Origin of the sequence: Corynebacterium glyciniphilum AJ 3170 (genome assembly GCF_007673095.1) — a bacterium.
Taxonomy (GTDB): domain Bacteria; phylum Actinomycetota; class Actinomycetes; order Mycobacteriales; family Mycobacteriaceae; genus Corynebacterium.
In genome coordinates this window covers 115,344-218,791 of sequence record NZ_VDYZ01000006.1, presented here as the reverse complement: position 1 = coordinate 218,791, position 103,448 = coordinate 115,344, and the positions used below count along the sequence as shown (strand labels likewise).

Sequence of the window (103,448 nt, the reverse complement as noted above, 5' to 3'; positions counted from 1 at the left end):
ACCTTCTTTGTGGTGGTCAGACACGCCGACGCCTAGAACAACGACTTTCGTAACACGACCTAGAAGGCACACCCTCACATAGAGCCCTGTCGCTACGCGGGAAGGTCTTGTAAACACGATGCAGGAAAAGGAGTCGGCACTATGGCAGTGGGACCTGATGGTGAGGTCCGGCCGTTGACGCAGCGGGAGCTGGAGACACCGGAGTTCACCCGCCTGATGTGGTTGGCCTCGGGTGCAGGGACGGAGAAGCTGGAAAGGCTCGTTCGCGATGCGCCGTCCGAATACCTGGTCCACGGCGTGACTGTGGGAGACCGGGTCGTTTCGTTCGTGGCATTCGATCCGGGCGGTGATCCCGTAGTGATCCGCTACATCGCGGTTGATGAGGATAGACAGCGCGGGGGTCTTGGCGGTGCACTGGTGTCGGCTGTCACGCAGCGGGCGAACGGCAGGTCTGTGTACGCCGAGACCGATGATGATGCGGTTGAGTTCTACCGTCGATCCGGCTTCCAGGTCGAGGCGAAACCGCGCGACCCCCGGTGGCCAAAACGGCAACGCTATGCGTGCACGTTGCCAGGTGCATCCCGCTTCTAACGAACCGGCAACACGAGATCCGTACCGGTCCACTTCCGTGCCCAGCATATGGCTGTGTAAACGTCAGTGGAGAAGTACTGACTGCCAGAAGCGGAACCCTCCACCTGGCACGCAGCAGTTGTTCACCCAACTTGCCGCATCACCGTAGAGTGATGCGCGCACCGACACCTCTGAACTTCTCCCGAGGTGCGGTTAACATTGGTTGACGACACAGGAGGTTGATCCACTTGTCCACCACATCTGCCAGTCCCCTCCCCCGCACGGTGTCAGCTCTCGCCACCGGAGTGCTACTACTGGGCACCGCACTCACCGCCTGCAGCACCGCGGACGACACCGACTCCACCACGCTACCCACCACATCTGCCCAGGCCACTGCCACCACACAGCCCACCAGTGCCCCCGCCCCGACAACCACCGAGGCACACGACGGGGACGGTGATGAAACCGAGGACGCCCCTGCGGACACCTGCTCCGAGCTCACCGGTGACGAGGCTGTCGCCCGCTGGGCCAGCGACGTTCCTCCTAACGCCGAGAACTACCCGTGGGCCCCAGCCTGGGCCGTGACCGACGGCTACGACTCCTGCGCCGACCTCTCCTGGATCATCCTGCCCATCGAGGGCGGCACGGCATCCTCGCCATACCAGATCATGCTCTTCCACGACGGAAGCTACCTCGGCACCGCCACCTCGGAAGCATACGGCTTCTACCCCACGATCTCCCGGGTCGATGACGCGACAATCTCCGTGACCTGGCACTGGCCGCGTGAGGGTGAGTCGAGTGCCGGGGCCTCCGGAGAGTCCACCGCGCAGTTCACCTGGGATGCCCCTACCGGCAGCGTTTCCATGTCAGGTGAGGTCCCGCCGGTGTGACCATAAAGAAGGACGCTATGTCCGGTTCCCGGAGACCGTTGTAGGTTCATGAGGGTCAAAGAGACCCGCGTAGCCTCCGGGAGTCGCTCTGAACAAAAACCCGGAGGATCCGGACTCCGGAGGTCGAGAGAAGCGTGCAACAACGACAGGACCACGCCCGGGTCGCTGTGAAAGCGAGCAAGCGTACCGGCGATATCCTGCCGCGCAGGATCTACCACCTGGCCGGGGTACCGGTCCCAGCCAATGCGACAGACCACACCCAGCGAGCTGAAGACCTCAGATAACTCACCGCACCGAATCCAGCCCACCATCTGCATCCCGTGCATGCGCAAGGCTACCTGCCGTGCAGACCCCGTTCGATCTGGTCCGCTTTGCGCTCCTCCCCGGCTTCACGCAGAAATCTGACCGCCTGGGACACGACCGCCCGGAGCCTGGTGGTCTCGTTCTCCGCCGCAATCCCTCGCGGTGCCTGACTCCACGCCCGGACAAGTGCGTGGCTCGGAGCATACTTACGCAGAAGGTCATGATGGTGGCGCATCCCGGGCACGAAACCCTCTGCTTTGAGTTCTTCTTCGATGCCACGCAGGTACAGATCGACCAGTTCAGGTTCCGCTGCTGCGAACGCTTGGGCCGCCTTGAGCGCCGTAGCGAACGAAAAATGCCATCTGCCGTCACAATCTTCGTAGTTCAACGGGTCATACTCCAACGGTGTGCTGTGAAGTTTCGCCCTGTCCCAGTAGCGCTGAGCAGACGTGGGATCGTCAGCCCAGTACCTACGGATCGCGTATTGCTCTCCGCTCGCCTCCATCACAGCCGAGATCGCATCCTCAGTGACCTCATCCCACATCTCATCCGTGGCAGCCTCAATCCGCGCCGACCGTTCCTCATCACGGATCAGAGCCTTGCGCTCACCCCACCTACAGGCGAGGTCTCGGGTCACCACCCACTCTTCAAGCCCCTCGAGTTCGCCACTGTCAAAACGGACCTTGCACTGTCGGCCATGGGTCAGCCCGAGGAACACCACCTTGACGAACGAATCACCCGAGCCCGGACCAGACCCTTTCGGCCGCAGTGCGTAGTTCTTGTCCTTGACCAAGTCTTCTTTCCGCATGCCTCCATCATCCTGAATCTCCTCGCCGCCTGCCCAGCATCTCCCCCACGATCAGCGGGAAACATGGATAGTGCGATCGACGCTGGGACTCGAAGTGCTCATGGAAGACCAATCCTCGCAGTCATTGCCCGACATCAAAGCAGATCGCCCCACACCGAGCGACCAATATGATCCCCACTGTTCCCCTGAGCCCAGAAACAACGTATTCTGTCGTGTCCAGCACCATCAGCAGAAAGACCCCCGTGTCGAAGAACCTGCCCACCACGAGGCACCACGTCACGCCCATCGACGAACTTGATGCCCATGCCGACTCACCATCGGTCGACGATGACCACAACGAATCCCGTGCAGCACAGAAGACCCCGCATGACGCTGACGGGGCTGGCTCCCAGTCAACCACCGGGTCCGTCCGATCCGACACCCCACTGCCTTCGCCCACTGAGAAAACAGAGTCACCACGTGTGGTCGCAGGCCACCTCCTCGACACCATCGCCGAAGCCCGGCAAACACTGCTCGACAAACTCGCCCGAACCTGGCACTGACCAACCACCAGGGACAACCCCACCCCGGCGCCCGCTGCGCTGTCCCAGAACCCGCCATCCTTGCTTCCTCTCGTCCGGGGGATTCACGAAAGGACATCGTGGACATGCTCACCCGCGCCGAATGCGATGCCTACGCCGCCCGCCTCGACACCATGATCCAGTTCTACAGCCTCCGCAAAACCACCGGACTGTCACAGAAGAAGTTCGCGAAGTTGATCGGCGTCCGACACCGCGATGTCCAGCGTGCAGAGGAGGCCGCCTTCGACGGACTGACCGGCGAAGTCCTCCAGCGCTACAGCACTGCCCTCAACAGGACGATCACCGTCGCCTACCTCCGGGGTGCAATATCGCCAGTATCACCGTCAGCACTGCCGCGACCGCGGAATAGCTGGAGGATGTGCGTGCAGACCGACTGACCAAGTTGTACACTCCGTCGCTGATCCGACAGTAAGATCGAGGGATGGTTAGCCCGGAATATGATTGGCTGCCGGACCGCCATCTCGGCGTCGCAGCCACACTCTCACATGCAGATGAGCTCATCGGCCAGGTGTGCGACCTGCTGTCCGGCTACCACACTCAGCCAGACGGCATTATCCGCCTGCGTGAGGTTCCCATTGGAGACATCAGCAGGACGACCGTCACTGGCATTGCACCTATCCCACGGAAGGTTCCGCTCCTGGTAGCTGATGCGCTTGTAGCACTACGCGCGGCACTAGAGCACACTCTGTTCACCGAGGTCGAGCACCTTCACAGCGCACGTCTCGAAGAGAAGGCCGCCAGGCTTATAGAGATACCTGCTGCCGACACCTACGAGAGCTTTCAAGAGTGGTTGAAGAAGCGCGCACGCAACGGTCCAGCCTCACTGCGCGCTGGAGACGTTCTCACCAAGCGGATTGAAGGTCTACAGCCCTATCAGCGCACCGTGAACCCCCACGAGCACCCGCTGGCCCGACTCGTGCTCCACACCAACCACGCAAAGCACCGCACACCAACAATCACGGCAGTTCGACTGGCCGCGATGTATCCAGATGACCAAGCTCCCCGAACAGTGCAAGAAATACCCCGACGCCCGGAGCAGCCCCTCCGCATCAATGATGTGATCGCCGAAACCCCTATTGGCGCTCAGCACGCGTTCACCCTGTTCCCGACGGTCGGCATCAACCGGCCGGGGTCCGACAGGTGGCCAGTACTCGTGAAAGAGCTCGACGAGATCGCAAGGTGGGTGCGAACACAAGCAGTACCGCGTCTGATCACCGGTACCGAGCCACCGAAACCACACCTCCCCGCTCGTTACGAAATGGATGTCGGACACGATGATGAGCGTGCCGCCGTCGCTGCAGGATCAACGGTCACGGCGGCAGAGCACCACCTAGAACGCCTCAACGCATCTATCGCTCGAGAGGGACTCTACGACATTCTCGGACACCTCGACGGGGCACCGACTTCAGAACAGATCAGTGCATGGCTAAAGCAACTGTCCGATAACCAGGTACTTAAGCAGATGGCAAAGATCAAGCCACCCAGCAACTATGACCCAGACATAATCATGAGCAACTACACGGCCCTGTTGGGCATGCGTGATGAGGTGCGAGCATTCGAGGACGGCCTCCAGTCCACGACAAACCTCACCTGACCGGATACCTCGCCATGCTCCAGATAGGCGGCAGTACACGTCAGGTGGACTACCTCCGCATATCACTCCTCTCACTCGGACTTGACGTCACTGGCTAGACCAGCGATGAACACGAGCGAACACCACAATGACTGAACACTCGAGGATGGACACCTCAACGAGATCACCACGAAGCGCCGGGAGTTGCTGAACCGGTTCGCCGAGATATAACCCCCGGCCCGACAGCTCCACCTCAATGACCTCAGAGTCGCTGCGTATACTCAGGCCATGGCCCGGAAGACGAATCGAGCACAGCTCAAAGCGGCGATGAACAAGGCACAGCGCCAGCAGAAGCAGGCGATCGACAATTACAATCGTCAGGTTCGTCGGCGCAACACGGCAGTCAAGAAAGCCGTGAATGACCACAACCGAGAGGTGCGTGCGTATAAGGCCAAGGTGCGTAAGCACAACAACCAGGTCAAAAACCAACGGCGACGGCTCGAGCAAGAGATCCGTCGTATGAACTCTCGCCCGCAGACGAGGACCTTCATCTCTTATAGAGCATCGGTTGAGACCCTCGCTCGCACGTACACAGAGACCGAAGCCATCCTGACAGACAGGATGCTCACACCTGCCGGCCGCGAGCTTGTCAATCGGGGCAGCGAGGAGGCTGCCAACAGCGCCTACCTGCTCAATGCAATGGACGGTGATGGTGAACCCGAGGACGATCCGACTGAGGAGGAGTTGCGCGGCCCGAGCATGCAGGCAGAACTCGAGACGTTCGGGCAGGACCTGGTTGATCGTTGGACCGGTGCACTCTTCTCCCTCAGTCCGCAAAATCCTGACGCCGCACGCCACTTCTGCACCAGTGCCCGCGAGGTACTCATCACGATGATCGATGACTCCGCCCCTGACGAGCACGTGGTCAAGGCCGTTCCCTCCTGCGATACGACAGACAGAGGGGTTCCGACTCGACGCGCCAAAGTGCGGTTCCTTCTGCAACGCAAAGGAATCGCCGACGACTCGATCGAGGAACTGGTCGAAGAGGATATGAACAACGTTCTCGGACTGTTCCGTGAGTTCAATAACGGCACCCACGGCCATGCCGGCCGGTTCACGATCACGCAGTTGAACGCCCTGCGCATGCGGGTCGAGTCGGCGATTGGTTTCATCCACACCCTCTGTACTCGATGATTCGCTGCCGATGACCGGCTATTCGTCTTTCAGAGTCGCCTCCGACTGAGTGTTTTATCAACATCGAATAGGTAGACCAGGTCGTGTTGCCGCACAGTAGAGCGCGCCTTGAAGGCCTCTGCAACGCCTGCGGCGGCCACCCGGCCGACACCTCCGACCGCTGCGGTTGCGGAGGGTAACAACGCGGCGAGGTCCGGGATGTTCGCAACGGCCACCGCGATAGTCGGTAAGCCAAAACCCTCTGTCAAGAGGCGCTTTCCCGTCTCGGACGCGATACGCGTCTTCGATGCTGTGCTTCGCAACTCCTCCAGTGCGGGACGCACTTCGTCCTGCCACAGCTCATCGATCTCGCTCGGTAACGTCGTCTCCAGCGCCGAGGACTGGAGCTGGTCTGCGAGTTTCTTCGCAGAGGCCCTATACTTGGCGCGGCCTTCGGCGAGTTCCTCCCGCGCCTCAAGCACATGACCCATCGGCGCGTCGGGGAATGCCGGCAGTCGCTCCACCAAGCCAGCCCCGACCGAAGTGCGCCTAGAGCGCGTCGCTGCGACAGCAGGGAGACCGTCAGGATATTCCCCTGGGCTGCGCAGAAAAGCAGTAGTCATCTCATCCAGCAACACGTGAGATCCAGGGTCACTCAAGGCTTTCGTCAGGCGGTCGCGGAACCAGTCAACCTGCTGGTCAATGGGGTCTTCAAAACGGGTCCCTGCACTGATCATTCTGACTGATCCTGCTTCCAGAGCCATCTCGATCTCCGCCGATTCACGACTATCGAAGACTTCGTTGGCTGTCCTCTTGAGCTGAGGGAGTTGTTCTCGCCACAGTCGTTCGCTTTCCACTCGTTCCGGGTCGTCCACAGGCCTGGATCTCAACACTTGCATCGCATAAAAGAACTGTCCGGGGTCGACGCCATCGGGAGTAATGCGACGAAAAGTCTCCGGCGGTAGTGAGCTGATAGTACTTAGAGGATCACTCGCGTCGATGCCCCGCAACGGACGGAAGTCGCTCAGCCATGACGCGCTCGGTGCGACCAAGTCGATGTGATCTGCATACAACAACGAACTGCGCAGCAGTCTGAGCTCATCTGCGAGTGAAGGGTGTCCGTTGTTTTTCGGCTGAGGAGTCACCCCAACAGTGACCGTCAGGTCGTGTCTGTGGGTGGCTGTGGACTTATGTCGATTTCGCCGAGATGCTCGACGTGACTGCTTTCCCATGACTGTACTATCCCACGTCACCGGCGACAGAACATTCGGCCCAGACATGCACGGCATGGCCGGACGCTTCTCCGAGCCATGGCCCCTGAGTTAGCGAAGCACCTAGCAACAGCCGTGAGCGCCAGCACAGGCCTCCGCCAACTTTCCGGATGAGTTTTCCATGACTACGGAGTCATTCCTCGCCCACCCCGCCTGCCCTACAGCCTCAACCTTCCATAGCGGCGGAAGATTCTAGGTCCTCGCCAAATCCTCCTGCATCTATTGGCACCCCAATGTCTATAACGGTGCAGTTCGCCAGGTCGGCGGGTGCGGTCTAGGCGTGCTCGGCGGTGACTGACTTAGCCATGCGGGTACTCCTTGTCTCCGGTCGTAACCGGAACGGGGAAGGTCTCGGGGACCACCTTGGTCGGTGGGGCTCACAGCCCGGACACCGGGGGACGACGGGGTCCGGCCCTTCTCGTGCTCTGGGGGCGGGGCCGCGCCCGGCCGTAAGCTGGGGGCGCCCCCAGACCACCGCGCCCACGGAGAGAAAAAAAGACACTCAGAACCGTTCCCGAGCGCGGGTAAGTGCGCGGATTCACGACGCTCTCACCAGTTACTTGTGCCTTCGTCTGATTTCGACAAGTAGACCATACGAAGTGGCATCACCGCAGACCACAGCATGTTTATTCGTTCCGGTCAACCACGCAGTGGCCGTGGTCAGTCGAACTTAATGTGACACAGAACCTAAGTTGATCTTGACGTGACCGCCACCACTGACTAGCGTCTCTTCCAACGCGATGACTACGTAACCATGCGGGCAGTTCCCGCTAGTGTCTGACGACAAGGAGAGCAAGGGATGTCCATATCCACGTCCGCCCCGGAGGGGGAACTGACGCTCACGCGAACGCGACGAGCATCAGTTGCGAGTGCACTTGGAAGCGCACTCGAATACTATGATCTAAATATCTACGGTGCCGCTGCAGCACTTGTCTTCACCCACGTGTTCTTCCCTGAGACCTCAGGCGCTACGGCATTGCTTTTGTCGATGGGAACCTTCGGAGTTGCCTACGTCGTGCGCCCCCTCGGCGGCGTCATCCTCGGGCACTTTGGCGATCGCATCGGCCGCAAGAAAGTGATGCTCGCCACACTAGTGATGATGGGCGTGGCAACCTTTCTCATCGGGTGTTTGCCAAGCTACGACAGTGTCGGTTGGCTGGCACCAGCACTACTAGTCCTCATGCGATGTATCCAAGGCTTTAGCGCGGGCGGGGAACAAGCTGGCGGCAACGCCATCATCCTCGAACACGCCCCCACCCACCGGAGAAACTTCTTCTCCAGCTGGACCATGACCGGAACCACAGGCGGAATCGTGCTCGCCAGCCTGGCCTTCCTCCCCGTCGCAGCCCTGCCAGACGACATCCTCTACAGCTGGGGCTGGCGCATCCCGTTCTGGGCCAGCATCCTTGTGGTCGTAATTGCATACATCGTCCGCCGGAAACTCGAAGAGCCTGAGTCATTCAAGGAACTAAAAGAGAATGACGATGTCGACACAGTGCCGGCCCTGGACATGATCAAGACCCACCCGGTTGCCCTGATCCGAGTGATCGTCTGCTCCATGACAGCCGCAGTGGGCACGCTTGTCCAAGTCTTTGCGCTAAGTTACGCGGTCGATGACAGCGGAGTCGATCGGTCCACCATGCTCTGGGTATCGGTTGTGGCCAACTCGTTGGCGCTCTTCGCTCTTCCGATGCTCTCAATACTGTCCGACCGTCTCGGACGAAAGCCTGTCTACCTCGGCGGAGTGATCGGCTGTGCCATCTTCACCTTCGTCTACTTCCAGGCAATCTCCACCGGCAGCATCGCCCTGATCTTCCTAGCCGCATTTGCCCTGACATCAGTAAGCTACAGCGCCATCATCGGCGTCGGCACCTCGTTCTACCCAGAGATGTTCGCCACCAGAGTCCGCTACTCCGGTAGTGCCATCGGAACCCAGATCGGCTACGCCGTCGCAGGGTTCATGCCGACCATCGGCGGAATGATCGTGGTCGCCGGTCCGAACGGATGGATACCCGTCGCGATTCTCATGACCGTCATCCTGGCACTCGCGTTCATCGCCGCGGCCACCGCTAAAGAGACTGCAGGAACTCACATCGACGAGCTGGGAACAGCAGATTAGTCCCCCTCCACCATCGCCGACATCCACAGCATCTTCAGTTCGAGAGGAATCCATGACCATCCCCAATAAGCACAAAAATGACCGCGTCGCCGTGGTAACTGGAGCAGCACGAGGCATCGGCCTGGGCATCGCCTCGCGCCTCGCAGAGGAAGGGGTCTCCGTCGTTGTCTGGGACATCGACCCTTCCCCCTTGGACGCTGCGACCGCCGGTGGTGAAACCTGGAAACCCCGGGCAAGCCTCCGAGTCGACGTCTCCGATCCGAACTCGGTCGACACGGCGTTCGAGAAGACACTGGAGATCACCGGACACATCGACATCGTCGTAAACAACGCTGGTATCAACGGACCGGTAAAACCACTGGCAGACTACGCATTCGGTGAATGGAATCGGGTGCTCGGCATCAACCTGACAGGCACGTACAACGTCTGCCACGCCGTAGTCCCCCACCTCGTGCAGCGGGGATGGGGGCGGATCGTCAACATCGCCTCGATCGGCGGCAAAGAGGGCGTACCCAATATCAGCCCTTACTCGGCCTCCAAGGCAGGCGTTATCGGGTTGACCAAGGCCCTGTCCAAGGAACTGATCACCACCGGCGTCACGGTGAACTCCGTGGCACCGGCCATGGCTGCAACGGAACTCCTCGATCAAATGACCAGTGAACACGTCGAGAACAGCAAAGCGAAGATCCCGATGGGACGGCTACTGGAAATCGACGAGCTGGCCGCGCTGGTGTCATGGATCGCCAGTGAGGAGTGCTCGTTCACCTCCGGGTTCACATTCGACGCTACCGGCGGACGAGCAACCTACTAAGGAGGACCAGCAGGTGTATACCTGGTCAATTGCCCACGCAACCGCACTCCAGCTCTCTCCCGTGCACCTCCTGGAGACAGCAGCAAGCCTGGGTGTCCCCGAGGTGGGAATACGGCTGGAGCAGCTCACCGACAATGAGCCGCATTTTGAGCTCATCGGCAACCCCGCAAACATCTCGCGCGTACAACGTGTGATGCAGTCCACGGGAGTGTCTATCAGGGATACCGAGGTCGTACGCCTGACCCCAGGGTTCGAGATTGACGCATACCGCGGATTCCTTGAAACAACCGCTGAGCTGGGAGCAAGAAGTGTGACCGTGCAGACACCGGACCCCAACCGGGGCCGTGCCAAGGAGCACCTTCGGCGATTTGCCGAAGCGGCCGCCCAGTACAACCTGCGGTGCGAACTGGAGTTCGTGAGCTGGACCGAAGTTCCCGACCTGCATACAGCAGCAGACATCGTCACTGCCGTGGACATGAGCAACGTGGGTATCCTCGTCGATGTCCTGCACTTCGTCCGTTCTGCCAGCTCATATGAGGAACTGAGAAGTCTTCCCCCAGAGTGGTTCGCGATGGCCCACCTCAACGACGGGCCAAGTCTGGCCCCGACAGGGGTCGAAAGGCTCGTGCACGCCGCTCGCCATAATCGATGCATCCCATTCTCCGGGGACTTTCACATAGCAGACATCCTGGCATGCTTACCGGAAGACATCACCCTGACCGTTGAAGTGCCAAATGACAGTGCTCTAGATGAACTCGGCGCCGAACAATACGTCAAACGCGTGATGACTCGAAGCCAGAGCGGACTAAAGACAATACTGGAGGGCGCCTCATGAGCTCAACGCGAAAAGCATATGTCCTCAACGGTCCGAATCTGAACATGCTCGGAAAAAGGGAGCCGCACCTGTACGGTGATGTCACGCTTGACCAGGTAGAGAACAGGTGCAGTGAGGTTGCACAAGAGCTTGGCTTTGATCTCTTCTTCGGACAGTCCAACTATGAAGGGCAGTTGATCGACTGGTTACACCAGGCACGTGAAGAGAAAGCGGGGGTTGTCATCAACCCTGCAGGACTGTCTTTTCGTTCAATCCCGCTCGTCGACGCGTTGAAAATCATTGAACAACCCATCATTGAATGTCACGTCACCAACATTCACAGTCGCACAGAAGAGGTCTACCACACCTCGTGGGTCTCTCCGATTGCTACCGGAGTCATTGCCGGGGTCGGCACCTACGGTTATGAACTTGCCTTATTAGCGCTCCGGCGCGAGTTGGACGGAAAGCACGCATAAAAAGCGGATGAGGTAGGACGGCACGCGGCACGTCTAAGCTCGCGGTACCGACGTCGACCGGCGTTCCACCAACTGCACTGGAACGACTTCGTGCGCGATATCTCCGCCCGGTGAATCGATCCGTTCTACGAGGAGCTCCACCGCTCGCTGGCACTGTGCCCGCAGGTCCTGGCGAACGGTGGTCAGGTGGAATGTTCCCCAACCAGCCAGGGGAATATCATCGAACCCGACGACACTCAGGTCGTCAGGAACCTTGATGCCCGAAGTCCTGCACTCCTCCAAGAGGTTGAGTGCGATGACATCGCTGCTGCAGAACACCGCAGTTGGTAGTCTCTCCTTCGCGACCATCTGTCTCGCGGCCTCGCGGCTATCCCGGAGACTAGGAACCGAGGTGATGATGTTGTCCTCAGCCATGTGCAACCCGAAGTCGTCAAGCGCTTGCTCGAAGCTCCGCCTCCGGCCCTGGCCGCTGGACGTGTGGGGGGATCCGGCAATCATCCCGATATCTGTGTGCCCCCGGTCGACCAAATGCCGGGCGATCGCTCGGCAACCGATCCAGTTGTCAGGCATCACGCGGTCAAGGCTAACCCCGGCCACGTCACGCTGAATCAGCACTGCCGGGATGCTTCTCGCGATGACCTCTGGAACGACGGCAGAGTCGAAGTTAGCCGAGGCAATAATCATCCCATCCGTGGGGATATTTGTGGACAAGAAGTCGTGCGGACCTTGTTCGAAGTTCTTCTCCAGGAAGAGCATCATATTGAGGTCATGAGCGTGCAAAGCGTCTTGCAGCTCTGCAATAATGGTCGTGAATACGGGGTTATCGACGTCCGGCACTGTTACCGCGATGACACCAGATCGATTGGTAATCATTGATCTCGCAAAGAGGTTGGGTGTGTAATCCAGCTCAGATGCGGCATCCAGAACTTTTTTTCTAGTCTCGGGAAGGACTCTGGGGTCTTCCCGAAAAGTTCGCGATACGGTTGTTTGACTCACGCCCGCTCGCTTCGCCACGTCCTTGCTCGTTATGGATGTTCTGCTTTTCATCGTTTCCCACGTTCTTTATTGGCTCATCCGAGTGCATTGCCGTCTCAAATCCTTACATTCTGGTCCAAATCACGTGAGAGATTTAGCGGCTCTTCGCAGTTCGGAGTGTGTAGACAGCTAAAATGTGCGGCTCGTTGCGGCACAACATGTAGAGAGCCTGGCCGGTACATGATGGGGGCCACCATACCTTCATCTGACGGAACCAGATCCCCACAGCGCACCCAACCGGCAACCTCATCGCCGACACCATCTGCCGAACCACTGAGATCAGAGTGACGATCATCGGCGCCACCAATGTCTGGGTGGCGACCGCCATCGACGCAATGCCGGTCACCGTCGACCACACCTGTCCAGACGGCGGGACGAGTGGTACCACGAGAGACCACGTGTCGCCGCATGATGGATCTACCGATGGTGGGCTTCCTTGCTCGCTTGCACGTCCGGGTGTTCGCTTCAGCTACACCCAGGACTCCTATGCCGGAAAATCCTCCAGACCTCGCTGGCCGCGTCGATGACTGGGCGAAGTTGACGCAGCGGCCGGACCGCTGGCTCCTGCAGCGACTGGCGACTGACCGTATGAGCCTCGCAGCGACCGCGACAGCCATCGACCAAGCATCACCCGAAGCTACCAAGGCGATGGTCCCGCTTCATGTCGTGCGCTTGGTGGCAAAGAGCTCACAACGTCTGCAGCGAGAGACGACCGGTCGACGCCGCACGTGAGGTTGACTCGCTGGGTAAGCACCGTCGTACCTTGCGGACCAGAACGAACTATCTGACCGAGCGGCAGAAGCAATGATCGAACCTGGTGTCGTGCGCTGATGACGATTTCGTCACCTGGCAGTCCACCTGGGAATTCTCCCCGGGCGTCATCGCCGCCTACGGTCGTCCCCGGGAAACGGGGGAGAAAGAAGCTGATGTGCGGCCTGATAGGCAGGCTATGCAATAGACTACCGAAGGGTATTGGCGAGTTGGGGGCAGTTCGGCCCACACTGTGGCGCAAGCGTAAGGATGTCCTGTCCTCCTTCGCCATGAGGGCGTCCAACAGGCCCGTAGAGGCCACCAATGGCGAGTTGGAAGCATCATATACGGCATCGCCCTGAGCTTTTTCGAATCTGGACCACTACATCTTGGTAGTCGCTAATCCACTCTGATGGGTTGCAGCCACGGATCGTCACGCCCTAGAGGCGCGAAGAACCACACAACCTCTGAGTTCGTGACCGACCCCACCCGGAAACCCTCTGGAGTTTTAGCCTCCCAGGCCGTCGTCGGGACCTCGCCGCGCAACTCCCCCAACTGCTAATCTCGAGGGGTCCGAACTCTAGACAACGAAAAACCGGAGGTCACGAACCCTTTCGAGTTTGTGACCTCCAGCCGGTTCAGTTCGTGAACCGCTCACTGTGGGCGAAGGGGGACTTGAACCCCCACGTCCCGAAGGACACTGGCACCTGAAGCCAGCGCGTCTGCCATTCCGCCACTCGCCCGTGGCATCGATGTATATCGACGTGGGTTGCGTCTGCAACGGAGAGCAACACTATCACCGTCACCCACCACACACAAAGTCACAGGCCACGCCGGTATTCAGGACCCGCACCTGCCACACACCCGGCGAGCTGCACCCACTTCACAGCTGCAGTCCGTATAGTGGGCCGACAACGTGTGCCGTGCCCGGTCCAGCACCCCGCCGGACCAGCACCCCGATGAAGGCAACCGGCCCTACGGGACGAGAGAACGAAAGGTGAGGCGTAACGACCATGGACCTCTTCGGTCGCTTCCGTAAGCTCGACAGCTCCCTGCAGCGCGGGCTGGACAACGGCTTCGCGCGCGTCTTCGGCGGCGAGGTCGTCCCCGCCGAAATCGACGAACTGCTGAAGCAGGAGGTCGAGGACACCCTCATGGAGGACCACAGCGGCACCGTCTACGCCCCCTCCTCCTACCGCGTCCACGTCTCCGAACACGACCACACCGCCCTGCTCGAGAAGCGCCCCGACCTCGCCAACGAACTCCGCGGCCGGCTCCAACGCTTCATCCGCAACGAAGGATGGGACAGCCACCATCCCGTCGCCGTGGAGATCGTGAAGGACGACGGCCTGCACACCGGGCAGCTCAAGGCCCGGTCCTCCTTCGAGAAGACCGAGCAGCCCGAACCGCACTGGCCGCGCAGCGAACCGGATTCCGGGCGTAGTTCCGTCGCCCACTCCTACGACGCCGACGAGCCCTCCCCCGGTGCCGACCCGAATCCTCTCGTCGGGCTGGCGCGTCCGTCCCAGTCCCCGCAGGCCGCCCAGGCAGCGCAGCAGGACCACCCCGGCGCGCAGGACCAGCAGCCTGAGCAGGACCCCGACCTCGGCGAGCCGCTGCAGAGCTACCCCGGCACCGAGGTGATCTCGCACAACGCCCAGGCCCCGGCGAACAACGCCGACGAGGCCACCGGCGCCGCGAACGCCGCCGCCGGCGAACAGGTCCCCCAGACCACCGTCACCCTGTACCTCCAGGACGGCTCGGCCCGCAGCTTCCTGCTGCAGCACGGCACGAATGTCATCGGCCGCGGCAATGCGGTCGACTTCCGCCTGCCGGACACCGGCGTCTCCCGTCAGCACGCCGAAATCACCTGGGACGGGTACGACGCCGTCCTCACCGACCTGAAGTCCACCAACGGCACCACCGTCAATGAGATTCCGGTGGACAGCTGGCTGCTCGCCGACGGCGACGTCATCACCATCGGGCACAGCGAGATCGACGTTCGTTTCAGCTGACGGGACCTCCGGAAGGTAGATTCAGCCGGTAGGATCAATCGTTGACCGACCGGTCAACCCACCGGCACGAAGGAGATGACCCCGAATGCAGACGACTCTGGTGCTGCTCGCCAAGATCGCCCTGCTCGTCGTGCTGTGGCTGTTCGTCTGGGTGGCCGTCCGCGCCATGCGTAAGGACGTGAACGCCATGGCAGCCACAGCAGGTGCTGCGCCTGCCTCCGGCCCGTCCACCGGCGCCGCGTCCGGCCCGAAACCGTCGGGCGGCCGCGGATTCCGTCGTGCCACTCCCCCGGGCTCGTTGACGTTGACGTCCGGCCCACTGACCGGGACAACACTCAATCTGCAGGGCTACCAGGACGTGACCCTGGGCCGCTCCGGGTCCTGCACCATCGTCCTGGAGGACGACTTCGCCTCCGGAACGCACGCCCGGCTGTTCCAGCAGTCCGGCACCTGGCTGCTCGAGGACCTCGACTCCCGTAACGGTTCCTTCCTCAACGGCCAGCGTATCGACCAGCCCGAACAGCTCTCCGCAGGCCAGGAGATCCGCATCGGCCAGACCACGGTGAGGTTGGAAGCATGACAGAGACCACCGCCACGCCCCTCGCCCTGAACTACGCGGCCCTCTCCGACCGCGGCCTGGTGCGCTCCAACAACGAGGACTCCGCCGTCGCCTCACCCCACCTGCTGGCCCTCGCCGACGGCATGGGCGGCCACGCCGCGGGTGAAGTCGCCTCCGAGCTGATGATCACCTCGCTCTACGTCCTGGAGAACACCCTGTCCCAGGGCGTCGAACCGTCCGGCGAGCGCCTGCTCACGATGCTCGCCGAGGCCATGGACGACGGCAACCGTGCCATCGCCGCCCACGTCGACGACAACCCCACCCAGGAGGGCATGGGCTGCACGTTGACCACCATGCTCTTCGACGGGGCGTCGCTGGGCGTCTGCCATGTCGGCGACTCCCGCGGCTACCTGCTGCGCGACGGCGTCCTCACCCAGATCACCAAGGACGACACCTTCGTGCAGTCCCTGGTGGACGAGGGAAAGCTCGCCCCCGAGGACGTCAGCAGCCACCCGCAGCGCTCGCTGATCCTCAAGGCCCTCACCGGTCGCCCGGTCGAGCCCACGCTGTCGCTGCGTGAGGCGCAGCCCGGCGACCGCTACCTGCTGTGCTCGGACGGTCTGTCCGACCCGGTCAGCTTCGACACGATCCGCGACGTGCTGGCCACCGGCACCCCGGAGGAGGCCGGCTCGCAGTTGATCAACCTGGCCCTGCGCGGCGGCGGTCCCGACAACGTCACCGTGGTGGTGGCCGATGTCGTCGACCCGGCGACCCTGCCGGAGGGCGCCGTCCTGCCCACCGCCCCCGCCCTGGCCGGCGCGGTGAACACCAACGCCCCCGAACTGCCCCGTCCGAACACCTCGGCGGGGCGTGCCTCAGCGGTCAACATCGTGCAGCGCCCCCGTGCCGCGCAGCCGGAACCCGGTGCCGAATCCCCGTCGCCGGACCCGGACGCCGAGGAGCCCGAACCGAAGAAGCGTCGCCGCAAGGGACTGTTCATCACTCTCGCCGCCGCCCTCGTGCTCATCGTCGCCGCCGGTGCGACGGTCTGGTACGTGCGTGACTCCCTCAGCCAGTCCTATTTCATCGCGGTCGCCGACAGCGGCGCCGCAGCGACCACCACGGTCTCCACTCCCCCGGTGACCGGCGGTGCGGGCACCTCGACGGCCGCACCGGCCGACCCGTCGGCACCCGCGAACCCGTCCGACGCCCCGGCCTCCTCGGAGGCCCCGCCGGCACCGTCGACCACGGCGGCGGCTGCCGAGTCGGGCTCACCGATCCAGATCTACCAGGGTGCCCCGGGAAGCATCCTGGGCATCTCGACGCAGTCGATCTACCAGGAGGTCTGCCTCTCCGATGACGCGGACGTCCGGCTGCTTCCCGCCGGCAGCGACGAGGACTGCCACCGCTTCTCCACCTCCGACCTCACCCCGGCGGCCCGGGGCACACTCGACAACCTCCCGCGTGACTCCTACGACGAGATCCAGGGGCAGATCCGTCGCCTCGCCGAACAGACCCTGCCGGTCTGCGTCACCCGCGGCAACGGGGCAGACCCGCGTGACGGGGAGCCCTCCGACCTGACGACACCTGGGGTGTCGTGCCGGGAGGTGAACTGACATGTTCCGTGACGCCCACGCCCGCGGCACCGAACTGGCGTTGCTGGTCTTCTCCGCCGTCATTCTCGGCATCGCCCTGATCGCCCTGCAGTTCTCGCAGGGCAATGAACTCAACTCCGAGGTCGCCGTCCTGGTCGGCGGCTACATCGCCGTCTTCGGCGTGGCCCACGTGGTGATGTGCCTGAAGGCCCCCAACGCCGACCAGATCCTGCTGCCGGTCGCCGCGATGCTCAACGCCATCGGCCTGGTGATGATCTACCGGATCGACCTGGCCGCGGAGACCACCCGCTCCAACTCGCAGGTGATGTGGACGGTGATCGCGCTGGTGATCTTCGCCGCGGTCATCTGGTTCCTGAAGTCCCACAACAGCCTGCAGAACTACGCCTTCCTGCTCGGCCTCGGCGGCCTGATCCTGTCCGCCCTGCCGATCGTGTGGCCGACCTCGATCAACGCCGACGCCAGGGTCTGGATCTCCCTCGGCCCGGTCTCCATCCAGCCCGGCGAGTTCGCCAAGATCATGCTGCTGATCTTCTTCGCCGCCCTGCTGGTCAACAAGCGCGCCCTGTTCTCCGTGGCCGGCTACCGCGTCCTGGGGCTGCAGTTCCCCCGCCTGCGCGACCTCGGCCCGATCCTGCTCGTCTGGGGCCTGGCGATCCTCATCTCGATCTTCCAGAACGACTTCGGCCCTGCCCTGCTGCTCTTCGGCACGGTGTTGGGCATGCTCTACATGGCGACCGGACGATCGTCCTGGCTGGTCGTCGGACTCGGGCTGGCCGTCGTCGGCGCCTGGGGTGTCTTCCAGATCTCCGACAAGATCCAGGACCGGTTCACCAACTTCATCGACCCGCTGGCCACCTACGAGGAAGGGACCGGCTACCAGCTGTCCCAGGCCCTGTTCGGCATGTCCTTCGGTGGGCTGACCGGGACGGGACTCGGCGAGGGCTACCCGCAGAACGTGCCCGTCGCCTACGCCGACTTCATCATGTCCTCCATCGGTGAGGAACTCGGGTTCGTGGGCCTGGCAGCCGTTCTCATGCTGTTCGCTGTGTTCGTGACCCGCGGCTTCATCATCGCGTTGAAGACCCCGGACTCCTTCGGCAAGCTCGTCGCCGCCGGCCTGTCACTGACCCTGGCGATCCAGGTGTTCGTGGTCACCGGCGGCATCTCCAAGCTGCTGCCCATGACCGGTCTGACCACCCCCTTCATGTCCCACGGCGGGTCCAGTCTGCTGGCGAACTACATCCTGCTGGCGATCCTGCTGAAGATCTCCCATGACGTGAACACCCGCAAGACCGCGCAGCAGCAGACCACAGACGCCGATGCCCGGTACGCCGACCCGCAGACGTCTCTCAGCCCGGTCGTCAACGACCGGAACGCCAGCCAGAACGCCAGGGAGGCCCGCTCATGAACAGGTCCATCCGCAACGTCTCGGTCTTCACGTTCGTGCTGGTCGTGATCCTCCTGGTCAACCTCACGTGGATCCAGGGGTTCCAGACCTCCCGCTACGCGGAGAATTCACTGAACTCGCGTCAGTACTACGAGATGAAGTCGATCCCGCGCGGGCAGATCTCCGCCGGTGGCCAGGTGCTCGCCGAGTCCGAGGCGGACGAGGACGGCTTCTACACCCGCGACTACCCGACCACGCCCGCGTCCTACGGTGCGGTGCTGGGCTACCTCTCCGACCGCTACGGTGCCTCCGGCATCGAGGCGTCGCAGAACTCCATCCTCGACGGGACGGACGACTCACTCTTCGCCACCCGCGCCTGGGACACCCTCACCGGTAAGGAGCGCCGTGGGGCCAACGTGGAGCTCACCCTGCAGCCCAATGTGCAGCAGGTCGCGTACGACGAGCTGTCGTCGCGTGGGTACTCGGGCTCCGTCGTGGCCCTCCGCCCGTCCACCGGCGAGGTGCTGGCGATGGCCTCGACCCCCAGTTTCGACCCGTCCGTCGTCAGCAGCACCGACGCCGCCACCGCGGACGCCGCCTTCGAGGAACTCCAGGCGAGCCCGGACGCCCCGCTGCTGAACCGCTCGACCCAGCAGACCCAGCCCCCCGGCTCCACGTTCAAGCTGATCACCACGGCGGCCGCCCTGGCCGCCGGCGACAACGCCGACACCATGGTCAACGGCGAGTCGCAGATCACACTGCCGGACACCACGACCACCCTGGAGAACTACGACGGGACGTCCTGCGGTGCCCCCGAGGTGCCGCTGCGCACCGCGTTCTCGAGGTCCTGCAACACCTCCTTCGTCGACCTGGTGAACCGCCACGGCGAGGAGTCCTTCCGTGCCACGGCCGAAGGCTTCGGCATCGGTGCGGAGGACGACGAGGACTTCGGCCTGCCGATCCAGAACTCCACCATCGGTGACATCCCGGACTCCGCGGCGCTGAGCCAGTCCGCGATCGGCCAGCGCGACGTGGCCCTGACCCCGCTGCAGAACGCGGTCATCGCCGCGACGATCGCGAATGACGGCGTGCGCATGAAGCCACACATCATCAAGCAGGTCACCGGCTCCGACCTCAACGTGATCCAGGAGACCCGGGCCGAGGAAGCCGGACGCGCCATCGACTCCGAGGTCGCCTCGCAGCTCACCGAGCTGATGCAGGGGGCCGAGGAGTACGCCGGGGGGTCGTCGGACATCGCCTCGAAGACCGGTACCGCCGAGCACGGCGAGGACTCCCGCAACTCCAACCCGCACGCCTGGTACGTGGCCTTCGGCCCCGCCGAGGACGCCGACGTGGCCGTCGCCGTGCTGGTGGAGAACGGTGGCGACGCCGGGCAGGCCGCCACCGGTGGTTCCGTCGCAGCACCTATCGGACGGGCAGTGATCAATGCAGCACTCCAAGAAGCCCAGTAAGTCCAGGAAGCGAGGTAAGCGAGGTGACAGACGTGACCGGTCCCGACGATCCCGACAACCCCAGTGACCCCGACGGCACCCGTGTCTTCAGCACCCCCGAAGAGCACTCCGGCCCCGTGGACCCCGAACACATGACCCCGCGCGACCGGGCGGCCGCCGACCGCCTCCAACGCGTCCTCGACACCCACTACGACTCCGCCGCCGGGCGACGGTTCGAGGTGTCCCGCATCATCGGCCGCGGCGGCATGTCCACCGTCTGGCTGGCGTACGACACCATCGGCGAGCGGGACGTGGCCGTCAAGGTACTCAAACCCGAACTCACCGACGACGCGGAGTTCCGCGACCGCTTCCGCCAGGAGGCCGAGGCCGCGGAGACCATCCAGTCCGAGAACGTGGTGCGCACCTTCGACTACGGCGAGCAGGCCGACGTCGACGGCAGTGGCATCTCCTACTGCTTCATCGTCATGGAATACGTCCAGGGCGAGTCGCTGGCCGACATCCTCGGCCGCCAACGCACCCTGCCGGAGGTGATGGTCCTCGACCTCATCGCCCAGGCCGCCGTCGGTCTGCAGGCGATCCACGAACGTCAGCTGATCCACCGCGACATCAAACCCGGCAACCTCATGGTCACCGCGGACGGCGTCGTGAAGATCACGGACTTCGGTATCGCCAAGGCCGCCTCCGCGGTGCCGCTGACCCGCACGGGCATGGTCGTCGGCACCGCGCAGTACGTGTCCCCGGAACAGGCCCAGGGGCTGTCCATCCGCCCGTCCAGCGACGTCTACTCGCTCGGCGTGGTCGGCTACGAGGTCCTCGTCGGTGAACGTCCGTTCTCCGGGGACTCCACGGTGTCGGTGGCGCTGAAGCACATCAACGAACCCGCGCCCGAGCTCCCCGACACCATCAGCGCGCCGATGCGCCAGCTGATCGCGGTCTGCCTGCGCAAGGACCCCGTACGGCGCTACCAGGACGGTGCCGAACTCGCCGCAGCCACCGTCCCGGTACGTGACGGGCAGATGCCCCCGGATCCGGCGAACGGGGTGCAGCCGGCCGCCGGTGCCGCAGCTGCCGCGGTGGCCGCTCAGCCACCGACGGGCCAGAGTCGGCTCGGTGAGGTCACCGACGAGGCGAACATGGGGCCGGCGCCCCGGACCCGTGGTGGCCGCGGCTGGATCTGGGCGCTGGGCATCGGCCTCGTCGCGCTCCTCGGCGTCCTGGTGTGGTTCCTCACCCAGGGAGACGACGACCCGGCGGTGGCACCGACGGAGACGACCACGGTCACCAGTGAGGTCACCGAGGAGCAGACCGTCGTCCCCGAGCCGATCGAGACCGAGGACCCCGTGGAGACACCGACGGACGACACCACCCCCACCGACACGACGCCCACCGAGGGGCCGACGGACGGTCCGACCGACACCACGAACCCGTCTCAGCCGACCCAGCCCACGATCCCGGAGCCCGAGGTACCGACGGAGGAGCCCACGAATCCCGGTAACCCCGACACCTCTGACCAGGCATCCCAGGAACAACCGGACCCCAGTGGTAACGCCGGGACCACCGGCGACGGTGACTCCGGGGACGAGGAGTCCGACTGGAGCGTCATGGGACCTCTGTGACGGGTGTTATTCGCACCAGGAGCCGAGACATCGGTAGTCTCCTGAAGAAGGAGTGTTCGCGGCGTCACCTGCGCCAGAACGTGAGGAAGGGAGCAGCATGGACCTGAGCAATACCCGGCTCGGCGGTCGGTACCTCCTGGGGCCCATCATCGGGACCGGAGGTATGTCCGACGTCTATGCGGCGACCGATGAACTACTCGGACGCGACATCGCGGTGAAGATGATGCGGGCGGATCTCGCCCGCGACGACACCTTCCTGGAACGCTTCCGCCGTGAGGCGAAGAACGCCGCGAAACTGAACCACCACGCGATCGTCGCCGTCTACGACACCGGCCAGACCGACGAGGCGCACGGCTCCGTGCCGTACATCGTGATGGAGCGGGTCCACGGGCAGACGTTGCGCGACATCGTGCGCGACTCCGGTGCGTTCCCCCTCGACGAGGCGTCCCGGGTGATGGCGGAGGTGTGCCGGGCGCTGGGCTTCTCCCACGAGGCCGGCATCATCCACCGCGACATCAAACCCGCGAACATCATGATCACCAACACCGGTGCGGTGAAGGTGATGGACTTCGGCATCGCCCGTGCACTGTCGGACACCAGCTCAGCGATGACGCAGACCGCTGCGGTCATCGGCACCGCCCAGTACCTCTCCCCGGAGCAGGCCCGCGGCAAGTCCGCCGAAGCCCGCTCCGACATCTACGCCGCCGGATGTGTCTTCTACGAGATCACCACCGGCCAGCCCCCGTTCTCGGGTGAGTCCCCCTTCTCCGTGGCGTTCCAGCACGTGCAGGAGACCCCGCTGCCGCCGTCACAGGTCCAGGGCATGGACCTCGACCCGGATCCGGCGCTCGCCCTGGACGCGGTCACGCTGACCGCCATGGCGAAGGACCCGTCCGACCGCTACGACTCCAGCGCGGACATGGCGGCGGACCTGCAACGCATGGCCGAGGGACGGATGCCTCTCGCAGCGCAGGCCTACACGGACGAACCTGTGCACGAAGCCACGACAACGCACATGCCCGCCGCTGCAGCGGTGCCGGCCGCGACGCCCGCCCCGGAGGCTGAACCCGAGGCACCGCGCAAGGAGAAGAAACCGCGCCGCGGCTGGGTCGTGGCACTGTGGATCATCGCCATCCTGGCTCTTGTCGGTGGCGGCACCGCCGTCGCATGGAACTGGTTCAGCGGCGACGACGATACGGGGCAGACCAGCGAACAGGTGCAGATACCGGACGTCTCCGGGCAGCCCCGGGACGAGGCGATGAGCGCCCTCGAAGACGCCGGTTTCGACGTCACCGTCGAGGACCGTGCAGATGCGGAGATTCCCCGTGACGAGACAATCGGGACTGAACCCGGGGCCGACTCCTTCGTTCCCTCCGGCTCCCAGGTGACACTGCTGGTGTCATCCGGGCAGGAGGTCACGGACGTCCCCGACCTGACCGGCATGACGACCCAACAGGCACAGCAGGCCCTCGAGGACGCCGGCCTGCGCCTGCGGTCGAATGTCTCCGAGCAGGCGAGCGAGAGCGTCGACGAGGGCCAGGTCATCGAGCAGACCCACCCCTCCGGTTCCCAGGTCTCCCGGGGCACTGAGGTCGGTATCACCGTCTCCACCGGGCCGGAGGACGTCCGCGTCCCCCGAGTCACCGGCCAGTCACGGGACGACGCCGTGCAGAACCTCGAGGACGCCGGGTTCGAGGTCGACGTCTCCATGGTCGACTCCTCCGAGGACGAGAACCGGGTGCTGTCCGCCTCCAACGAGGGCACCACGCAGCCACGGGGCACGACCATCACCATCGAGGTCTCCCGCGGCAACCAGTTCACGATGCCGCAGCTCGTCGGCAAGGACTACGACGAGGTCTACAGCACCCTGCAACAGGCCGGCTGGCGCGGTGGCCCCGACAGGGTGTCCCGTACGAACGTGAACCAGCTCGATCCGCTGGCTGTGGACAGGGTCGTCGGCCAGTCTGCCCGGGAGGGCGAGACGATCGACCGGAACGCCCCGATCACCGTGCGGGTCAACGTTCTGGGGATTCCGTGACCGGGTAGTCCCCACCAGAATTGAGTAACGCGGTCACAGCCTCCACAGTCCCGCCGATATGACGCCGGAGCAGGTCTGTCGCGGCCTGGACGTCACGGTCGACGCAGTACGTCACCAGGTCATCGTGCTCCTTCATCCACACGCCACTGTCACGACGCCCGGCGCCCCACCGGCGGTAGAGTTCCCCCGCGTCCCACAGTGATCGACACGTATCCAACAGCATCGGGTTCGGACAGGCGCTGAGCAGCGCCATATGGAACCGGCGGTGCGCCATCATGTGGACATCTGCGCCGTGCTCATCGACTTCTGTGCCCTGTCCGGGCGACTTCAACAGCAGATGGTGGGCCGCGATGACCTCAGACTCCCAGTTCACGTCTCCCGCCTCAATGGACTGCTCGAGCGCCGCGCCTTCCACCAACTGACGGAGTTCAGCCAGATGCTTCAAACCGTCAAGTGAAATCTCGTAGACCCGGAAGCCCTTGTTGCGTTCAGCGCTCACCAGCCTCTCTGACGCAAGTCTGGTCAGAGCTTCCCGCACGACCCCTGCACTCACACCCAGCTCTTTACCGAGGGCCGACGGGCTGAGCCGTTCCCCCGGCTTCATGCCACCACGGAGAATCGCTGTGCGCACCGCACGGTAGGCGTCCTTTGTCGGAGCGAGAACTTCAGTACCCTCTGTCATCTTCATCCTCAAGAATCGATTATTTTTAGTTGATCCGATTATCTCTTGACAGTAGTGTGTTGCCGTGCAAAAGTGATTCTATCGGCGATGTACGTCACTCTCCTGATCATATGTGCTCGACGCCACGACCGATGCCCACACCACCAGCCACCTCGTGGAAGGATCCACATGTACAAATGGATCATCCTCGTCGGCTCGTTCATCATCTACATGTTCGACGCCCTCGAGATCCTCCTGCTTTCCATGGCGTTACCTGCCATCTCATCAGACCTTGACATTACGGCCACCCAGGCGGGCCTGCTTGCGACCGCAACGCTGCTTGGTATGGGAGTCGGCGGCCCCGTCATGGGCTCGCTCGCTGACTCCCGGGGTCGCAGATTCGCTCTGCTAGTCTGTGTCTCGATCTTCATCATCTTCACCTCGATCATCTTCGTTGTCCCGAACCTCACGGTGTTCATCATCGTCCGGTTCATCTCAGGCCTCGGTCTTGGTGGCGTGTGGAGCGTGATTTCCGCTTTCGTCACGGAGAACTGGCCGAAGGAGCGACGTTCCGTCGCGCTGACGTTCGTCCTCTCGTCCTACCCCATCGGCGGCCTGGTCGCCGCACAGCTCTCGAGCTTCATGCTTCCCAACTGGCGGGAAATGTTTCTGGTCGCCGGTCTCGGCGCTATCCTCCCCCTTCTCATCGTGATCTTCTCCTTCCGTGAATCACAGATGTGGCTCGAGGAACGCAATCTCCCCCTTCCCGGCGAGGCCGGTCGGCCGGAGAAGTCAGAATCGGCTCTCCGCGAGATCATGGCCCAGCCGTACCTTCGCACCACAGTGCTGGCCAGCGTGGTCGCATCCCTGGCATTCATCGCCTTCTACGGGTCGAGCACATGGCTACCGAGTTACCTGGAGACGGAACGTGGTCTCGATGCACAGACGGTGGGCACATTCATGACATGGCTCAACCTCGGAATGTTCATCGGTTACAACGTATTCGGATACATCGCTGACAAGTTCGGGAAGCGGTTCGCACTGATATGCGCCATGGTCGGGGCCGGGGTGCTCATGCCGCTATACGGAGTGGTCACCAACGAGACAGGGCTCCTGCTACTCGGACCCGCGTATGCCTTCTTCATGACCTTCGCCGGTCTCTTCGGCCCCTACCTCGCCGGAATCTACCCGACCAGGGTCCGAGCCACCGGTTCCGGATTCTGCTTCAACGTGGGGCGCGGAGTCTCCGCTTTCGCTCCCCTATTGTTCGGCGCACTAGCCGGTGTCGCCTCGCTCGCTGCCGGACTGGTTGTCGCCGGCGTCTTGTTCCTCGCTGGCGCGGCAGTCACTCTCTTCCTGCCCAAGGACACTAGGGCACTGCCGGACCCGGCAGTTCCGGTGACCTCCGACCGCACTTCACCAACGACGGCCTGATCCCCCTACCCTCGACTATCCCCGACAAGGAGAACCATCATGCAGAAGTTCATCGACATCTCTGTCGACATTCGCGCAGGCATCGCATCCGACCCACCCGGGCACCGTCCGGAAATCCAGTACATCGACCATCAACAGTCCGCTGAAGATGTGGTCGCTTTCTTCCCGGGGGCTCAGACCAGTGACCTCCCCGCAGGCGAAGGCTGGGCGATCGAGAGAATCAACATGACCACCCACGGGGGGACACACCTGGATGCTCCCTACCACTACGCGTCCACGATGAATAACGGCGAACGGGCCATCACCATCGACGAAGTCCCGCTCGACTGGTGCCTGCGCCCCGGGGTGAAGCTCGACTTCCGGCATTTCGAGGACGGCTACGTCGTCCAGCCTGCGGATATCGACGAAGAGCTGAACCGCATCGGACACACCCTTCAACCCTTCGACATCGTCCTGGTTAATACCGCCGCGGGAGTCCGGTACGGCGAAGCCGACTTTGTCGACACCGGATGCGGAATGGGGCGGGACGCGACCCTGCACCTCCTCAACCAAGGCGTCCGGATCACCGGTACTGATGCCTGGAGCTGGGACGCGCCGTTCTCCTACACCGCTGAACGGTACAAGAAGACCCACGACCCCAGCATCATCTGGGAAGGCCACAAGGCAGGGCGTGACATGGAGTACTGCCACATCGAGAAGCTGCACAACCTCGAGACCCTCCCCTCCACGGGATTCACTGTCTCGTGCTTCCCGGTCAAGATCCACGCAGCATCAGCCGGATGGACCCGCGCGGTAGCCATCATCGACGACGAGAACGGAGAATAAGGAATGCGTATCGTATCTGCGACAGTCGACGGAGTCCGTCGTTTCGGACGGGTTGAAGAAACAGGTGAGGTCCATCTTTTCAGTGAAGACCGTGACCCGCTCGATGCCCTCGATCCCAGCGCTCCGGAGATCCCGACCACAGGAACGGTCGACTGGGACGCTCTCGGACCGTTAGAGCCCCCGTTGCCAGTGACGTCCCTGAGGGACTTCATCACCTTCGAACAACACACCGCGGGCTCAATGCGCACCGTCACCAATAGAGACGGTGCACCAGACGCCTGGTACGACGCTCCGGCGTTCTACTTCACCAACCCCCACGCAGCTGTAGGGTCCGGACACGACGTCCGGATCCCGCCCGGGTCCGAGCGGTTCGATGTCGAACTCGAGGTCGCGGCGGTGATCTCGAAAGATGGTTTCAACCTCAGTGTGGAAGATGCATGGGACCACATCGGCGGTTTCACGATTCTCAACGACTGGTCAGCCCGAGACCTTCAGACCGCCGAGATGAAGGTCGGCCTCGGTCCCGCCAAGGGTAAGGATTCCGCATCGACCTTAGGGCCCGTGGTCGTCACCCTGGACGAACTCGAGCGGTACCGGGAGGGAGACCATTTCAACCTGCGGATGGAACTGCGGATCAACGACCGCCAGATCACCGAGGACGTGCTGTCCCACATGGCCTGGTCCTTCGCCGAACTGGTCTCCTACGCCAGCCGTGGCACCTGGGTCCGGCGCGGCGACGTGATCGGTAGCGGCACCTGCGGTGGCGGATGCCTGGCGGAGTTCTGGGGCTGGAAGGGGGAGATCGATCCCGCGCCCATCACTGTCGGAGACACCGTCACCATGACCGTCCAGGGCATCGGGACCATCACCAACACTGTCGTGGAGGGCGTCGAGGTGCACCCGGTTCCTCGCGCCCGTTCAGTGGAGTGGACGCGACCGGTGTAGTTCTTTTCGCCTGCACGCCTCCCGAAGTCACTTCGATCCCCGGTCGCCCCTCACGCGACTGGGGCTCTACTTTGTCCCTACTCGACCATGCCAGCGCGTGCCAGCATCTGCCTGCGATAGATCCATTGTTCCGGGTAGCCGCCATCGTCGTCTTTCGCCACCTCCCCGAGACACGTAGTATCCGTACACCGAAAAGCACCGACTGTCCGGACAGCTCGTCCGGATTAATGGCCGGAGAATGTATAAAACGGGGGCGAGATCTTCCAGAAGGTATGACCCGGCATAATCGTCAGTAGCCCGAGGCAGGGATAGCGGGAAGGTGATGCTCAGTAGGAGCTTCCGGCGTCTCGCGCTATGGCGACTACTGCGATACCCCTGAAGGATTTTTGGAGCAGTTCACGATGCTGCCTGTCCGCGGCAGTCACCCGATTCGCCCCGGAGGCGAAGCGGTTTCCGTCGACGAAATCGGTCCGGCCCCGATACTCCGATAAGAGGTAGGTCCCTGGTTTCCTCAGGTCCCCACCTCTTCTCATAGCGTAACCGCCTGCCGGCTAGTCGTCTACACGCCCTCGCCAGGCCAGCCCACAGGAATACTGATGTCCGGCAGCTCCACTCCTAGAGCATCGTAAAGGAACTTCGAGTTCACGAACTCATAGTAGTGAAGGATGCGCCCGTCCTGCATTGTGAACACATGGAAGTACACGTTGTCGTAGGTCCGCTGTTCACCGTAGGCCGGATAGTACAGGCCACCTGTACCATTCGACACCACCATAAAAAGGTTCGGGTCCTGAGTCTGAAGTACGACATTGTCGTTGAAGATGTAGCCAGGGAAATAATCAAGGTTCCATTCGGTGGCCTGGCGAGCCTTCGCCTTACCGAAGGAGACCGGGAGGCCGGCTGCGCCACTGGTGACTTCGTCACTGTCAACGTAAAGATCCCACCGCGAACTCCTCTCTTCCAGAGTCCGAGCGTCCACGTACTTGCGGAGACCCTGGATGTTCTTTTCCCGGAGTTCGCGGTCACTGTCGTCGATGATGTCCGGGTCCTCCGGATCGCTGTATTCGATCTTCGGGAAGGGGTCGTAGGCGATTTCCTCGGCGGTGTGGTCCGGCCAACCACCGGGGCTCTGGAGTTCCGGAACGTCGAGACCGAGCGCCTCGTAGAGTCCGAGAGCGTTGGAGTACTCGAAGTAGTCCTTGATCTTACCGTCCTGCATCCGGAAGACATGGAAGAAGTCGTTCTCATACGGGTGCGGACCACCGTGCTCAGGGAAGTTCACCTCTCCCCTCCCCTTCGATGCCACCACGTAGTAGTCCGGGTCGACCGACTGGAAGATGATGTTGTCGTCGAAGACGAAACCAGGAAAATACTTCAGGTTCCATTCGGTGGACGTGCGTGCCAGTTCTTTTCCTTTCACGGGTTCTCCGGCGACGGCTCCGCTCGTGCAGTCCTCGGCGTAGAGGTCCCAACGGCGGCCTCGCTCCGCTTCCGTGCGCGCGTCGACATATTCCCGAATGGTGGCGATATTCTTCTTCCTGATATCGGTGTCATTGACGGGAATAATGTCCGTCTTTTCAAGATCCATGATGTTTACCTTTCAGGGAGTGGGGTTGGTGGATTTTCCGGTCACTTGTACCCGAACGGGTTGTCCCGGCGGACGAAGCGGTCTGGTCGGTCAGCTGTATAGCGCTCGTCAATGACCATCCCGCCACGGGCGTAGTCCACGGTCTCTCGGAAAAGGGTGATCTTCCCGTCTTCCAGCTCGAAGCAGAGGATGTACCAGATCGCCACGTCGTAGCCGGGACCTTTGCCACCGGGGGCGAACACTTTTCCCCGTCCAACGGCTGGCACGAGAAAGGAGTTGGGATCAACGCTCTCGTAGACAGTCGTCTCGTAGAAACCCCAGATCGGGAAGGTGTCAGGCGTATCGAGGCACCATTCCTTGCCGTCGAGATCGAGTTGACCTCCCTCACCCATGCGAATGAACATCTCGACCTTCGAGTTGTCGGCGAACATTTCCGCACGCTTGGGCCCACGGTCCGGCCCGCTCAGCTCGAGAAACGCGTCGACAACCTTACGGTTCTTCTCTTTCAAAGCTGCATTATTCATGACGGTTCTTCCCTTTCTCATTTGGTGGCGAGATCATCCGCGGATGCGGACGTCTCTGCGGGATCTTGGGTTGTCACAGTTTCCACTGCCCTCAGGCGGGGCTCCCCGTACCTCGGCAAAGTGACGAACAGAATGCTGCCGAGCAGTAAGAGAACTGCCGAGTACGATACCGTCGGGACGAAACCGTCCGTATTGTCGACGAGAAGTCCGATGACGTACGGGCTCCCTGCCAAGCCGAGGGTAAATGCGGCGTAGAGCAGTCCATAGAGTTGCCCGAATACGTCCATCGCAAAGAAGCGTGATGTCAGGAGCGCGACAACGTCCACCTCTGCTCCGACACAGAATCCGACAGCGAAAGCAGCGGCGAGTGCCAGATGCGGTCCGCCGAAGACAAGCAGGGTCAGGCCGACGGCAGCAAGTGCCAGAATGCTCGCCACAACGTGAGGGGCATGGAACTTGTCGAAGAGGTAACCGGACAGAAGTCGACCGATGACGACGGTGAATCCCATTGCGCTCTGGACCCACAGTGCAGCTCCTTCAGAAACCCCGGCTTCCAGCATCATGGGATAGAGATGGATGACCATGCCACCCACTGCCAGTGCCATGCAGAGGAATGCCAGCGCGAGGCGCCGGAAGACGGGTTCGGCGATGATTCGCTTGAAAGGAACCTTGCGAACGTCTTCCGCTGTATTCTTTCTTTCAGCCTTCCCCTCATCGCGGTTAACACCCGACGGCATGAGAAGGAACACGACCACGGCGAGCACGATGACTGCCAGGGCCAAGGACCGGAAGCCGACCCTCCAGCCGGAATTCTCGATAATCGGTCCGAGGACCTGCGGGGCAATGACGGCTGTTACTCCGCTGCCTGCGAGAATGATGCCGAGTGCGAGACCACGCATGCGGTCGAACGTCACGCCGATTGCGCGGGCGAAACCAATTGCCCCCGTACAGATCGACAGGCCCATGGTGATGACAAAGACCACGAAATACAGGGCGAAGTTGTTGCCGACGGTCGACAGCAGGAGATAGCCCACGGCCAGGAAGAATCCGGACACCAGTGCAGGCACCCTCACGCCGAAGCGATCGGTGAGGCGCCCGACGAACGGCATCAGTAACGCCCATGTCAGGTTGTACACCAGCACGACGAGCGACAGGTTCGCTGATGACCAGCCGAACTCTGCACTCAACTCCGGAAAGAACAGTGCGTTAGTGTAGTACGGGATCGCGATAATACCGCCCGCGATACCCAGGGTCGAGGCGAGGAGAACCCGCCAACCGTGACGAAGCTCGGTGAGTTTCGACGGTGAAGTCTCTGATTGTGCAGCCATGCTGCCTCCGTAGGGGGAGTGATCTACTATGACGACGCTCACAGTGTCTGTGGCGTGGAACCAAAACTATGCCGTTACTTGCAGCAAAGAAATGTATGGAGTAACACTGTTGTGAAGTCTTCTATGTGCTTCCATACATGAACGGTGGATTCCGTGAACCTTTCGCCTCCGACCCCCGACCACGTTAGTTATCCAAGAACGAAGCAGGTCAGCGAACTCGACCGTCTCCTTCTGCTGACCGAGGTCGCGGACAGTGTCGACGGCTTCACCTCGCTGGAGGAAACGATCGCCGGTCTCTGTCAGACAGTCCTCTCCGTCATGGATTGCAACTACGCCTGTGTCCGCCTTCCCGACGAGCGACGAGATACGTTGCGCATCGTCAGTAGTAGTGATGACGGTGCATTCCTCGGCGATGAGGTCCTCGACCTCACCTCCATGTCGATCGCGGGCCCGGTCCCGGGCCACCGCCCTCCCAGTGTGGATGCGTTTCTCATGGGTCGGCTCCAGGTAGTCTGCCGTGCAGATGCCACCGGCGACGCCCCCTGGCAACAGCATTTCCGACGGCAGGGCATCGTATCGATGCTCAGTCTTCCGCTCGTCAGAAGATCGACGGTCCTCGGCGTGCTCAACTGTTACTGGATCGACGAGTTCGCACCGCAGGAGGCCCAACTGCTCACTCTTGAGGTCGTCGGTCGACTCAGTGCTCTGGCCATCGAATCGGCACGCCGTGCGGAGGTGATGCGGGCACGAAATGCTGACGCTGCTGCGGCCCGCTCTCATTCCGATCACCAGCGTGCCATCGCCACGTCTTTCTCGGCCTTTCAGGCCGAAGTGGCAGAATGCTGCGCGCAACCACCCGCCGCAGCGCTCAGCGGCATCACCCGCGTCCTGGCCGATCATCTCCTCTGTGCGGTAGCCATCCTCGATGAGCAGGGGGTCGTCCTCGCCTCGGACGGTCCGGTGGACTCGATGAAGAGACTCCTCGCTGAGCCGCACGGAAACGACAACGGTACCGTCGCCATCGATGATGCCCATGGTCCACTGGGCACCCTGGTCCTCGGGCTGGAAGACTCGTCGTCTCATGACGCCGCACCGTTCCTCGATTTCGTGAGTCGTATTCTTGTCCCGGTACTCGCGCGTCGTGTCGAGGACCGTACCTCTTCGCGGGTCGCCCGTCCTTACGCTCTGGTGGCATTGTGCTCCGGCATGCTCAGCGATGCCCAGCGCACCGTCGCAGCGGACGTCCTGGGGATCGGTACCTATCCGCAGTTGGGGCTGGCAGTAGTGTCCTTCGCCTCCGCGGCAGAGGCACTGGCGTTCTCATCGCGGACCAGACATCACGTACATCAGTGGAACGACGTGATCGCCAGCGTCGCCGTAGGCGCTGAAGCGATACTCCTGCTGGATCATCCGGCAGCGAGACACCGTCCGTCACTAGATGTCGAGCGGCACCCCGGTCTCCTCGGCGTCGGGCTCAGCCGACAGTTCACCGGTATCTCTGACATGCAGACACACCTCACACAGGCCCGCTATGCTGCGGCTACGTCACGACAAGGAGATGTCGTGTCCTTCGCCGACCTCGGCACCGCTGCACATCTCTGCGTTCACGTGCCGAGGAAAGAACTCGAGACCACCCTCATTAACCGACTTGGGGCGCTCACGACCTATGACGGTGATCACCGAACCGATCTTGTACAAACTCTGGAGACCTACGTCTCGGCAGGGGGATCAGTCGATGAAACAGCATCCCGACTGGTCATTCACCGGAACACCGTTCATCAACGGCTTCGGCGCGTCACCGAACTCACCGACCTCGATCTCCGGTCCTACAACGACATCTCTGAAACCGTGATGCTCCTACAGTGGAAGCGCTATCTCGACGCTACAGCTCACCAGTAGTCCGTCACGTCCGTGTGAGCGGCGGCCCCAACCCGGCTACGTCCCGGAAAGCTCGACCTCAAGGTCCACCGCCGTTGCTGCGACGACGTCTTCCACCGTGACATCAGGAGCTGTCTCCCGCAGGATCAGCCGTCCGCCGACACTGTCATCACGCGCAACATCAATCACCGCGAGATCCGTGATGACCCTGTCGACCACACCCTGGCCAGTCAACGGCAGGTCGCATTCGGACAGGATCTTCGGCGAGCCGTCCCGGGCCGTATGATTCATCACCACGATGACACGGTCAGCACCGTGCACCAGATCCATGGCACCACCCATACCCTTGACCATCTTCCCCGGGACCATCCAGTTGGCCAGGTCACCACGCCGCGACACCTGCATCCCGCCCAGGACCGCCACATCGAGGTGCCCGCCTCGAATCATGCCGAAAGACTGCGCAGAGTCGAAGAAGGATGCCCCAGGGTTGACCGTCACGGTCTCCTTTCCTGCATTGATGAGGTCCGGATCTACCTTGTCTTCCGCCGGATAGGGACCAGTGCCGAGAATCCCGTTCTCACTGTGCAGGGTCACTTCCACGCCCTCCGGAAGATACCCTGGGATGAGTGTCGGCAAACCGATGCCGAGATTCACGTACTGACCTGAACTCATCTCCAGGGCCGCCCGTGCAGCCATCTGTTCCCGCGTCCAACTCATGACGCCACCGTCCTCTTCTCGATCTTCTTCTCCTGCGGGCCTGTCTCGACAATTCTCTGGACGAAGATCCCGGGGAGGTGGACCTCTGCCGGATCGATCTCACCGGGTGCCACGAGTTCCTCAACCTCGGCGACAGTGACGGTCCCCGCCATCGCGCACAGCGGATTGAAGTTCATCGCGGTCTTGGCGAACACGAGATTGCCTTCGGTGTCACCGCGGACAGCGTGGACCAACGCCACATCTGCCTGGAGGGCTTCTTCGAGGACGTAATGACGGCCACCGAATTCGCGGATCTCTTTCGGGGGTGAGGCAACGGCGACAGCGCCGTCGCTGGTGTATCGCCACGGCAATCCTCCGTCGGCGATGGGGGTGCCTACACCTGCCGGGGTGTAGAACGCCGGTATCCCGGTTCCGGCGGCGCGAAGCCTTTCGGCGAGTGTGCCCTGCGGCGTCAGTTCAACCTCCAGCTCTCCCGCAAGATACTGCCGGGCAAACTCCTTGTTCTCCCCCACGTAGGACGCCACGACCCGTCGGATTCTGTGCTGCGCAAGAAGCAGGCCCAGTCCCCAATCGTCGACGCCACAGTTATTGGAGAAGACTTCAAGCTCGTCGACCCCCGTATCGACGAGAGCTGCAATCAGCTGGTCGGGGACACCGACCAACCCGAATCCGCCGACAGCAAGGCGGGAGCCCTGCGGAATGTCAGCCACCGCCTCACCAGTCGTGCCGACCACTTTTCGCCCGCGGTCACCAGCCGTACGTACGTCCATCGATAGATCCTCCTGTTCGTGTCTAACCACGTTAGAACAGGGTCCATCATACTATTTTGACCGTAAAATCACACTAGACCAGAATAATCGATTATTTATCCCGCCACGGCGGTCGCACCTGCCAGGGTCGCGGCGTGACGCTCCGCCAGGCGGGTCAGTTCCGCCTCGTCGACGGGCCGTCCTGCGTCGGCGAGCCAGTTCGCCAGTATGCGGTGGCCGTTGCCCGTCATCACAGACTCGGGGTGGAACTGGACCGAGTGCAACGGGAGGGACTCATGACGCATCGCCATGATCATGCCGGAGGCGACCCGACCGATGACGACGAGCTCCGCCGGGACAGTCGCCGGATCAACCGTCAGGGAGTGGTAACGGGCGACAGTGAACGGACTGGAGATTCCGGCGAGAACACCCGTGCCGTCGTGCGTGACGGGGCTGGTCTTGCCGTGGAAGATTTCGTCGGCACGGACCACCTCGGCACCGAAATGCTGTGCGAGGGCCTGGTGCCCGAGGCAGACGCCCAGCAGCGGGACACGGTGACCAGCGCAGTGCGCGATGACGTCGAGGGTGCGTCCCGCGGATGAGGGGTCGCCCGGACCCGGGGAGACGAGCACCGCGTCGAAGGGTTCCAGTGCGCTGACGAGGTCCTCAGCGGTGGAGCCGAGCTCGACGGCATCATTACGCCACACCGTGCAGTCCTCGCCGAGTTCCCCGAGGTACTGCACGAGGTTGTAGACGAAACTGTCGTAGTTGTCGATGACGAGGATGCGCATAACGCACATCCTATCCCGTAGAGGAAACAGCAGTTCGTGCTGGTAGGGTTGGTTCAGTTCGAACACGTCACCATGTCAGTGAGGGATATACATGCCGAAGTCTCGGATCTCCGATTCACCGGAGGACAACTCCGCCACCTCCGTCGGCGCATCCGCCGCCGACCGCCGCACACCGGTCAAGCTCAACGCGACCGGCACGCCGCGCTGGTACATCGTGCTCATGCTCGGCCTCATGGTGCTGGGCCTGGCCTGGCTGGTCGTGAACTACATCGCCGGGCCGAACATCCCGTTCATGGCGGACCTGAACGCCTGGAACTACCTGATCGGCTTCGGCCTGTTCATCGTGGGTCTGTTGATGACCATGGGGTGGAAGTAGCACGTCCCCGGCGGGTCGCGGTCAGTACCACGGCGACCACCGCACCGGCGGCGAGTCCGCCGAGATGGCCGGGCAGGGACACGCCACCGGCCGTCACGGAATACAACAGGTTGACGACGATGAGCACCAGCGGTGCCCGGACGTCCGTCCTCCGTTGAAGGGAGAGACCGACGAGCATGGCGAACATGCCGTAACCGATCGTCGATGCTCCACCGACGACGCTATCAGGCTGGAGCCACATCACCGCGAGCCCGCCGCCGACGGCGCAGAGGACCATGGACACGACCATGGTGAGCGTCCCGTAGGCGCGTTCCAACTCCCGTCCGATCAGCCCGATGAGCAGCATGTTCATCAGCAGGTGGCCAGGATCGAGATGGACGAACGCCCCGGTGACCAGACGCCACCACTGGCCCTCGCCGGTGATGGCGGCCGGGTCGACCATCAGGTCCCAGGCCACGATCAGACTCGCCGTGGCCGGGGCCCCGGCGAAGAAACGCCTGATGATCAGGCCACGTCCACGGACTCGATGACGACGTCCTCGTCGGGACGGTCCATCCTGTCGGTGGAGACGCGGGAGATCTTGGCGACGACCTTCTGGGACTCCTTGTCGGTGACCTCACCGAAGATGGTGTAGCCGCCGTTGAGGTGCGGGTGCGCACCGACGGTGATGAAGAACTGGGAGCCGTTGGTGTCGCGGCCGGCGTTCGCCATGGCGACGAGGAAGGGACGGTCGAACTGCAGTTCCGGGTGGTTCTCGTTGGCGAACTCGTAGCCCGGGCCGCCACGGCCGGTGCCGGTCGGGTCGCCGCCCTGGACCATGAAGCCGTCGATGATGCGGTGGAAGATCGCGCCGTCGAAGAACGGGCCTTCGGCACTGCCCGAGGCGTTCTCAGTGGTGTAAGGGGCCTTCTCCTTGTCGCCGGTGGCCAGACCCACGAAGTTGTTCACGGTGGCCGGCGAGTGGTCACCGAAGAGGTCGATGGCGATGTCGCCGTAGTTGGTGTGCAGTGTCGCTGTCGCGGTTTTCTGAACAGTCATGGGGGCAAGGCTACCGGACAGCGGTCCGACACCCCTGATCGTCCGATTCCGACTACCCTCGGACGCAGATTTGGTTATCGTTGGATGACGACCCATTTTGTGTCGACAGAAGAACCGTTAGTGAAGTGACAGACAACCGACCGACCCGCCGACTGTGCGGGTCCCAGCGGCTCCCCGCAGGTCGGCCGCCGAGAATGAGTTAGGAGACGCACGGTCCATGGACCCGAACACCGCATTCACCGCGTTACGTGCCGCACGGCAGGTCTCGTCGGCCCTCGGCGGCGGCAGCAAGCGCAGGAAGGGGGACGTCCGTGACGTCTCCGGTCTCTACGCCCTCCGGCCCACGGCCGCCAGCAAAGGAGCTTCACGGGACCTGTCCTCGGCGCCGGGCCACCACCGGCTGATCGTGGAACAGCTCCTCGCCGAGGACCGGGCAGCCCGACCGCGGCCTTCCACGGCCCCCACGATGTCTGACAAAAGTACCGCCTCGAAAGGAAATACGGTGAGCAACGCCATCAAGAATGACACCACGCAGGGTCTCGACCAGGCCGTACAGGAGGCCGAGAATACTCTGGAGACCCTGAAGGACAGCAAGGCCGAGAAGCTCAGCAAGAAGGCGTCGAAGGCCACCAAGAAGGCCGACAAGATCTCTTCGAAGGCTGAAAAGCGTCGGGCCAAGGCCGACAAGACCCAGGCGAAGGCACTGAAGCGCCAGCACAAGGTCGCCAAGAAAGCCGCCGGTAGGAACGAGAGCCCCCGCGACGTCGTGGAGAAGCGACTCTCCGCTGTCACGTCTGCCGCCGGCGACCGCGCGTCCGCTCTGGCCGACCAGGTCCGCCACGCTCCGGACGCTGACCTCACCGACACTGTCACCCGGTGGGGCCGTACCGCTGCCGAGCGCGGTGGCGAGCTGTTCTCCCAGGCCCAGGAGCGCGGTACCGCTTTCCTGGAGTCCGACACTGTCAGCGACGCCCTCGACGACGCCCGTGACCGTGCTTCGCAGGTCGGCAAGGCCGGCGCCGCCCTCGCCGCGACCGGTGTCGAGGCAGGTCGTAAGGCCGGCAAGGATGCCGGGAAGTCCGCCAAGAAGACGAAGAAGAACCTCAAGAAGAAGCACGGCAAGGACATCAAGGCCGCGAAGAAGAAGGCCGACAAGGCCAGCAGCTCCGCACGCAAGTCTCTCGAGAGCGCCTGGTCCCAGGCGTCCGAGGTCGCTTCCGAGGTCGGCGACACTGCCAAGAAGGAAGGTGCCAAGGGCAAGAGGAAGGCCGCCAAGCAGGCGAAGAAGGCCCGGAAGTTCGCCCAGAAGAACGCGAAGACCGCCAACAAGCAGCTGTCCCGCTCCCAGCGCAAGATCAAGAAGACCGCGACCAAGAAGGCCGAGAAGGTCCGCGCCAAGGAGCTGAAGAAGGCGGCGAAGGCGAACAAGAAGAAGCACACGGGACGCAACGTCCTGCTGCTCGCCATCATCGCCGCGGCGGTGGCTTTCGTCGCCCAGAAGGCCAAGGGCAGCGGTTCCGCCTCCGCTCCGGCGAAGTCCCCGCGCACCAACGGTTCCCCTGCGACCGGTGCCGCCGCGAAGCCGAAGGCAGCGGCAGCCAAGGCCGAGGAAAAGGCCGAAGAGGTCGCCGACAAGGCCGGAGACAAGGCTGAGGCCGCCAAGGAGAAGGCTGCCGAGGTGAAGGACAAGGCCGCCGACAAGGCCGGAGACAAGGCCGCTGAGGCCAAGGAGAAGTCCGCCGAGGCTCAGCAGGACGCCAAGAAGAACGCCCCTGCCGCACCCGGTGCCCCGGGCGCTCCGAAGGCTGGCGGCAACGCCGGTCAGGGCGACAAGAAGGACGGCGGCAACGTTGACGACCCCGAGGATGACGGCGGAAAGCACCGTCTCTAAGCTCCGCTGACTGACCCCCGGGCCCTGGCCCGGGGGTTCTTCTGTGCGCGCTGTTGCCGGACGACCACGCCTGGTTGGTTTTCCGGACCACGACCACCCCCACGTGTCCGTCCGACGCCGCGGAGGCCGACAGGACGACGGGAAACCCGGGACAGTTTGCACGTTTTGTTCCGGAGCCAATACCTACTCAGTACTGTGGCGTCCATGAGCACCCCGAACGACACCACCACCGACCGCGTCCTCGACCTGTTGATCGTCGGCGCGGGGATCGCCGGCATCGACCTCGCCCACCACATCGTCTCGGAGTTCCCGGGCTGGAGCTGGGAGATCGTCGACTCGAACGACGATCTCGGCGGCACCTGGAACACCTTCACCTATCCCGGGATCCGCTCCGACTCGGACATGGCCAGCTTCGCGCTGCCCTACAAACCCTGGCCGCACAAGGGCACACTCGGCGACGGCGCACATATCAAGGAGTACCTGCGCGAGGCGGCTCAGGACGACGGATTCCTGCAGCGTATCCGGTTGAACACCTGGGTCAAGCGGATCAACTTCGTCACCACCGGCGCCGAGGCCGAGGCACACGGACCCCACTGGGAGGTCACGACCGTCCGCGCATGGCGCCACGGGCCCGACGACCGTCCGGACGCTGCCGAGGATGCGACGGTCGAAACCGTCATCCGGACGCAGCGGCTCCACATGGGGTGCGGTTACTACGACCACCGGGCAGGGTTCCAGCCCACCTTCGACGGCCAGGAGGATTACGAGGGGCAGCTGATCCATGCGCAGCAGTGGCGTCCCGACGAGCAGGGGGACGTCGCGGGGCGGAAGATCGTGATCATCGGATCCGGCGCCACCGCAGTCACCCTGCTCCCGGCGTTGGCGGAGGACGGTGCGGACATCACGATGCTGCAGCGCACCCCGACCTGGGTTGCCGCCCTGCCCCGGTTCGACACGATCTCCACGATCTGGACGACACTGATCCCGAACAAACGGGTCGCCCACAAGGTCGCCCGCGTCAACCACATCACCCGTGACATGGTCCAGTGGTACCTCGCCAAAGGCGCACCGTTCCTGTTCAGTGGCTTCCTGCATGCCTTGCAGTTGAGGTGGCTGACACCCGCACAGATCAGGCGGGACTTCACGCCGCCCTACAAGCCCTGGGACCAGCGCGTGTGCAAGGCGCCTGGCGGGGACATCTTCGCTGCGATCCGGGACAAGGGGGCGAAGGTCGTCACCGCGACGATCGACCGTCTCGTCCCGGAAGGTGTGCGGCTGTCGGACGGGACGGTGCTGGAGGCGGACACGGTGATCTCGGCGACGGGGCTGCAGTTGCAGCTGTTCGGCGGTGCAGAGGTCGCGGTAGACGGGCACAGTGTCGACCCGTCGCAGACAGTGGCCTACCGCGGTGTGCTGGTCTCCGCTCTACCCAACCTGAGTTTCACCGTCGGGTACCTGAACCAGTCGTGGACGACCCGGGCGGACCTCACGGCCCGGTACCTGGTCCGGTTGTGGCACCACATGGTCAACCGTGGCGAGACGGTCGCCGCCCCGGTGTTCCCCGGTGATGACGTCGAACGGCGTCCGCTGCTGGAGTTCGAGGCGGGCTACATCAAACGCTCGGAGCACGTCACACCCCGGCAGGGCGACCGGTCGCCGTGGTTGTACCGCCAGGACTACCTGCGCGAATGGCCGGAGCTCGCCCGCGGCGACGTCACTGATGAGATGGTGTTCGACGACGCAGCAGTGGACGTCGCACGCGCTCTTCCCGCGGTGGCCGGACAGTCCGTTGGTGCGCCGACCATGTGATGCCGACGGATGCCGCGATGACCAGCACGACGGTGACGCCGCGCATCGCCGTCATCTCCTGGTCGAGCAGGACGAACCCGGCGAGTGCGGCGAAAGCTGGTTCCAGGCTGATCAGGACGCTGAAGACGGCGGCCGGCAGGCGGCGCAGCGCCGCGAGCTCCAGTGAGTACGGGATCACGGAGGCCATCAGCGCGGTGACCACCGCAGGAATCAACAGCCACGGGTCGGCGGTGATGCCCTCGACGGCGGCACCTCCGACCGGGGCGAGCATCAGACCGCCGAGCAGCATGGCCACGGCCAGGCCACCGGTGCCCGCGATGCGGCGTCCCACCGCGGCGGAGCCGACGATGTAGCCGACCCAGAACACCCCGGCGATCAGCGCCAGCAGCATGCCGACCGGGTCGAGGGCGGCGTCGGACAGAGCCTCGAGGCCGAGGACGGCCATGCCGGCGGCGGCGAGGCCGACCCAGACCAGGTCACCGCGACGCCTGGACGTCAGCCCGGCGTAGACCAGCGGACCGATGAACTCGATGGCCACCGCGGCGCTCATCGGGATGCGGTCCAGGGAGGCGTAGAAGAACCCGTTCATCGCGGCCATCATCACGGCGAAGAAGACGACGGCGCGCCAGTCCCCCCGGGACCAGGAGCGCAGTGCCGGGCGTGCGATCAGCAGGAGCAGGGCGCCGGCGATGGTCAGACGGAGGAAGGTGACGCCCCAGGTCCCGAGGGAGTCGAAGAGGCCGACGGCGGTCGCCGCGCCGAACTGCAGGGATGCGCAGGACGCCAGGACGAGGGAGGAGGAACGGGTGATGCTCATGGCTCTCATTGTGGGGCCCGGGGTATTGGTTCGTCTATCTCAGGGATATGAACGATAATGGTGAACTGTGCTGAACATTCACCGTCTGACCCTGCTGCGTGAGGTCCACCAGCGCGGCACTCTGGCCGCCGTGGCCCGCGAGCTGCACTATTCCCCGTCCGCCGTATCCCACCAGCTCAGCCAGCTGGAGCGTGAGGCCGGGGTTCCGCTGCTGGAGACGGTGGGCCGCGGGGTGCGGCTCACCGAGGCTGCGCTCCGGCTCGTGGCACGTACCGACGAGGTCCTGACGATCCTGGACACCGCCGAGGCCGAGCTCGCCTCATCGCGCGCCGGCGCGGAGGGGACGCTGCGGGTGACCAGCTTCCAGTCAGCATTGGCCACGATCCTGCCGACAGCGCTGACGATGCTGGAGAAGCGGCACCCGGAGTTGAATGTGGAGGTCTACCACCGCGAGGTCGGCGAGGCCTTCGAGGGGCTGGCCGCACACTCCTACGACGTGGTCATCGGTGACGAGTTCCCCGGGCAGCCGGAGCCGGTGCGCCCCGGGCTGCACCGCGAGGAGCTCTTCGCCGACCCGATGCTGCTGGTCCTGCCGACGACGGGACGCTGGGCGGTACCCGCCGAGGAGCTGGACGGTCTGGCGGACCTGGCGGACACCCCGTGGATCCTGGAGCCGGCGACGATGCCGCAGGGACGGTGGGAACGGACCGTCCTGCGCGAGGCCGGTGTGGAGCCGCGGGTGAAGTGCGAAACCACCGACCCGATCCTGCGGGCGCACATGGCCCGCACCGGGCACGGTGTCACGGTGATCCCGGCGATGCTGGCCGGGCCACACCTTGACCACACCCAGGCGTTGGCGATGCCCGGCTCGCCGCACCGTCAGCTGTTCACCGCGGTGCGCGACGGCTACACCGGCCATCCCGGTGTGCGTGCGTTCCGTACCGCGCTGGGGGCGGCTGCCCGGCGGGAGTCACCGGACACACCGGAGCAGCTCTGACGTTTCATGTGAAACCATGGGGCCATGACGGAAACCCCGACCACCTCCGCGTCCGCCCCCGAGTCCACCTCCGAGCCCACCGCGACCTCCACCTCTTGGCGCGACCTCTCCCCTACCCCTGACCTCGGCCTCGTGGTCCTCGACATGGACGGCACCCTGCTCCGGGCGGACGGTACTGTCCCCCAGGGGTTCTGGGACCTGCTGCCGGTGATGCAGGACCGTGGCATTGTCGTGGTGCCCGCCTCCGGACGTCAGCACGCGACGCTGCACGACATGTTCGGCGACCACGGGATCCGGACCTACCTCGCGGAGAACGGTACCGTCGTCGTCCACGATGACGAGGTCGTCGCCACCTCTCCCCTGTCCGACGACACGGTGCAGCAGTGCATCTCCGCGGTACGTGGTACCGACCGGCGTCTCGGCCTCGTCATCTGCACTCCCGAGGTCGCCTACGTAGAGAGCTCCGACCGCGAGTTCCTCGACGAGGCCGCGAAGTACTACCACTCCCTCGAACAGATCGACGACCTCACCACGGTGGACACTCCGGTGGTGAAGGTCGCCGTCTTCGCCTTCGGCTCCGCCGAGGACGCCGCCCCGGGCCTGTTCACCGGCGAGGACGCCGCAGCTCCCGAGGTGGATGAGAACAACGCGGTGGTGATCTCCGGGGCGAACTGGATCGACATCATGCGTACGGACGCCAACAAGGGTGCCGCCCTGCGTGACCTGCAGAAAGAACTGGGCGTCTCACCGGCGAACACCGCGGTGTTCGGCGACTACCTCAATGACCTGGAGATGATCGGCGAGGGCGACCTGTCCTTCGCCATGGCCAATGCTCACCCCGGCATCACGGAGGCCGCGAACTACACCGCTCCGGCCAACACCGAGGACGGCGTGGTGCAGGTACTGCGACAGTTGCTGGGTGTGTGATCGGCGTAGATTCTCATTATCGAGAATGAGGGAGGTACGGGCACTAACCACGCAGAACAGGTGATGTGCCCCCGCCACAGGCTGTGACGTCCCTCCCTGGGACAGCCACCCCAGGGTGGCCAGCCAGCACAGAACCAACACAATCCTGGGGTCCGAGCCACGTCTGCACACCCTCAGCGGCGACGTGAGGTCCCTGAAACGGATGCCGGGCACGACCTGGTACACCTGGAGGCGTCCCCGACCATACTTCGACGTGGAGAGAGAACCCATGACACGACACCGCGCCGCCATCACCGCATCCCTCGCTGCCGTCCTCGCCCTGGGCCCCCTCAGCGCCTGCAGTGACGGCGACGGCAACAACGGCAGCGCACCCGACACACCGACGTTCACCGAAGACACCGGCACCGGGAACACGGGCACCGACGCCCGCGAGACCGTAACCGAGACAGTGACCACAGAGGCAGGGGACCCCTCTGACGCCTCTGAGCCCGACCCCGCCGACGGTCGCATCACGGTCTCCGCCTCAGGCAGCGGGCCCGTCGCACTTACCACGGACGACTCGCCCGAGGGGGAGGCCGAAAGCATCTCCGGACGTCTCGTCACCGGCCAGGGCTCCTGCTTCGCCGTCGTCGGATTCTCGGACGACGGCCCTCCCCGGCCTCTCGTGGTCCCCGCAGACGCCGACGTCGTCACCCAGGACGGGCGTCCGTCGGTCACCCTTCCCGGCAGGGACACGGTGTACGTGGGCCAGCCGATGGATCTCGAGGCCACGACCGTACCGATCAGCGATCTCGAGGGTGTCCCCGACCGGTGCGCCAGCGGTGACTCCCGGGACGCGCTCGTCGCGAACTGATCCACGGAGCCCTCCCCCGATACATATAAGCATTCGATGGACATGCCAGAATGTGAGCCATGACACTTGCACCCTGGGTCCGGATCGCGCTGGGCATGTTCGCCGTCTCCTACGGCGCGAACCTCTTCGCCCCACTCCTGCCCGTGATGCGCGAGACACACGGACTGGGCCAAGCGCCGGTGAACTTCGTCCTCGCCGTCTACGTCCTGGGGCTCATCCCCGCCCTGATGGTCGGCGGACCGCTGTCCGACAGGCGGGGTCGGCGCTCGGTCGTCCGTCCCGCCCTGTTGTTCTCCGCGACGGGGACGGTGGTGACGCTCGCGGCCCATCTCGGCGTTGACGTGGCGTGGGGGCCCGTCCTGCTCTGTGTCGGCCGGATGCTCACCGGCATCGCCGTGGGCCTGGTGCTCGCCGCCGGAGCGTCGTGGCTCAAGGAGGTCACCGTGGAGACCGACGGGAACGACGGTGCGGCAGCCCGGCGCGCGACCGCAGCCACCTCCGCCGGGTTCGGTGTCGGCCCGCTGGTCAGTGGGCCTGTCGCGGAATGGCTGCCGGGCCCGGACACCACCCCGTTGATCATCCACCTCGTGATGATCCTGGTGCTGACCCCTCTGGTGTGGGTCACCCCGGATGCAGGACGACGGGCAGCCTCCCGTTTGCAGTTCCCACCCTCGGCGCGTACACCCCGGTTCCTGTTCACCGTGGCGCTGTGGGCACCGTGGGCGTTCGGACTGGCGACGACGTCCTTTGCGGTACTTCCGCCGCTGGTGACCTCGGGTGTGTCCGCGCCGGTGGCGTACACCGGTCTGATCGCCGGGGTCACCATGCTGACCGGCACCTTCGTGCAGCCCTGGGCCGGACGGCTGCCGACCTGGGCGGCCGTCACTCCGCCGTTGTACGCCCTGGGTACCGCCGTGATCGGTATGGGTGCGGCAGTCATCGTGGTCACCACCCACGCGGTGTGGTTCCTGGTGCCGACCGCGATGGTCCTCGGCACCGCCTACGGCATCATGATCGTGTCAGGGTTGCGGGAGGTGCAGCGCATCGCGGCACCGGAGGAGCTGGGGTCCCTCACCGCCGTGTTCTACGCCCTGACCTACCTGGGGTTCTTCATGCCGTTCGCCATCGCGCTGATCGCACCGCTGGTCGGCTACGTCACCGTGTTCCTCGTCGGCGCCGTGGTCTGCGTGATGTCCGCAGTGGCCGTGAAGGTCGCCTCCCGTCACAGCCAGCCGTTCTGATCCGCGACGGTGACTGCCTCGAAACGGTTCGAGGCCCCGGTCTTCCCGATGACCGAGGACAGGTGGTTACGGACCGTGCCCTGGGACAGGTGCAGTTCCGCCGCGATCTCCCGGATGCCCGTCCCTCCCCGTGCGGCGCGGCAGACCTCCACCTCCCTGCCGGTCAGCGGCGAATCCGGGGTGAACAGTGACTCCTCCGCCAATGCCGGGTCCACGACCCGCAGTCCCTGGTGGACGCGCCGCACCGCCTCCGCCAGCTGGGAGGGCGGGGTGTCCTTCACCACGAAGCCACTGACCCCGGCGGCCAGGGCCTTGCGCAGGTAGCCGGGACGCCCGAAGGTGGTGACGATCACCGTCCGGCAGGACAGCCCCGACCCCTCTGACTGCAGTGCTTCAGCCGCCTCGATCCCGGTCATGCCCGGCATCTCGATGTCGAGCAGGGCGACGTCGACCCGGTGCTCCCGCACCGCCTCGACCACCTCGTCGCCGCGGCCGACTTCGGCCACGACCTCCAGGTCGTCCTCGGTGCCCAGCAGTGCCGCGAGCGCACCGCGGACAAGATCCTGGTCATCGGCGATCAGGACGCGGATCATGATTCTCCCGTCATCGACACCGACAGGCGTGTTCCCGGCTCCACCGCGGTCACCGTCAGTGTGCCGCCGGCATCCTCCACCCGACGCCCCAGCCCTGACAGCCCGTTGCCCCGCTCCCCGTCCCAACCCACGCCGTCATCCAGGACTTCGACGCGGTCGGTGGACATGGTCACCTCACAACGCCGCGCGCGCGAGTGCCGGACGACATTGGTGACGCCCTCCCGCACCACCCACGAATACAGGTGGGCGTTCACACCCGCCACTGACACGTCCTCCGGCAGCACAGCCTCGATACCCGCCGTGGTCAACGCCCGGCGTGCGGCCTCGACCTCGCCGGCGAGGTCCGGGGACCGCATCCGGGTCACAGTGGAACGCACCTCCGCCAGGGCCGTCCGCGACAGTCGCGTGATCTGCGCGAGTTCCTCCTTCGCCGCAGCGGGGTCGGAGTCGATCAACCGGCCCGCCAGCTCCGACTTCAGGGTCACCACCGTGAGGGAATGGCCCAACAGGTCGTGGACGTCCACGGCGATGGACTCGCGCTCCCGGGCGATCGCCAGCTCGTGCTCCAGATGTGCCCTCTCCTCGTAACGGCGGGTCACCAGCGCCACGGCGTACACCATCAACGGTGACGCGAGCGTTCCACCCAACACACCCGGCATGGCCTCGGGCTCAGTGAGGTAGATCAACCCCGTCGAGCCGAGGACCAACGCAACCGTCGCAGGAAGGCTGAGGACCAGGGGCAGGGGGAAGGCCAGCACGGCGACGAAGAACGGGACGAGGAACGCCGCGAGGGAGCCGATCACCGCGGCGGTGGCCACAGCAACCAGCGCGAGCAGGGTGAACCAGAACAGGTACCGCCGCGATATCGTCAACCGCTGCGGCCACTGGTCGATCATCCCGAAGGCGACGGCGTAGACGGCGCTGAAGAGGATGAGCAGGGCGATACCGGCCACGGTGCGCCCCGTCACCCCCTCCGTCACCACGAGCACGAGGGCCGGTACGACGAGGACGACCAGCCAGATGGAGGCCATCAGGCTGGAGGAACCGTCGAAGTTCTTCATCGCCGACCCTTCTCCCGGTTGTGCAGTGCCAGGACAATGAGGATGAACACCGCCGACCAGGCCAGGAAGTTCACTACCGCCCACCATAGCGGGTCATGGACCAGGCCCGGGTCGTACGAGACCGACTGGTAGCCCTCGGTCAGCGGCGCGCGCGCCAGGGACGCCGGCCCGTAGAGCGGGCTGAAGCGTCCGACGGTCATCACGGTCTCCGGCAGGGGCATGAAGAGGTTGCCGAGGAATGCCAGCACAACGATGCTCGTCCCGGCGATGCTCACCGAGTTCTCCGTCGGCCACATCTGCGACCACATCATCCCGTAGAAGCCGAAGGGGATGGCCCCGACGACGCACAGCAGGAAGGACGTCGCCCACGCCGTACCGGGCATCGACGCCCCCGTCAGGGCTCCGACGGTGAACACGGCCGCCACCGGCAGCACCGAACGGATCGTGATGCCGAGCAGACGCGACGCCAGCAACTGCCCGTGGGTCAACGGGGTGAGCGCGAGCTGGCGTCCCCACCCGGTGGTGCTCTCCACGACGATCTGACCGGCGGCGGCGACCGCACCGGTCACGCCGGCGTAGAGCGCCATCCCGATCATGATGTAGGCGGAGACGTTTCCCTTCCCGACAGGCTCATCACCGAATCCCATGGCCTGGCCGAAGACCAGGTAGAACAGGACCGGCAGTCCCATGGAGAAGAACAGCATCGCACCGTCGCGGTACAGGCGGCGCAGGTCGTGGAGGGCGAAGTGCAGGGTGGTGGTCATGACTGTTCACTCCCGTCGCCGGTGAGCCGGATGAAGGTGTCTTCCAGTGTCTGTGCGGAGATCCGCAGGTTCGTCGCGCCGCGGGCGAGCAGGTCGCGCGCGAGATCGTCGGACGCGGTGGTGGCCACCCGGTGGTGTCCGTCCAGGTCGTACTCGACGACGACGTCGCCGTCCTGGAGCTCGGCCGGGGTGCCGTCGGCGATGATCACGCCCGCGTCGAGCAGGACGATGCGTCTGGCGAAGTCCTGCGCCTCCTGCAGGTAGTGGGTGGCGAACAGGACGGTGACCCCACGGTCTGCCTGGACGCGCATCGACTCCCAGAACTCGTGCCGGTTGGCGGGGTCCATCCCTGCGGTGGGTTCGTCGAGGATGAGCAGCTCGGGGTCGCCGAGCAGGGCGAGGGCGAATCGCAGTCGCTGCTGCTCACCTCCGGAGCACCGTCCCACCCGTTGTCGGCGCATGTCCGTGAGTTTGGCGTGCTCCAGCACCTCGTCCACGGGACGCGGATTCGTCAGGGTCGCGGCGATCATCTTCACCGTCGCCTCGACGGTCATGTCGGGCAGCAGTCCCCCGGTCTGCATCACGGCACCTACCCGTTGGCCCGTGACCGCCTCCCGCGGTGTTCCGCCGACGACCGAGACGTCGCCCGTGGTGGGTTTCGTCAGGCCGAGGAGGAGGTCGATCAGGGTGGTCTTGCCTGCCCCGTTGGGGCCGAGCAGGGCCACGATCTCGCCCCGGTCGACGGTGAGGTCGACATCGTCCAGAGCCGCGATCCGGCGGTTACCTGTCCCCCGGAAGGTCTTGCCCAGCCGCTCTGTGTGTACTGCTGCGGTGTGTGTGGTGTTCATACCCCGAGTCAACCGCGGAGCCGCAGCCGGTACCCCGCCCCACTGTCACCGTTTCCCCGTGACAGTTGTCATGGTGCCGGCGTGGTGTCAGCGTCAGCCGGCGATGATCTTGTTGAACTGGCGCGCCACGGGTGCCGGGGAGAAACGGGCGGCCAGGCGCAGGGCGAGATCCGGGAAGGACACGGAGTAGTCCTGACGCTGACGCTCGAGCCAGTTCTTCGGGTGCACGGACTTCCACACGGCGTCGGCGACGTCCTCGGTCTTGATCCGCACGCCGAGACGCTTGGTGGAGGCGGCCTCGACGTCGGCGAGCTTCGTCTTGACCCACAGGGGCATGATGTTGACGACGCGGATCTTGTCCTTGCGCCACTCCAGGCTCATGGCCTGGGTGAAGCCGTGGACGTAGAACTTCGACGCCGAGTAGGGGGTGATGTGCGGCTGTCCGTAGATGCCGGACGCCGACCCCATCGACACCATGTGCGAGCCCTTGGTGTTCTTCAGGTACGGGTGGGCGGCGCGGGCGCCGAAGGTGATGCCGGTGCAGTTGATCTCGATCTGCTTGGCGATGAGGCCGGGAGCCTGCTCTGCGACGTCGTGGTCGCCGATGATGCCGGCGTTGTTGTCGAGGACGTCGAGCTTGCCACCGGTGTGGGAGGTGAAGTCGGCCAGGGCCTGCTCCCAGGACTCGTAGTCGGTGACGTCGAGACGTCCGGTGATGATGTCGGGGTACTGCTCCTTGAGCAGTTCCAGTCCCTGTTCGTCGATGTCGTAGGCGCCGACGGTCCAACCGGCGTTGCGGAACTTCAGTGCCACTTCGCGGCCGATGCCGGCGGCACCACCGGAGATGAAAATGCTCTTCGAGTTGTTCATGGACGGCAATCTATCAGGGCTCGAACATAAATACATCACATTCGGCAAAAGAATTAAGGTCCTGCTCGCTACAGAGGCCGTGCATTCTCGGACAACCATCCGAACGGCCCGGTCAGTCCCTCGGTGATCTCCGTGCTCCCGCCACCCATGATCGGCGAGTTGGGGGTGCAGCGTTTCTCGGGGACGCTGCCCGGATCCAGGGCGTCGCGCACGATGTCGACGACCCGTGGTGAGTAGGACATGGAGATGTGGTCGGAATGGTCCTGTGCGCAGCCGTCCTGGACCGTGACATTGCTGACCGTCGCGTCCTCCCCGGCGGTGAGGAAAGTGGAGTCGTACGGGGTGGTGACCTCGTCGTACTCCGTGGCCACCACCGTGTAGTCGACGCCGGGCACCGTGTCGCCACGTTGGTTGAGCCTGGTGAGCAGAGGTGACCCGTACTGCTGCTGGGTCCCCGCCTCCCCGATGACGTAGTCCAGCGCCGGGTCGAGATCCAGACCGAGACCACCGATGAACCGGTTGAGATTGGCCAGCCCGGACAGTGTGGTGCCGTGATTGGTCGCCCCTAAGGTGACGGTCTTGTCGACCTTCTCCGCTCCCCCGTTGAAGGCCAGGTACTGGCGGGCAAGCAACCCGCCCTGGGAGTGACCGACCAGGTCAACCTCCTGCGTACCCGTCGCCTCGAGCACCCGGTCGACGAAAGTCTCGATCTCACCGGCGGAGGCGGCGATGTCCCCCGTGCCGAAGGTGTTCGGCAGGACGGTGCCCGCCCCGCCCTTGTCGAGGATCTCGGCGCGGCCGTAGTTCGGGGCAAAGACGCAGTACCCGTCGTCGGCGAGCTGCGGTGCCAGCCCCGACCAGTTGTCGTAGGCGTTCTCCCACGTTCCGTGGATGAGGACAACCGGGTTCGGGTGCTCTTTGCTGGGGGTGCAGTCCCAGTCGTTGGCTCCGATCGGGGACCGCTGCGGCTCATGGAAGCTTTCGACGAAGGCGTCGACGAAGTTGGACGGCGAATGTGTCTCGGCGACAGCTGTCGGGGCCGTTGTCGCCACCGCCGCGACAGCAGCGGCGCCCAGCAGCGCAGCGACAGGTTTGGTTTTGGTACTCAACATGAACGGTACGATACCGCCACAGGTATAGGCGCATGAGCGGTTCGGTCATGTTGCGTCCCGGCACCGTCGCCGGTCCCGTCGAGCATCTGAGTCGTCGCAGGGGTTAATTCCGGGCCGGTTACTGACCTGAGGGGTGTCTCAGATCCGGAAGGCGATTCCGCGCTCATCGAGAATCCCTCTCAACTGTGTGGGGTAGTCGGTGATGATGCCGTCGGCGCCGGCGTCGAGCGCAGAACCCCGATGTACCGACTGTTCACCGGGGATTCCGCTCCAGAACACCAAAACATAGGAAACTAGTTGTCTATCGTGGTACATACGGTGCATGGCCTTCTCACCACAGCAGCTCCGACGATTCATGCAGTACTGGCCGCCGTTCCTCGGTGCCGGTGTGAAAATCAGGGACTTCGCCGACGACGGCTCCCGCGTCGTCGTGACCCACCGTCCCGGACGGTTGACGAAGAACGCCGTCGGCACGGCGTTCGGCGGCACGATCATGTCCATGACCGACCCCTTCTACATGCTCGCCTCCATGGCGCGCCTGGGTCGTGACTACAACGTGTGGGACATCAAGGCCGAGGTCGACTTCGTGAAACCCGGCCGCGGCACCATCACCGCGGACATGCGGATCGACGACGCCACCTACGACCTCATCAGGGAACGCACCGCCGACGGGGCGAAGTACCTGCACTGGTTCGAGGTGGACGTCACCGATGAACAGGGGGACACCGTCGCACGGGTACGACGGCAGGTCTACTACCGCAGGAAGCGCTAGACCCCCAGCCTCCACAACGAGGTGACCTCGCGGGAGCGTGCGACGTGCAACGGGTCGTCGGCGTCACGGACCTTGGGGTGACGCGGCGCGGTGTCCTCGCGTCCGACGACACGCAGACCGCCCTCGGCGATCCACCCCTCCAGCTGCTCCCGGGTGCGTAGGCCCAGGTGCTCGGCCAGGTCGGAGAGCACCAGCCACCCCTCCCCGCCGTCGGTCAGGTGGTCGGCCAGTCCGGCCAGAAAACGCCGTAGCGCCCCGGAATCCGCATCGTAGATCCCCAGCTCGAGATCGGAGGTCGGCGTCCCGGGCAACCACGGCGGGTTGAACACGACCACATCCGCCCGGTGACCCTCCTGCCACAGGTCCGCCCGGACGACATCCACTTCACATCCCAGCCTCTCGAGGTTCCGCCGTGCACATACCACCGCACGAGGGCTGACGTCCGTCGCCGTCACCGTCGCCCCATGACGTGCCAGCACTGCGGCGAGGACGCCGGTACCCGTCCCGATCTCCAGGACGTCCTGCCCGGCCACCTCGTCGGCGAGTGCGGCGACCAGACCGATGTACTCACTGCGCGTCGGTGAGAAGACACCGTAGTCCGGGTAGATGTGGTCCCCCAGTTCCTCGACCCAGACTCCCCGCTGGTGCCACTGCCAGGCGCCGAGCACCCCCTGCAGTTCGGTGAACGGCACCGTCCCCGGATGAGCGGTGCCGTAGGCGTGACGGCAGGCGTCGCGGACGTCAGGGGCGCGCCGCAGGTCCAGCGTGTAGTCCTCCCCCAGTTCCACGAGGATGCGCCCGAGAACGTCGGCCCGGTCGGCCCGGTCAGCACGCTGCCGGAGGAACAACGCCGTCGCATCCCCCGGCGCGTTCTTCTGGGCCTTCTGGGCCTTCCGGGTCAACCGACGGTCGACGGCCTTGAGCAGCTGACGACCATTGTGGAAGTCACCCCTCCACACCAGTGACCCTCCGGCCCGCAGATGGCGCAATGCCTGGTCAGCCGTGGTGGTGTCGTCCGCAGTCTCGATCATGACAGTGATTCTCCCACGGGACATGGTGATCTTGGATCCAAAAGTAACGAGAACACCCACCGGAGCGTTGGGATCCCTTAGACTGTTTCACACTGTTACACACCAGCGCGGCCGACACCCGCCTGCGTTTCGAGAGGACCAACGACGTGACCACCCACAAGGCGACCCCCAGTTCCCGGTCCCACCGCAACAGACTCGTCCGGCGCATCCGGGCCGGCGCACTGGCCGTTGCCGCGGCTCTGTCCGTCGGGGCAGGTGCTGTCGTCGCCGCCCCGGCGGCCTCCGCAGCCCCCGCGGGCAACGTCGTGATCATGGGCGACTCCTACGCGGCGAATCCCGACCAGTACTACAACACACTGCGCGGTATCGACGGTTTCGTGCCGGACAACTACCCCGTCACCGGCAACTGCCTGCAGGCCCCGAACAACTGGCCACGCCTGATGCAGCAGCGCCACGGACTGGCCGTGAACGACTGGTCGTGCTCCGGCATGACCTCGCACAGCGCCCTGGGCCGGATCGACCGGGCCGTGAACGCAGGCGACATCCACCCCGGTACCCGCACCGTCGTACTGAACTACGGCATGAACAACTTCGGCCCCGGTGGCACCGACAACGGCGCCGACTTCCTCAACCCCGGCGACGTCCGCAACCGGTACCTCGCCGACGTCCGTGCAGCCGCCGCCAAGGTGCGCTCCGCCGCCCCGGGCGCCCGGATCGTGATGGCCGGGCAGATGGCGATCACCTCGAACGGCATGTTCTGCTTCGCCAATGTCGTCCCCGACTTCCCCGCGGGCCTGCCGATCCCGGTGCTCAGCGACGTGGAGAAGTGGCTGCGTGGCAACCAGCAGGAGGCTGCCCGCCAGATCGGCGCATCCTTCGTGGACCTGAAGACCGAGTCGGCCGGCAACGCCACCTGCTCGCCGGACCAGAACCGTTACGTCGCCGGCATCCTGGACACCACCACCCCGAACTACAACATGATGATCCACCCGTCCCTGAAGGGATCCACCTTCATCGCCGACCGCATGGCCGGCGCAGTCTAGATGGGCTCACTCGTTGAGGCGCGACTGGTGGCGCAGCGGCTGCTCACACCCGCCGACTCCGCCGTCGCCCTCCTCGAGACCATGGGCCCGATGCAGGGCCAGGATCTGACGGGGGTCCTCAGTTCCCTCGCCCTGCGTCTTCCCTCGGGTACGGACGTCACGGACGTGCGCGACGCCTTCACCTCCGGGGAACTCGTGCGGGGGTACCCGATGCGCTCCACCGTCTTCGCGATGTCTGCCCGTGACGCCGGCTGGATCACCGAACTGTGCGCGGGCCAGCAACGTCGCGAGTCCACCCGCCGCTGGGAGAAGGAGGGGATCAGCCCCGCCGAGGTGACCCGCGCCCACGATGTCTTCCTGGAGTCCCCCGGACTGTCCCGTAAGGCCCTCGGCAACCTCTGGGCCCGCCACGGGTTCCCGGACGACACGGGATTCCGATACCTGATGATCCGCGACATGATGCTGCACGGCACGGCGGTCTACGGACCTTTCGACGGCGACGACCAGCTCATCGTCCCCGCCACGCCGGTGCCCTACACCGGCGAGCACTCCCCCACAGCGGAACTCCTGCTGCGTTACCTGACCGGCCACGGCCCTGCGGACCTGCGGGATTTCGCATGGTGGACGAAACTGCCGCAGCGGGTGGTGAAGGAGGCATTCACCGAGATCGCCGGCGAGGTGGAGACCACCGTCGGACTGCACCACCGTCCCGGCCTGTACGAGGAGATCGCCGGGATGAAACGTCGTGCGCACGGAACATTCGCGTTACCCGCGTTCGACGAGATCGTGCTGGGCTACCGTGACCGGCTGGCGTTCATGTCGTCCACGCACCACGACCGGGTCGCGCCCGGCAACCGTGGCGTATTCCGTCGGACGGTGGTGCGTGGCGGAAAGTTCATCGCCACCTGGTCGGCTGCCGGAATTGAACCGTTCACTCCGCTGAGCGCCACCGCCGAACGAGATGTCACCCGCGCGGTGCGGAATTACCCGCGAGCCCGGCGATGAACGTGTCGATCAACCACTCCGCCTGACCGGGGGCGAAACTCTCGGCCTTCTCCGGCATCGGACGCGATACGGCGGCCAGTCCGAGGTGGAAGCGCCAGGGCGACAGTCCCGGTTCCACGAAACCCGATGCTGCGGCCAGCTCCAGGATGCCCTGGTAGGCGGAGAGGAACCGCTCCCGGATCGGCTCAGTGTCGAGCCACACCCGTCCGTCCACGGGGGTGACGGCGATGGTGCGCTCCGCCAGTGCCGCGACTTTCAGCGCAGCGACCTCATGCACGAAGGTGCGCCACCCTTCCGCCGATCCGTCCCAGTTCCCGGTGTGCCGGTCGATGATCTCCAGCACGCGGTGGGCCATGTCCTCGATGAGACCGGTCACGAGGTCGTCGCGCGTCGGGAAATGGCGGTAGAGCGTACCGATACCGACACCTGCTTCGGCGGCGACGGTACGCAACGGCACCTCCGGACCATCCAGGGCGAAAAGGTCCCAGGCTGCGGTGATCAACGCGGCCCTCTTCTCCCGTGCATCGGCTCGCATCAACTCTCCTCTTGCATCTCAGTAACCGGAGGATTACGCTCCAGAAAAACGGAGCGATCCGCTCCATTTAACACGCTACCATGCAGGAGATCCCCGTGAAGACGACACTCAAGCTCGGCGGCATCATCCTCGGCCTCACCGCGGCCGTCACCCTGATGCTGCTTGCCTTCCTCTCGCCCCAGATGAACTCAGGCCCCGATGACATTCCCGTCGCGGTCACCGCACCCGAGCCGGTGGTCAACCAGCTCAGCGAGAACTTCGACGTGACCGTCTACGACGATCCGTCTGACGCCAAGGAGGCCGTCCTTGACCGCGATGCTGTCGGTGCTGTCACGGTCACCCCTGGCGGGGCCACCGTGTACACCGCCTCCGGCGCCGGCCAGCCGTACACCCAGGTCCTCACCGGCGTCGCCGAAGGCATGCAGGCCGAGGTCGAGGATGTCGCTCCGACGACGCAGGACGATCCGACCGCAGGCGGGCTCAGCGCCCTCGCGTTGCCGCTGGCGTTCGGCGGCATGGTGTCGGCGGCGGTCCTCTCGATGACGATGAAGAAGCGCTACGGCCTGCGCATCATCGGCTCGTTGGTCTTCTCGGTCCTCGCCGGACTCGTGGTCGGGGCCATCCTGCAGTTCGGTTTCGGGACATTCGACGGAAACTACTGGGAGACAGCGGGTGTGCTCGCACTCGGCATCGCCGGTACGTCATTGTTCGTGCTCGGGCTCGAGGCGTTGATCGGCTTCGCCGGACTGGGGATCGGCGCACTGCTGACGCTGTTCGTCTCCAACCCACTGTCGGGTATCGCCACAGGGTGGCAGTGGCTACCCTCCCCGTGGGGTGCAATCGGCCAGTTCCTGCCGATCGGCGCCGCCGGGAACGCCACCCGTTCGGTGGCGTTCTTCGACGGCGCCGGCATCGCACACTCTGTGTGGGTACTGCTCGCCTGGGTGGCGATCGGCATGGGTCTGGTGGGGCTCGCTGCGCTGCGGTACCGCAGGTTCACCTCCCGGCTCGCGGGAGAGAAGCGCCCGGCCGAGGCCTAGTACAGGCTAGTTCGCCGCTTCTCCGGCTGCGCCGGCACCGTCGGTACCGCCTGCCCCCTCCAGGACGGAGGAGCCGGCACTGCTCAGGTCGATCGCCGAGGAGCCGAGCTCCAGTGTGGAGGAACCGATGCCGATCGGGTTACCGGTGGCCACCGACGAACCGAGGCTGAAGGCAGAGGTCAGGAAGTTGATGAGGGGCTCGATGAGAGTATCCATGATGGACCTTTCCACGTGAGAGGGGTGCCAGCGGACGCTGTACGGCCACTATCTTAGGCAACCCTTCCCCTCGTGCAACAGGAACGTTGCACCCACCCCCGGTCAGCTCCCCGAAATCACGTCGGAGCCTGCGCCGCTGAGTTCCGCTCCGGATGAGCCGAGATCGAGGACGTTCGAGCCGACGGCGAGTGATCCGTCTCCGGAAAGAACCGAGGATCCGAGCTCCAGGGTCGACGATCCGAAGCCGATGAGCGACTCGATGAGATTGATCAGAGAATCCATGAATTACCTTCCGATAGCGTCAGTGGCTGTTGTCGAAGTGACGTACACCACACTAGGCGGAACTTTCCCCCTGCAAGGGAAAATAGCGAAAGAGGGCGGGAAGACTAACCCAGTCCCCACACCGCACAGCCTGGCAGAAGCGTCGGCCGCCACTCACCCTTCCAGTCGCCGGGCGATGAGGGGGAACGGAGCAATCCCGGCCTCATGCAGTTGTTTACGGACGACACTGTAGAAGCTTGGACGCAGTATCTGTCCTGCGAGGAACGGGATCGCTTTCCCAGGCAGGACTGCATAGTTCATGATGAGTATCGGCGTGTCCCCGGTGAACTCCAGCAAAGTCGAATTGTCGACTCCGAGCGTTCGGGAGTACCACTCCGAGATCGACGCCCATGCCTCTACCGCGGCCTGCGGGGCCGCGTCTCCAGCGAAATGGTTGAGTAAGATTTCTCCCTCCTGTCCCTCGGTATCACCGAACCTTCCGGCGTTACGGGCGACGGTCGCCAGTTCCGGTGTCGGGAAGCCGAGAGCTGAGGTGCGCTGGACAAGCTCGTCACGCACCTCGTCGCCGGCATGGACCAGCAGCGCCACGTCATATCGTGGCCCCCCGTCGACAGGCACGACCGTCGTCACCTGCAGGGCATGGGCAGTGACCGCACCCTCTTCCCGTAGTTGTTCAGCGATATGGACAAGATGTTCCTGATAGTGCTCCCGGCGCGTGCTCGCCTTCACGAACGGACCACGGAGCTGCAGATCGATATTCCACGCCAGATACGTGAACCAACCGTCCAATGGTTTGTCGAAATTCATTGTGCTCTCCAAGCATTGATGTGATGTGGGAAAAGGGTGTCAAGGAATATCCGGATAGTGCCGGTCCAGACGAGGGCGGAGCCGAGTAGATGCAGCCCGATGAGGGCTTCCGGCAGGCCAAGTACCACCTGCGCGATTCCGACGCCTCCCTGGAGGGACACCACCAGGAGAAGTATCCGGACATGTCTTCGCAGCCCGGACCTGCTACTTCGGCGTGTGCCGATCCATGCCCAGACCATAAGTGCGGTGACGACAATCGCGGCTGCGGCATGGAGGCGGGAGACGGTGATCCAGTCGAACGGCATGCGCGGTACACCGGACGAATCGCCGGCGTGTGGGCCGGTCCCGGTGACGACGGTACCGAGCATGATGAGTACCGCGGTGGCGATGAGCAGGCTCGTGCCAAGTACCCGCAGGGCAGGTTGGTACGGCTCCTGAAGACCGTCTTGATCGAGTTCGTTGACGCGGTGCCACGTGACGGTGGCCGTTCCGACGAGCAGCATCGCGGCGATGAAGTGGCCCGCGACGACGTACGGGTTGAGCTCGGTCCAAACCGTGATGCCACCAATGACGGCGTTGAGCACCACGACCCAGAACTGCGCCCACGCCCACCTGCTGACCGACGGTGCGGGACTGCGCTGCAAGCGGGTGGCGATCATCAGCCAACCTAGGATGACGCAGAGCGCGACCGTAAGCAGCCGGTTGCCGAACTCAATGGCCCCGTGCAGCCCCATCTCACGGGTCGGCGCCAGGGTATCGCTGGTGCAGTACGGCCAGGTCTCGCATCCGAGGCCGGAACCGGTGAGCCGCACGGTCGCACCCGTCGTGACGATGAGGATGCTGGCCACGAGCGCGGCGAGTGCGGCCGAACGGAGGCTGCGGCGCTCGAGATCCACGCGGTCGGCGAGCCGCGAGAAGGGATTGGGCACGAGTCACGACCTCTAGACCAGAACTGCGATCGCGGCGTTTACGATCGTCAATACACCGACCGACCAAAACAAGGTAACTGGGATCGACGCTGTTCGACGCTGCCGTGCCCCACCGACACCGAGCAATGCGGCGATGACGAGCAGCACGACGAGTTTGATGCCGATCTTCATGTAGTTCAGCTCGTGCCCGAGACCCCACGGCGCCGCAAGCGCGAGGCCAGTGATGAGGGCGATCGTCATCGCCCACTGCATCATCGCTGTGATCCGCGGACGCCCCTTGAACGCCTCGACCGCCCAAGCTCCCAACAGTAGTGCGAATCCCACCAGATGCAGCAGGACAACGATGCCGCGCACAGTTTCCACTTCCTTGGTTCCTTCCTTCGTGCAGGCGTCGAATTGTCAGTTCGCGACGTAGAGGTGGGTGCGACCGAGATCCTGACGCTCGGCAACGTCGAGCAGCGCGGTGGCCATGTCTGGCACAGTGATCGACCACCCACGTCGTAGTGGTTCTTCGGTATCGAGGCGGTAGTTTCCCTTGGCCTTCGCGGGACGGATGCGAGGAGCACGGACCGCCGTCCACTGCGCATCCCCCTCCCAGAGCACGATGTCCATACGGCGCATGTCGTCGTAGGTGGCGCCGAGGAACTTCTGGAGAAGCGGCAGCACCACCCAGAGTTTCAGCAGGCCCTGGTGTGCCCAATGGTCAGCGACCTCGGAGGAGATGACAACAATGCGTGTTACTCCGTGATGTTCCATTGCACGCAGAAGGTTTCGAGTCCCCTCCGAGTACAGGGTCGTCGGCTCCCTCGATGTGCCGATGCCGACCGTGCTCACGACCGCATCGATGTCCTCGAGAAGCGGGTCGAGTGATGCGGCTTTGGTGACATCCGCCGGCTCAACCGAAAGGTGGGGGTGTTCAACGCCCAAGAACCCCGGACGCCGTGCAATGGCGGTGACCTCGTGGCCCCGTTCCAGGGCCTGTTCAACGACGTGACGGCCGACCATGCCGGTGGCGCCGGGTACCAGAATTCTCATCGTGTCTCGTCTCCTGTCCGGGGGATCACCAGATATACTCACCAGATAATCCCGATGATAGATATTCCCGATATGGGAATACTTTAACAAGGAGGTTCGCTTGTGACGAATGCCCTGGTAGAACAGGTGCGCATCGCACTACAACGGCAGATCGTGGATGCCACGTTGGGCAATGACCGCATCGCGCGCGACAACGGACTGCAGATGACCGACCTGCAGACCCTGCACCTGCTGGTCCTCAGTAGGGATATCCGCACTCCACGGCAGATCAGCGCAGCGACAGGGATTCCGACCAGCACGGTCACTCGGATCGTTGATCGTCTCGAAAGGGCCGGTTTCGTCCGTCGAACCCCCGACGACGTGGACCGCCGCCGCACGGTCATTGACCTGATCCCGGAAACCATCGCCCCTCTGCAGTCGCTCTACGGGGACGTCGACGAGCGGTTCGCCACCCTCGCCTCCAGATTCAGCGCCGATGAGCTCAACACCGTCATTCGGTTCCTCACCGCCATGAGTGAGTTCTACGCACCGGATGATCCCGAACGCTGAACGTGCACAGCAAAAGCCGAACGTCGATTACCGTGCCTTTCCCCAGCGACCGAGGAGTCCTCCCGCTATCGAGGTTCGGGCTCCTCACTCACAGCGGTACTGGGTGCAGACGTCGTCGTATGTGGCGGCACGGGTGTGATGCAGCTTGTCACGGCAGGCACCTTCGGCGTGTCTTCCGCTTCAGTTTCACCAGTACAGGACACCGCGGCGAGGGCGAGTGCGGCGACGACGGCTGCCGTAGCAAGCTTACGGTTATTCACTGGCCCTCCTTGTGGTGATTACGCGCAGGATGGTGACGCGCCTAAGGAGAAGTTAACGGCCCAGTAGTTCATACGGTGAATTAACCATACAGCCGGGGGTATCACAGGGACCCCGTTCTCCACCCTTGCGGGTGGCCCCCACTCCTCCCAGGACAGACAACGGGCACTTTCCAAAAATCGGAAAGTGCCCGGATCCTGTCTTTCTGTGGAGCTATGGGGAATCGAACCCCAGACCTTCGCATTGCGAACGCGACGCTCTACCAACTGAGCTATAGCCCCGCAATCCCTCGTGGAGACAACACAGAAGATCGTACACCCGGACCCCGTCATTCGCCTAGCCACGGGGGCCTCCCCGGGCTGTATTCTCAGCCACATGATCCATATACGTGAGGCCACACTCGACGACATTCCCGACGCCGCAGATACCCTCTCGCTCGCTTTCTCTGACTATGCCTGGACCAACTGGACCGTCGCACCAGACAGGCACGTGGACCGGATCCGTGACATTCAACGAGTGTGTCTGGAACACATTGCCCTGCCACACGGGCTTGTCTACGTCGAGGACGCCGTTACTGCTGTCATCGCCCTCGTCGGTCCCGGGGCTCACGGGCGTGTCTCCGCAGACACATGGGCCCGCATCCAGTCAGCCGCCGGCAACGCGCCGGCTCACGGCTCTGAGGTATCACTCCCGGTCTCTCCCATCGCAGGAAGCTGGGAACTGGCCACCGTAGGGGTAAACCCCCGGCACCGGGGGAACGGACTCGGTACGGCACTTATCCGCCACGCACTTGATGCACTGGATGCTGTTGCGGGCGCCCGTACTCCGGTCCACCTGGAAACATCCGATGCGAGAAACGTCGAGCTCTACTCACGTCTCGGCTTCTCGACTCACGCTGAGACACATCCGGTCGGTGGTCCTGTTGTCTGGTCCATGCAGCGCGAATGAGGGCGTCCCCGCCGGACGGAGACAGCTACCGTCTAGCCATCAGAGCGAGGTTTCACGTGGAACGGCTCGGGCAACGCGGGATGAGACGACAATCGCCACCCTCGACCTATTTCCGAATCATTTCGCCCCAACACCAGCGACTACGGCAGATTCAAGATTGCAAAAGAGACGAAAGCCAGCACCCCGTTCCCCCGGCGTGCCACACACACTCCACTTGCCGTCAGAGTATGACGGGGAGCTGCCCCACTCCCCTGCCTGGTCACGCCCCGGTGCGGACCAAACGAAAGATCCCCACCCTGAAAGATCAGGGTGGGGATCTGGCATCTTGTGGAGCTGAGGGGAATCGAACCCCTGACCTTCTGCTTGCAAAGCAGATGCTCTACCAATTGAGCTACAGCCCCGAGGGGTCTTACTGGTGGGCCTAGGAGGACTTGAACCTCCGACCTCTTCGTTATCAGCGAAGCGCTCTAACCGCCTGAGCTATAGGCCCTCGAACGAGACAGAACTTTACCCACACGATCCTGAACTTACAAACCGACAGGTCAGGATGCGTTTTCGGGAGCCTCTGCCTCCTGAACATTCTGCGGAGTGATCGTCACCTGGAGACCACCGACGAGCCCCGTCGCGGCGTTGTAGAGCAAAGCCATCACGGGGGCGAACAGAGTCACGACGATGAACTCCAGCAGCCCGACACCCGCGGCGACACCGAAGTACAGGCCGGCCGAGATACTGTCGGCACCGATGAGGTCCGCCAGGAGGTTGTTCATGCGGTCCCAGACGCCACCGATACCCAGGAAAATGTAGATCAGAGCGGCGGCGACCATCCACGCAATGAAGACACAGGCGCTCAGAATCGCACCGATCTTCAACGCGCTCAAGGGTGCAATCTCGCGCAGCGATGCTCTCATGAATTTTCCGCCGTCTGGTTGACCGCTTCCTCGCCCTCATCCTCGACGTTTCGGTCGACGGCGAGCAGTTCAACACCCTTGGCCAGGTCCACCAGCCGCACACCCATGGTGGCACGGGAAGAACTGCGGATCTGCTTCACCGGGGTACGGATGACACCGCCCGCGGAGGTGATGGCGAAGACCTCGTCGTCCAGACCAACGGTCACCGCTCCGATGAGCTTGCCGCGCTTCGGATCGTACTTGAAGGTCATGACACCGAGGGTTCCACGGCCCTTCACGGGGTACTCCTCCACCGCCGTGCGCTTCCCGTAGCCGCCCGAGGTGGCGACGAGGAGGTAGGAGTTGTCGTCGGCGACAGTGAGCGCCAGCAACTGGTCGTCACCCTTGAAACGCATGCCCTTCACACCGGCGGTGGCGCGTCCCATGGGACGCAGCGTGTCATCGTCGGCGGTGAAACGCAGCGCCTGCCCTTCCTCGGAGACGAGCAGCAGATCGTCCTCACCGGTGCACAGGCGCGCCCCGATGAGCTTGTCATCCTCGTTGAGGTTGATGGCGATCAGACCACCGGAACGGGCGGTGTCGTAGTCGGTGAGGTGGGACTTCTTCACCCGACCCTGCTGGGTCGCCAACACCAGGTAGGGGGCGTCCTCGAAGGACTGGATCTGGATGACCTGGGCGATCTGCTCACCGGGCTGGAACTCGAGCAGGTTGGCCACGTGCTGGCCGCGGGCGGTCCTGGTCGCCTCCGGCAGCTCATAGGCCTTGAGCCGGTAGACGCGGCCGTAGTTCGTGAAGAACATGATGATGTCGTGGGTGGAGCACACGAAGAAGTGCCGGACGATGTCGTCCTGCTTCAGCTCCGCGCCACGCACGCCCTTGCCACCACGGCGCTGCGAACGGTAGGAGTCGACCTTCGTACGCTTGGCGTAGCCGGTCGAGGTGATCGTGACGACCACGTTCTCCCGCGCGATCAGATCCTCCTCGGAGACATCGCCGGTTGCACCGACGATCTCGGTACGGCGCTCGTCCCCGAACTTCTCCACGATCTCGGCGAGCTCGTCGTGGACGATGCTGCGCTGACGTTCAGGGGACGCCAGGATGTCCTTGAGATCAGCGATGGTCTCCTCGATCTCGGCGAGCTCGTCGATGATCTTCTGACGCTCCAGGGCAGCCAGACGGCGCAGCTGCATGGCCAGGATGGCGTCCGCCTGGACATCGTCGATATCGAGGAGGTCGCGCAGCCCCTCCCGGGCGATGTCCACGGTCTGGGAGCGCCGGATCAGTGCGATGACCTCGTCCAACGCGTCCAGTGCCTTGACCAGTCCGCGCAGGATGTGCGCCCGCTTCTCAGCCTCGTCGAGCCGGTGCTGCGTCCGGCGGATGATGACCTCGATCTGGTGCTTCACGTAGAAACGGAGCATCTGGTCGAGACGCAGAGTGCGGGGCACCCCCTCGACGATGGACAGCATGTTCGCGCCGAAACTGGTCTGCAGCTGCGAGTGCTTGTACAGGTTGTTCAGCACCACGCGCGGCACGGCGTCCCGCTTCAGGGTGACGACGATGCGCATACCGACGCGGTCGGACGACTCGTCGTCGATCTTGGCGATGCCGGCGATCTTCCCGTCCCGGACCTGCTCGGCGATCGACGCCACCAGGTTGTCGGGGTTGACCTGATAGGGCAGCTCCGTGATCACGATGATCTGCCGGTTACCGTCCTCCTCGATGTCGGCGCGGCCACGCATGCGGATAGAGCCACGGCCGGTCGTGTAGGCGTCCTTGATGCCGGAGTCGCCCACGATCATGCCTGCAGTCGGGAAATCCGGCCCCTTGACGCGTTCCATGCAGGCGTCCAGCGCCGTCTGCTCGTCTGCCTGCGGATTCTCGAGCAGCCAGAAGACGGCCTCGGCGAGCTCATTGAGGTTGTGCGGCGGGATGTTCGTCGCCATACCGACGGCGATGCCACCGGACCCGTTCATGAGCAGGTTGGGGACGCGGGACGGCAGGACGTCCGGCTCGGTCGTCTTCCCGTCGTAGTTCGGGGAGAAGTCGACGGTGTTCTCGCGGATGTCGCGCACCATCTCCAGTGCCAGTGGCGTCAGCCGGCACTCGGTGTAACGCATGGCCGCCGGGCCGTCGTTACCGCGGGAACCGAAGTTCCCCTGCCCGTCGACCAGCGGGTACCGCATCGACCATGGTTGTGCCATGCGCACGAGGGTGTCGTAGATGGCGGTGTCGCCGTGGGGGTGGTAGTTACCCATCGTCTCGGCGACGGGCTTGGCGGACTTGACGTAGCTGCGGTCCGGACGGAAACCACTGTCGTACATCGCGTAGAGGACACGTCGGTGGACCGGCTTCAGGCCGTCCCGGACCTCGGGCAGCGCACGGCCCACGATGACGCTCATGGCGTAGTCGATGTAGCTGTTCCGCATCTCCTCATTGAGGTCAATGGGGGTGATGCGGTCGAACAGCGTCTCGCCGCCGCCGTAGTTGTCGTCGCTCACTTCGGTGCGATCCCTTCCAGAAGACTAGGTGTAGACCCGGCAATCTTACCACCTCATGGCCCATATCCGGGTCAGGTGCGTACCATGGGCGACGACGACCACCACCGTAACGAAGGAAAGCCTGCCCATGCCCCGTCCATCCCGCCCTGCCCATTCCGCCACCGTGACCGGCTCCTCGCGGATCTCCCGCGACATGGTGCGGGTCACCCTCTCCTGCGAGTCCCTCCCCTACTCCGAACTGAACCACACCGACCACTACGTCAAGCTTCTTTTCCCGCCGGCGGGCGCGTCCTACTCGTGGCCGTTCGACCCGGCGAAGGTGCGCGAGGAGCTCCCGCGTGAGGAGTGGCCCGTGACCCGTACCTACACACTGCGCTCCTGGGACGCTGATGCACAGACCGTGGACATCGACTTCGTCTCCCACGGGGACACAGGCCTGGCCGGCCCCTGGGCCGATGCCGCACGGCCGGGAGATCAGATCGGTTTCATGGGGCCTGGCGGAGCATGGCACCCCGACGGTCAGCACATCGTCTTCGCCGGCGATGAAGCAGCGGCACCCGCGATCTTCGCCGGTATCGAGGCACTGCCCCGGAATGCGACTGCCGAAGCATGGGTTGAGGTCGCAGACGCCGAGGCGCATCTGCCGACGCCGTCACATCCCGGATTGACCATTCACTGGGTGGACCGCAACGGTGCCACCCACGGAACAGAACTGGTCCGCGCGGTCACAGAGGCCGGGGTACCGTCCGGCGACACCCGCTGGTTCATTCACGGAGTCGCAGAAATGATCCGTGACCTGCGTCGGTTCCTGTTCGTGGAGAACGGTGTCCCGAAGTCCGAGGTCTCGATCTCCGGATACTGGCGTCTCGGCATGGTCGAGGACGAGTGGCAGGCCAGCAAGCGCGAGTTCAACGAGGAGATCGAGGCAAGCGAAGCTCAGGCCGCGGCGAACAGGTAGTCGCGCTGTTCGGGAGCGATATCACCGGTACGCCGGCCCGAGACACTCATGAGCGCCACGGTGTGCTCCCCCGCGTCGAACTCCTGATAGAGGCGTGCGGTGAGATGTACCGCCGCTCCCTCGACCACGCCGACGCCCTCCTGGGCGACGACGGACTGCGCGATATGCGCGACCCCCATGGTCTGCAGGGGGTTCAGTACGGAGATTCCGAGCCGCGGTGCAGTCCGCAGCTGTTGCCAGGAGGGATCGTCGGCAGGTATGCGGACGGAGACGAGCCCGGGAGCCAGACTTTCGTCGAAGTAGGAGTCGATGACCACACACATCATGTGTCCGTTGACCTCTGCTGTCAGGACGGCCAGGGGAAGACGGGGGGCGGACGTGGTGTCCGTGTGTGCTGTGATCATGGGAACTAGTAGACCACTCTGTCTGCGAGTATGCAAGTGACAGCTGGCCGTGAATCATAATAATTGCAGGTGAGAACGTGAATATAATGCAGACCGAGCGGTCTATTAAGGCGTGTCCTACAGCGTCGGTTTCCGACTGGTGGGCAAGTTGGACCGCCCGTCGTCCATAACTGTGGAAAAAGGGCAGTGACGGTGTGGCCCTGGATACAACGGACCAGCACCAATATCATCACTGTGACGGCAAGATGCCACCGTCACGGCGACGGTCCCGAACGCGGGGATCAGACCGAACTGACCGACGATATCAATCCCGACACCTGCCGTCGCAAAGCGACAACACCAGGATCCGTCGACAACTCCCGCAAACGTGTCTGGATGGTTTCACGTGGAACATCGGGCGACACCGTCAGACGGAGCGACACCGGTACGTCGACAACCTCAAGAACTCGTCCGGGCCCGGCGGCCATGACCACCACACGGTGACCCAGCAAGAGCGCTTCCTCCACGCCGTGGGTCACGAAGACAATTGAGGGGAAGGACGTCGCCCATACACGGAGAAGCTCGGCCTGCAACTGCTCCCGGGTAAACGGATCCAACGCACCGAACGGCTCATCCATCAGTACATGTTCCGGTCCTGCCGCAAGCACGCGGGCAATCTGCACCCGTTGCTGCATACCTCCCGACAGCTCATGCGGATAGCGGTCCACCGCATCTGACAGGCCGACGAGACCCAGTAGTTCATCGGCCCGGTCCGCTTTCTCTGTCATCCCCGAATACCGGTAGGCCAAACGAACGTTCTCCTTGACCGTGTACCAGGGAAATAATGTGGGCTGCTGGAACACCACTCCCCTGTCCGTTCCCGGCCCACGCACGCTGGTACCGTCCACCTCGAGGGAGCCAGACGTCGGCGCGAGGTAACCTGCCAGCAGTCGCAACAGTGTCGACTTACCGCACCCCGAGGGCCCGACGAGGCACACGATCTCCCCGTCGGCGACATCCAACGTTATGTCGCGGAGCGCCTCCACCTGTCCGCCATTCTGTGTCCGGTAGATTTCACCGACGTTCCTCACGGTGATCATTGTTCGTCCTCCCACAGGTCAGTGCGCACCACATCTGCATAGTCTTCTTTCGCTGCCGGGATATCGCCCTGACCCACGAGGAAGTCCGCCGTTGCCCGGAGCGCAGCCGCGACATCGTCCAGATACGACACCTGGTCGTCCCCGGAAATAAACTGCTGGCCATTGACCTGGAGTTCGGCGGCAGCCTCGTCCATTCCGGAGGCTGTAGCGTTGACTGACACGAAACCCCCTGAGCCCTCCGGGTCAGACGAGTCATCAACCACCCACGCCTCCAGGTCCAGCCAGGTCTTCAGAAGCTCATCATTAGCCTCGATCCACGGGTTCGAGGCCAACGTGATGTTGTATGTGGCGTGGCCACGGGCCGCCTGCTTCTCCGAGTCCGTCAGTACGTTGCCGGGCGTTGAGCCGCCCGTCCCGTCCTTCAACTCCTGAAGCGTCGGGTCCCACACGTACGCCGCGTCAATGCGGTCAGACTTCCATGCAGCCGGGAGCTTGTCCGGGGAGATGTTCGTGATCTCCACATCACGGGACGGATCGATACCCGCATCGATGAGGGCATTGAGGAGTGAGTAATGCGCTGTCGACGAGAACGGCACCGCGATCCGGGCACCCTTGAGATCCTTGATGTCACGCGCATTCTTGGCCACCAGTGCCTCGGTCGTGCCGATCACGGAGTTCGCCTGGACAACGGAGACATCCAGATCCAACGGCGCACTCAATGCCTTCGTCGTCGGCGTGGAGCCGAGGGCCGCGAGATCTACCGAACCAGCGGCGAAGCCCTGGACGATGTCCTGTCCGGTGGGATACCGGGTCCACTCGACGTCCGCGTTCGGCAGGCATGCCTCTGCCAATCCAGTCGCCTGTGTGTAGAGGTCAGTCGCGGGCCCACCGAGATAGCCGATCCGCACCTCCCCCTCCGCATCGGCAGGTTTCACGGGACACACCACGTCCTCTCCCCTGTCCTGCCACTCGCTGGCAGGCGGACCGACGCAGCCTGTCACTGTTGTCACCGCAAGGGCGGCACACAGCACACCGGTTCTTCGTAGTGTCACTGTTTCGTCCTCCAGGGTGAGAAGCGGCCTTCGACAGCAAGAAGCAGCTTGTCGACGATCAGGGCGGCAACACCGATGACGATGATGCAGGCGATGGTCAAGGATGTGTCCAGCTGCGTACCGGAGATGTAGGCCAGTCCTCCGATCCCCGGGATACCGTCATTCATCTCGGCCGCGACGATCGCGGACCAGCACAGCCCGGCCGCAACACGGGAACCGCTGATGATCTCGGGGAGGGCCGCGGGTAGTTCGACCGTCCGGAACACCTGTCCACGACCAGCACCCAGAGATGTTGCAGCACGGATCCAGTCTTGTCGGACACCCGTCACACCGAGAAGGGTCGCGACGGCAACAGTCGGAAATGCCGCGAGGAACAGCAGAATCACCTTGGACTGGTCACCGATACCGAACCAGACGATCAACAGTCCGATGTACCCCAGCGGTGGCAACGCCCTCAGAAAGGAGAGGTAGGGCTCCACCAGGCTCCGTGCCGTGGGACTGGTACCCAACCACCAACCGACCAACACACCGACGATGATGCCCGCCGACAGACCGACAGCGATCCGTTCGAGGGTGGCGAGCAGATGCTGCCACAGGAAGTAGTCCTGGACACCACACTGCGTTGTACAGAGGTTCGTGTCCACGAGTCTCCGCGCCACCTCCGCCGGACCGGGCAGAAGGACCGCGTCGATTCCTGTGAAACGCGCGATGAGCCACCAGAGCACGATCGCACCGGCGAATACGGCGAGATGGAGTGGCACTTTCCTGGCACCCGTCATGCGTCGAAATTCGTCACAGTGACGCCGCGAGCGCGGAGGGCGGGGACGACGCCCTCGCCCACCCGGAATGTCTCCTCGAGGTGAGGAACGCCCGACAGAATGACGTGAGCGATACCCGCCTGACGGTAGTCGTCGATACGTTCGGCGACCTCCTCGTAGGACCCGACGAGTGCTGTCCCTGCTCCCCCACGCACCAGACCGACGCCGGCCCACAGGTTCGGTGCTATCTCGAAATGGCGTGCATCCTGTCCACTGCTGAAGTCGGCGCCCGCTCCATGGAGCTCCGTCATCCGGCGCTGTCCTTCAGACTGGGACGTCGCAAGCCCTGCCTGCGCGGCCCGGACGCGTTCCGGATCCAGGGAATCGAGAAGGCGCTGCGCCTCGGCCCAAGCCTCGTGCGACGTGGGCCTGGCAATGACGTGGAGCCGGACCCCGTACTCCAGTGTGCGGTCGAACGACGACGCCCGGTCCTGCACGCGCGCGATCTTCTCGGCGACCTGCGTCGGTGGCTCTCCCCACGTGAGGTACACGTCCGCCCGTTTCGCCGCGACCTCAATCCCCTCATCCGAGGAGCCGCCGAGGAAGACCGGTGGGCTGACGGCAGGTCGTCGTCGCAGAGCCGCGCCCTCCACGTCGAGGTGTTTCCCGTGAAACGTCAGGGGCTCCGTGGAGTGCCAGAGGTGATCGGCGATCTCCAGCGTCTCGTCGGCGATCTCGTACCGCTCTGCCTTGGTCGTGTAGTCACCGAACGCCTTCTGCTCAGCGTCTTCTCCCCCGACGACCACGTTGAGCAGCAGACGGTTGTCCGAGAGCTCCTGGTAGGTCAACGCCTGGTGCGCCGTGAGGGTGGGGCCGATGAGTCCGGGGCGGAGAGCAACGAGGAACTTCAACCGCGAGGTTGACGCCAGGAGTGCAGCGGTGGTCACCCAGGCGTCCTGGCACCAACGTCCTGTCGGAGTCAGGACCGACTCGAAGCCGTTGTACTCGGCCGCGCGTGCCACCTGAGTCAGATAGTCGAGGTCCGGAAGCCTCTCCCCCGTCTCAGGTCCGGCGCCGTGACCACCACCGACGATCTCCCTGGAGTCGCCCGAGGTCGGAAGGAACCAGTGCAGCGTGATGTTCTGTGAGTCTGTCATGACGGATGAGTAGACCATTCTGTCTGCCGGTGCCGCCAACATTTCGTTCGCCGTGAATCTATAGACCGAGCGGTCTGTCTTTTCGCCGTGAACTGAATTATCCTGAAGTCCATGACCACAGCCCGACTCTCCACGACTGCGCACTTCACCGCACCCGTCACCGGTCCTGCCAGGTGCTTCCACCAGATCCGCACGGCCCCCGGGATCACCCGGGGCCGTCTCCACGACGATCTGGGAATGTCACAGCCCACGGTGACCCGCCATGTCAGTGCTCTCATCGACTCGGGCCTCGTGGAGCAGGTCTCCCCGACCACCGCGGGTGGCGTGGGACGCCCCGGATCCACACTTCGGCCGGACGGCCGGGACCTCACCGCCCTCGGAGCCCATGTGGGACTCCGCAGCACACAACTGGTCGCCGTCGACGGCGTGGGGCGGCCGCTGCGTAAGAGAACCCTCAGACTCCCGGTCAGCGAACTCACCCCGGAGGACGCCATGGAGGCTGTCCACCACGCCCTCAGCTCCCTGGGTCGTGGTCTCCCCTCCCCTGTCGGACTCGGCATCGCCTTCTCCGCGCATGTCGACTACGCCGGACGGATCACCTCGCCGTCCTACGGGTGGACGGATATCGACCCCGTCTCCTACCTCGACACCGAGATCCCCGTCGCCGTCTCCACCGGCGTCGGGGCCATGGCCGGATCCGAGCTGACCAGCTCACCACTGTCTCTCGAACGCGACCCTCTGGCATCCACGCTGTACGTCTACGCCCGCGAGTTGGTGGGACACGCCTGGATCGTCGGGAATGCCGTCCACCAGCCCTACACAGGCTCCGCGCCCACGGCGTTCACCGACATCGCCGAATCGGGCAGTTTCTCCGCACATCACGGTCACCCGCTGGGTTCGACAGCCGTTCTGGAGACGGCGCGTCAGCGTGGGTTGAATGTATCCACGGTCCCCGATCTCGTCGGGCTGGCCGAGCTCAACCCCGTCGCGCGGGGGATCCTGGACGAACGGGCGGAGCTGTTGTCACAGATCATCTCGCTGGCTGTCGACGTGGTCGATCCGTCGACCGTCGTCTTCGCCGGGGAGACGTTCACCGCCGACCCCGGTACCGTCAGGATCATTGCGGAGGGACTTCGCGGAACCGGCCGCCAGCTCAGCATCCAGCGTGCCGGCGACGGGATCCTGTCCCGGGCAGCGGCCGTGACCGCACTCCACCGGCTGTGGCAGGACCCTCTGGGGGTCTAGAGCGCTCTGACGAAGGCGTCGAGCCGCTCGGTCACGTCCTGCGGCTCGCGCGCCCACCTGTTGTGCCCCAGCGTCCCGGGAAGTTCCTCGACACGGGCCGGCACCAGCCGTGCCAGTGCTTCGCAGGATTCGAGGGTGCAGTAACTGTCATTGCTGAACCGGGTCAGCAGAACCGGGACGTCAACGGCCCTCATGGACGCCATGTAGTCACGGTCGGCGTCCCGGAGCCTGGTCAACCTGTTGCTCCGCCCGAACCTGGCCCACTCCGAGAGATGGACATCCGACTGCCGTCCGTAATTGGTGATGTCCAGGGCGCCGTCCGGCCAGAAGCCCAGAACCTTGCTGACGCCCTGCATGAGGTAACCGCCGTACCACAGCCGGGAACGCTCCGGGTTCGAGAACGTCCGGAAGTAGGGGGAACCACTGCCTACGCCCATCATGCCGACAGCGTTGAGCTCCCGGGCCTCAGGACGTGACAGGAACATCGCGCCGATCTGCCCACCCATTGAATGGGTCAGCAGAACCGTGGGATGGTCGGCGTCGAGACCGAGGGACTCCTTGGCTGCACGGATCGAGCGCGGGTAGTCCTGGGAAGCCACGTGGTGGTAACCCCACTGGTGGTTCCGTCGGGCCACGGCCGTGCTCTCGCCTTGCCCACGAAGCTCGCCGACGGCGACCGGAAAGCCCCGTTCCGACAACGCCTCAGCGACGGGACGGTAGTAGTGCGCCCCCATGCCGAGGCCCGGCCACACCATGACGAGGGGACGGCCGGCCCCGGGGAACAACAGGACCGGCGACGTGCTGCCGTCTGGCATGACGACAGCAACGCTGGACGAGCTAGACATCGAGGAACCGGACGTCCTTCGCGTTACGGGTGATGAAGCTGCGACGGGCGACGACGTCGTCGCCCATCAGGACGCTGAAGGTCTCGTCCGCGCTGGCGGCGTCCTCGAGGGTGACCCTCTTCAGGATCCGGTCTGTGGGATCCATCGTGGTCTCCCACAGCTCCTTGGCGTTCATCTCGCCGAGGCCCTTGTAGCGCTGGATACCGTCGTCCTTGTTGATCTTCCGGCCGTTCTCCAGGCCTTCCTTCAGCTGCGCGTCACGCTCGGCGTCGGAGAAGGCGAAGCCCGGTTCCCCCTTGCCCCACTTGAGCTTGTACAGCGGCGGCTGTGCCAGGTAGACGTGGCCTTCCTCGACGAGCGGACGCATGAAGCGGAACAGCAGCGTCAGTAGCAGGGTGGCGATGTGCTGGCCGTCGACGTCGGCGTCGGCCATCAGGACGATCTTGTGGTAACGCAGCTTGGAAATGTCGAACTCGTCATGGATGCCGGTGCCCAGGGCGGTGATGATCGCCTGGACCTCGTTGTTCTTCAGCACCTTGTCCAGACGGGCCTTCTCCACGTTGAGGATCTTGCCGCGCAACGGAAGGATCGCCTGGTACATCGAGTCACGGCCGGACTTCGCCGAGCCACCCGCGGAATCGCCCTCCACGATGTACAGCTCGGACTTCACCGGGTCCTTCGAACGGCAGTCAGCCAGCTTGCCGGGGAGACCTCCGACGTCGGTGGCCGACTTACGCCGGACGAGGTCGCGGGCCTTGCGCGCCGCGTCACGGGCCTGTGCGGAGGAGACCGCCTTGTTGATGATCGCCTTCGCTTCAGCCGGATTCGCGTCGAACCACCCGGAGACATGCTCGTTGACCATCTTCTGGACGAAGCTCTTGATCTCCGTGTTCCCGAGTTTCGTCTTCGTCTGTCCCTCGAACTGGGGATCGCCGACCCGGACGGAGATCACGGCAGCGAGACCTTCGCGGCAGTCGTCTCCGGAGAGCTTGGTGTCCTTCTCCTTGAGCAGCTTGTGGTCGCGGGCGTACTTGTTCATCAGGTACGTCAGCGCCGCACGGAAGCCCTCTTCGTGGGTACCGCCCTCAATGGTGTTGATGGTGTTGGCGAAGGTGTGGACGGACTGGGAGTACCCGGAGTTCCACTGCATCGCGATCTCGACCTCGTGGTCGTCTCCCTCGGCCTCGAAGCCGATGATCGAGGGGTGGATCGCGGTCTTCGACCGGTTGAGGTGGTTGACGTAGTCCTTCAGACCGTCCGGGTAGTGGAAGACCTTCTTCCGCTCCTTCGGCGCAGGACGCGTCTCCTCGCCCGGCTTCGGAGCAGCGGCGTCCTCCACGGACTCCGCGGCTGCCTCAGCCTCGTTCTCCTGCTCGATGACGCCCAGACGCTCATCAGTGAGGGTGATGGTCAGACCCTTGTTGAGGAACGCCATCTCCTGCAGGCGACGTGAGACCGTCTCGAAGTTGTAGTCCGTCGTCTCGAAGATCTCCGCGTCCGCCCAGAACCGCTGACGGGTCCCTGTGCCGCGGGTCTTCTTGACCTGCTCCAGCTCGGCGGGAACAGCATGGTCGAAGACCTGACGCCACAGGTACCCGTCGACCTTGATCTCGGTCTCGACGCGGGTGGACAGGGCGTTGACGACGGAGATACCCACACCGTGCAGACCACCGGAGACGGCGTAGGCCTGGGAATCGAACTTGCCGCCGGCGTGGAGCTCGGTCATCACGACCTGGACGGTGGGACGTCCCGTCGCGTGCATCGCCACGGGGATGCCACGGCCGTTGTCCGCGACCTCGACCGACCCGTCGTCATGCAGGGTGACATCGACCTGGTTCGCGAATCCCGCCATGGCTTCATCGACGGAGTTGTCCACGACCTCCCAGATCAAGTGGTGCAGACCACGCTCACCGGTGGACCCGATGTACATGCCCGGCCGTTTGCGGACGGCCTCCAGTCCCTCGAGGATGGTGATGGAGTCCGCGCCGTACTCTCCGTTGGCGGGGGTGTTCTCGGCGGGGATGTTCTCGACCTCGGCCACAGTCGCTTCAGCTCCTTCTCGGCAAATGGGTTAACCCCCACATTGTACCAGGTAAAAGGCCTCAGCCGTAGGTGTCGCGGGGGCCGCGTCCCTTCACGTGCAGGGGCCCGTGCCGCCAACTCGGCGCCTTGGGGCCGTAGATCTTCAGCTCCGCGACGACGTCCGGGCCGACGCGTTTCGCGATCGTCGCCAGAATGGTGCTCTGCATCAGACGGAGATTCGTGGCCCAGGCCGTGGAATCACTCTCCACATGCAGCTGTCGCTTCTTCTCGTTGTACATCACCACGCGGGTATGTCGTCCGATGTTCTCCCCGACGATCTCAGGCCAGGCACTCCGCAACGACCCGGCGGCGAAGTTACGGCCCCAGCCGTTACGTTTGATCTCACGTTGAACGAGGTCACTGAACTGACCGGGATCGCGGTAGCTACGGTCGGGCCGCCCGTCGTACCGGGTCTTCATCTTCCGGGGTCGGCGCCCCTTCTTCCGGACGGGTCGGCCCGGCTTCCCCGCGGCGGCGCGGAGCATCTCCATGCGTTCGGCGACCGGATCACGCTCCGGAGCGTCCCCCTCGCCTCCCTGGGGGTCATTCACCGGATCATTCACGGGGTCACTCACGGAAGTCACCGTCGAGCTCCGAGATCCGTCCGCCGTCGGTGTCGCGGACGGAGACGGTGTGCACGGCCGCCACCGAACGGAGGTCCTCGGGGATGTCGTCACCGACGGCAGCGGTGATCAACACCTGCTCCGCCTCTCCCGCGAGATCGACGAGCGCCCGTCGACGGGCACGGTCGAGCTCGGCGAATACGTCGTCGAGAATGACAACGGGCTCCGTCCCGTCGGCGCGGTGCATGCGGTGCGCGGCCAACCGCAGTGTGAGGGCGAATGACCATGATTCCCCATGACTGGCGAAGCCTTTGGCTGGTTGGGTGCCGAGTACGAGCTGCAGGTCATCGCGGTGGGGACCGGTCAGGGTCGTGCCCCTGTCGATCTCCGCGTCCCGTCGGCGGGCGAATCCCTCGAGAAGCACCGCCTCCGCGACGTCGGGGTCCAGGAGTTGCGGGTCGCCCGGTTCGCCGAGATCGACGGTGGTGGAGTAGCTGATCAGTGCAGGACGGGAGCCCGGGGCCAGACGGGCGTAGGTCTCACGGACATGAGGTTCCAGATCGTGGACGAGCTGGGCCCGTGCCGACATGATCTGTCCACCGAGTTGGGCGAGGCGGGCGTCCCAGACATCCAGGGTGGCCAGTGCGTCGTCATCCACCCCCTGGCGCAGCAGCGCATTACGCTGTTTCAGCGCTTTGTCGTAGTCGGCCCGTACCCCGGCAAGCCGTGGGTAGCGTGCAATCATGGTCTGATCCAGAAAAGCACGTCGTTGCTCCGGCTCACCGCGGACAAGCGCAAGATCCTCGGGTGCGAACAGTGTGGTACGGACGATGCCGGCGATTCCGCGTTGGTTCTTCACCTGTGTCCGGTTCACCGCCGCCTGATTGGCACCCCTGGCGTTGAGGACGAGATGGGCGGTCAGTTCACGTCCGTGATTCACCGCCGTTGCGGACAACCGCGCCGACTCACATCCTTCCCGAACAAGCGCCGAGTCGGAACTGACCCGGTGGGAACCCTGATGGGCAAGGTAACCGACGGCCTCGACGATATTCGTCTTCCCGTTCCCGTTCGGCCCGGTGAATACGGTGACCCCGGGACCCAGGTCGAGGTCGAGTTGACGCCAGGACCGGAAATCACCGAGATGGAGCGAGCGAATGTACATCCGGTCAGCCTGGCAGGCGCACAGGCATCAGCAGGTAGGTGAAGGAACTCTCCGGGGTGGGGAATGTACCGTCTGCGGATGCTTCCGGCAGCTCTTCGGGCTCCGGGACGAGGACTGCCGAACGCGACGCCTGGTTGAATCCGAAGACCACCCGGTCGGTGTGCACCGAGCCGAGCCCGTCCTTGAGGTAGCCGGGATGGAAAGCGATGACCAGCGGCTCGCCGGCGAAGGCGCAGGGCAGTTGTTCCTTGGCGACACCGAGATCACTGCCACCGGCGGACAGGGTGAGCGTTCCCTCCTCAAAATCCATCTTCACCGGCGAATTCCCGTCGGTCACGAGGGACACACGACGGATCGCATCAAGGAGCGGAGCGATCTCAACGCTGGCCAGTGATGTGTGGGTCTTGGGGAACAACGAACGGAACTTCGGGAAATCCGAGTCGATGAGCCGTGTGGTGGTACGGCGGTCAGACGTGGAGATTCCGAGAAGACGACCGCCGTCCTGGTCGAGAGCGATCTCCACCGGCTCACCGGTGGAGTCCAACGAGCGTGCGGTCTCAGCGAGAGTCCGTGCCGGGATAAGGAGCTCCGCAGAGATGTCCGCACGTGCGGGAACCCAGTCAAGGGTGCGTACCGCGAAACGGAAACGGTCGGTGGCTGCCAGGACGAGGTGCTCGCCGTCGATCTCCATACGGATACCGGTCAGCATGGGGAGGGTGTCGTCGCGACTTGAGGCGATCGCGACCTGGCCGATCACCTCGGTGAAGAGGTGGGGATCCAGTGACCCGGCGACCTGAGGGAAATCCGGGAGGACGGGGTAGTCGTCAATGGTCATCGCGGGGAGTTCGAAGTGGGAACTCCCACAGTTGACGAGAACTTTGGTTCCGTCGTAGTCGATCCGGACCGGCTTGTCCGGGAGAGCACCGATGATGTTGGAGGCGAGACGCCCTGCGACGAGGACCTTGCCCGGCTCCGAGACGTCCGCGGAGACGCGGACCTTTGTGGAGACCTCCCGGTCAAAGCCCGACAGCTGAAGTCCGTCGTCCGTTGCCTCGATGAGGACACCCCGGAGAATCGGTTGGGATGCCTTGCTCGGCAACGTGCGGGCGACCCAGGCCAGTGCCGAGGAAAAATCGTCCTTGGACACGGTGAAACTGACGGACTGCTGGTCCACGCCTGAGGTCCTTTCGATGATGTTCGTGATTCTGCTCGTAACCCTAGCTGACACGGGTTCGTCACGGTACCGGCTCCGTCTCCGACGGAACCCGCTTGCCCGTGTGGGCCGCACGAGTTGTGCACACCGGTTATTTCTTCTTTGAATTCTCCATGGATAGATCCGGTAGAAGCAGTAGGGGTTGTGCAGACTGTGGATGAATGCCGGCGGAGGCCTCGGTCTGCTGGTGGCGCGCCTGGATTACGTTCTTGTAAGTTGTTCACACCCGGTGGATGAATCTGTGGATAACTGTGGGGGGTTGTGGATAACTTTCAGGCCCTGTGAGTTGTCCCCAGCTGCTGCACCGTCGCTCCCCGTCCGGTGGCGAGTTATCCACAGGAGTGACCTGGGCTTTCCTTGCGGATCGAACCACACCACGGAGCTGCGACCTGCAGAACCACAAGAGTGTAATTCATCCACAGGTGGGGTTCGGTTGGCTGAAACCGCAGGTGGTGGTGCTCGGAAAGTCCTGCGGTGATCCCGGAATGTGGTGAAGGTCACTGAATGACAAGTCTGTAATTACACGGTTGTGGACAAGGTTGTGGAAACTGTGCACAACCCGGTGATCCACGAGGTCCGAGGGTCGCAGAGTTGTGCACTACTGGCGCGCGCGGGACTTGATGCGCTGTGTCAGCTCCTGGATCTGCTGGAAGGTCTTGCGGTCTTCCTGGATCGACTTCCGGATCTTGCGCTCCGCGTACATTGCCGTGGTGTGGTCGCGTCCGCCGAAGACCTTGCCGATCTGGGGCAGGGAAAGCTCGGTGAGCTCACGGCAGAGGTACATCGCGAACTGGCGTGCCGTCACCAGTCTGCGGACCTTCCCCTTCCCCACCATCTCCTCGACGGTGACATCGAAGTAGCCGGTGATGACGTCGATGATGATCTGGGGGGTGATCTCCACGTCCTTGGGGTCCGGCATGATGTCGCGGAGTGCGATCTCCGCTGCCTGTCGGGTGACGGGTTCCTTGCTGAGCGAGCAGTAGGCGGTGACCCGGATCATCGCCCCCTCGAGTTCGCGGATCGAGGTCTCGTAGCGCCCCGCAATGAGTTCGAGGACGTCATCCGGCAGATACGTCCCCTCCATCTGAGCCTTCTTGGAGAGAATCGCCATGCGGGTCTCCAGGTCAGGTGTCTGTACGTCGGTGATCAGGCCACCCTCGAAGCGGGTACGTAGGCGGTCCTCCAGCGTCGTCAGCTGTTTCGGGGGACGGTCGGAAGACAGGACGATCTGGCGGTGGTTCTGCTGCAGCGCGTTGAAGGTGTGGAAGAACTCCTCCTGCGTACTTTCCTTACCCTGCAGGAACTGGATGTCGTCGACGATCAGCATGTCAAGGTTCCGGTAGTGGCGCTTGAACTGCTCGCCCCGCCCGTCCCGGAGAGCATTGACGAACTCATTGGTCATCTCCTCACTGGAGATGTACCGGACCTTCATCCCCTGCCTGAGTTCGCGGGCGTAGTGGCCGATCGCATGGAGCAGATGGGTTTTTCCGAGGCCGGACTCCCCCCATATGAACAGAGGGTTGTAGGCGTAGGCGGGCTTCTCCGCAACAGCGCGGCAGGCGGCGTTGGCGAACTGGTTGGACGAGCCGGTGACGAAGGTGTCGAAGGTGTACTGGGGGTTGAGCCGGTTCTCCGTGTCCTCGCCCTGGTTCTTCCTCGGCTCGGTGGCGGGCTCGTTCCTGGCCGGCGTCGTGGGACGGTGCTGGTAGGCGGCGCCGGTGAGATCCTCCCAGTGCTGGCGTTGGCGGTCCGGAGTGACCTCGGGAACCGGTTCAGGCTGTGGCGCCGGCGGGGTCTCTACCTCGGGAGCCGACTCATCGACGCTGAGTGAGAGTGCCACCGAGTACCCCAGCTCCTCTTCCAGTACGTCGCAGATCAGCCCGGACAGGTTGTTCTCGGTTTCCGTCCTCGCCCATTTCGAGGGGGCTTTCAGGACAGCGATGCGGTCGACGACGATCACCGGCGTGAGCTGCCGGAGCAGGCTTCTCGAACGGGAGCTCAGGCGGGGGAACTCCGCTGAGTCTTCATCGGCGTTGATCCACCTGTCGAGGAGTGAAGCCCAGACTTCCTTGAAGTCCACAGCATCGGGCATAGCGGGTACCTTTCGGCGGGTGGGTCAGGGACAGCAGGACGCATGAAGTTCATTCGCAGGAATCTGACGTCCATGTGCACAACGTCTCATCATCGTTGGCCTGCGTATCCACAGCGCTGTCCACACCTGTGGATAACTTCATCGTGCTAGTTGTCAACAGGGTACTGCAGGTCTGTGGACAACCCCAACATCGTGGCGAATAATGTTCTGACCAGTACAAATGATGGGTAAATCTGAAGTTGAGGGTTCGGGGGTGGATAGAGTTGTCCACAGGGGATCGTCGTGAACTGGGTCTTTTTCTGGTGACCAGGCAGTTCAGTTGTGGATAACCATGTGTGTCTTGCGCCGGCGCGTCATCTGTGCGTAGTCGACTGTTTCCGAGGATGACCTGCAGCGGACCGCGCGGTGAATGACACACCTGTCATAGGCCGGGATTTTGATTTGCCGGTGTGACCACGTAGGCTCGTCATTGTCTTCGAGTGTCACTGAATCGCTTTTCTGCGGTCTCTGACTCTCACCCCCGTCATAGAACGGATGGATGGCCCGGGATCTGCTGATCCTGTCCGGTCTTCCGACCCACCTGACCGCAGTCGCGGTGGATGGGCCGGTACCGGTCCGCTGTAGGGCGGCCCGGTACCGGTCGGCCGCGGCGTTGAACAACATAAGGAGTGAGTACCGTGGCCAAGGGCAAGCGTACTTTCCAGCCCAACAACCGTCGTCGTTCGCGCAAGCACGGCTTCCGCGCACGTATGAGCACCCGCGCCGGACGCGCCATCGTGTCGGCCCGTCGCCGTAAGGGCCGCGACAGCGTTACCGCGTAACGCGTCCCGCCCACACCACCACCGTGCTTGCCCCGGAACACCGACTCCGGTCTTCCTCACTGTTCAGTGAGACAGTCCGTAGAGGACGTAAGAAGGGGGCTCGCACGGTGGTGGTGTATGTGCATGAAAGGACGGACACCGTCGTCTCCGGGGGGCCTCGGATGGGGTTGGTGGTGTCCAAGGCGGTGGGGAACGCCGTCACGCGGCATGCCGTGTCTCGGAGACTGCGTCACGTCACTGCTGCTCTTCTTGAAGAGTTCCCCCTTCAACCGTGGCACAGTCTGGTGATCCGGGCTCTGCCCGCGTCTGCAGCGGCGACCTCAGCAGAGTTGGAATCTGATGTGCGACGAGCGCTCCGTCGGCTCACCGCCTGACCCGTGGGACGTGTCGCGCGGGAGGGCGCGGGCCTTGCGGCGCGTGGTTCTTGGTTACCAGAACCATCTTTCACCCCTTAAACTAGGACCGTCCTGCCGTTTTGAGCCGTCGTGCAGCGCGTACTCCCTGATAGCCTTTTCTCGTCATGGCGTGGTGAGAGGTTTTCTCCTCAGCGTTGCTCGCCTCGCCAAATGCGGTCCCTGGCATCCCGGCGGCTGGGATCCGGTTCCCCCGGTCCGGCGTCGGACGCGCAGATGACCGTCCACCAACAACAAGGAGATTGCTCCAGCAGTGTTTGACTTCATCTACTACCCCATCTCGGCGGTGTTGTGGTTCTGGCACAAAGTCTTCGGCTTTGTGCTGGGCCCTGATTCCGGTCTCTCCTGGGCTCTGGCGATCATCTTCCTCGTCGTTACGATCCGAGGCCTCCTCGTCCGCCCCACGATCAAGCAGCTGCGCTCCAGTAGGAAGATGCAGGAGATGCAGCCCCGGATGCAGGAGATCCGGAAGAAGTACGCCAAGGATCAGCAGACCCAGGCCATGGAGATGCGCAAACTCCAGAAGGAGATGGGGGTCAATCCGCTGGCCAGCTGCCTCCCGATGTTGATCCAGATTCCGATCTTCCTGGGTCTGTTCCACGTGCTGCGGTCGTTCAACCGCACCGGTACCGGCACCGGACAGCTGGGGATGTCGATCGAGGAGACACGGAACACGCCGAACTACTTCTTCGGTGTGGACGAGGTGCAGTCGTTCCTGGACGCGCGCTTGTTCGGTACGCCGTTGTCTGCGTTCATCACGATGGACAAGGATTCGTACCGGGCTTTCGCTGCTGACGGCTCCGTTGACTTCCAGCAGTGGAATATCGTCATCATCGTCCTGCCGCTGATGCTCATTGCGTCGGTGCTCATGCACTTCAATGCGCGCATGTCGATGGACCGTCAGAAGAAGCGTCAGGCTGCGCAGCCGAAGAAGAAGAACGCGACGGCGCAGGACGACATGATGCAGAACCAGATGATGATGATGCAGAAGCTCATGCTCTGGGTCATGCCGGTGATGATGTTCGCCGGCGGTTTCCTCTGGCAGGTTGGTCTGGCCGTGTACATGTGTGCGAATACCTCGTGGATGTACGTCCAGCAGCACCTGGTCTTCCGGAAGATGGACCGTGAGGAAGAGGAGGAGAAGGCGGCCAAGATCGAGGCCAAGCGCTCCACCGCACCGAAGCCGGGTGCCAAGCCCAAGAAACCGAAGAAGGGTGACGGCAAGTAATCCCCCGCTCACCGCGCAGACCCCGTTCCCTCCAGAGGGACCGGGGTCTTCTGTATTTTCACGGTCGGGTCCTCGCTACACTGGGAGCGTGAGCCAGTCAGAAGAGCACCTCCCGCCCCAGGACGTCCCCTCCCCTCCCCCAGAGGCTGAGGCGGTCTTCGGGGACCGTACGGCCCTTGTGTCGCGCTATGCCGCGTGGCTACGCGATGCGGGCGTGGTCCGCGGTCTTATCGGCCCCCGCGAGGTCGACCGCCTGTGGGAGCGGCACATCCTGAACAGTGCCGTTCTCGGTGAAGTCATCGAGGAGGGCGCCCGTGTCGTGGACATCGGTTCTGGTGCAGGTCTCCCCGGCATTCCCCTGGCGATCGCCCGGCCCGATCTACGGGTCCAGCTCGTCGAGCCTCTGTTGCGCCGTGTGACGTTCTTGAAAGAGGTTGTCGCCGACCTGGCTCTTGAGAATGTCGAGGTCTTTCGCGGACGGGCAGAGGAGAACGAGATCGCCAAGGCCGTCGGAGGTGCAGATGTGGTGACGTCGCGTGCGGTTGCCCCGGTCGGCCGGCTCATGGGGTGGTCTCTTCCCCTCGCGCGTGTCGGCGGGCACGTGAAGGCGCTGAAAGGCTCGTCGGTGGGAGAAGAACTGGCACGTGACGCACGGGAACTCACCCGGGCGGGCGGTTCGTCCGGAGCGGTACTGGAGGTCGGTGCGGGCGTCCTGGCGCAGCCTACTTTCGTGGTGGACGTCGAGCGCCTACGCTGAATGACGACGATGTAATTCTGGTTGACCGTTTCACGTGAAACTCGCGTTGTTCGGCACGCACACGGGGACTAGGCTATCGATGAAGGGCGCTCGGTACACCCCGCGTTTCACGTGAAACACGGTGATGCTGCACCACACACTCAGTCACGCAAAGGACGTTCATGATTCCTCCCGAGTGGGATGACACCCCTATCGCCGACGCTGCGCGGCGTGCTGCCCGTATCCAGAATCCGGAGCGTCTTACTCTCTCCCGCCCACCGCGCACACGGAGGATCACGATCGCCAACCAGAAGGGCGGCGTCGGTAAGACGACATCCGCGGTGAACCTGGCGTGGGCGTTGGCACTCCACGGGTTGAAGGTGCTTGTCGTCGACCTCGATCCCCAGGGGAACTCATCCACTGCGTGCGGGGCAGAGCACCGGATGGGCACTCCGTCGAGTTATGAGTTGCTTATCGGCGAGAAGTCGCCGGCGGAGGTCATCCAGGTTAATCCGGAGAATGAGAACCTGTTCTGCATTCCTGCGACGATTGACCTTGCCGGTGCTGAGATCGAACTCGTGTCCATGGTCCGGCGTGAGTACCGACTGTGCGATGCGCTCAGTCCGGCTTACCTGGAGCGCGAAGGTTATGACTATGTCTTCATCGACTGCCCGCCATCGCTCGGACTCCTGACCATCAACGCGATGAATACAGCGACTGAGGTCCTGATCCCGATCCAGTGCGAGTACTACGCGCTGGAGGGTGTCGGTCAGCTCCTCAACAATATTTCGATGATCCGCGAGCATCTGAACCCGGAACTGCACGTGTCCTCTGTTCTGCTCACCATGTACGACGCGAGGACGAAGCTTTCAGAGCAGGTTGCCAGCGAGGTGCGGAATCACTTCGGTAGTGCAGTCCTCGAGAACCAGATACCTCGCAGCGTCAAGGTGTCAGAGGCACCGGGCTACGGCAAGACCGTGCTCCAGTATGATGCCGGTTCCCGGGGTGCCCTTGCCTACTTTGATGCCGCCGTCGAGTTCGCGGAACGCGGCGACTACCTTCCACTGCCCGAAACCGCCCCAATCGGCGTGGCGCCTGAACTGAGGACAGGAAGCAGCAACTGATGTCAGAGAAAAACAAGCCGACCCTCCCCCAGCTTCCTCAGACAGAGACTCAGCGTGGTGGTCTCGGTCGGGGACTCGCAGCCCTCATTCCGACCAGCCCGTCGAAGCCGAGGTTGGGTGCCGGGGCCGCGGACGTGATTCTCGGCCCCGCCGGCCAGCGTCACAGTGACGTTACTTCCGAGGGGCGCACTGACCGCACTGACCGCACTGACAGCGCCGAGGCCGCAGAATCTACCGGTGTGCAGGAAGAGAGCATCGGAGCAACCTACCGGGAGCTTCCACTCGGGTCAATTCGCCGCAACCGGAAGAACCCGCGGGAGACCTTTGAAGAAGAACCGCTCAATGAGCTGGTTCATTCGATCAAGGAGTTCGGTCTTCTCCAGCCCGTCGTCGTTCGTCCTTCCGGGGACTCCGCCTATGAGTTGATCATGGGTGAGCGGCGCCTGCGTGCCTCCAAGCTCGCCGGGCTCGAGACCATCCCGGCTATTGTCCGGGAAACTGACGACCAGGACATGCTCCGGGATGCCCTCCTGGAGAACATCCACCGCGTGCAGCTCAACCCTCTGGAAGAAGCCAGCGCATACCAGCAGCTCCTGGAAGAGTTCGACGTCACTCAGGCTGAGCTCGCCCGGCGTCTCGGTCGGTCACGGCCACTGATCACGAATATGATCAGGCTCCTCCAGCTCCCGGTGGGTGCTCAGCGGAAGGTCGCCGCAAGCGTCTTGAGTGCCGGACATGCGCGTGCTCTCCTGGGGGTGAAGGCTGGCCCTGAAGCTCAGGATCAGTTGGCTGAACGCATCATCGCCGAAGGTCTCAGTGTGCGGGCAACTGAAGAGGCTGTTGTGCTCATCAACCGTGGTGACGAGCAGACTCCGCGGAAATCGCGTGCGCCGCGTGAGCAGCCGGAATCGGTCACACAGTGGGCGACGTCTGCAGCTGACGCACTTGATACCCGTGTTACCGTGCAGATGGGTGCAAAGAAGGGGAAGATTGTCGTCGAGTTCGGAGACGAGGATGACTTCGAGCGGATCACTGATCTGCTCAAGCTTCCGCGGGAATAGTGATCAGCCACGGTTTCACGTGAAACTGTGAGCTGTGCGTCGGATTCCCTGTACCTCCGGCGACGTCCCCGTGGGCCGGGTAGACTCGACCTCCGACAAAGGAGGACAATCGGTGGAGATCAGGTACAGCGCACTGCAACACGACAGTGGTGATGTGGTGGCGCCTACCGCGGGGAACGATGTTTTCTGGGAACTTGCACCCGCGGTCAGCAGCGCTGATCCGGCGTTCGACAAGCAGATGTGGATCCACTCCGTCCTCTACCGGTGGGGAACCTGCGGTTACACCGCTTTCGTCGGGACCGGAGATGAAGGCAGTGGAGAGCGCCCGGCAGCGACGGCTTTCTTCGCTCCCCCGACCTATTTCCCCGGTTCAGAGGGCATGCCCTCCGGGCCCGTCTCCGGAGATGCCATCCAGATCTCGACCGTCTTCGTGGAGCAGCCCTACATGGGCCTCTACCTGGAACACAGCCTGATAGACACCATTCTCACCGAGGCTGAACGTCGTGGAGTCGCGGCCGTGGAGGTCTACGGCCGTAATGACGCGGACGGAACACCCCTCGGATACATCCCGGAGGGCTACCACGGGTGGGAAGAACGCCCTGACCACCCCGACTCTGACCTCGAGTCCGCCCCGATCCTGTCCGCGGACATCCTCGAGCAGCAGGGGTTCACTGTCGTGGGAAAGCACCCCCGGTTTCCGAGGTACCGTAAGAAGCTGGCGGAGGGTTCGTCACTGTTCAGCAACTACGAGTCCGACGCCCATGAGATGCTGAACAACCGGGTCCCGCTCAGCACCGTGCTCGGCGGGCAGCGGGTCTAAACTACACAGGTGTGATTCACGCCAGCTTCTCGGCTTCGAGCACGTCAGCGAACCGGTAGGTGCCCGTCGGCGCCGTGTCAGCGTCAAGCAGATAGAGACGTTTCACTGCGACAACCAGCGCCTCGGCGATGGTGTCCCGGACATCCGGATCTGTCAGTACGGCGACATCGTCGTCATTCGTCAGGTAGCCGGCGACGAACTGAACGGCCGGCATCTTCGTCATCCGGAGCAGGTCCCAGGTACGACGGTGGCTGCGGCAATTCGTCAACGACGTCCTTGTGGTGACCTCACGCTGGATGAAGCCGGAGAGCTTCTCCCCCGTCAGGGACGACGACCCGATCTCCGAACCGAAATAGAACGAGGCCGCACCGTTGGCCCGCTCATTCGGATAGACATCCGCCCGGAGCGAGATCATCAGATCCGCGCCAAAAGCATTGGCCAGGGCAGCGCGGTCCAGACTGGACGGGTTGTCACTACGGGGCCGCGAGAGAATCGTCTCCATGCCCGCTGCGATCATACGACCCTCGGTCCGCGTCGCCAGGTCCCAGAGGATCTCCTCCTCGGTGATGGTGCCGTAACGACCGGTCACCGTTCGTCCCACGACGTCCCCACCCAGGCCCGGATCGATGACGATCCGCTTACCCGTGAGCTGCGGTCCCGCCGCCCGGATCTGCTCCTTCTCCCGGATCGCCTGAGGTGATCCGCCGGTGATCCGCCGGCCCAGGTAGCTCAGGGCCCGGAGCGTCACCGGGCCGCAGGTGCCGTCGTTGGTGAGACCGTAGTTGAGCTGGTACTTCCGGACGGCATCGTGGGTCTGCGGGCCGAACTGTCCGTCAACCCGGTCCGTGTAGAAACCGAGGTCGTGCAGCTGTGCCTGAAGCTCGGCGACGTCGTCGCCGACGAAGAAGTGTCCCGGTGGCTGCAGGGACAGGACCCGGGCACCGAGGGTGTAGGAGGCTTCGCGGAGTGCCCGTAACGTGCCGTCGGTGATGTGTCCGTCGGCGATGATGCCACGCCCCTGCTGGAAGGCACGCAGAGCGATGTCCAGGTCGGCGTCGAAGATCTCATCCTCGGGGGTCCACCGCTGGCCGGCGTCCCCCGAGGTGTCCCCGGTGAAGCCGTCAATGAATCCTAGCCGGGCGAGGGTGCTGCGAACTTCGGCGACGCGCGGGCTCCGGTCGCCCAGCTTGAGTGAGTTACGGTGCACGTTATCCTCTCGTTTCCGTCACAGGTCGTTGATGGTCAGGGGAAGAGATCACGCCGAGATGAGGGAATCGAGACTGGCGGACAGGTCGGCTTCGGACTGACGTCCGTGAAGTTCCACGACCTTCTTTCCGCCGTGGAAGATGAAGAGTGCCGGGATGGACATGACCTGGAACATCGAAGCGAGTCCTCGCTCCTCCTCGACGTTGACCTTGGCCACGGTCACTGAACCGTCGTATGCGGCGGCGATGTTCTCGAGAGCCGGTTCCATCTGGAGACAGGGCTGACACCACCCGGCCCAGAAGTCCACCAGGACGGGGATGTCCGACTCGATGACGGTGCTGCGGAACGTGTCCTGGGTGACGGTCACGGGGTCGGACATAGGTGAAATCTCCTGAGGGTGATGGGAGCAAGAGTGTCCACACCACAATACCCGCGGGAGTAGGAGCACGGAAACATGCGCTGAACAGTCACGGAGCGGTCACGGTAGGGTCACGATCCGGATAAGCCCGACTCCGCTGGCCCTCAGAGAGCGGCCAGATAACCTTCAGCGTCCAACGCAGCGCGGCACCCGGACCCGGCGGCGGTGATCGCCTGCTGATAGTGGGAATCGACCAGGTCACCGGCAGCGAATACTCCCGGGACGGAGGTCTTCGTCGACGGCTCGTCCACCTTGACGTAACCGTTGTCCTGAAGGTCGACCTGCCCCTCGAACACGGCGATGCGGGGGTCATGGCCGATGGCGACGAACATCGCGTCCATCGGAACCTCGCGGGTCTCGCCGGTGACGGTGTCCTCGAGCTTGAGTGCCTGGACACTGCCGTCACCGAGCACCTCGACCACCCGGGAGTTCATGACCATGTCGATCTTCGGGTTGTTGCGTGCCCGCTCCTCCATGATGGCCGAGGCACGGAACTCGTCACGGCGGTGGATGATCGTCACCCGGTCCCCGAACTTCGTCAGGAAGTCGGCCTCCTCCATGGCGGAGTCGCCGCCACCGATCACGGCGATCTGCTTCTCCTTGAAGAAGAAGCCGTCGCAGGTCGCGCACGCGGAGACGCCGTGGCCCAGCAGGGCCTCCTCGCCCGGAACACCGAGATACCGCGGCTCCGCACCCGTGGCGAGGATGACGGTGCGGGCGTGGAATTCCTCCTCGTCGGTGAAGACCTTCTTCAGCTCACCGTCCAACTCGACCCGTACGACATCCTCCATGCGGAGGTCGGCGCCGAAGCGTTCGGCCTGGTTGCGCATATCGTCCATGAGCGCCGGCCCCATGATGGACTGCGGGAAGCCGGGGAAGTTCTCGACCTCGGTGGTCTGCATCAGCAGGCCACCGAAGTCCATGCCCTCGAAGACCAGGGGCTTGAGCTCCGCGCGGGCGGCGTAGATGGCGGCGGTGTAACCGGCGGGGCCGGAACCGATGATGACGACGTCATGCACAGACGGGGTGGAATCACTCATGCCGACGATTCTAGCGACGCACCGGACACCGCAGGTGCCACCCCGGCCTCTGCAAGGCGCGCGCGTAGGTGACTATGAGCCCGTGCCCGACGGGACTTCACCGTCCCGGTGGGAATGCCCAGGTGGTTCGCCGTGTCACGCAGCGACCAGTCCTGCATGTCGGTGAGCACGATCACGTCGCGCAGGCCAGGGTGAAGTTCGTTGACTGCCTCGTGGAGCAGGATGCGGTGCACCATTCGTCCGGCATCCACGGTGCGGCTGTCCGGTAGGTAGCGCAGCCTCTCCCCCAGGTCCACCGCCCGGGCCAGTTCGTCGTTCCGGCGTCTGCTGTCGCGCAGGTGGGTCAACGCCGTGTTACGCATGATGGTGTGCAACCAGGACGCGGCCGAGTCCGCACCGCGGAACGTGCCCGCCGTCCGGTGGATCTTGAGCAGTCCGTCCTGCAGGACGTCCTGGCGGTCCTCGACAGGAACTCCCGCCTGGTGCAGCGCCCATCCCAGAAGCCCGGAATGCCGACCCATCAGGTCGGTGAAGGACGTTGTGCAGCCGGCGAGGTGCCGGCGCAGCAGTTCGGCGTCCGACGGTGTGACAGATGGTGCGGTCATGAAATCCCCCAATGGAAGTGTCCCCTGCTCTCCTCCGTCCCCCGGGGAAAGCCTTGTGCACAACCTTAGCGAATGGAACACACCTGCGGAGGGGCTGTGGACAACTTCGCCACCGCTGCGATGACGACCACGGCGTCCGGTGTGATGTCGGTGCGGATGCTCCGGACGATACTGCGGCTCGCGGCGTCGTAGACCATGCCGCGGCTATGCCGCGCCGCCGGGCTCGGCGGTGGCCCGGACATCATCGAGGATGCTGCCGATCTGACTGAGCTCCGCAGGCTTGAAGATCGACAACGGGTTCGGGGTTATGTCCACGAAGGGTGACTCGAAGAGCCGCCCCCGCTCCACGACGCCGTTGACGGCGAGTTCGTCGATGATGGTGTCGATGAACCGCACCTGCTCGACGTTGAAATGGGTGTCGGTGAGGAACTCCCCGAACGCCTCCTTTGCGGCGGCGCGGTCAAGACCTACGAGGGAGCGGATGAACAGTCCGAGTCCGCCGGCGTCGTCGGCGATGCGGGCAATATCCTCGCGGTCACCACCTGCGTCCACCAGCATGGTCTCCAGTGCGTCGAGGTCGGACGCGGTGAGCTGGCTGCCTCGCTGGAGACGCTGCAGCACGATGCTGTCGGAGTGCTCCAGCAGGTAGGCCCGGGCCCTGTTCCGGAAACGTTCGACATTGAACCCCGGCGTCGTGTGGCCGATCATGACGTCGGCGGACTCCGAGATCTCGTCGCTGAATTCGGTGTACACCGGATTCCGCGTTGTCTTGTCGATGAGGCGTACGAGGGCGCGCAGACGCACACGCGCGACCTCCAGCATCGACGGGGTGACGTCCACCCACCAGTCGTCCCCGGCGACGGCCTCGAGTAAGGAGGCCTGCTCCTTCACCAGGGGGATGGTGGTGCGGGTCAGCAGGTCCTCGGCGATGGCCCGGACGGTGTCGCTGAACCGGGTGACGGCCCTGGCGTCGCCGGTGAGTCGGGCCAGCTGGAGATTCAGGATGAGCTGGTCGAACCGTTTCGCGTCGGTGTCCTTGTCCCCCGCGACTCCCCCACCGCTCGGAAGGCGGGTGATGGTGAGCGCGCTGTCGGAGTCTTTGTCGGACAACTCCGATGACCAGAGGTCTGCGGAGCTGAAGCGCTCTACTGCACGGCGGTGCGGTCGGACGATGATGTTGTCCGGGTTCATCCCGTTGAAGAAGGAGTGGAGCTCTCTGGCGGTGCTCTCACGGAGGTCCGGATCGGTGTGTGACGTGTCGAGCTCCCGGAGCAGACTGATGCGCTGGTCGGTGATGCGCTGGGTCAACGACCGCGGTGTGGAGTCCCGGGCGGTGGGCAGGTCCTGGTTGAAGTACTCCAGGTTGCCGCAGAAGTCGAAGACGCGGAAGTCCTCCTTGTCACGGCCGGAGCCGAAGAGGTCCGGGCACAGGCGGGTGCCGCGGCCGATCATCTGCCAGAACTTCGTCTCGGAGTGGACGTCCTTGAAGAAGACCAGGTTCGCGACCTCGGGGACGTCGATGCCGGTGTCGAGCATGTCGACACTCACCGCGATGTGCGGTGCGCGGTCCGCGACGGAGAAGTCATCGATGAGCGTCTGCGCGTAGTCGGTGCTGTGCGTGACCACCCGGGCGAAGTCAGGACCGAGCTCCGGCCAACCGACGGCGAAACGCCGGGCGATGAACTCGGCGTGGCGCTGGTTCTTGGCGAAGACGATGGTCTTGGCCAGGCGCTCACCGTCGTCCACCCGGTGCCCCTCCTCCATGAGCCGTTTGAGCACCTTGTCCACGGTGTCCGTGTTGAACAGGTACTTGTTCAGCTCCCCGCTCGTGACCTCGTCCGGGGTGTCGTCGCCCCAGTCCTTCAGGTCCCATTCGGCACGTTCCTCGTCGGTCAGGTCGTCGTAGCGGATGCCCTCGCGCAGGTAGGTGGTCGACACGCTGATACCGCGTGCGGGGACGAGGAAGCCGTCGGCCACGGCCTCGTCGAGGGTGTAGGCGTGGGTGGGTTCCCCGTCCGGCAGGTCGAACAGCCGGTAGGTGTTGTGGTCGATCTGGTCCTTCGGAGTGGCCGTCAGGCCGAGCAGCAGGGCGTCGAAGTAGTCGAAGATGAACCCGTACTTGGCGTAGACGGAGCGGTGGGCCTCGTCGACGACGATGAGGTCGAAGAAACCGGGACCGAAACGCTGCTGTTCGATGAGGTTCATCATCGTCGGGTAGGTGGAGAGGAAAACCCGGCCGTCGTTATCCCGGTCATTGAGCAGATTGACCACCGGCGCGTCCGGCAGGTGGGCCTTGAAGGCATTCGCACCCTGGGTGACCAGCGCGGTGCGGTCGGCGAGGAAGAGGACACGTTTCACCCAGTTCGCCTTCATCAGCTGGTCGACCGTGGCGATGGTGGTGCGGGTCTTGCCGGAACCGGTGGCCATGACCAGGAGGGCGGAGCGGCGACGGTTGTCGAAGGCCTGGCCGACGGCCTTGATCGCGGTGGTCTGGTAGTAGCGGCCGGCGATGTCGTCGTTGACCGGCTCGGCGGCCAGCGGGCGACGGGTGTGACGGCGCCGGATCATCAGTCCGAGTTCATCGGCGGTGAAGAACCCCTGGGTGGGCCGTGGCGGGTAGCCGGAGGCGTCGTCCCAGAGGAATGTCTCGATGCCGTTCGAGTAGAAGATGACGGGGCGTTGGCCGGTCTCCGCCTCGAGACAGTCTGCGTAGAGCTTGGCCTGCTGCTGACCTTCGGCGGCGCTGCGTCCGGTGCGCTTGGCCTCGACGAGGCCGAGGGGGCGCCCGTCGGCGCCCCAGAGGACGTAGTCGACGCGGCCCTCGCCGCTGGCGCTGGGCATGCCGCGTACCGGGTACTCGCGGGTGCGGGGAGTGTCCGGGTCCCAGCCGGCTTCGCGGAGCAGGACGTCGATGAGGACGTCGCGGGTCTCGGACTCCCGGTAGTCGTGGGTATCCGCGGTCTGACGGGCCTGCTGCGCCTCGGCGACGGCTTCGCGGAGTCGGCGGATCTCCGCTTCCTGTTGCTCCGCGGTCTCCTGGAGTTGTTCGAGTTCCTCCTCACGGTCGGCGAGGGCTTTGGCGCGCTTGGCGTCGAGGGCGCGGTACTTCTGGAGCTGTGCCGCGACCTTCTCACGCGGGACGGGGGCGACCTGGTCCGCGCGGGCAGGGTCGAACTGCTGGTTGACCGGGACGGTGTCCGGTGCAGTCGAGTAGCGCTGTGCCGCCCAGATGACCACGTGGAAGAGCTCGTTGAGCAGCTGGATGCCGGTGGAGTGGCGGACGGGACGGTCATCGTGGACGGCGTCGTTGCCGACCTTGCGCAGGACGTGGAGCTTGTCGAGGATCTTCTTCTCGACGGTGCCGCGGAAGGCGGGGGCGTTGAGCAGGGTGATGAACGACCGGTCGTGGGCGGGTGGCAGGTCCGCGATGTCGTAGATGTGGTCGGTGACGAGCTCGGCGGAGCGGCGGGCGTAGAAGCAGGCGGCGCGGGGGTCGTTCTTGTGGTTGGCCTCGGCTTTGACGCAGGACTCGAAGATCTGGGGCCATTCGGCCCGGATGAAGTCGAAGTTGCTCACGCGGTGGTCGTCTCCTGCTGTGCTGAACGTTTGCTTGGTTCAGGGTAACAGTCGTGCGTCCGCGGGACGCGGCATCGGAGGGGGCCTTGCGGTTGTAAGTGTAAAGCGTTAATGTGACGGGTGAACCGCAGTGGTCGGTGTCCGGCGGAGTGTCGGGGATCGTCGGATATGAAAGGGGTGTGCTGTGACTGTCACCGCAGAGAACCAGACGATCATGCTCGAACCCGGCGAGCGGCAGGTGATAGAGGAGTTCATCACTGAACACGGTGGAGATGCCCAGGAGTTCGCCACGGCGGACGGACGTGGCCTCCCCGCGCCGGTCAACGGGATATTCCGGGCGGTACTCAGAGCGATCAAGGAGGATCTTCCGATCTCCGTCTCGACGTTGCCACGTGAAGTGACCACCACGACCGCTGCTTCGATGCTCGGTATGTCGAGGCCGACGCTGATGAAACACGTCCGGGAGGGACGGATCGCCGCGCACAAGGTCGGTTCTCATCACCGACTGCTGTCGCGGGATGTGTTGGCGTACCGTGATGCACTCAAGCAGGAGAGACTGCAGGCGGTGTTTGACGTCATGGACTTCGACGATGAGGTGAAAAACGAAAACTAGGTGGCCCTGACTGGTATCCTCACGGTATGGCTGTGGTGAATCCGAACTCTGTTCTTCCTGACGCGAACATCTGGGTTTCGGAGACTCTTCATAGCTGGTTCGGTCTTCTAGCCAGTATGTCACTGGGTAGTTGGTCGTTCCGCTGGACCGAAGACATCTTCAATGAAGCGGGGTATCATCGGCGTCGAAGGTTTATTGATAAATACGGGACACATGTCGACAGCAGTCGCGTTGAATCATTGAGGGATCGGCTCGAGACGAGCATGGGGAAAGAAGCGAGAATAAGTGGATTCGCCCATGATGATTCGGTGAATGTGATAGATCCCTACGATGCCCACGTGCACGATGCGGCTGTGCATGCCGGTATCGGAGTTGTTGTTACTGACAACATCAAAGACTTTACGAAGATCTACGACGACCCGGATGATTGCCCGTATGATGTGATGACTGCCGACGAGTTCTTGACGCTTGCGGCTGAATCCGCGCCGGAAATGATCGATACAGTGATTCTCTGTCAATATCGGTACTGGGCAGGAAAGAGGAAGCCTTTCAATCTTCCGGCTAAATTACGCGCTGCCGGGTGTCAGGAGTTTTCTCGATATGTCGCAGGTAGGCTCCAGGTGATTGCTCTGCCGGGCTAGGGACTACTCGAAGAATTCTTCGTCGACCTTGACGATGGAGATGGTGCGTTCGACCTGGACGCCGACGCCGTACTGGATCATGAGGTTGGTGAGCCGTGATCCGTCGATGAGGATCACCCGCGACTGGATGGCTTCGGCGTAGTCGCGGGCTCCGGCAGTGAACCGTCCAGTCGTGAGAAAAACTCCTTGGTGGGCTTGGGCACCCTGCAGGGTGCCGACGAATGCCTGGATTGCCGGCCTGCTGACTGGATTGTCTGGTGCGTAGCGTTTCGCCTGGACGTAGATTCTGCTGAGGCCAAGGGCGATGAGAAGTTTGGGGAATGCCTCTTTGAAGAAAGACGGGGCGTTGTTGTGGAACCTGGAGAGAATTTCATCGGCGATGGTGGAATTAAGGCATTGGATGCCGTCGTCGATCTGTTCGACGGGGTCTAAGGTGGGACGTTGGCCTCGAGAAGTTGCGGAGGAAGGGCCTGTTGGCCAAGATGCGGAGCACAGGCAGCATGAATCTGTCGTAGGTGAGCATCTTGGTCAGAGCTCCCCGCGGAAAGCCCGGGACTGAATTGCGGTAAACATACTGTTCAGAGAGTCAGATCTGGTCGTTACACGTTCTTGGTACGCCATCAGTTTCTCTCTGATTTTGTCGAACTCTATCTGCAGAGCAAGTGGAGGGAGCGGAATACTTACTTCCTGAAGGCGAGATTTTGATATGTTCGACATGCTTTGGGAGGATCCGCCTGAGATTGCTCGAATTCTCTGGCGCATAGCCGGCCGCATCAGGAGCTTCTGGAGGTAGGAGGGGCGTACTTTCTCATAGTCGGGAACAATTCTATATATCAGATCGGGAATAAGGAGATTTGGGTGTTCTTCTTCGACTAGGCATGCTGCCCCGACAAGTTCCGGTGTGTTCTTCCTCGTCATTAGTAGGTCTCCAGAATGGACTTCATTCTTCCTCAAGGGTTCAATGATCCCTTGGAATAGTTTATTCTCTTCAGGGATATATTTTCCAGAGGTCACGGCGCTAAGCTTGAGTACTCCCCACTGTCCTGGTCTTGCTGGCTGGCTATCACATTTTGGGCTCGTCCCGCTATCGATTCGCTGAATTATGTCCCGAAAGTGAATGTGCGGAAAAGTTCTCGCAGGAAACATTCTGTCGAATATGCTTCCAGTGAGTTCTTCGATCTCGTTGTCTAGCTGGCAAGATTTTTCCATGAGCCCGACTTTTCTGTCGAGGATCTCGGCAATCCGCCGCTGCTCCGACAGGGGAGGGAGGGGGACAGGAAGATTTAGGAAATCTCCACGATTGAGTGATCGTCGGCGTGCGGTAGAACTGCGAAGTTTGGCGGAGTAGTAGGTAAGTGCGGTATCGGATCGGAGGAATCGCAAAAGGAATTCTGGATATATTGAAGAATTATCCTCTATATTCCATACTTGGTATGCGGGGCTGACGATAGCCTGATTGTATAAACTCTGAAAATCTAGGACCCCTTCGTCAATGGGAAATCCTACAACTAGTTGGCCATGTTCGACTACTTTGTAACCTGAAAGGTCTGCCCCTGCGACCCGTTTTGTGAATTTCGATGATTGATCGACTAACCCATTGTGCATCGTCATGGAGAGGATGGGGAGATCTCGATCACCAGCGCGTTGGGGCTTCGCTGGACTGATCAATTCCCCCAACGTCGCCCACCGCCAGTCGGCCGGCAGTTCCCACGGTCCGTCGCTCACTTCAGCATCTCCTTCAGCTCCGCTGTGCCCTTCGCGATCTCCTCGTTCAGCGCCTCAATCTCGGCGAGGATCTCCATCGGATCACGGTGCTCGACCTCCTCGAACTCGATCTCCTTGTACCGGTTGATCGACAGGTCATAGCCCTGCTCCCGGACCTCCGAGACCGGCACCGTGAACGACTGGTCCGTCCGGGCACGATCGCGCTCACTCCCCTCCTTCTCCTTCCACCGGGCGACGACATCCGGCAGATCATCCGCCGCGATCTTGTCGCGCTTGTCATCCAGGGAGAACCCGTCCGCCTTCACGTCGTAGAACCAGACCTCGTCGGTTCCACCCACGCCCGTCTTCGTGAAACACAGGATCGCCGTCGACACCCCGGCATAAGGCTTGAACACCCCCGACGGCAACTTGATCACCGCATCGAGCTTATGGTTCTCCACCAGCATCTCGCGCAACGCCTTATGCGCCTTCGTTGACCCGAACAACACTCCGTCCGGGACGATCACCGCCGCACGACCACCCGGCTCCAATAGCTTGAGGAACAGGGCCAGGAACAGCAGCTCCGTCTTCTTCGTCTTCACCACCGACAACAGGTCCTTCGCCGTCGTCTCATAGTCCAACGACCCGGCGAACGGAGGATTCGCCAGGATCAACGAATACGAATCCTCCTCGGCAGACACACTCTCGCTCAACGAGTCCCGGTACCGGATGTCCGGCGACTCGATCCCGTGCATCAGCATGTTCATCGACCCGATACGCAGCATCGTCGAATCGAAGTCGAAACCATGGAACATGTCCTCGTGGAAATGCTCCCGCAGGTTCGGATTCAGCAGGGCATCGCGGTGATGCTCCCGGATGTACTCCGACGCACCGATCAGGAAGCCCGCCGTACCGCACGCCGGGTCACAGATCGTCTCCTTCTCCCCCGGTTCCATGATCTCCACCATCATGTCGATAATGTGCCGTGGCGTCCTGAACTGACCGTTGACCCCCGCGCTCGACAGCTTCGACAGCAGGTACTCGTACAGGTCGCCGTTCGTGTCCCGGTTGGTCACCTCGATCTGGTCGATCAGGCCGACCACCTTCACCAACAGGTTCGGCGTGGGGATGGTGAACCGGGCGTCCCTCATGTGGGTGGCGTATGTCGACTCCTCGCCGTTGTCCCGACGGCCCAGCGACTGCAGGAACGGGAACACCCCGGTGGACACCGTGGTGAACATCGTCTCCGGATCGAAGTCCTTGAAGATGTGCCAGCGGTAGTCCTGCTGGTCGTCACGGAACCGCCGGTCAGTGAACGGCTTCCCACTGAAAGCCGCCTTCTGCTCCCCGATGGTCTCCAGGTCATCGAGACGGCGGATGAACAGCAGGTAGGTGATCTGCTCGACCACCTCGGACGGGTTGGAGATACCGCCGGTCCAGAAGGCATTCCAGACGGCGTCGACGCGGGACTTCAGCTCACCAGTGATCACGACGTTCATGGTATCGGGAGCATCCGACATGGGGGCCGAGGAGGTCGGCGCAGGTGTTCGAGCCAGGGCGGTACACCCGCCGTATTCAGAAGTATCGCAAAGTATAGTGCCGTATCCAGAAAACTGGATACGGCACTATACTTCGGTTGATGTCGGTGATCCGGTGGTCACTCCCGCACGCCGTGCACCGTGACCTCCCCCACGGAGGCAGCCTGCGGCATCGGTAGCTCGGTGATCCACAGCAGTACACGGTCACCGGCCGGCGCGTCCCCACCGGTCAGGGTCAATGTTCCACCGGAGGCGGTCTCCGCGTCCAGAACCTCTGTCTGGTCCACCGCGGTGACGTCACCGGAACCCGAGCGCAGCTCGATCCTGGTCCCGTCCGGCACACCCTCCAGGTCGGCAGAGGTCACTGAGGCCGCCTCGTCCAGCGACAGCAGCAGCCCGATCCCCGGTTTCAGGGAGGACGGCCCGTCGCCCAGCTGGTCGACGTACTGCGCCGAGCTCCAGGTGGTCGCGGGGTCACCGTCGATGACCAACGGGGCATCCTCCGGGTTGTCGAGGGTCCCGGTGCCGCTCTCGGCCGGGGCCCATTCACTGGCCTCCGACACACCCACGATCTCCGGTTCCGCAGCCGCCTGGGCCGAGGTGGACTGTCCGCCACGGATCGAGTCCGTGGTCACCGGCGAATCCCGACGGTCACCGCCGAAGTAGGCCACCACGACGACGATCAGCGCGACGATGAGGAACAGTCCGGCGATCGTCAGTGTCACGGACAGCGCGGTACGTCCCGGCTTCTCCGGCGCAGCGCCGAAGCCGGCACGTTGTTCCGGGTTCGGCGCGACATCGGCACTGGTGACGAGGTCCGCGTCCGGTGACTCGGAGGTCGTGGCCGCACGCAACCGTGTAGCCAACTGCCGGGCGTCGACACCGTCGACCTGCCGGGCGTCGTCCAGGATCTGCTGGAGCTCCGCCGGGATCAGGTGCGACGGCACCGAACTCAGCAGCATGTCCAGGGACACGGCGATCGCATGCACGTCCTGACGGGACGAACCGCCGGGCAACACACCCGGGAACGCCAGCACGGCACGGCCCTCCGAGCTGATCCGCAACCGGTTACGGTGGTCGATGCCCAGCGATCCGCCCAGCTCGGCGACGTCGCCGGCGGCATCGGCCAGATCGGCCATCGCGTAACCGGCGGCCAGCGGGTCGGGACCGGACTCCGCCACCCGGGTCAACGGCGCACCGTCGGTCCAGTCGGCGACGACCACGACCAGTGTCCGGGCGTCACAGATCTCCCGTACCCGTGCCACACCCGGGGACGAGACCTTCGCCAGCGTGGCGCTGCGGTCCAGCAGCTCACGGGAACCGACTCCGGCGACCTGCGGGTCGAGAATGGTCAGGGCGACCAGGTCCCCGGTCTCGTTGTCGCGGGCCTGCCACAGCCGGGCCGCCGGTGAGCCACCGTGATCCGACAGCAGCCGGAACCGGCCCTGCAGGATCGGGGCACCGGGGACCAGACGCGGGCCACGGACCCGGCCTGCCGACAGCGGCGGCATCGCAGGGCCCACCACGTCCTGACCGGTGAGGCCGGCCATCCCGGCGATCGGCATCTCGGTGATACGTGCCGCAGGGCGCCCGTCCTCGTCCTCGGGGACGGCACCGGCGAAGAACCGTCCCACCACGGGCAGACGGGCCAGCGTGGCACCGACGGTCATGACCTCCGGCAGCTTCGAGCGCGAGAGGATCAGCATGACGATCGCCAGGAACACCACACCGGAGATCAGCAGGCGGACGAGGAACCCGAACATGAAGCCGTCCGGAATGAGGAAACGGTCCACGAGTGCATCCAGGCGCCAGACGATCAGGGCCGAGACCACAGAGGCCCCGAGGGCCCACAGGGAGGTCTTGAGCACGCTGCGCATCCCCAGATGTCCCAGCGAGCGTTTCAGCAGCCGGTGCCCGATGATCGCACCGGCGACGAATCCCATGCCGTTCGCCGCACCCAGCAGGACGACCACCAGGCGCGGCTCACTGGCGACGTGCGGTGCCACGTACGCCAGCGCGACCTTGGTGACCGTGATGCCGCCGATGATGAACGTCGGCGTCCACACCTCCTCGCGCGCATAGAACACGCGCAGGTGCAGCAGCACGATCGCGTAGGGGACCAGCGTGAAGGCGGAGAAACTGATTGTCCAGCCCAGGACGTTCGCGGTGTCGAGGGAGTAGCTCCCGTAGGCGAACAGTGCCGGGGCGATGAGTGTGCCGAAGGCGGTGAAGAAGGCGATGACCGGCACGAGCGCCAGCATCGTCAGCCTTGTCGCCATCGTCAGGTCCTTGACCACGGCCTTGTCGTCACCGTCGGCGGCGTTACGGGACAGCCGCGGCATCACCGCGGTCAGCAGGGTCACACCGATCACACCGTACGGCACCTGCAGCAGTTGCCAGGCCTGCATGTAGATCGTCGGTGCATCCCCCTGGCCGGAGGCGATGCGGTTGTTGAGCACCCAGCCGATCTGCGAGATCAGCACGTAGACCACGATGGCCAGGGCCATGCCGCCGAACTGCTTGAGCCTGTCGTCCAGGCCCCACAGCGGGCGCATGTCCACGCCGGCCCTACGCAGGTACGGCACCATGATCGCCGCCTGCACCACGACGCCGACGGTGGTTCCCAGGCCCAGCAGCATGATGTGCGGGTCGGTGATCGTGACATTGTCGGTGGGGCTGAGCTTCGTGTCATCGGGCAACAGGTAGTAGATGCCCAGCACAGCCAGCGTGACCACGTTGTTGACCACCGGTGCCCAGGCACCGGGCTTGAAGATGCCCTTGGTGTTCAGCACCGCCATCATCACCGCGAACATCGCGTAGAACACGATCTGCGGCAGCACCAGGTAGGCGAACGCGGAGGACATCCCGATGTTCACCTTGCCGTCGGAGTCCAGCGACATCCGGGTCAGCAGGGGTGCGGCAAGGACCGCGATGACCGTCACGGTCATCATCAGTGTGAACGTCAACGTCAACAGGCGTCTGATGAACGCCGCGCCCCGGTCGGGGTCCTCCTTCTCCGCCCGGACGAGCAACGGGACGACGAGACTGGTGAGCACGGCGCCCAGGACCAGCTCGGTGATGAGGTTCGGCAGCGTGTTCGCCGTGTTGAAGGCACTGGCGACCTCTGCTCCCAGGGCGGAACCGATGAGGACGGTCCGCAGGAATCCGGTGATCCGGCTCAGCAGGGTGGCTACCGCCATCGACCCCGTCGCGCGGACCACGTCGGTGTCCGAGGCCGTTGTGGCGCCGGACCCTTCGTTGCCGTCCGCGGCCTCGGTCATGCTCGTGCCGGACGAACCGCCGGCCTTCGATGCTGTCGAGGTGGCCTTGGTCAGCCGCGGGTCGGTCGCCGCCCGCTCGGCGGGGGACATGTTCAGCTTCGAGTGGTCGGCACCGGGATCGGTGCCGCCGGTGGCCTCGCTGGTGTCGTGGTCGGTCGATCCGGAGGAGCGGGAGGACCGGGATGGCGCAGCTTTCGCCGGCGGGGTGGCGGCGCGGAACCGCCCCCGTTCGCCGGGATGTGCGGCGTCGCCGGGGTCTTCTCGAGAATCAGTCACCGCTCTATCTTCGTGCACGCCCCCGGTGGTTCGCTAACTGCCGGCGTCTTTTCGTCACCCGGATCACGGCGAACAGGCCGAAGACGACCGCCACACCGATGCCCACAACGAGCGCGCCGCTGCCGGGGCCGGAGGCCATACGGATCGTCACAGGATCGGATATCCGCATGTCATCCGGCGTTTCGAGGTACATGGTCAGGTCGGTCTCGCGGATGTTCGAGGGGAAGGACGTCGTCATCTGCAGGGTGACGCTCCCCTGCGCGGGAATGAGTTGCATCCCGGGCGTGTTGAGGGTGACCCCGTCACCGGATTCGTAGTCGACGTTCACCCGCACCGGCAGGGGCAGACCGTTGCGCGCCACCACGATCAGGGGCGAGGAGTCACTGGTCCGGGTGAACACGCTGCCCGGCGGGAGCAGGGACACCGACTCGCGCAGCTCGTGGATCAGGGCGCGGACGCTCCCCCGACGTTCCGTGGCCCGGTCCCGGGCGGCGGCGTCCTCGTCGGCGACGCGGCGACGGGTGTCCGTCAACGAGCGGAGAAGGTCGTCGACCATGGGGCGCGTGAAGATCTCGGGGGTGAGAGCGACATTGTCGTTGTCGACCATGATCCGGGTGAAGTTGTGCAGGTCCTCGGCGAGACCTCTCCCCTCGGCGATGTCATCCTCACCCACCGGAGCGGGGTCGGCCTCCGGTTCCTGCACCGTGCCGTCGGACGCCACGCCACGCAGGGCGGCTCCCAAGGAGACGGCGCGGGCTGACCCGTCCTCCAGACGGCCGGTCACCGCCTCGAGCCAGGTAGCCGCATCGTCCTCGTTCACCGTCCATTCCGCCGGTGGAGTGGCGATGACGTTGCCGGCCGGCGCGCTGTCGGAGGAGCCGGCACCACTGAGTTCCAGGTCGAGGACGCCGACCGCGGCTGCCATCCGTTCGGCCGCACTGTCGTCGCTGAGGTCGCGTCGCGACGCCGGCGCACTGTAGGCGGCCGTGGTGGGAGTTTCCCCGGTGGCCGCGAGCGCGGAACCCAGCGCGGCCGGGAACCGGAGGGCACGCGTCCCGCCAGGCAGGGTGACGATTCCGGCCTCTCCACCGTCGTTCGTGGCCACCGAGTCCTGGGCGACGAGCACCGTGGTCGGTGTCTCTCTGCCGGTGGTGCTGAAACGCCGTACCGAGGCATCGGAGACGTATCCCGATCCCGGCACGACCACGCCCTCGGCGGAGTCGGTGTCGAGAATCTCCGAGATGGTCTCCGTCCCACGTTCCGACAGTTCGGTGACCCGGGGATCATCGACCCCGGTGACGGCGTCGACGTCGGCTCCGCCGAACGGGAGGGGGACGGTGCACTGGCCGTCGACGACGGTGCGCAGTTCTTCCAGCCACGACGCCGCATCGGCGGCACCGGTGCCCTCGACGGAGTCGTCACCGGTGCGGTTGCTGGTCCACCGGTCGCGGAGCCGTACCGGCTCCTCGACGGGGCTGGGGGCCTCACCGACCCGGTAGCCCTCACTCATCCGGGAGACGGTTTCAAGCAGGTCAGGGTCGATGGCGATGCACGTCGCCTCCTGCAGGTCATCGGAGCCGGCGGCCGCTGAACGGTACGTCGACAACAGGGTGCTGAGTCGACCCTCCGGCCGCAGCTCCTCGGCCAGTGACTCGTCCGACAGATAGAGGTCATTGGGCTCGGGGGCGTCGCCGACCTGACCCGCGCCCGCTGTGGCGCTCGACGACAACGGCCAGAGCATGGTGATCCCCGCGGGACGGTCTGTGTCGTCGGGGCCGTCGGGGTCGTCGGGGTCGGCGGTCCCGGCGGTCTCCGTGACCGTCACGGTCGTGCGCGTCGCGGCGACGAAGGACGTCCCCGACCCCCCCAGGTCGGCGTTGAGGTTGAGCAGCAGCGGGTAGACGCCGGGCCCGTCCAGTCCCAGGCCACTGAGACTGCCGGCACGTCCGTCGACGGGCACGGTCAGCCGGAACTGCCGTTCCTCACCGGGATCCAGGGTGCCGTCGAGCTGCTGGAAAGGACCCACCCACGGGTACTCCCCCTGATTCGACATCAGGGACGTCGCCACACCGTCCGGTGCGTCCACCGCATTCTGGTGCTGGGTACGCAACTGCAGGCCCGACAGTTCCTGATCCGATGAGTTCGTCACACGGATCCGCAGGTCCAGGGCACCGCTGTCGGTGACCGTGGCAGGCTGCTGCCCCAGGATCTCCAGCGACACACCACTCTCCGGGTCCGCGGACCGTGCCTCGGGATTCGACCAGAGCGTTCCCCCTGAGGGAGCGTCCTGCGCCGCTGCGACAGGCACGACCGGGGTCAGCGCCACGCCCACCGCCACCACGGCGAGGCAGGGCAACGGCCGGACCGGGTGTGACGACCCTGACGACCCCGACAACCGCCGCATCACTACCGCGGGGTACGTCGCCCGGCCTTCGCCTCCGCGCGGGCGAGGTCGGGCAACCGGTCGTGGGCCTGACGGGCGAGCTTGCGTTCATCGGCGTAGGCGAGACGCTCGACGAGGTTGCTCACCGGCAGCCACGCCACCTCGGTGACCTCAGGGTCCTCGTCATTGAGGTCACCGTCGACGTAGCGCAGCAGGTGGTGGTGCACCGTCTTGTGGATCCGGCGCCCCTCCGAGACGAACCAGTAGTCGATCGTCCCGAGATCGCTGACGACCTCCCCACTCACACCGGTCTCCTCCCACACCTCACGTTCCGCGGTGGTGTGGTGGGACTCGTCCGGTTCGATGTGGCCCTTCGGGATCGACCACAGCAACCGTCCGCGACGGTCCAGACGTCCGATGAGGGCGACGTACATCCGCGACAGGTCCACCGACCCGTCCCCCCGTACCGCTTCGGCGAGCCCCGACAGCACGAGACCGCCGGCGCTGGTCTCCACCGAGGTCGGCAGTTCACTGTGGTCACGCTGCTGAACGGAGCGTGCCGGAGACCGGCGTTGGTCCGGCCGTGAGGAGCTCCCGCCGGAGCGGCCAGAGCGATTACGCCGTTGGTTCATGGAGAACAAGGGTAGTGCCTGCGGGGCGGTTTGTGGGAACTGTAAAATCCGGGGGGTGACGGGACGCCAGACGCAGGAGAATCAGGACGCAGCGACAATGCTCGCCACCGCATGGTCTGCGGTGAAGGACAACGACAGGACCGACCGGACGCTCACCGCACTGGCGGAGGCGTTCGCCGCCCGTGGCCACCGGCTCTACCTCGTCGGCGGCTCTGTCCGCGACGCGCTGCTCGGGCGCCTCACCGAGCACGACTTCGACCTGGACTTCACCACCGACGCACGGCCGGAGGCCGTCACCACGATCCTCGACGAGGTCGCCGAGACCGTCTGGGACACCGGCATCGAGTTCGGC

General features: G+C 63.9%; 102 protein-coding genes, 4 tRNA genes and 1 pseudogene (1 of these 107 only partly in view). 50 read left to right on the top strand and 57 right to left on the bottom strand.

All coding sequences use genetic code 11. The features are described from left to right. The first annotated feature begins 141 nt into the window (after positions 1-141). From FS507_RS07910 to FS507_RS17575, 3 genes are all read left to right on the top strand, one after another. Positions 142-591, top strand: a complete 450-nt coding sequence (locus tag FS507_RS07910) for a GNAT family N-acetyltransferase (protein ID WP_145942234.1) — start codon at positions 142-144, stop codon at positions 589-591. Positions 592-818: 227 nt separating this feature from the next. Further along, positions 819-1,460: an LppP/LprE family lipoprotein gene (locus tag FS507_RS07905; protein ID WP_260853220.1), complete on the top strand. Its 642-nt coding sequence runs from the start codon at positions 819-821 to the stop codon at positions 1,458-1,460. Between the two features lie 134 nt (positions 1,461-1,594). Continuing rightward, positions 1,595-1,744: a hypothetical protein gene (locus FS507_RS17575; protein WP_186314607.1), complete on the top strand. Its 150-nt coding sequence runs from the start codon at positions 1,595-1,597 to the stop codon at positions 1,742-1,744. Between the two features lie 50 nt (positions 1,745-1,794). Here the strand turns inward: FS507_RS17575 and FS507_RS07900 are convergent, their stop codons facing one another. Beyond that, positions 1,795-2,571 carry a hypothetical protein gene (locus tag FS507_RS07900; RefSeq protein ID WP_145942233.1) on the bottom strand — a complete coding sequence of 259 codons (777 nt, stop codon included), beginning with the start codon at positions 2,569-2,571 and terminating at the stop codon, positions 1,795-1,797. 212 nt (positions 2,572-2,783) lie between these two features. Here FS507_RS07900 and FS507_RS07895 point away from each other — a divergent pair, with 212 nt between their 5' ends. The 4 genes from FS507_RS07895 to FS507_RS07880 all read left to right on the top strand — a co-directional run bounded on the left by FS507_RS07895 (position 2,784) and on the right by FS507_RS07880 (position 5,919). Beyond that, the gene (locus FS507_RS07895) at positions 2,784-3,113 is read left to right on the top strand and encodes a hypothetical protein (protein WP_145942232.1); all 330 of its coding nucleotides are present in this window, start codon (positions 2,784-2,786) and stop codon (positions 3,111-3,113) included. A 98-nt stretch (positions 3,114-3,211) separates the two neighbouring features. Further along, positions 3,212-3,529, top strand: coding sequence for a helix-turn-helix domain-containing protein (locus tag FS507_RS07890; RefSeq protein ID WP_145942231.1), 318 nt, complete (start codon positions 3,212-3,214; stop codon positions 3,527-3,529). A 44-nt stretch (positions 3,530-3,573) separates the two neighbouring features. Then, positions 3,574-4,746 carry a hypothetical protein gene (locus FS507_RS07885; protein WP_145942230.1) on the top strand — a complete coding sequence of 391 codons (1,173 nt, stop codon included), beginning with the start codon at positions 3,574-3,576 and terminating at the stop codon, positions 4,744-4,746. A gap of 267 nt (positions 4,747-5,013) precedes the next feature. After that, complete coding sequence (locus FS507_RS07880; RefSeq protein WP_260853219.1) at positions 5,014-5,919, top strand: hypothetical protein; 906 nt, start codon at positions 5,014-5,016, stop codon at positions 5,917-5,919. A gap of 29 nt (positions 5,920-5,948) precedes the next feature. On the opposite strand, the gene FS507_RS07875 is transcribed toward FS507_RS07880, so the two are convergent. Continuing rightward, positions 5,949-7,130, bottom strand: a complete 1,182-nt coding sequence (locus FS507_RS07875) for a hypothetical protein (RefSeq protein ID WP_145942229.1) — start codon at positions 7,128-7,130, stop codon at positions 5,949-5,951. An 838-nt stretch (positions 7,131-7,968) separates the two neighbouring features. Here FS507_RS07875 and FS507_RS07870 point away from each other — a divergent pair. The 4 genes from FS507_RS07870 to FS507_RS07855 are packed head-to-tail and all read left to right on the top strand — an operon-like array spanning position 7,969 to position 11,389. Beyond that, entirely contained in the window at positions 7,969-9,288 is a 1,320-nt protein-coding gene (locus FS507_RS07870; RefSeq protein WP_145942228.1) for an MFS transporter, read from the top strand. Positions 9,289-9,340: 52 nt separating this feature from the next. Beyond that, complete coding sequence (locus tag FS507_RS07865) at positions 9,341-10,099, top strand: SDR family NAD(P)-dependent oxidoreductase (protein ID WP_145942227.1); 759 nt, start codon at positions 9,341-9,343, stop codon at positions 10,097-10,099. A 13-nt stretch (positions 10,100-10,112) separates the two neighbouring features. After that, positions 10,113-10,934: a sugar phosphate isomerase/epimerase family protein gene (locus FS507_RS07860; RefSeq protein WP_186314606.1), complete on the top strand. Its 822-nt coding sequence runs from the start codon at positions 10,113-10,115 to the stop codon at positions 10,932-10,934. Next, positions 10,931-11,389 (top strand): type II 3-dehydroquinate dehydratase, encoded by a 459-nt coding sequence (locus FS507_RS07855; RefSeq protein WP_145942225.1) that lies wholly within the window; start codon positions 10,931-10,933, stop codon positions 11,387-11,389. The genes FS507_RS07860 and FS507_RS07855 overlap by 4 nt, the downstream gene beginning before the upstream one ends. Before the next feature lie 33 nt (positions 11,390-11,422). Here the strand turns inward: FS507_RS07855 and FS507_RS07850 are convergent, their stop codons facing one another. Next, positions 11,423-12,436, bottom strand: coding sequence for a LacI family DNA-binding transcriptional regulator (locus FS507_RS07850; protein ID WP_145942224.1), 1,014 nt, complete (start codon positions 12,434-12,436; stop codon positions 11,423-11,425). 474 nt (positions 12,437-12,910) lie between these two features. Between FS507_RS07850 and FS507_RS18470 the strand changes: the two genes are divergently transcribed. After that, positions 12,911-13,156 carry a hypothetical protein gene (locus FS507_RS18470; protein WP_260853218.1) on the top strand — a complete coding sequence of 82 codons (246 nt, stop codon included), beginning with the start codon at positions 12,911-12,913 and terminating at the stop codon, positions 13,154-13,156. 678 nt (positions 13,157-13,834) lie between these two features. Here FS507_RS18470 and FS507_RS07840 read toward each other — a convergent pair. Then, positions 13,835-13,917: transfer RNA gene (locus FS507_RS07840), tRNA-Leu, on the bottom strand. Positions 13,918-14,187: 270 nt separating this feature from the next. Between FS507_RS07840 and FS507_RS07835 the strand changes: the two genes are divergently transcribed. From FS507_RS07835 to pknB, 7 genes are all read left to right on the top strand, one after another. Further along, a complete protein-coding gene (locus FS507_RS07835) occupies positions 14,188-15,189 on the top strand; it encodes a DUF3662 and FHA domain-containing protein (RefSeq protein WP_145942223.1) in 1,002 nt (333 codons plus the stop codon). An 85-nt stretch (positions 15,190-15,274) separates the two neighbouring features. After that, a complete protein-coding gene (locus FS507_RS07830) occupies positions 15,275-15,769 on the top strand; it encodes an FHA domain-containing protein FhaB/FipA (protein ID WP_075816173.1) in 495 nt (164 codons plus the stop codon). Further along, the gene (locus FS507_RS07825) at positions 15,766-17,364 is read left to right on the top strand and encodes a PP2C family protein-serine/threonine phosphatase (RefSeq protein WP_145942222.1); all 1,599 of its coding nucleotides are present in this window, start codon (positions 15,766-15,768) and stop codon (positions 17,362-17,364) included. The genes FS507_RS07830 and FS507_RS07825 overlap by 4 nt, the downstream gene beginning before the upstream one ends. A gap of 1 nt (position 17,365) precedes the next feature. Next, positions 17,366-18,772: an FtsW/RodA/SpoVE family cell cycle protein gene (locus FS507_RS07820; protein ID WP_145942221.1), complete on the top strand. Its 1,407-nt coding sequence runs from the start codon at positions 17,366-17,368 to the stop codon at positions 18,770-18,772. Then, a complete protein-coding gene (locus tag FS507_RS07815) occupies positions 18,769-20,223 on the top strand; it encodes a penicillin-binding transpeptidase domain-containing protein (protein WP_145942220.1) in 1,455 nt (484 codons plus the stop codon). Before FS507_RS07820 ends, FS507_RS07815 begins: the two co-directional genes overlap by 4 nt. A gap of 32 nt (positions 20,224-20,255) precedes the next feature. Then, positions 20,256-21,839 (top strand): serine/threonine-protein kinase, encoded by a 1,584-nt coding sequence (locus FS507_RS07810; RefSeq protein WP_260853217.1) that lies wholly within the window; start codon positions 20,256-20,258, stop codon positions 21,837-21,839. A 97-nt stretch (positions 21,840-21,936) separates the two neighbouring features. After that, positions 21,937-23,877: a Stk1 family PASTA domain-containing Ser/Thr kinase gene (gene pknB, locus FS507_RS07805; RefSeq protein ID WP_145942219.1), complete on the top strand. Its 1,941-nt coding sequence runs from the start codon at positions 21,937-21,939 to the stop codon at positions 23,875-23,877. Here pknB and FS507_RS07800 read toward each other — a convergent pair. Continuing rightward, positions 23,855-24,559, bottom strand: a complete 705-nt coding sequence (locus tag FS507_RS07800) for a GntR family transcriptional regulator (RefSeq protein ID WP_186314605.1) — start codon at positions 24,557-24,559, stop codon at positions 23,855-23,857. The two genes, pknB and FS507_RS07800, sit on opposite strands and share 23 nt — an antisense overlap. Before the next feature lie 168 nt (positions 24,560-24,727). Here FS507_RS07800 and FS507_RS07795 point away from each other — a divergent pair, with 168 nt between their 5' ends. From FS507_RS07795 to FS507_RS07785, 3 genes are read left to right on the top strand one after another with little or no spacing between them, the layout of a single operon-like run. Continuing rightward, complete coding sequence (locus tag FS507_RS07795) at positions 24,728-25,972, top strand: MFS transporter (RefSeq protein ID WP_186314604.1); 1,245 nt, start codon at positions 24,728-24,730, stop codon at positions 25,970-25,972. Positions 25,973-26,011: 39 nt separating this feature from the next. Then, positions 26,012-26,797, top strand: a complete 786-nt coding sequence (locus tag FS507_RS07790; protein ID WP_145942216.1) for a cyclase family protein — start codon at positions 26,012-26,014, stop codon at positions 26,795-26,797. Positions 26,798-26,800: 3 nt separating this feature from the next. Then, positions 26,801-27,742 carry a fumarylacetoacetate hydrolase family protein gene (locus tag FS507_RS07785; protein ID WP_145942215.1) on the top strand — a complete coding sequence of 314 codons (942 nt, stop codon included), beginning with the start codon at positions 26,801-26,803 and terminating at the stop codon, positions 27,740-27,742. Between the two features lie 559 nt (positions 27,743-28,301). Here the strand turns inward: FS507_RS07785 and FS507_RS07780 are convergent. Genes FS507_RS07780 through FS507_RS07770 form a run of 3 tightly spaced genes read right to left on the bottom strand, consistent with a single transcriptional unit; the run spans position 28,302 to position 31,179 of the window. Continuing rightward, complete coding sequence (locus FS507_RS07780) at positions 28,302-29,327, bottom strand: PhzA/PhzB family protein (RefSeq protein WP_145942214.1); 1,026 nt, start codon at positions 29,325-29,327, stop codon at positions 28,302-28,304. Between the two features lie 41 nt (positions 29,328-29,368). Continuing rightward, entirely contained in the window at positions 29,369-29,851 is a 483-nt protein-coding gene (locus tag FS507_RS07775) for a PhzA/PhzB family protein (RefSeq protein WP_186314603.1), read from the bottom strand. Positions 29,852-29,868: 17 nt separating this feature from the next. Continuing rightward, the gene (locus FS507_RS07770; protein WP_145942212.1) at positions 29,869-31,179 is read right to left on the bottom strand and encodes an MFS transporter; all 1,311 of its coding nucleotides are present in this window, start codon (positions 31,177-31,179) and stop codon (positions 29,869-29,871) included. A 153-nt stretch (positions 31,180-31,332) separates the two neighbouring features. Between FS507_RS07770 and FS507_RS07765 the strand changes: the two genes are divergently transcribed. Beyond that, complete coding sequence (locus tag FS507_RS07765; protein ID WP_186314602.1) at positions 31,333-33,078, top strand: GAF domain-containing protein; 1,746 nt, start codon at positions 31,333-31,335, stop codon at positions 33,076-33,078. Positions 33,079-33,114: 36 nt separating this feature from the next. Here FS507_RS07765 and FS507_RS07760 read toward each other — a convergent pair whose 3' ends face one another. The 3 genes from FS507_RS07760 to FS507_RS07750 all read right to left on the bottom strand — a co-directional run bounded on the left by FS507_RS07760 (position 33,115) and on the right by FS507_RS07750 (position 35,314). Continuing rightward, on the bottom strand, positions 33,115-33,774 hold the full coding sequence (locus tag FS507_RS07760; RefSeq protein WP_145942210.1) for a CoA transferase subunit B: 660 nt from the start codon (positions 33,772-33,774) through the stop codon (positions 33,115-33,117). Further along, entirely contained in the window at positions 33,771-34,544 is a 774-nt protein-coding gene (locus tag FS507_RS07755; protein WP_145942209.1) for a CoA transferase subunit A, read from the bottom strand. The genes FS507_RS07760 and FS507_RS07755 overlap by 4 nt, the downstream gene beginning before the upstream one ends. A gap of 95 nt (positions 34,545-34,639) precedes the next feature. Beyond that, entirely contained in the window at positions 34,640-35,314 is a 675-nt protein-coding gene (locus FS507_RS07750) for an anthranilate synthase component II (RefSeq protein WP_145942208.1), read from the bottom strand. 91 nt (positions 35,315-35,405) lie between these two features. Here FS507_RS07750 and crgA point away from each other — a divergent pair, with 91 nt between their 5' ends. Continuing rightward, the gene (gene crgA / locus FS507_RS07745) at positions 35,406-35,690 is read left to right on the top strand and encodes a cell division protein CrgA (RefSeq protein WP_075816169.1); all 285 of its coding nucleotides are present in this window, start codon (positions 35,406-35,408) and stop codon (positions 35,688-35,690) included. Here crgA and FS507_RS07740 read toward each other — a convergent pair. Together FS507_RS07740 and FS507_RS07735 are read right to left on the bottom strand one after the other, a co-directional pair. Next, positions 35,653-36,147: a rhomboid family intramembrane serine protease gene (locus tag FS507_RS07740; RefSeq protein ID WP_260853216.1), complete on the bottom strand. Its 495-nt coding sequence runs from the start codon at positions 36,145-36,147 to the stop codon at positions 35,653-35,655. The genes crgA and FS507_RS07740 overlap by 38 nt on opposite strands. A 47-nt stretch (positions 36,148-36,194) precedes the next feature. Next, positions 36,195-36,728: a peptidylprolyl isomerase gene (locus FS507_RS07735; protein WP_145942207.1), complete on the bottom strand. Its 534-nt coding sequence runs from the start codon at positions 36,726-36,728 to the stop codon at positions 36,195-36,197. A 217-nt stretch (positions 36,729-36,945) separates the two neighbouring features. Between FS507_RS07735 and FS507_RS07730 the strand changes: the two genes are divergently transcribed. Then, complete coding sequence (locus tag FS507_RS07730) at positions 36,946-38,619, top strand: hypothetical protein (RefSeq protein ID WP_145942206.1); 1,674 nt, start codon at positions 36,946-36,948, stop codon at positions 38,617-38,619. A 204-nt stretch (positions 38,620-38,823) separates the two neighbouring features. Beyond that, entirely contained in the window at positions 38,824-40,428 is a 1,605-nt protein-coding gene (locus FS507_RS07725; protein ID WP_145942205.1) for a flavin-containing monooxygenase, read from the top strand. Here the strand turns inward: FS507_RS07725 and FS507_RS07720 are convergent. Further along, complete coding sequence (locus FS507_RS07720; protein WP_260853215.1) at positions 40,334-41,245, bottom strand: EamA family transporter; 912 nt, start codon at positions 41,243-41,245, stop codon at positions 40,334-40,336. The two genes, FS507_RS07725 and FS507_RS07720, sit on opposite strands and share 95 nt — an antisense overlap. 67 nt (positions 41,246-41,312) lie before the next feature. Here FS507_RS07720 and FS507_RS07715 point away from each other — a divergent pair, with 67 nt between their 5' ends. From FS507_RS07715 to FS507_RS07700, 4 genes are all read left to right on the top strand, one after another. Beyond that, entirely contained in the window at positions 41,313-42,242 is a 930-nt protein-coding gene (locus FS507_RS07715) for a LysR family transcriptional regulator (RefSeq protein WP_145942203.1), read from the top strand. A gap of 24 nt (positions 42,243-42,266) precedes the next feature. Next, on the top strand, positions 42,267-43,169 hold the full coding sequence (locus FS507_RS07710) for an HAD family hydrolase (protein ID WP_145942202.1): 903 nt from the start codon (positions 42,267-42,269) through the stop codon (positions 43,167-43,169). A 268-nt stretch (positions 43,170-43,437) separates the two neighbouring features. Continuing rightward, entirely contained in the window at positions 43,438-44,022 is a 585-nt protein-coding gene (locus FS507_RS07705; RefSeq protein WP_145942201.1) for a hypothetical protein, read from the top strand. A 59-nt stretch (positions 44,023-44,081) separates the two neighbouring features. Further along, complete coding sequence (locus FS507_RS07700) at positions 44,082-45,263, top strand: MFS transporter (RefSeq protein ID WP_260853214.1); 1,182 nt, start codon at positions 44,082-44,084, stop codon at positions 45,261-45,263. Here the strand turns inward: FS507_RS07700 and FS507_RS07695 are convergent. From FS507_RS07695 to FS507_RS17570, 7 genes are all read right to left on the bottom strand, one after another. After that, the gene (locus tag FS507_RS07695; protein WP_145942200.1) at positions 45,245-45,856 is read right to left on the bottom strand and encodes a response regulator transcription factor; all 612 of its coding nucleotides are present in this window, start codon (positions 45,854-45,856) and stop codon (positions 45,245-45,247) included. The genes FS507_RS07700 and FS507_RS07695 overlap by 19 nt on opposite strands. Next, complete coding sequence (locus tag FS507_RS07690; protein WP_186314601.1) at positions 45,853-46,917, bottom strand: sensor histidine kinase; 1,065 nt, start codon at positions 46,915-46,917, stop codon at positions 45,853-45,855. Before FS507_RS07690 ends, FS507_RS07695 begins: the two co-directional genes overlap by 4 nt. After that, positions 46,914-47,681, bottom strand: a complete 768-nt coding sequence (locus FS507_RS07685) for an ABC transporter permease (RefSeq protein ID WP_145942198.1) — start codon at positions 47,679-47,681, stop codon at positions 46,914-46,916. Before FS507_RS07685 ends, FS507_RS07690 begins: the two co-directional genes overlap by 4 nt. Continuing rightward, the gene (locus FS507_RS07680; RefSeq protein ID WP_145942197.1) at positions 47,678-48,529 is read right to left on the bottom strand and encodes an ABC transporter ATP-binding protein; all 852 of its coding nucleotides are present in this window, start codon (positions 48,527-48,529) and stop codon (positions 47,678-47,680) included. The genes FS507_RS07685 and FS507_RS07680 overlap by 4 nt, the downstream gene beginning before the upstream one ends. Positions 48,530-48,622: 93 nt before the next feature. Continuing rightward, positions 48,623-49,399: an SDR family oxidoreductase gene (locus FS507_RS07675; RefSeq protein ID WP_145942196.1), complete on the bottom strand. Its 777-nt coding sequence runs from the start codon at positions 49,397-49,399 to the stop codon at positions 48,623-48,625. 68 nt (positions 49,400-49,467) lie between these two features. Next, the gene (locus FS507_RS07670; protein ID WP_145942195.1) at positions 49,468-50,511 is read right to left on the bottom strand and encodes an esterase/lipase family protein; all 1,044 of its coding nucleotides are present in this window, start codon (positions 50,509-50,511) and stop codon (positions 49,468-49,470) included. A 138-nt stretch (positions 50,512-50,649) separates the two neighbouring features. Then, positions 50,650-50,790 (bottom strand): hypothetical protein, encoded by a 141-nt coding sequence (locus FS507_RS17570; protein WP_186314608.1) that lies wholly within the window; start codon positions 50,788-50,790, stop codon positions 50,650-50,652. A 43-nt stretch (positions 50,791-50,833) separates the two neighbouring features. On the opposite strand from FS507_RS17570, the gene FS507_RS07665 reads away from it, so the two are divergent. After that, the gene (locus tag FS507_RS07665) at positions 50,834-51,283 is read left to right on the top strand and encodes a DUF4442 domain-containing protein (RefSeq protein WP_145942194.1); all 450 of its coding nucleotides are present in this window, start codon (positions 50,834-50,836) and stop codon (positions 51,281-51,283) included. Here FS507_RS07665 and FS507_RS07660 read toward each other — a convergent pair. Further along, positions 51,280-52,314 carry a methyltransferase gene (locus FS507_RS07660; RefSeq protein WP_260853213.1) on the bottom strand — a complete coding sequence of 345 codons (1,035 nt, stop codon included), beginning with the start codon at positions 52,312-52,314 and terminating at the stop codon, positions 51,280-51,282. The genes FS507_RS07665 and FS507_RS07660 overlap by 4 nt on opposite strands. Before the next feature lie 146 nt (positions 52,315-52,460). Here FS507_RS07660 and FS507_RS07655 point away from each other — a divergent pair, with 146 nt between their 5' ends. Together FS507_RS07655 and FS507_RS07650 are read left to right on the top strand one after the other, a co-directional pair. After that, entirely contained in the window at positions 52,461-53,357 is an 897-nt protein-coding gene (locus tag FS507_RS07655; protein WP_145942192.1) for a GDSL-type esterase/lipase family protein, read from the top strand. Next, on the top strand, positions 53,358-54,362 hold the full coding sequence (locus tag FS507_RS07650) for a winged helix DNA-binding domain-containing protein (RefSeq protein WP_260853212.1): 1,005 nt from the start codon (positions 53,358-53,360) through the stop codon (positions 54,360-54,362). Here the strand turns inward: FS507_RS07650 and FS507_RS07645 are convergent. Next, entirely contained in the window at positions 54,322-54,897 is a 576-nt protein-coding gene (locus tag FS507_RS07645; protein WP_145942191.1) for a TetR/AcrR family transcriptional regulator, read from the bottom strand. The two genes, FS507_RS07650 and FS507_RS07645, sit on opposite strands and share 41 nt — an antisense overlap. Positions 54,898-54,992: 95 nt before the next feature. Between FS507_RS07645 and FS507_RS07640 the strand changes: the two genes are divergently transcribed. Continuing rightward, positions 54,993-55,937 carry an SNG1 family protein gene (locus FS507_RS07640; protein WP_260853211.1) on the top strand — a complete coding sequence of 315 codons (945 nt, stop codon included), beginning with the start codon at positions 54,993-54,995 and terminating at the stop codon, positions 55,935-55,937. 6 nt (positions 55,938-55,943) lie between these two features. Here FS507_RS07640 and FS507_RS07635 read toward each other — a convergent pair whose 3' ends face one another. The 6 genes from FS507_RS07635 to FS507_RS07610 form a co-directional block, all read right to left on the bottom strand. Then, positions 55,944-56,153: a hypothetical protein gene (locus FS507_RS07635; RefSeq protein WP_145942190.1), complete on the bottom strand. Its 210-nt coding sequence runs from the start codon at positions 56,151-56,153 to the stop codon at positions 55,944-55,946. A gap of 102 nt (positions 56,154-56,255) precedes the next feature. Next, complete coding sequence (locus FS507_RS07630; RefSeq protein ID WP_145942189.1) at positions 56,256-56,435, bottom strand: hypothetical protein; 180 nt, start codon at positions 56,433-56,435, stop codon at positions 56,256-56,258. Positions 56,436-56,588: 153 nt separating this feature from the next. Then, the gene (locus tag FS507_RS07625) at positions 56,589-57,242 is read right to left on the bottom strand and encodes a hypothetical protein (RefSeq protein ID WP_145942188.1); all 654 of its coding nucleotides are present in this window, start codon (positions 57,240-57,242) and stop codon (positions 56,589-56,591) included. Further along, positions 57,239-58,171 carry a COX15/CtaA family protein gene (locus FS507_RS07620; RefSeq protein WP_145942187.1) on the bottom strand — a complete coding sequence of 311 codons (933 nt, stop codon included), beginning with the start codon at positions 58,169-58,171 and terminating at the stop codon, positions 57,239-57,241. The genes FS507_RS07625 and FS507_RS07620 overlap by 4 nt, the downstream gene beginning before the upstream one ends. 12 nt (positions 58,172-58,183) lie before the next feature. Next, positions 58,184-58,534 (bottom strand): Fe-S protein, encoded by a 351-nt coding sequence (locus FS507_RS07615; RefSeq protein WP_145942186.1) that lies wholly within the window; start codon positions 58,532-58,534, stop codon positions 58,184-58,186. Between the two features lie 36 nt (positions 58,535-58,570). After that, positions 58,571-59,206, bottom strand: a complete 636-nt coding sequence (locus tag FS507_RS07610; protein ID WP_145942185.1) for an NAD(P)-dependent oxidoreductase — start codon at positions 59,204-59,206, stop codon at positions 58,571-58,573. A gap of 102 nt (positions 59,207-59,308) precedes the next feature. Here FS507_RS07610 and FS507_RS07605 point away from each other — a divergent pair, with 102 nt between their 5' ends. Continuing rightward, positions 59,309-59,755, top strand: a complete 447-nt coding sequence (locus FS507_RS07605) for a MarR family winged helix-turn-helix transcriptional regulator (protein WP_145942184.1) — start codon at positions 59,309-59,311, stop codon at positions 59,753-59,755. Positions 59,756-59,820: 65 nt separating this feature from the next. On the opposite strand, the gene FS507_RS07600 is transcribed toward FS507_RS07605, so the two are convergent. Both FS507_RS07600 and FS507_RS07595 read right to left on the bottom strand, forming a co-directional pair. Then, a complete protein-coding gene (locus tag FS507_RS07600; RefSeq protein WP_145942183.1) occupies positions 59,821-60,015 on the bottom strand; it encodes a hypothetical protein in 195 nt (64 codons plus the stop codon). 206 nt (positions 60,016-60,221) lie between these two features. Next, positions 60,222-60,294, bottom strand: a tRNA-Ala gene (locus FS507_RS07595). Between the two features lie 94 nt (positions 60,295-60,388). Between FS507_RS07595 and FS507_RS07590 the strand changes: the two genes are divergently transcribed. Continuing rightward, positions 60,389-60,961, top strand: coding sequence for a GNAT family N-acetyltransferase (locus FS507_RS07590; protein WP_145942182.1), 573 nt, complete (start codon positions 60,389-60,391; stop codon positions 60,959-60,961). A gap of 328 nt (positions 60,962-61,289) precedes the next feature. Here FS507_RS07590 and FS507_RS07585 read toward each other — a convergent pair. The 4 genes from FS507_RS07585 to gyrA form a co-directional block, all read right to left on the bottom strand. Further along, positions 61,290-61,362, bottom strand: a tRNA-Ala gene (locus tag FS507_RS07585). 12 nt (positions 61,363-61,374) lie between these two features. Beyond that, positions 61,375-61,451, bottom strand: a tRNA-Ile gene (locus FS507_RS07580). Between the two features lie 52 nt (positions 61,452-61,503). Beyond that, the gene (locus tag FS507_RS07575) at positions 61,504-61,869 is read right to left on the bottom strand and encodes a DUF3566 domain-containing protein (protein ID WP_145942181.1); all 366 of its coding nucleotides are present in this window, start codon (positions 61,867-61,869) and stop codon (positions 61,504-61,506) included. After that, complete coding sequence (gene gyrA, locus FS507_RS07570) at positions 61,866-64,370, bottom strand: DNA gyrase subunit A (protein ID WP_145942180.1); 2,505 nt, start codon at positions 64,368-64,370, stop codon at positions 61,866-61,868. The genes FS507_RS07575 and gyrA overlap by 4 nt, the downstream gene beginning before the upstream one ends. A 127-nt stretch (positions 64,371-64,497) precedes the next feature. Between gyrA and FS507_RS07565 the strand changes: the two genes are divergently transcribed. Then, the gene (locus FS507_RS07565) at positions 64,498-65,328 is read left to right on the top strand and encodes a siderophore-interacting protein (RefSeq protein WP_186314600.1); all 831 of its coding nucleotides are present in this window, start codon (positions 64,498-64,500) and stop codon (positions 65,326-65,328) included. Here the strand turns inward: FS507_RS07565 and FS507_RS07560 are convergent. The 5 genes from FS507_RS07560 to FS507_RS07540 form a co-directional block, all read right to left on the bottom strand. Then, complete coding sequence (locus FS507_RS07560) at positions 65,307-65,732, bottom strand: flavin reductase family protein (protein WP_186314599.1); 426 nt, start codon at positions 65,730-65,732, stop codon at positions 65,307-65,309. The genes FS507_RS07565 and FS507_RS07560 overlap by 22 nt on opposite strands. A gap of 281 nt (positions 65,733-66,013) precedes the next feature. Further along, the gene (locus FS507_RS07555; protein ID WP_145942178.1) at positions 66,014-66,811 is read right to left on the bottom strand and encodes an ABC transporter ATP-binding protein; all 798 of its coding nucleotides are present in this window, start codon (positions 66,809-66,811) and stop codon (positions 66,014-66,016) included. Then, a complete protein-coding gene (locus FS507_RS07550) occupies positions 66,808-67,863 on the bottom strand; it encodes a taurine ABC transporter substrate-binding protein (protein ID WP_145942177.1) in 1,056 nt (351 codons plus the stop codon). Before FS507_RS07550 ends, FS507_RS07555 begins: the two co-directional genes overlap by 4 nt. Further along, complete coding sequence (locus FS507_RS07545) at positions 67,860-68,642, bottom strand: ABC transporter permease (protein WP_145942176.1); 783 nt, start codon at positions 68,640-68,642, stop codon at positions 67,860-67,862. The genes FS507_RS07550 and FS507_RS07545 overlap by 4 nt, the downstream gene beginning before the upstream one ends. Then, positions 68,639-69,778 (bottom strand): LLM class flavin-dependent oxidoreductase, encoded by a 1,140-nt coding sequence (locus FS507_RS07540; RefSeq protein WP_145942175.1) that lies wholly within the window; start codon positions 69,776-69,778, stop codon positions 68,639-68,641. The genes FS507_RS07545 and FS507_RS07540 overlap by 4 nt, the downstream gene beginning before the upstream one ends. 111 nt (positions 69,779-69,889) lie before the next feature. Between FS507_RS07540 and FS507_RS07535 the strand changes: the two genes are divergently transcribed. Further along, a complete protein-coding gene (locus tag FS507_RS07535) occupies positions 69,890-71,023 on the top strand; it encodes an ROK family transcriptional regulator (RefSeq protein WP_145942174.1) in 1,134 nt (377 codons plus the stop codon). Here the strand turns inward: FS507_RS07535 and FS507_RS07530 are convergent. The 6 genes from FS507_RS07530 to dnaA all read right to left on the bottom strand — a co-directional run bounded on the left by FS507_RS07530 (position 71,020) and on the right by dnaA (position 78,980). Further along, entirely contained in the window at positions 71,020-71,868 is an 849-nt protein-coding gene (locus tag FS507_RS07530; protein WP_145942173.1) for an alpha/beta fold hydrolase, read from the bottom strand. The genes FS507_RS07535 and FS507_RS07530 overlap by 4 nt on opposite strands. Further along, positions 71,861-73,909, bottom strand: a complete 2,049-nt coding sequence (gyrB, locus tag FS507_RS07525; RefSeq protein ID WP_186314598.1) for a DNA topoisomerase (ATP-hydrolyzing) subunit B — start codon at positions 73,907-73,909, stop codon at positions 71,861-71,863. The genes FS507_RS07530 and gyrB overlap by 8 nt, the downstream gene beginning before the upstream one ends. A 61-nt stretch (positions 73,910-73,970) precedes the next feature. Then, positions 73,971-74,441 carry a DciA family protein gene (locus FS507_RS07520; protein ID WP_145942245.1) on the bottom strand — a complete coding sequence of 157 codons (471 nt, stop codon included), beginning with the start codon at positions 74,439-74,441 and terminating at the stop codon, positions 73,971-73,973. Between the two features lie 76 nt (positions 74,442-74,517). Continuing rightward, positions 74,518-75,675, bottom strand: coding sequence for a DNA replication/repair protein RecF (gene recF, locus FS507_RS07515; protein WP_145942172.1), 1,158 nt, complete (start codon positions 75,673-75,675; stop codon positions 74,518-74,520). 4 nt (positions 75,676-75,679) lie between these two features. Continuing rightward, positions 75,680-76,849 carry a DNA polymerase III subunit beta gene (dnaN, locus tag FS507_RS07510; RefSeq protein WP_145942171.1) on the bottom strand — a complete coding sequence of 390 codons (1,170 nt, stop codon included), beginning with the start codon at positions 76,847-76,849 and terminating at the stop codon, positions 75,680-75,682. 637 nt (positions 76,850-77,486) lie between these two features. Then, entirely contained in the window at positions 77,487-78,980 is a 1,494-nt protein-coding gene (gene dnaA / locus FS507_RS07505; protein ID WP_145942170.1) for a chromosomal replication initiator protein DnaA, read from the bottom strand. A 677-nt stretch (positions 78,981-79,657) separates the two neighbouring features. On the opposite strand from dnaA, the gene rpmH reads away from it, so the two are divergent. The 8 genes from rpmH to FS507_RS07465 all read left to right on the top strand — a co-directional run bounded on the left by rpmH (position 79,658) and on the right by FS507_RS07465 (position 85,183). Next, the gene (rpmH, locus tag FS507_RS07500; RefSeq protein ID WP_075811958.1) at positions 79,658-79,801 is read left to right on the top strand and encodes a 50S ribosomal protein L34; all 144 of its coding nucleotides are present in this window, start codon (positions 79,658-79,660) and stop codon (positions 79,799-79,801) included. Positions 79,802-79,824: 23 nt separating this feature from the next. After that, the gene (gene rnpA, locus FS507_RS07495; protein ID WP_145942169.1) at positions 79,825-80,175 is read left to right on the top strand and encodes a ribonuclease P protein component; all 351 of its coding nucleotides are present in this window, start codon (positions 79,825-79,827) and stop codon (positions 80,173-80,175) included. Beyond that, positions 80,141-80,434 carry a membrane protein insertion efficiency factor YidD gene (gene yidD, locus FS507_RS07490; RefSeq protein WP_145942168.1) on the top strand — a complete coding sequence of 98 codons (294 nt, stop codon included), beginning with the start codon at positions 80,141-80,143 and terminating at the stop codon, positions 80,432-80,434. The genes rnpA and yidD overlap by 35 nt, the downstream gene beginning before the upstream one ends. A gap of 33 nt (positions 80,435-80,467) precedes the next feature. After that, positions 80,468-81,442: a membrane protein insertase YidC gene (gene yidC / locus FS507_RS07485; protein WP_145942167.1), complete on the top strand. Its 975-nt coding sequence runs from the start codon at positions 80,468-80,470 to the stop codon at positions 81,440-81,442. Positions 81,443-81,530: 88 nt separating this feature from the next. Further along, a complete protein-coding gene (rsmG, locus tag FS507_RS07480) occupies positions 81,531-82,199 on the top strand; it encodes a 16S rRNA (guanine(527)-N(7))-methyltransferase RsmG (protein WP_145942166.1) in 669 nt (222 codons plus the stop codon). A 161-nt stretch (positions 82,200-82,360) separates the two neighbouring features. Then, positions 82,361-83,302 carry a ParA family protein gene (locus FS507_RS07475; protein ID WP_145942165.1) on the top strand — a complete coding sequence of 314 codons (942 nt, stop codon included), beginning with the start codon at positions 82,361-82,363 and terminating at the stop codon, positions 83,300-83,302. Continuing rightward, entirely contained in the window at positions 83,302-84,363 is a 1,062-nt protein-coding gene (locus FS507_RS07470; protein WP_145942164.1) for a ParB/RepB/Spo0J family partition protein, read from the top strand. Before FS507_RS07475 ends, FS507_RS07470 begins: the two co-directional genes overlap by 1 nt. 112 nt (positions 84,364-84,475) lie before the next feature. Then, the gene (locus FS507_RS07465) at positions 84,476-85,183 is read left to right on the top strand and encodes a hypothetical protein (protein WP_145942163.1); all 708 of its coding nucleotides are present in this window, start codon (positions 84,476-84,478) and stop codon (positions 85,181-85,183) included. A gap of 16 nt (positions 85,184-85,199) precedes the next feature. Here the strand turns inward: FS507_RS07465 and FS507_RS07460 are convergent, their stop codons facing one another. From FS507_RS07460 to FS507_RS07440, 5 genes are all read right to left on the bottom strand, one after another. Further along, positions 85,200-86,390 (bottom strand): N-acetylmuramoyl-L-alanine amidase, encoded by a 1,191-nt coding sequence (locus FS507_RS07460; RefSeq protein ID WP_145942162.1) that lies wholly within the window; start codon positions 86,388-86,390, stop codon positions 85,200-85,202. A 48-nt stretch (positions 86,391-86,438) separates the two neighbouring features. Further along, a complete protein-coding gene (gene trxA / locus FS507_RS07455) occupies positions 86,439-86,768 on the bottom strand; it encodes a thioredoxin (protein ID WP_075811974.1) in 330 nt (109 codons plus the stop codon). A gap of 143 nt (positions 86,769-86,911) precedes the next feature. Continuing rightward, positions 86,912-87,847 (bottom strand): thioredoxin-disulfide reductase, encoded by a 936-nt coding sequence (trxB, locus tag FS507_RS07450; protein WP_145942161.1) that lies wholly within the window; start codon positions 87,845-87,847, stop codon positions 86,912-86,914. Next, positions 87,844-88,452 carry an RNA polymerase sigma factor gene (locus tag FS507_RS07445; protein WP_145942160.1) on the bottom strand — a complete coding sequence of 203 codons (609 nt, stop codon included), beginning with the start codon at positions 88,450-88,452 and terminating at the stop codon, positions 87,844-87,846. The genes trxB and FS507_RS07445 overlap by 4 nt, the downstream gene beginning before the upstream one ends. Before the next feature lie 204 nt (positions 88,453-88,656). Further along, a complete protein-coding gene (locus tag FS507_RS07440) occupies positions 88,657-92,028 on the bottom strand; it encodes a DEAD/DEAH box helicase family protein (RefSeq protein WP_145942159.1) in 3,372 nt (1,123 codons plus the stop codon). 184 nt (positions 92,029-92,212) lie between these two features. Here FS507_RS07440 and FS507_RS07435 point away from each other — a divergent pair, with 184 nt between their 5' ends. After that, positions 92,213-92,641 carry a helix-turn-helix domain-containing protein gene (locus FS507_RS07435; RefSeq protein WP_145942158.1) on the top strand — a complete coding sequence of 143 codons (429 nt, stop codon included), beginning with the start codon at positions 92,213-92,215 and terminating at the stop codon, positions 92,639-92,641. Between the two features lie 26 nt (positions 92,642-92,667). Next, complete coding sequence (locus FS507_RS07430) at positions 92,668-93,282, top strand: PIN domain-containing protein (protein ID WP_145942157.1); 615 nt, start codon at positions 92,668-92,670, stop codon at positions 93,280-93,282. Between the two features lie 3 nt (positions 93,283-93,285). Here the strand turns inward: FS507_RS07430 and FS507_RS18465 are convergent, their stop codons facing one another. Then, on the bottom strand, positions 93,286-93,567 hold the full coding sequence (locus FS507_RS18465) for a restriction endonuclease (protein ID WP_260853226.1): 282 nt from the start codon (positions 93,565-93,567) through the stop codon (positions 93,286-93,288). Between FS507_RS18465 and FS507_RS18460 the strand changes: the two genes are divergently transcribed. Continuing rightward, complete coding sequence (locus tag FS507_RS18460; RefSeq protein ID WP_260853210.1) at positions 93,478-93,714, top strand: hypothetical protein; 237 nt, start codon at positions 93,478-93,480, stop codon at positions 93,712-93,714. The genes FS507_RS18465 and FS507_RS18460 overlap by 90 nt on opposite strands. Before the next feature lie 96 nt (positions 93,715-93,810). On the opposite strand, the gene FS507_RS07420 is transcribed toward FS507_RS18460, so the two are convergent. The 5 genes and pseudogenes from FS507_RS07420 to FS507_RS07400 all read right to left on the bottom strand — a co-directional run. Then, on the bottom strand, positions 93,811-95,007 hold the full coding sequence (locus FS507_RS07420) for a restriction endonuclease subunit S (RefSeq protein WP_145942155.1): 1,197 nt from the start codon (positions 95,005-95,007) through the stop codon (positions 93,811-93,813). After that, positions 95,004-96,476 (bottom strand): type I restriction-modification system subunit M, encoded by a 1,473-nt coding sequence (locus tag FS507_RS07415; RefSeq protein ID WP_145942154.1) that lies wholly within the window; start codon positions 96,474-96,476, stop codon positions 95,004-95,006. The genes FS507_RS07420 and FS507_RS07415 overlap by 4 nt, the downstream gene beginning before the upstream one ends. Before the next feature lie 167 nt (positions 96,477-96,643). Continuing rightward, positions 96,644-100,081: a murein biosynthesis integral membrane protein MurJ gene (locus FS507_RS07410; protein ID WP_260853209.1), complete on the bottom strand. Its 3,438-nt coding sequence runs from the start codon at positions 100,079-100,081 to the stop codon at positions 96,644-96,646. A 4-nt stretch (positions 100,082-100,085) separates the two neighbouring features. After that, positions 100,086-102,485: a hypothetical protein gene (locus FS507_RS07405; RefSeq protein ID WP_260853225.1), complete on the bottom strand. Its 2,400-nt coding sequence runs from the start codon at positions 102,483-102,485 to the stop codon at positions 100,086-100,088. A gap of 2 nt (positions 102,486-102,487) precedes the next feature. Then, a pseudogene (locus FS507_RS07400) lies at positions 102,488-102,985 on the bottom strand (NUDIX hydrolase); the annotation flags it as partial. 208 nt (positions 102,986-103,193) lie between these two features. Here FS507_RS07400 and FS507_RS07395 point away from each other — a divergent pair. After that, positions 103,194-103,448: the 5' portion of a CCA tRNA nucleotidyltransferase gene (locus tag FS507_RS07395; RefSeq protein ID WP_145942243.1), read on the top strand. 1,200 nt of this gene lie beyond the right edge of the window; the window shows 255 of its 1,455 coding nt (coding positions 1-255); it begins with the start codon at positions 103,194-103,196; its stop codon lies beyond the right edge, outside the window.

Coding starts and splice junctions, on each gene's coding strand:
- FS507_RS07910 (WP_145942234.1), top strand. CDS start 142: ATGGCAGTGGGACCTGATGGTGAGGTCCGGCCGTTGACGCAGCGGGAG.
- FS507_RS07900 (WP_145942233.1), bottom strand. CDS start 2,571: ATGCGGAAAGAAGACTTGGTCAAGGACAAGAACTACGCACTGCGGCCG.
- FS507_RS07885 (WP_145942230.1), top strand. CDS start 3,574: ATGGTTAGCCCGGAATATGATTGGCTGCCGGACCGCCATCTCGGCGTC.
- FS507_RS07880 (WP_260853219.1), top strand. CDS start 5,014: ATGGCCCGGAAGACGAATCGAGCACAGCTCAAAGCGGCGATGAACAAG.
- FS507_RS07875 (WP_145942229.1), bottom strand. CDS start 7,130: ATGGGAAAGCAGTCACGTCGAGCATCTCGGCGAAATCGACATAAGTCC.
- FS507_RS07870 (WP_145942228.1), top strand. CDS start 7,969: ATGTCCATATCCACGTCCGCCCCGGAGGGGGAACTGACGCTCACGCGA.
- FS507_RS07865 (WP_145942227.1), top strand. CDS start 9,341: ATGACCATCCCCAATAAGCACAAAAATGACCGCGTCGCCGTGGTAACT.
- FS507_RS07855 (WP_145942225.1), top strand. CDS start 10,931: ATGAGCTCAACGCGAAAAGCATATGTCCTCAACGGTCCGAATCTGAAC.
- FS507_RS07850 (WP_145942224.1), bottom strand. CDS start 12,436: ATGAAAAGCAGAACATCCATAACGAGCAAGGACGTGGCGAAGCGAGCG.
- FS507_RS18470 (WP_260853218.1), top strand. CDS start 12,911: ATGCCGGAAAATCCTCCAGACCTCGCTGGCCGCGTCGATGACTGGGCG.
- FS507_RS07835 (WP_145942223.1), top strand. CDS start 14,188: ATGGACCTCTTCGGTCGCTTCCGTAAGCTCGACAGCTCCCTGCAGCGC.
- FS507_RS07830 (WP_075816173.1), top strand. CDS start 15,275: ATGCAGACGACTCTGGTGCTGCTCGCCAAGATCGCCCTGCTCGTCGTG.
- FS507_RS07825 (WP_145942222.1), top strand. CDS start 15,766: ATGACAGAGACCACCGCCACGCCCCTCGCCCTGAACTACGCGGCCCTC.
- FS507_RS07820 (WP_145942221.1), top strand. CDS start 17,366: ATGTTCCGTGACGCCCACGCCCGCGGCACCGAACTGGCGTTGCTGGTC.
- FS507_RS07815 (WP_145942220.1), top strand. CDS start 18,769: ATGAACAGGTCCATCCGCAACGTCTCGGTCTTCACGTTCGTGCTGGTC.
- pknB (WP_145942219.1), top strand. CDS start 21,937: ATGGACCTGAGCAATACCCGGCTCGGCGGTCGGTACCTCCTGGGGCCC.
- FS507_RS07800 (WP_186314605.1), bottom strand. CDS start 24,559: ATGACAGAGGGTACTGAAGTTCTCGCTCCGACAAAGGACGCCTACCGT.
- FS507_RS07795 (WP_186314604.1), top strand. CDS start 24,728: ATGTACAAATGGATCATCCTCGTCGGCTCGTTCATCATCTACATGTTC.
- FS507_RS07790 (WP_145942216.1), top strand. CDS start 26,012: ATGCAGAAGTTCATCGACATCTCTGTCGACATTCGCGCAGGCATCGCA.
- FS507_RS07785 (WP_145942215.1), top strand. CDS start 26,801: ATGCGTATCGTATCTGCGACAGTCGACGGAGTCCGTCGTTTCGGACGG.
- FS507_RS07780 (WP_145942214.1), bottom strand. CDS start 29,327: ATGGATCTTGAAAAGACGGACATTATTCCCGTCAATGACACCGATATC.
- FS507_RS07775 (WP_186314603.1), bottom strand. CDS start 29,851: ATGAATAATGCAGCTTTGAAAGAGAAGAACCGTAAGGTTGTCGACGCG.
- FS507_RS07770 (WP_145942212.1), bottom strand. CDS start 31,179: ATGGCTGCACAATCAGAGACTTCACCGTCGAAACTCACCGAGCTTCGT.
- FS507_RS07760 (WP_145942210.1), bottom strand. CDS start 33,774: ATGAGTTGGACGCGGGAACAGATGGCTGCACGGGCGGCCCTGGAGATG.
- FS507_RS07755 (WP_145942209.1), bottom strand. CDS start 34,544: ATGGACGTACGTACGGCTGGTGACCGCGGGCGAAAAGTGGTCGGCACG.
- FS507_RS07750 (WP_145942208.1), bottom strand. CDS start 35,314: ATGCGCATCCTCGTCATCGACAACTACGACAGTTTCGTCTACAACCTC.
- crgA (WP_075816169.1), top strand. CDS start 35,406: ATGCCGAAGTCTCGGATCTCCGATTCACCGGAGGACAACTCCGCCACC.
- FS507_RS07735 (WP_145942207.1), bottom strand. CDS start 36,728: ATGACTGTTCAGAAAACCGCGACAGCGACACTGCACACCAACTACGGC.
- FS507_RS07730 (WP_145942206.1), top strand. CDS start 36,946: ATGGACCCGAACACCGCATTCACCGCGTTACGTGCCGCACGGCAGGTC.
- FS507_RS07725 (WP_145942205.1), top strand. CDS start 38,824: ATGAGCACCCCGAACGACACCACCACCGACCGCGTCCTCGACCTGTTG.
- FS507_RS07720 (WP_260853215.1), bottom strand. CDS start 41,245: ATGAGCATCACCCGTTCCTCCTCCCTCGTCCTGGCGTCCTGCGCATCC.
- FS507_RS07710 (WP_145942202.1), top strand. CDS start 42,267: ATGACGGAAACCCCGACCACCTCCGCGTCCGCCCCCGAGTCCACCTCC.
- FS507_RS07705 (WP_145942201.1), top strand. CDS start 43,438: ATGACACGACACCGCGCCGCCATCACCGCATCCCTCGCTGCCGTCCTC.
- FS507_RS07700 (WP_260853214.1), top strand. CDS start 44,082: ATGACACTTGCACCCTGGGTCCGGATCGCGCTGGGCATGTTCGCCGTC.
- FS507_RS07695 (WP_145942200.1), bottom strand. CDS start 45,856: ATGATCCGCGTCCTGATCGCCGATGACCAGGATCTTGTCCGCGGTGCG.
- FS507_RS07690 (WP_186314601.1), bottom strand. CDS start 46,917: ATGAAGAACTTCGACGGTTCCTCCAGCCTGATGGCCTCCATCTGGCTG.
- FS507_RS07685 (WP_145942198.1), bottom strand. CDS start 47,681: ATGACCACCACCCTGCACTTCGCCCTCCACGACCTGCGCCGCCTGTAC.
- FS507_RS07680 (WP_145942197.1), bottom strand. CDS start 48,529: ATGAACACCACACACACCGCAGCAGTACACACAGAGCGGCTGGGCAAG.
- FS507_RS07675 (WP_145942196.1), bottom strand. CDS start 49,399: ATGAACAACTCGAAGAGCATTTTCATCTCCGGTGGTGCCGCCGGCATC.
- FS507_RS07670 (WP_145942195.1), bottom strand. CDS start 50,511: ATGTTGAGTACCAAAACCAAACCTGTCGCTGCGCTGCTGGGCGCCGCT.
- FS507_RS07665 (WP_145942194.1), top strand. CDS start 50,834: ATGGCCTTCTCACCACAGCAGCTCCGACGATTCATGCAGTACTGGCCG.
- FS507_RS07660 (WP_260853213.1), bottom strand. CDS start 52,314: ATGATCGAGACTGCGGACGACACCACCACGGCTGACCAGGCATTGCGC.
- FS507_RS07650 (WP_260853212.1), top strand. CDS start 53,358: ATGGGCTCACTCGTTGAGGCGCGACTGGTGGCGCAGCGGCTGCTCACA.
- FS507_RS07645 (WP_145942191.1), bottom strand. CDS start 54,897: ATGCGAGCCGATGCACGGGAGAAGAGGGCCGCGTTGATCACCGCAGCC.
- FS507_RS07635 (WP_145942190.1), bottom strand. CDS start 56,153: ATGGATACTCTCATCGAGCCCCTCATCAACTTCCTGACCTCTGCCTTC.
- FS507_RS07630 (WP_145942189.1), bottom strand. CDS start 56,435: ATGGATTCTCTGATCAATCTCATCGAGTCGCTCATCGGCTTCGGATCG.
- FS507_RS07625 (WP_145942188.1), bottom strand. CDS start 57,242: ATGAATTTCGACAAACCATTGGACGGTTGGTTCACGTATCTGGCGTGG.
- FS507_RS07610 (WP_145942185.1), bottom strand. CDS start 59,206: ATGAGAATTCTGGTACCCGGCGCCACCGGCATGGTCGGCCGTCACGTC.
- FS507_RS07590 (WP_145942182.1), top strand. CDS start 60,389: ATGATCCATATACGTGAGGCCACACTCGACGACATTCCCGACGCCGCA.
- FS507_RS07575 (WP_145942181.1), bottom strand. CDS start 61,869: ATGAGAGCATCGCTGCGCGAGATTGCACCCTTGAGCGCGTTGAAGATC.
- FS507_RS07565 (WP_186314600.1), top strand. CDS start 64,498: ATGCCCCGTCCATCCCGCCCTGCCCATTCCGCCACCGTGACCGGCTCC.
- FS507_RS07560 (WP_186314599.1), bottom strand. CDS start 65,732: ATGATCACAGCACACACGGACACCACGTCCGCCCCCCGTCTTCCCCTG.
- FS507_RS07555 (WP_145942178.1), bottom strand. CDS start 66,811: ATGATCACCGTGAGGAACGTCGGTGAAATCTACCGGACACAGAATGGC.
- FS507_RS07545 (WP_145942176.1), bottom strand. CDS start 68,642: ATGACGGGTGCCAGGAAAGTGCCACTCCATCTCGCCGTATTCGCCGGT.
- FS507_RS07540 (WP_145942175.1), bottom strand. CDS start 69,778: ATGACAGACTCACAGAACATCACGCTGCACTGGTTCCTTCCGACCTCG.
- FS507_RS07535 (WP_145942174.1), top strand. CDS start 69,890: ATGACCACAGCCCGACTCTCCACGACTGCGCACTTCACCGCACCCGTC.
- FS507_RS07530 (WP_145942173.1), bottom strand. CDS start 71,868: ATGTCTAGCTCGTCCAGCGTTGCTGTCGTCATGCCAGACGGCAGCACG.
- FS507_RS07520 (WP_145942245.1), bottom strand. CDS start 74,441: ATGGAGATGCTCCGCGCCGCCGCGGGGAAGCCGGGCCGACCCGTCCGG.
- recF (WP_145942172.1), bottom strand. CDS start 75,675: ATGTACATTCGCTCGCTCCATCTCGGTGATTTCCGGTCCTGGCGTCAA.
- dnaA (WP_145942170.1), bottom strand. CDS start 78,980: ATGCCCGATGCTGTGGACTTCAAGGAAGTCTGGGCTTCACTCCTCGAC.
- yidD (WP_145942168.1), top strand. CDS start 80,141: ATGTGCGACGAGCGCTCCGTCGGCTCACCGCCTGACCCGTGGGACGTG.
- FS507_RS07475 (WP_145942165.1), top strand. CDS start 82,361: ATGATTCCTCCCGAGTGGGATGACACCCCTATCGCCGACGCTGCGCGG.
- FS507_RS07470 (WP_145942164.1), top strand. CDS start 83,302: ATGTCAGAGAAAAACAAGCCGACCCTCCCCCAGCTTCCTCAGACAGAG.
- trxA (WP_075811974.1), bottom strand. CDS start 86,768: ATGTCCGACCCCGTGACCGTCACCCAGGACACGTTCCGCAGCACCGTC.
- trxB (WP_145942161.1), bottom strand. CDS start 87,847: ATGAGTGATTCCACCCCGTCTGTGCATGACGTCGTCATCATCGGTTCC.
- FS507_RS07445 (WP_145942160.1), bottom strand. CDS start 88,452: ATGACCGCACCATCTGTCACACCGTCGGACGCCGAACTGCTGCGCCGG.
- FS507_RS07430 (WP_145942157.1), top strand. CDS start 92,668: ATGGCTGTGGTGAATCCGAACTCTGTTCTTCCTGACGCGAACATCTGG.
- FS507_RS07405 (WP_260853225.1), bottom strand. CDS start 102,485: ATGCGGCGGTTGTCGGGGTCGTCAGGGTCGTCACACCCGGTCCGGCCG.